Origin of the sequence: Alkalicoccus chagannorensis DSM 18086 (genome assembly GCF_000429725.1) — a bacterium.
GTDB lineage: Bacteria > Bacillota > Bacilli > Bacillales > Salisediminibacteriaceae > Alkalicoccus > Alkalicoccus chagannorensis.
The window spans coordinates 1-91,170 of the sequence record NZ_AUCK01000016.1 but is presented as its reverse complement, the minus strand read 5'-3'; the positions used below and the strand labels follow the sequence as shown (position 1 = coordinate 91,170).

Annotated in this window: 71 protein-coding genes, 1 pseudogene and 3 riboswitches; of the genes and pseudogenes, 51 read left to right on the top strand and 21 right to left on the bottom strand. The window is 53.0% G+C overall.

Annotated features, from left to right (window positions below; genetic code table 11):
• Positions 1-578: 578 nt before the first annotated feature.
• Entirely contained in the window at positions 579-929 is a 351-nt protein-coding gene (locus G477_RS0110245) for a DUF3846 domain-containing protein (RefSeq protein ID WP_026697877.1), read from the top strand.
• 708 nt (positions 930-1,637) lie between these two features.
• The gene (locus tag G477_RS19345) at positions 1,638-3,413 is read left to right on the top strand and encodes an endo-1,4-beta-xylanase (RefSeq protein WP_084406213.1); all 1,776 of its coding nucleotides are present in this window, start codon (positions 1,638-1,640) and stop codon (positions 3,411-3,413) included.
• A 623-nt stretch (positions 3,414-4,036) separates the two neighbouring features.
• Here G477_RS19345 and xylB read toward each other — a convergent pair.
• The 3 genes from xylB to G477_RS0110220 all read right to left on the bottom strand — a co-directional run bounded on the left by xylB (position 4,037) and on the right by G477_RS0110220 (position 8,318).
• On the bottom strand, positions 4,037-5,539 hold the full coding sequence (gene xylB / locus G477_RS0110230; protein WP_156897332.1) for a xylulokinase: 1,503 nt from the start codon (positions 5,537-5,539) through the stop codon (positions 4,037-4,039).
• Between the two features lie 178 nt (positions 5,540-5,717).
• Positions 5,718-7,052: a xylose isomerase gene (xylA, locus tag G477_RS0110225; RefSeq protein WP_026697875.1), complete on the bottom strand. Its 1,335-nt coding sequence runs from the start codon at positions 7,050-7,052 to the stop codon at positions 5,718-5,720.
• Between the two features lie 87 nt (positions 7,053-7,139).
• Positions 7,140-8,318: an ROK family transcriptional regulator gene (locus tag G477_RS0110220; RefSeq protein ID WP_026697874.1), complete on the bottom strand. Its 1,179-nt coding sequence runs from the start codon at positions 8,316-8,318 to the stop codon at positions 7,140-7,142.
• A 333-nt stretch (positions 8,319-8,651) separates the two neighbouring features.
• Here G477_RS0110220 and G477_RS19340 point away from each other — a divergent pair, with 333 nt between their 5' ends.
• From G477_RS19340 to G477_RS0110200, 4 genes are read left to right on the top strand one after another with little or no spacing between them, the layout of a single operon-like run.
• The gene (locus tag G477_RS19340) at positions 8,652-10,082 is read left to right on the top strand and encodes an ABC transporter substrate-binding protein (RefSeq protein ID WP_051287918.1); all 1,431 of its coding nucleotides are present in this window, start codon (positions 8,652-8,654) and stop codon (positions 10,080-10,082) included.
• A gap of 59 nt (positions 10,083-10,141) precedes the next feature.
• Positions 10,142-11,101, top strand: coding sequence for a carbohydrate ABC transporter permease (locus G477_RS19335; RefSeq protein WP_245575475.1), 960 nt, complete (start codon positions 10,142-10,144; stop codon positions 11,099-11,101).
• Entirely contained in the window at positions 11,102-11,926 is an 825-nt protein-coding gene (locus tag G477_RS0110205) for a carbohydrate ABC transporter permease (RefSeq protein ID WP_026697873.1), read from the top strand.
• Positions 11,927-11,959: 33 nt separating this feature from the next.
• The gene (locus G477_RS0110200) at positions 11,960-13,564 is read left to right on the top strand and encodes a glycoside hydrolase family 43 protein (protein WP_026697872.1); all 1,605 of its coding nucleotides are present in this window, start codon (positions 11,960-11,962) and stop codon (positions 13,562-13,564) included.
• A gap of 166 nt (positions 13,565-13,730) precedes the next feature.
• On the opposite strand, the gene G477_RS0110195 is transcribed toward G477_RS0110200, so the two are convergent.
• The 3 genes from G477_RS0110195 to G477_RS0110185 all read right to left on the bottom strand — a co-directional run bounded on the left by G477_RS0110195 (position 13,731) and on the right by G477_RS0110185 (position 16,658).
• Positions 13,731-14,765, bottom strand: coding sequence for an iron-containing alcohol dehydrogenase family protein (locus G477_RS0110195; protein ID WP_026697871.1), 1,035 nt, complete (start codon positions 14,763-14,765; stop codon positions 13,731-13,733).
• A 135-nt stretch (positions 14,766-14,900) separates the two neighbouring features.
• Positions 14,901-15,563, bottom strand: coding sequence for a DUF2071 domain-containing protein (locus G477_RS20545; protein WP_026697870.1), 663 nt, complete (start codon positions 15,561-15,563; stop codon positions 14,901-14,903).
• Positions 15,564-15,782: 219 nt separating this feature from the next.
• Entirely contained in the window at positions 15,783-16,658 is an 876-nt protein-coding gene (locus G477_RS0110185; RefSeq protein WP_026697869.1) for an SMP-30/gluconolactonase/LRE family protein, read from the bottom strand.
• 145 nt (positions 16,659-16,803) lie between these two features.
• Between G477_RS0110185 and G477_RS0110180 the strand changes: the two genes are divergently transcribed.
• Both G477_RS0110180 and G477_RS20540 read left to right on the top strand, forming a co-directional pair.
• Complete coding sequence (locus G477_RS0110180; RefSeq protein WP_035211786.1) at positions 16,804-17,352, top strand: flavin reductase family protein; 549 nt, start codon at positions 16,804-16,806, stop codon at positions 17,350-17,352.
• Positions 17,353-17,373: 21 nt separating this feature from the next.
• Positions 17,374-18,153 (top strand): hypothetical protein, encoded by a 780-nt coding sequence (locus G477_RS20540; RefSeq protein WP_051287916.1) that lies wholly within the window; start codon positions 17,374-17,376, stop codon positions 18,151-18,153.
• Positions 18,154-18,442: 289 nt separating this feature from the next.
• Here the strand turns inward: G477_RS20540 and G477_RS19320 are convergent, their stop codons facing one another.
• Positions 18,443-18,838 carry a hypothetical protein gene (locus G477_RS19320; RefSeq protein ID WP_051287914.1) on the bottom strand — a complete coding sequence of 132 codons (396 nt, stop codon included), beginning with the start codon at positions 18,836-18,838 and terminating at the stop codon, positions 18,443-18,445.
• A gap of 80 nt (positions 18,839-18,918) precedes the next feature.
• Positions 18,919-20,010: a CdaR family transcriptional regulator gene (locus G477_RS0110160; protein WP_026697867.1), complete on the bottom strand. Its 1,092-nt coding sequence runs from the start codon at positions 20,008-20,010 to the stop codon at positions 18,919-18,921.
• Between the two features lie 133 nt (positions 20,011-20,143).
• On the opposite strand from G477_RS0110160, the gene G477_RS0110155 reads away from it, so the two are divergent.
• The 4 genes from G477_RS0110155 (at position 20,144) to G477_RS0110135 (ending at position 26,962) form a co-directional block, all read left to right on the top strand.
• Positions 20,144-21,751, top strand: a complete 1,608-nt coding sequence (locus G477_RS0110155; protein ID WP_026697866.1) for a long-chain fatty acid--CoA ligase — start codon at positions 20,144-20,146, stop codon at positions 21,749-21,751.
• Positions 21,752-21,969: 218 nt separating this feature from the next.
• On the top strand, positions 21,970-22,785 hold the full coding sequence (locus tag G477_RS0110145) for a pyruvate, water dikinase regulatory protein (protein WP_026697865.1): 816 nt from the start codon (positions 21,970-21,972) through the stop codon (positions 22,783-22,785).
• Between the two features lies 1 nt (position 22,786).
• Positions 22,787-25,441 (top strand): pyruvate, phosphate dikinase, encoded by a 2,655-nt coding sequence (ppdK, locus tag G477_RS0110140; RefSeq protein WP_026697864.1) that lies wholly within the window; start codon positions 22,787-22,789, stop codon positions 25,439-25,441.
• A gap of 654 nt (positions 25,442-26,095) precedes the next feature.
• Positions 26,096-26,962, top strand: a complete 867-nt coding sequence (locus tag G477_RS0110135; protein ID WP_026697863.1) for a DegV family protein — start codon at positions 26,096-26,098, stop codon at positions 26,960-26,962.
• Between the two features lie 621 nt (positions 26,963-27,583).
• Here the strand turns inward: G477_RS0110135 and G477_RS0110130 are convergent.
• Positions 27,584-27,790 carry a hypothetical protein gene (locus G477_RS0110130; protein WP_026697862.1) on the bottom strand — a complete coding sequence of 69 codons (207 nt, stop codon included), beginning with the start codon at positions 27,788-27,790 and terminating at the stop codon, positions 27,584-27,586.
• Between the two features lie 176 nt (positions 27,791-27,966).
• On the opposite strand from G477_RS0110130, the gene G477_RS20950 reads away from it, so the two are divergent.
• From G477_RS20950 to G477_RS0110110, 4 genes are all read left to right on the top strand, one after another.
• On the top strand, positions 27,967-28,806 hold the full coding sequence (locus G477_RS20950) for an NlpC/P60 family protein (protein WP_084406210.1): 840 nt from the start codon (positions 27,967-27,969) through the stop codon (positions 28,804-28,806).
• A 279-nt stretch (positions 28,807-29,085) separates the two neighbouring features.
• Positions 29,086-29,943, top strand: coding sequence for an NlpC/P60 family protein (locus tag G477_RS20945; RefSeq protein WP_084406209.1), 858 nt, complete (start codon positions 29,086-29,088; stop codon positions 29,941-29,943).
• A 238-nt stretch (positions 29,944-30,181) separates the two neighbouring features.
• Entirely contained in the window at positions 30,182-30,823 is a 642-nt protein-coding gene (locus tag G477_RS0110115; RefSeq protein ID WP_026697861.1) for an MOSC domain-containing protein, read from the top strand.
• 1 nt (position 30,824) lies between these two features.
• Positions 30,825-31,505 (top strand): RluA family pseudouridine synthase, encoded by a 681-nt coding sequence (locus G477_RS0110110; protein ID WP_026697860.1) that lies wholly within the window; start codon positions 30,825-30,827, stop codon positions 31,503-31,505.
• 236 nt (positions 31,506-31,741) lie between these two features.
• On the opposite strand, the gene G477_RS0110105 is transcribed toward G477_RS0110110, so the two are convergent.
• Positions 31,742-32,041: a HesB/YadR/YfhF family protein gene (locus G477_RS0110105; RefSeq protein WP_026697859.1), complete on the bottom strand. Its 300-nt coding sequence runs from the start codon at positions 32,039-32,041 to the stop codon at positions 31,742-31,744.
• Positions 32,042-32,059: 18 nt separating this feature from the next.
• Positions 32,060-32,299, bottom strand: coding sequence for a DUF362 domain-containing protein (locus G477_RS0110100; protein ID WP_026697858.1), 240 nt, complete (start codon positions 32,297-32,299; stop codon positions 32,060-32,062).
• Between the two features lie 432 nt (positions 32,300-32,731).
• Here G477_RS0110100 and G477_RS0110090 point away from each other — a divergent pair, with 432 nt between their 5' ends.
• Positions 32,732-33,550, top strand: a complete 819-nt coding sequence (locus G477_RS0110090; protein ID WP_026697856.1) for a squalene/phytoene synthase family protein — start codon at positions 32,732-32,734, stop codon at positions 33,548-33,550.
• 380 nt (positions 33,551-33,930) lie between these two features.
• On the opposite strand, the gene G477_RS0110085 is transcribed toward G477_RS0110090, so the two are convergent.
• Positions 33,931-34,812 carry an SDR family oxidoreductase gene (locus tag G477_RS0110085; RefSeq protein WP_051287910.1) on the bottom strand — a complete coding sequence of 294 codons (882 nt, stop codon included), beginning with the start codon at positions 34,810-34,812 and terminating at the stop codon, positions 33,931-33,933.
• Between the two features lie 208 nt (positions 34,813-35,020).
• On the opposite strand from G477_RS0110085, the gene G477_RS0110080 reads away from it, so the two are divergent.
• Together G477_RS0110080 and G477_RS0110075 are read left to right on the top strand one after the other, a co-directional pair.
• On the top strand, positions 35,021-35,218 hold the full coding sequence (locus tag G477_RS0110080; protein WP_026697854.1) for a DUF2188 domain-containing protein: 198 nt from the start codon (positions 35,021-35,023) through the stop codon (positions 35,216-35,218).
• 92 nt (positions 35,219-35,310) lie between these two features.
• Positions 35,311-35,973: a universal stress protein gene (locus G477_RS0110075; RefSeq protein ID WP_026697853.1), complete on the top strand. Its 663-nt coding sequence runs from the start codon at positions 35,311-35,313 to the stop codon at positions 35,971-35,973.
• A gap of 59 nt (positions 35,974-36,032) precedes the next feature.
• Here the strand turns inward: G477_RS0110075 and nei are convergent, their stop codons facing one another.
• From nei to G477_RS19305, 3 genes are all read right to left on the bottom strand, one after another.
• A complete protein-coding gene (gene nei / locus G477_RS0110070; RefSeq protein ID WP_026697852.1) occupies positions 36,033-36,851 on the bottom strand; it encodes an endonuclease VIII in 819 nt (272 codons plus the stop codon).
• 283 nt (positions 36,852-37,134) lie between these two features.
• Entirely contained in the window at positions 37,135-37,881 is a 747-nt protein-coding gene (locus G477_RS0110065; protein WP_035211782.1) for a sulfite exporter TauE/SafE family protein, read from the bottom strand.
• A gap of 305 nt (positions 37,882-38,186) precedes the next feature.
• Positions 38,187-41,378, bottom strand: coding sequence for a hypothetical protein (locus G477_RS19305; RefSeq protein ID WP_051287909.1), 3,192 nt, complete (start codon positions 41,376-41,378; stop codon positions 38,187-38,189).
• A 164-nt stretch (positions 41,379-41,542) separates the two neighbouring features.
• On the opposite strand from G477_RS19305, the gene G477_RS0110055 reads away from it, so the two are divergent.
• Together G477_RS0110055 and G477_RS0110050 are read left to right on the top strand one after the other, a co-directional pair.
• Complete coding sequence (locus G477_RS0110055; RefSeq protein WP_026697850.1) at positions 41,543-42,340, top strand: alpha/beta fold hydrolase; 798 nt, start codon at positions 41,543-41,545, stop codon at positions 42,338-42,340.
• Positions 42,341-42,355: 15 nt separating this feature from the next.
• Positions 42,356-43,315: a sensor domain-containing diguanylate cyclase gene (locus G477_RS0110050; RefSeq protein ID WP_026697849.1), complete on the top strand. Its 960-nt coding sequence runs from the start codon at positions 42,356-42,358 to the stop codon at positions 43,313-43,315.
• Between the two features lie 131 nt (positions 43,316-43,446).
• Here G477_RS0110050 and G477_RS0110045 read toward each other — a convergent pair whose 3' ends face one another.
• Complete coding sequence (locus tag G477_RS0110045; RefSeq protein WP_026697848.1) at positions 43,447-43,983, bottom strand: DapH/DapD/GlmU-related protein; 537 nt, start codon at positions 43,981-43,983, stop codon at positions 43,447-43,449.
• 149 nt (positions 43,984-44,132) lie between these two features.
• Between G477_RS0110045 and G477_RS0110040 the strand changes: the two genes are divergently transcribed.
• Entirely contained in the window at positions 44,133-45,254 is a 1,122-nt protein-coding gene (locus tag G477_RS0110040) for an acyl-CoA dehydrogenase family protein (RefSeq protein ID WP_170203871.1), read from the top strand.
• Between the two features lie 353 nt (positions 45,255-45,607).
• On the top strand, positions 45,608-46,243 hold the full coding sequence (locus G477_RS0110035) for a hypothetical protein (RefSeq protein ID WP_026697846.1): 636 nt from the start codon (positions 45,608-45,610) through the stop codon (positions 46,241-46,243).
• 621 nt (positions 46,244-46,864) lie between these two features.
• Here G477_RS0110035 and G477_RS0110030 read toward each other — a convergent pair.
• Positions 46,865-48,031, bottom strand: coding sequence for a TraB/GumN family protein (locus G477_RS0110030; RefSeq protein WP_026697845.1), 1,167 nt, complete (start codon positions 48,029-48,031; stop codon positions 46,865-46,867).
• A gap of 257 nt (positions 48,032-48,288) precedes the next feature.
• On the opposite strand from G477_RS0110030, the gene G477_RS0110025 reads away from it, so the two are divergent.
• The 4 genes from G477_RS0110025 to cydC all read left to right on the top strand — a co-directional run bounded on the left by G477_RS0110025 (position 48,289) and on the right by cydC (position 53,581).
• Positions 48,289-49,185 carry a F510_1955 family glycosylhydrolase gene (locus G477_RS0110025; protein WP_026697844.1) on the top strand — a complete coding sequence of 299 codons (897 nt, stop codon included), beginning with the start codon at positions 48,289-48,291 and terminating at the stop codon, positions 49,183-49,185.
• A 109-nt stretch (positions 49,186-49,294) separates the two neighbouring features.
• Positions 49,295-49,888: a YpjP family protein gene (locus G477_RS0110020; RefSeq protein ID WP_026697843.1), complete on the top strand. Its 594-nt coding sequence runs from the start codon at positions 49,295-49,297 to the stop codon at positions 49,886-49,888.
• A 310-nt stretch (positions 49,889-50,198) separates the two neighbouring features.
• A complete protein-coding gene (cydD, locus tag G477_RS0110015) occupies positions 50,199-51,866 on the top strand; it encodes a thiol reductant ABC exporter subunit CydD (RefSeq protein WP_245575473.1) in 1,668 nt (555 codons plus the stop codon).
• Complete coding sequence (cydC, locus tag G477_RS0110010; protein WP_026697841.1) at positions 51,863-53,581, top strand: thiol reductant ABC exporter subunit CydC; 1,719 nt, start codon at positions 51,863-51,865, stop codon at positions 53,579-53,581. The genes cydD and cydC overlap by 4 nt, the downstream gene beginning before the upstream one ends.
• A gap of 746 nt (positions 53,582-54,327) precedes the next feature.
• On the opposite strand, the gene G477_RS0110000 is transcribed toward cydC, so the two are convergent.
• Entirely contained in the window at positions 54,328-55,644 is a 1,317-nt protein-coding gene (locus G477_RS0110000) for an MFS transporter (RefSeq protein WP_084406207.1), read from the bottom strand.
• A gap of 277 nt (positions 55,645-55,921) precedes the next feature.
• On the bottom strand, positions 55,922-57,175 hold the full coding sequence (locus G477_RS0109995; RefSeq protein WP_026697838.1) for a YeeE/YedE family protein: 1,254 nt from the start codon (positions 57,173-57,175) through the stop codon (positions 55,922-55,924).
• 281 nt (positions 57,176-57,456) lie between these two features.
• Between G477_RS0109995 and G477_RS0109985 the strand changes: the two genes are divergently transcribed.
• The 7 genes from G477_RS0109985 to G477_RS0109955 all read left to right on the top strand — a co-directional run bounded on the left by G477_RS0109985 (position 57,457) and on the right by G477_RS0109955 (position 66,710).
• A complete protein-coding gene (locus G477_RS0109985; RefSeq protein WP_026697837.1) occupies positions 57,457-57,888 on the top strand; it encodes an AhpC/TSA family protein in 432 nt (143 codons plus the stop codon).
• A 47-nt stretch (positions 57,889-57,935) separates the two neighbouring features.
• A complete protein-coding gene (locus tag G477_RS0109980) occupies positions 57,936-58,226 on the top strand; it encodes a hypothetical protein (protein ID WP_026697836.1) in 291 nt (96 codons plus the stop codon).
• A 543-nt stretch (positions 58,227-58,769) separates the two neighbouring features.
• A complete protein-coding gene (locus tag G477_RS0109975) occupies positions 58,770-59,741 on the top strand; it encodes an AAA family ATPase (RefSeq protein WP_026697835.1) in 972 nt (323 codons plus the stop codon).
• A complete protein-coding gene (locus G477_RS19300) occupies positions 59,738-60,964 on the top strand; it encodes a DUF58 domain-containing protein (protein ID WP_051287903.1) in 1,227 nt (408 codons plus the stop codon). The genes G477_RS0109975 and G477_RS19300 overlap by 4 nt, the downstream gene beginning before the upstream one ends.
• Before the next feature lie 6 nt (positions 60,965-60,970).
• Positions 60,971-63,247, top strand: a complete 2,277-nt coding sequence (locus G477_RS0109965; protein ID WP_026697834.1) for a transglutaminaseTgpA domain-containing protein — start codon at positions 60,971-60,973, stop codon at positions 63,245-63,247.
• Positions 63,248-63,281: 34 nt separating this feature from the next.
• Positions 63,282-63,381, top strand: a riboswitch (purine riboswitch).
• Between the two features lie 81 nt (positions 63,382-63,462).
• Complete coding sequence (gene guaA, locus G477_RS0109960; RefSeq protein ID WP_026697833.1) at positions 63,463-64,998, top strand: glutamine-hydrolyzing GMP synthase; 1,536 nt, start codon at positions 63,463-63,465, stop codon at positions 64,996-64,998.
• Positions 64,999-65,080: 82 nt separating this feature from the next.
• A riboswitch (purine riboswitch) is annotated at positions 65,081-65,182 on the top strand.
• Between the two features lie 214 nt (positions 65,183-65,396).
• Positions 65,397-66,710, top strand: a complete 1,314-nt coding sequence (locus G477_RS0109955) for an NCS2 family permease (RefSeq protein ID WP_026697832.1) — start codon at positions 65,397-65,399, stop codon at positions 66,708-66,710.
• A 391-nt stretch (positions 66,711-67,101) separates the two neighbouring features.
• Here G477_RS0109955 and G477_RS0109950 read toward each other — a convergent pair whose 3' ends face one another.
• On the bottom strand, positions 67,102-67,680 hold the full coding sequence (locus G477_RS0109950) for a TetR/AcrR family transcriptional regulator (protein WP_026697831.1): 579 nt from the start codon (positions 67,678-67,680) through the stop codon (positions 67,102-67,104).
• A 163-nt stretch (positions 67,681-67,843) separates the two neighbouring features.
• Between G477_RS0109950 and G477_RS0109945 the strand changes: the two genes are divergently transcribed.
• The 15 genes from G477_RS0109945 (at position 67,844) to G477_RS0109870 (ending at position 86,960) form a co-directional block, all read left to right on the top strand.
• The gene (locus tag G477_RS0109945; RefSeq protein WP_026697830.1) at positions 67,844-71,188 is read left to right on the top strand and encodes an efflux RND transporter permease subunit; all 3,345 of its coding nucleotides are present in this window, start codon (positions 67,844-67,846) and stop codon (positions 71,186-71,188) included.
• Between the two features lie 316 nt (positions 71,189-71,504).
• Positions 71,505-71,702 (top strand): NETI motif-containing protein, encoded by a 198-nt coding sequence (locus G477_RS0109940; protein WP_026697829.1) that lies wholly within the window; start codon positions 71,505-71,507, stop codon positions 71,700-71,702.
• Positions 71,703-71,801: 99 nt separating this feature from the next.
• Positions 71,802-71,901: riboswitch (purine riboswitch) on the top strand.
• A gap of 216 nt (positions 71,902-72,117) precedes the next feature.
• A complete protein-coding gene (gene purE, locus G477_RS0109935) occupies positions 72,118-72,603 on the top strand; it encodes a 5-(carboxyamino)imidazole ribonucleotide mutase (RefSeq protein WP_026697828.1) in 486 nt (161 codons plus the stop codon).
• Positions 72,600-73,745 (top strand): 5-(carboxyamino)imidazole ribonucleotide synthase, encoded by a 1,146-nt coding sequence (gene purK / locus G477_RS0109930; RefSeq protein WP_026697827.1) that lies wholly within the window; start codon positions 72,600-72,602, stop codon positions 73,743-73,745. Before purE ends, purK begins: the two co-directional genes overlap by 4 nt.
• A 3-nt stretch (positions 73,746-73,748) precedes the next feature.
• A complete protein-coding gene (gene purB, locus G477_RS0109925) occupies positions 73,749-75,044 on the top strand; it encodes an adenylosuccinate lyase (protein ID WP_026697826.1) in 1,296 nt (431 codons plus the stop codon).
• 21 nt (positions 75,045-75,065) lie between these two features.
• A complete protein-coding gene (gene purC, locus G477_RS0109920) occupies positions 75,066-75,791 on the top strand; it encodes a phosphoribosylaminoimidazolesuccinocarboxamide synthase (RefSeq protein WP_035211777.1) in 726 nt (241 codons plus the stop codon).
• A complete protein-coding gene (gene purS, locus G477_RS0109915; RefSeq protein WP_026697824.1) occupies positions 75,775-76,038 on the top strand; it encodes a phosphoribosylformylglycinamidine synthase subunit PurS in 264 nt (87 codons plus the stop codon). The genes purC and purS overlap by 17 nt, the downstream gene beginning before the upstream one ends.
• A complete protein-coding gene (gene purQ, locus G477_RS0109910; RefSeq protein WP_026697823.1) occupies positions 76,035-76,718 on the top strand; it encodes a phosphoribosylformylglycinamidine synthase subunit PurQ in 684 nt (227 codons plus the stop codon). The genes purS and purQ overlap by 4 nt, the downstream gene beginning before the upstream one ends.
• The gene (gene purL / locus G477_RS0109905; RefSeq protein WP_026697822.1) at positions 76,702-78,927 is read left to right on the top strand and encodes a phosphoribosylformylglycinamidine synthase subunit PurL; all 2,226 of its coding nucleotides are present in this window, start codon (positions 76,702-76,704) and stop codon (positions 78,925-78,927) included. Before purQ ends, purL begins: the two co-directional genes overlap by 17 nt.
• On the top strand, positions 78,903-80,327 hold the full coding sequence (gene purF / locus G477_RS0109900; protein WP_026697821.1) for an amidophosphoribosyltransferase: 1,425 nt from the start codon (positions 78,903-78,905) through the stop codon (positions 80,325-80,327). Before purL ends, purF begins: the two co-directional genes overlap by 25 nt.
• Positions 80,328-81,362, top strand: a complete 1,035-nt coding sequence (purM, locus tag G477_RS0109895) for a phosphoribosylformylglycinamidine cyclo-ligase (protein WP_026697820.1) — start codon at positions 80,328-80,330, stop codon at positions 81,360-81,362.
• The gene (purN, locus tag G477_RS0109890; protein ID WP_026697819.1) at positions 81,359-81,943 is read left to right on the top strand and encodes a phosphoribosylglycinamide formyltransferase; all 585 of its coding nucleotides are present in this window, start codon (positions 81,359-81,361) and stop codon (positions 81,941-81,943) included. The genes purM and purN overlap by 4 nt, the downstream gene beginning before the upstream one ends.
• The gene (gene purH / locus G477_RS0109885; protein ID WP_026697818.1) at positions 81,940-83,475 is read left to right on the top strand and encodes a bifunctional phosphoribosylaminoimidazolecarboxamide formyltransferase/IMP cyclohydrolase; all 1,536 of its coding nucleotides are present in this window, start codon (positions 81,940-81,942) and stop codon (positions 83,473-83,475) included. Before purN ends, purH begins: the two co-directional genes overlap by 4 nt.
• A gap of 35 nt (positions 83,476-83,510) precedes the next feature.
• On the top strand, positions 83,511-84,785 hold the full coding sequence (gene purD, locus G477_RS0109880) for a phosphoribosylamine--glycine ligase (RefSeq protein ID WP_026697817.1): 1,275 nt from the start codon (positions 83,511-83,513) through the stop codon (positions 84,783-84,785).
• An 888-nt stretch (positions 84,786-85,673) separates the two neighbouring features.
• Complete coding sequence (locus tag G477_RS0109870; protein WP_026697815.1) at positions 85,674-86,960, top strand: cytochrome P450; 1,287 nt, start codon at positions 85,674-85,676, stop codon at positions 86,958-86,960.
• A gap of 431 nt (positions 86,961-87,391) precedes the next feature.
• Here G477_RS0109870 and fdhA read toward each other — a convergent pair whose 3' ends face one another.
• Complete coding sequence (gene fdhA, locus G477_RS0109865) at positions 87,392-88,609, bottom strand: formaldehyde dehydrogenase, glutathione-independent (RefSeq protein WP_026697814.1); 1,218 nt, start codon at positions 88,607-88,609, stop codon at positions 87,392-87,394.
• 214 nt (positions 88,610-88,823) lie between these two features.
• Between fdhA and G477_RS0109860 the strand changes: the two genes are divergently transcribed.
• Positions 88,824-90,515, top strand: a complete 1,692-nt coding sequence (locus G477_RS0109860; protein WP_035211774.1) for a sigma-54-dependent Fis family transcriptional regulator — start codon at positions 88,824-88,826, stop codon at positions 90,513-90,515.
• A 445-nt stretch (positions 90,516-90,960) separates the two neighbouring features.
• Positions 90,961-91,170 (top strand): annotated as a pseudogene (locus G477_RS0109850) (IS110 family transposase); the annotation flags it as partial.

Here is a 91,170-nt window from a genome sequence, read left to right as displayed (position 1 = left end):
CGACAAAAGAAAAAAGAAGCAGAAGAAAAAGCGATTGAAAGCTACCGGTTCAGCTGGGAAAAGCTCGAAAAACAAACAGCAGCCTGGGAGCGTCGAATTTCTTTGTAAGGCGTGTTTCATCACCGAGGACATCCCGAAGGAGGTAGTAACTCAGTTTGATATCATGGACCCCGGGGATCCGGCGGATCCGCCACGGTTTGGCTGTGAACAATGTGGAGGGGAAATGGTTCCGGTTTATTATGAAAGCATTCATGGTATCACTCATGATCATTCAAGGCTCAAAAAATAGGCTACGCCTTCACCCAAAGGGCGAGGCGCAGCCGAGCTTTTTTTAAAGTATAGGAATGGGTACGTTCTCAAACAAGAAGACGGCGGCTTCATGCGCTGCACGGGAAGAACGAAGCACCTGTCTTCGTACGTGTCTTTTCTCGCTCCCCCTCAAACTGCTGTCTTCCAGTGTACTGCAGCGGTGGAATCATTCGATTTTACGATATACCTGCAAATCGATGTTTACATTCCTTCTCAAATGGTTACAGATGGAATAGGACGATCTTAAATGAAAAAGGATGATGCAGATTATGACTATTCTATACCTCGAAGATAAGGATCAGCAGTTTGAGAAGCGGCAGCTGGATAACTTGAATTTCGATGCCATTACAGGCCTTGTCGGAAAAGAAGCCGAAGCGGTTTACCTCCCACAGAACATCGTACTTTGGAAAAATCCACGAGCCGCCGTCCTCCACGAATCGAAAACGATCGTTGTTCAGCAGGAAGGTGAATTGAACGAAGTGATTCACGGGAAAGTGATTATCACTGGAACCGACGGAAATAAAACGGTCGAGCTGAAAGAGGATCAGATTCAGTGGGTATATGATCGACTCATTCATGTAGAAGAAGAAGGCGAAAAACTCCCGGCACTGCCGTATTAATCAAAGCAGCCGTAGAAAAAAGGCTCCAGATACGAGAGTAAAGCAACGATAAAAAAGCGCGCTTCCGACGATCCTAAACCGATTGTCGGAAGCGTTTCGTTTGTTCCATGATAGGAATGTATAAGTTTTCAAACAGTGTGACGGCTGCTCCATGCGCTGCTCGGGAAGAAACAAAGCACGTTTTCTTCCCGAGCAGCGCATCGCATATTTTTTCCGAGCTCCTTATTGGATGGAAGGGGAAAAGAACATCCAAGTGCCCAGGAAAAGCGGGCATCAGCTCCCTTTGGGAAACAGCAGGGGGCCCTGCGTAAAAAAAGCTCGATGTCTTGATAGAGCGGCGTACCTGCGGGACCACACGTGAAGCCGCAGGCCGCCGGAAAACGCGGCACGTCTGCTGGGGAGAGCAGGCAGAGGGTTGGATGGATGGACAGAAAATGAAGGCGGGACCTCGTTTCAAACAATCACAAAAAGTCTCATATTTTTATAGATGAAAAACAGGAAATTGGCAGTATTTTTAGTTAATTCATTGAACAAACTAAGTGGGTGTGCTAGCATAATAATTGTTGATAACGCTTACATATCTGGTGTGTCCAGGGGGACGGAACACGCTGGAGCGGAAAGGGGGAACAGGATTCCGTCTATGTTGATGGTCCGCAGCCTGCAGCGAAGTCAGTCACGATTACTACAAGAAACGAAGGAGTGACGGATATGAAAAAAGCATGGTTGTCCGCAGCAGTACTGGCTGTATTTGTTCCGGCAGGGTTTGCAGCTGCCGATGAAGAACCGCAGGAACTGGAAGGGGGCGCGCTGGATGCAGCGCCGATGAAGGATCGTTTTGAGGATTCGTTCAATATCGGTGCAGCCATCGAGCCGCATCAAACCGAAGGAACGCACGGAGAGGTATTGGCGCATCATTATAACAGCCTGACAGCAGAGAATGTCATGAAGCCGGAAAATCTTCAGCCGGAAGAAGGCGAGTTCTACTGGGATGATGCGGACAGACTTGTCGATTTCGCCAACGAACATGACATGGATCTGCGATTCCATACGCTTCTCTGGCACAACCAGGTACCAGACTGGTTCTTTGAAGACGAAGATGGAAACTACATGGCGGAGGAAGAAGACGAAGCCAAACGGGAAGAGAATAAAGAACTGCTGCTTGAGCGGCTGGAAACACATATTCATACCGTTGTAGAACGGTACAAAGATGATGTCGATGCGTGGGACGTCGTCAACGAGGTCATCAGTGATGCTGAAGAACCGACGGATGAGGACGGATTCGGACTGCGGGATGACACGCCGTGGTATCAGATTACCGGAGACGAATACATTAAAACTGCGTTCCGTGCCGCTAGGGAAGCAGGCGGTGAGGATGCGCTGCTGTTCATTAATGATTATAATACCGAAATTGAACCGAAGCGGGATCACCTTCACGGCTACATCGAGCACCTGCTCGAAGAAGGGGTGCCGGTAGATGGCATCGGCCATCAAGCGCACATTCAACTGGAGTGGCCGACACTGCAGGAAATGAGAGAATCCTTTGAAATGTTTGATGACCTCGGCCTCGTCACACATATTACCGAGCTGGATGTCAGCTTGTATGAATATCCACCGATCACGGATAACGAAACGTACGATGACATCAGCGACGAGGAATTTGCTTCTCAGGCAGAACGTTATTATGAATTATTCTCGCTCTATGAGAATCTGGACCACATCATCGACAGCCTGACATTCTGGGGCATCGGCGATGATCATACGTGGCTCAATGACCGCGCAGAAGAAGCTAACGACGGTGTTGGTAAAGATGGACCGTTCGTATTCGATACCGACTTGAATGTCAAACCAGCGTATGCACAAATGATGCGGGAAGACATTCTGACATTAGATGAACTGATGGCGCTGGAAGAAGAAGAGGAAGAAGACGCGCCTGATGAGGAAGCACCTGAGGAAGAAGTACCGTCTGTTTCCTTTACGGACATCGACAGCAGTCATCCTTACTACCATGTGGTTGAACGCATGGCCGGTGCCAGCGTGATTGAAGGCTATCCAGACGGCTCTTTCCGGCCGGATGAACCAGTGCAGCGTCTCCATACCGCACTGCTTCTGCAGCGTGACCTCGGGCTCGGAACATCCGATTCCCACGGGTTTCAGGATGTAGCAGCCGATCACCCAGATGCCGGGGCCCTTGGAGCCGTCGAAGACGCAGGTATCTTCAGTGGGGATCACCGCGGGTACTTCCATCCAGTTGATCCAATCACCCGTGGAGAAGCAGCTGCGGTCCTTTCCCGGGCTTACGGTATCAGCGGATCCGATACTCATACGTTCAGCGACATGGAAGGCCACCAGTTTGAGTCTGCAGTAGCTGGACTTGCTCAGGCAGGCGTTGTCTCCGGCCGCACGGAAACGACCTTCGATCCGGATGCTGACGTGACACGTCTTGAATTTGCGATGCTCATGGATCGGATTCATCAGGACGACTAAAGAAAGTGCTGGAGTATGGAGGTGAAAGACCCTCGGCTCCCGCCTGACGAAGAGAAAGCATGCGGCTGTATTTTCCGAACGACCTCTGAAACAGAGATCTGTCGGCAAACGAGGACATCGAAAGCTTCTGCAGTGCATCCGCCCGAGGAAGCTGGAGATGTCCTCTACGGCAGGCCAGGATGCAGCGAAGTGCCGATCGACGAGGCACAGGAACAGCAGAGAAAAAAGAGGTTGGGACTACCTCTTTTTCCAGCACGCAAAAGACGCTTCCGACGATCTCATCTGGATCGTCGGAAGCGTTTTGTTTAAGTATAGGAATGTATAAGTTTTCATACAGTGTGACGGCGGCTCCATGCGCTGCTCGGGAAGAAACAAAGAACGTTTTCTTCCCTCAAAAAGCTTGCAGCGCTTCCGCACGCCGTTCCGACCAAAAGGCGCTCTGCGCTTTTGTTCTGGAGAAATCAAGATCGTACGGTCTCTATCTGGGTTGATTCTGAAAAGACAAGTCCGCGGCAAGCGATTGTCATTGGAAGGATCAACCCCCTTTCATACAGAAGGCCCTCACCAAGTTTTGGTGAGGGCCTGACGTATGTCTATTTTACAGCGGGTCCATCAGCGCCGATTCAGGCGTTGCTGCGGAATTTCTGCAGTGATGTCGTCAATGGGGCCGTCGCTTCGTACACTTGCTTATAAAGCTTATACAGGTCGTCGTACTGCCGACTCTGCTCTGGAGACGGATGTACGGTATGCTTTCTTTTGACGAAGGCATCGGCTGTTTGCTGCAGCGGCTCATTCAACACGCCGGAGGCAGCAATCACCGCTGCGCCGAGTCCTGGTCCCTGCTCCTGCTCCAGCTGAACAATCGGCACCTGGAAAATGTCCGCCTGCAGCTGCAGCCAGAAGCTGCTTTTGGCTCCGCCGCCGATGGAGACGATCTCTTTCACGTCACTGCCGGCTTGATGAATCAGCTCCAGACAGTCCCGCAGCGAAAAGGTGATTCCTTCCACGACCGCACGCGCAAAATCGGCGCGCTCATGGGAAGCATCTGCACCAATGAAAGATCCCCGGAGCGACGCTTCTGCATAAGGGGTCCGTTCGCCGCTGATGTAGGGAGTGAACAGCAGTCCGCCTGCACCTGCAGGGCGGGAGGCAGCCGCATCCATCATGTCTTCAAACGACGTTTCCGGCCAAAACTGGTCTCGGAACCAGCTCAGGCTGCTTCCAGCCGCAAGCGTGACACCCATAGTATAGAAGGCATCCGGATCAGCATGATGGAACACGTGCAGCGAGCCATCGACCTTTTCCGGCACGGCATCGGCGTAGGAGAGCATCACACCGGATGTGCCGATACTGCACATGGTCGTCCCAGGCTGAAGAACACCGGATCCGACCGCGCCGCAGGCATTGTCAGCCCCTCCGGCAAACAGCTGGACATCCTCAGAGAGTCCCCAGGTTTCCGCCAGTTCCGGCAGCATCGTTCCTGCTGCAGCAGTTGGAGGGAGAAGCGGAGGGAGAAGGGAGACTGGAACATCCAGTGCCTTCAGGATATCTTCCCGCCATGCTTTCTGATGGTGGTCAAAGAGCAGCGTTCCGGCCGCATCGGACCATTCCATCTGCATCGTGCCCGTTAATCTTCCACGGACATAATCTTTTGGAAGCACAAAGGAGGCTGCTCTGGCGAATAGTTCCGGCTCTTCTTCCTGGACCCAGAGCAGCTTCGGGAGTGTAAAGCCTTCGAGAGCTTTATTCTGGACAGCGTCCAGCAGCTCTCCTTTGCCAATAACGGATTCAATCCGGCGGCACTGCGGTGTGGTCCGCGTATCATTCCACAGGATCGCCGGGCGCAGCGGCTGATCTTCTTCGTCCAGCAGGACCAGCCCGTGCATTTGTCCCGAAAAACTGATCCCGGCTGTGCTGCTCCAGGCATCCGGGGCCTTCTCTTTAAGCTGGGTGAACGTATCCTGAACAGCTTCAACCCAGGCTTCCGGATCCTGTTCTGACCAGCCGTCAGCCGGTCTGCTGACGCTGAGCGGCGCAGATGCTTCGGCGGTCCATGTACCATCTGTACGGAACAACAGCGTTTTTACGCCGCTTGTTCCTAAATCGACACCAAGTACGTACTGCATCATAATCCTCCTTTTAATGAAACGTTTATGTAAGGCCCGTCAGCTGCATCAACGATGTTGAGCGGACGGCATACGTGCGGCAGTTTGAAAAAATCCTGCCAGAAGAAGGTACCTTCTGACAGGACAAGTGCCTGTTAAAGACATGCATCACGGTCGGCGGTATGCGGAAGACAGGTGCTTATTCAGCCGTCGTAGGCACGCCGACGGAACCACGGATGTACTGGTTGATGCGTCCGCGGATTTTTTCGTTGCGTCCGGAAGAAAGATTGATCGTAGCTTCCATCGCGTGCTTCTCGAGTTCGTGGAAGCTCGTCTGCTTCGAGGCAATCTTCTGACCGATGCCTTCTTCAAAGCCGGCGTAGCGTTTTTCGATAATATCTTCGAGTGCGCGGTCTTCCAGCATTTGATGAGCAATCGTCAGGCCGAGCGCGAACGTGTCCATGCCGACAATGTGGCCGTGGAACAGATCAGATGGCTCGAAGGATGTCCGGCGTACTTTTGCATCGAAGTTCAGACCGCCGCGGCCGAGTCCATCATTTTTCAGAATCTCGTACATCGCGAGAACAGCGCTGTAAAGATCGGTAGGGAATTCATCTGTGTCCCATCCAAGCAGCAGGTCGCCCTGGTTGGCATCGACCGAACCGAGGATGCCGTTGACGCGGGCATAGTGCAGTTCGTGTTCGAAAGAATGACCAGCGAGCGTAGCGTGGTTGGCTTCGATGTTGATTTTAAAGTCATCAGCAAGGCCGTACTTCTGCAGGAACGCATAAGCGCTGGCTGTATCATAATCGTACTGATGCTTTGTCGGCTCTTTCGGTTTTGGCTCGATCAGGAACTGACCATCAAAGCCGATCTCCTTCGCGTAGTCGAGGGCCATGTGATAGAACGAAGCCAGGTTATCCAGCTCGCGCCCCATATCCGTGATGAGAAGCGATTCATAGCCTTCGCGGCCACCCCAAAAAACATAGTTTTCAGAGCCGAGTTCTTTTGCGATCTCCAGCTGCTTTTTCACTTTTGCTGCTGCGTACGCATACACATCGGGATTATTTGATGTCGCCGCACCATGCATGAATCTCGGGTGAATGAACATGTTGGCTGTATTCCAGAGGACCTTCATTCCGGTATCGTCCATGCGGTTTTTCAGCAGCCCGACAATCTCATCCAGATTTTTATTGGATTCCTTCAGGGTATTTCCTTCAGGAGCAATATCCACATCGTGGAAGCAGTAGTAGTCTGAACCGATTTTCTGGAAGAATTCAAAAGCGGCATCTACACGTGCACGGGCAAGATCCATGCCGCTGTACTGGTCCCAAGGACGCTGCATGGTTGGAGCACCGAACGGGTCACTTCCATCCATCGTAAATGTGTGCCAGTAAGCAACCGAAAATCGGAGCCACTCTCTCATTGTCTTGCCGCCGATCGTCTGATCCGGGTTATAGTATTTAAATGCAAACTCGTTGTCGGAAGCACCACCCTCGTAACGAATTTCCGGAATATCTGAAAAATATGCCATCCCATTCATCCTCCTCAAAACTTAGTTTATTCACTGAACATACTAACTGTTTTTGAAAACGCTGTCAACGTACGTTTTCAAATTTTTTTAGTCGAGGGTGATTTTATACCGCGAAAAGAAGTGGGAAAGGGCAAACGAGGAAGCTCCCATCGCACACGCTCTGCCTGCCAGTGGAGAGAAGATCATGTCGAAAGCATCACACTGATATGGAAGGAGCCGTTGTTGGAACACCTGCCGGATCGGTCCTTCCAGCCATGGTTCCAGGGCCGCAAAACGATTGCCGAGAACCACGAGGCGGGGATTGAACGTGTTGACGATGTTCACCACGCCGACGCCGAGATATGTACCGATTGTCTGAAGCAGTGTGAGCACTTCGCCATTGCCCTGTTCGGCTTCCTGGAGGACATCCTGAAAAGAGATGTTCTCATAGGACTGGAAAGAATGAAGCAGCGCTGCCCGTTCCAGCAGGGTACTTTCAGAGGCGTACAATTCCCAGCAGCCAATATTGCCGCAGTTGCATTTAATCCCATTCATTTCAATCGACATGTGCCCCATCTCGCCGGAGAACCCTTTCTCGCCCCGGTAGAGATCCCCATCAATAATCAGTCCGGTACCAATCCCGATGCCGACACTGACATAGACGAGATTCGATGTCTCGGTGCCGGATCCGTATACTTTCTCCCCGTGAGCGCCGGCATTGGCTTCGTTCTCCAGTATGATAGGAAAATCATAGCATTCTTCCAGCTGATGCTTCAGCGGCTGCTGCGCCCAGCCGAGGTTGGGGGCGAACTCGATCATGCCATTGTTGTTCACGGTCCCCGGAACACCGATCCCGGCGCCGATGATACCGTAAGGGCTGTATGGTGCTTCTTTGATTAAGTCATCGATGCACTGCTGGATCGTAGCGAAGACAACCGCTTCCGTTGTATCCTGCAGAGGGTACTCCGTTTCATGCTGCACATGGCCCTTTAAATCCGTGAGCATCCCAATAATCCGATCCACGCCGAGGTCAATACCGATGGAGAAGCCCGCTTCCTTCTGAAAATAGAGCATCACCGGGCGGCGTCCGCCTTTCGATTCGCCGTTGGCCATTTCATAGATGAAATGTTCCTCAATCAATTCACCAACGAGGGAAGAGACGGTGGCCTTCGTCAGACCGGTAGACTGTGAAATCTGGGTACGCGAGATCGGGGATTCCTTCTGCACCATTTCAAGTACGATGGATTTATTCAGTTTTTTGACGAGATTTTGATCCCCTGTTTTCATCTCTATCACCAATTCTTCGTTTTTTTAGTCACTGAACATAATATCACAGTTTGACGGATTTTCGCAGATGAAATCCGGAAAAAGCGTACCGGCATCTATAGTATGTAGAGAAACGGGGTGGACAGAAAAAAAGTTTGTCTGACAAACAGAAAGCGATTACAAAAATTCTTGTCAGACTATTGACGAAGAAAAGGAGATAATATATGCTTTGCATAGATTGTTCATCCAATGAACAAACTAAGTTATCTTACAAACACCTGGGAGGTGAGCCGTGTCGTTGTCCTTTCTTCATGTTTTGTAAGCGGTGACAAAAATACTAAGGGGGAATCATGAATGAAAAAAGCACTGTGGTTGACTAGTATGTCTTTAGCAGGAGCACTGACGCTGGCCGGATGCGGGGGCAACGGCGGCGATGAGAACGGAAACGATACGAACGGCAACAACGTAAACGCAGGAAACGACGGCGGAGAAGAAAATGCCGATGCATCTGGTGATGATGAAGAAATCGAGCTGACATTCTGGCACATTGAAACCGGGTACGGAGAAGAGGAAATGGAAAGTGCCGTTGACCGCTTCGAAGAAAACAACCCGAACGTGACCGTGGAAGTCGTCCAGCATGAAAACGATCCTTATAAAACGAACTTCAACGTAGCGATGGGCGGCGGAAATCCACCAGATGTGTTCCACAGCTGGGGAGGCGGCTGGCTCCAGAATTTCGTTGATGCCGGCCTGGTCCGCAACTTGACTGATGAGATCGATCCAGACCATTACCTGGATGCAGCACTCTCGGTTGCTACGTACGATGATGAAATTTACGGAGCACCTCTCGGAATGGACACGGTGCTTGTCTGGTACAACGAGCGAATTTTCGATGAATACGGATTCGAAGAGCCGGAAACATACGATGAGTTCACTGATATCGTAGACACCCTGCAAGGCGATGACATCATTCCGCTGACACTGGCAAACCAGCCGCAGTGGCCGGGAGCGTTCTACCTCATGTACTTCGCAGAGCGTCTTGGCGGTGTCGATCTATTTGATGAAGCCTTTACCCGCGATGGACGAGGTTTTGATGATGAAGCGTACGTCGAAGCCGGTGAGATGATTCAGGAGCTTGTCGAAATGAATGCATTCCCGGATGGATTCAACGGCATGGACTACGACACAGGTCAATCCCGTCAGTTGATGTATGGTGACCGTGCCGCGATGGAAATCATGGGGAACTGGATGGTTGGTGCGACCCGTGATGATGCACCAGAATTCGAAGATGACCTCGGCTACTTTATCTTCCCTGAAATCGAAGGAGGAGAAGGATCGAATAACAACATCGTCGGCGGTGTCAGCCCGGTATTCTCTGTAACGGAAGAGAGTGAACACGGCGAACTCGCTGCAGAACTCGTACAGGAGCTGACCAGCCTGGAAACGGCAGAAGCGTTTGCAAACGCAGATGCTGAAATCTCGGCGATTCACGGTGTCGAATATGAAGATGAATTTACAGCAGAGCTGGCAGAACTACTGGAAGGTGCAGAAGAAGTGCAGACGTTCTACGATCAGACGCTTCCATCCCAGATGGCTGAAGTTCACCTGAATACGACGCAGGCTCTCTTCGGACTTTCCATGACACCGGAAGAAGCTGCACAGGAAATGGAAGAAGCAGCGGAAGAGTACCTCGACGGTGAAGGCGCCGATATTGAAGATGAACTCGACGACGTCAGCGACGAAGACGTGGAAGAGCTGGAAGAAGAAATGAACAATAACGAGTAAACCGGAATGGGGGCCGGGTGCCCCCTTCTCCGTTTCAGATGAAAAAGAGGTGAAACAGCGTGTCCCAGTATGGTAATGACTCTACAGCAGATACAACGTATCAGGAAAAACCGGAAGTGAAAAGCAGAGAGAAGAAAAGACGAGACAGAAAAACAGGATGGGTCATCTTCGGTTTCTTGGCACCAGCGATGGCTTTCTACTTTTTGTACGTCGTTTTCGCCATCTTCATGACGGTCTATTACAGTGTCTTTGAATGGTCCGGTATTGATGACGATATGAATTTCATTGGCTTCCAGAACTATCTAACTATGTTTGCGGACGGGGCCTTCTGGCAGTCCGTCGGAAATAACTTTCTGCTCGTGTTTTCCTCTCTTTTTACCCAGCTTCCACTTGGCTTGATTATGGCACTGATGCTGTTCAGTCCGATCAAGGGGATCCGCTTTTTCCGCTCGATCTACTTCATGCCATTTTTAATGTCAACGGTTGCTATTGGTATTCTCTTTACTTACATTTATGACCCGACTTACGGGCTGGTTAATGAATTTCTCCGTGCTGTCGGTCTGGGTAACTTCACCCGCGGCTGGCTCGGAAATGAAGCAACAGCGATATGGGCCATCATTGTGGTCGTCATCTGGCAGTTTGCGCCGTTTTACATGATTCTCTTCCGTGCAGCGATCGTTGGTATTCCGGAAGATCTTTATGAGGCAGCAGACATCGATGGGGCGACTCCATGGCAGCGTTTCACCAATGTGACGCTTCCGCTTCTGATGCCGACCATCATCACATCTTCTATTCTATCGGTTATCGGCGCATTAAAGTACTTCGACTTAATCTACGTCATGACCGGAGGTGGGCCGAACAACTCGACCCATTTAATGGCCACCTATATGTACGACCATGCGTTCAGCCACTTTAATATGGGGTATGGTAGTGGAATTTCCTTCTCCATGTTTATCATCGCGCTGATTGCTACGATCTTCATTCTCTGGTTTGACCGCCGCAGAAAGGGGGAGTTCTAAATGGTATCGAAAATAATAAAACAAGTACTCCTGTATGCACTTGCGGTTCTGCTGTTGATTTTCACCGGGGTCCCTTTTCTAGCAATGGTCAACTCCTCGTTTAAAGATCAACTGGAGTTCATGCAGTCACCATGGTCCCTCCCCGATGCGATTACGCTGGAGAACTATGCGTACCTGCTCGAAACAGATTTTATCACGTACTTCGGAAACAGTGTATTCGTCGTGACGATCTCCGTCATCATTACTATCTTCTTGTCTGCGATGGCGGCATATCCACTGGCCCGCTTGAATTTCAAGCTGAATACACCAATCTTCGTTCTGTTCCTTGTCGGGATGATGATTCCCATTCATACCACGCTGGTACCTATTTTCCAGCTGACCGTCGGAATGGGACTCTATGATACCCTTTGGGCCCTGATTGGTCCGTACGTCGCTTTTGCGCTGCCGGTCTCGATTGTCATTTTCCGTCAGTTTCTGCGGGAGCTGCCGAAAGAACTGGAAGAGTCAGCGCAGATCGATGGTTGTGGGCATTTCATGCTTTTCTGGAAGATTCTCTTCCCTCTGCTCACACCGGCGATTGCAACGATCACGATTTACAACTTCATTATTATGTGGAATGAATTCATCTTTGCCCTCGTCCTGACGAACTCGCCGGGCAATGCGACCCTTCCGCTCGGACTTCGGGACTTCCAGGGTGACTTCTCCGTCAACGTCCCAGGAATGATGGCCGCCTTGACGCTGGCCAGCGTGCCGCTCCTGCTGATTTATTTTTTCGCTCAGGAGAAAATTGTCAAAGGGATTGCTGCCGGTTCTGTCAAAGGGTAACCCAGCTGTTTATTTCAAAAGGAGGCCTGCTGTATGCAGATTACGAATCCAATACTGACGGGGTTTAACCCGGATCCGAGCGTGTGCCGCGCCGGAGATGATTATTATATTGCCGTATCCACATTCGAATGGTTCCCGGGTGTCCGGATCTATCATTCGAAAGATTTGAAACACTGGACCTTTGCAGCAGCGCCGCTGAATCGGCTGTCTCAGCTGAATATGAAAGGCAACCCGGATTCCGGTGGTGTCTGGGCGCCGCAGCTTTCCTGGGCAGACGGGAAGTTCTGGCTGATCTACTCGGACGTGAAAGTCACGGACGGGCAGTGGAAGGATAATCATAACTACCTGGTGACGTGCGAGACCATCGATGGGGAATGGTCGGATCCGGTTTACCTGAATGGTTCCGGCTTTGATCCATCGCTGTTCCATGATGAAGACGGACGCAAGTATTTGACCAACATGGTGTGGGACCCGCGCGTCGGGAACCATCCGTTCTACGGCATTGCCCTTCAGGAATATGATCCGGTGCAGGAAAAGCTGACCGGCGATATTGACATCATCTTCAAAGGCACCGAGCATAAGTTGACGGAAGCTCCCCACCTGTACAAAAAGGACGGATGGTATTACCTGCTGACAGCGGAAGGCGGGACGACGTATAACCATCTGGCTACCATTGCCCGGTCCAGGCAGCTCCGGGGGCCGTATGAAGTCAGACCAGACAATCCCCTGCTGACGAGCTGGGACGCACCAGACAATGAACTTCAGAAAGCAGGTCATGCGTCGATGGTCGAAACACCGGATGGAGAATGGTTCCTGTTTCATCTGACGGGAAGACCGCTTCCGAGAAGAAAGCACGAGAGCCGGCTGGATAACCGGGGCTTTTGTCCGCTTGGCCGGGAGACCGCTGTCCAGCGTGTCTTCTGGGAGCAGGAGTGGCCTTATGTCGAGAATGGTCCGAACCCTTCGCTCGTTGTAGAAGGACCGGATCTGCCGGAGCAGCCAGTGGAAGACAGCAGAGATTTTCACTACACGTTTGAACACGGTGTATCCTCTGACTTTCAAACGCTCCGCATTCCGCTTGGAGAAGACATCTGCTCTACCGAAGCTCGACCGGGCTGGCTCCGGCTCTCCGGCAGAGAATCGCTGACGTCCTCGTTCACCCAGGCATTCACCGCCCGGCGCTGGCAGAGCATGAGCTTCACAGCAGAAACGAAGCTTGAAGCAGAGCCGGTAACGTTTCAGCAGTCAGCGGGTCTCGTCAACTACTACAACACGAAGAACTGGACGGCGCTTCAGCTGACGTGGGATGAAGAAAAAGGCCGCATATTGGATCTTTCCACGTGCGACAACTTCACCTTTGATCAGCCGCTGCAGGAAAAAATCGACGTACCCGAAGGCAGCAGTGTCTGGCTGCGGGTGACAGTCGACGTACACGATTACTGGTACAGCTATTCCTTTGACGGGAAGACATGGACGGATATTGACCTGATCTTTCCTTCGTATAAGCTTTCCGATGACTATGTTGAAGGAGGTGGTTTCTTCACAGGAGCCTTTACCGGTATGCAGTGTCAGGATACCTCCGGCCGTGGCATGCCAGCAGACTTTGCGTATTTCCGTTACACAGAGAAACCTTTGTAACACCTTCTTTTCCCCCCTGAAAATAGAAGGAAAAAGGCCGTTTCCCATAGTGGAAACGGCCTTTTTGTCGGTGCCGGAACACGACGCCCGGCTGGCTTTTTGGCACTGCAGGAACAGCTCCCAGTCTAGGTACGTATTCTTTGACGCTTACGTTGAAGTGTCTGTTTTAAGGAGTGAAGAGTTCTGCTAATACAGCATCGGTTTCCAGCAGATGAATGGCTTTCTTCCGCCAAGCTTCCTCATGCAGGTACGTATGTCTTTTCGGTTTGATTGCAGGTGCTGCTTCTACGGCGCGAATCCAGTCTTCTCTGTTCAGAGGATGGGCACGGACCCAGTCGAAAAAGCCGGTCCTGCTGAAGACTTTGTAGAGTCTTTCGGAGCGGTGTTCATGAACAAGGCACATCAAGTAGGCAGCTGTTCCGACCTGAATGCCATGACGTCCGGGAGTCGCTGCTTCCTGATCGAGCGCGTGGGAGAGGAGGTGTTCCGAACCGCTGATCGGCGCTGTTGACCCGCTGATGACAGTGGATACCCCGCTCATGGTCAGCGCGCTCACCAGTTCTTTTAGAAAAGCAGGATGACGGATGTCCTGCATGGGCGTACGGATAAAGCTGTTGACGGCATTTCTGCTGAGCATGGCGGCAAATGCATGAACACGGCCGACACCGGCATCCGCTTCGAACTGCCAGTCGTACAGGGCAGGAATGTTCGACATCACATCGCCGACACCGGAGAGAAGCATTTCCTCCGGTGTGTGCTGAATCACATCGAGATCGGCTATCACAGCGTAAGGGACAGCTGCCGGAACACTAATCCGGCGCCCCTGCTGATATAACGAGCAGGTCGTACTTGCAAAGCCGTCGTTGGAAGCGGATGTCGGTATGCTGATAAACGGAAGCCCGCGGAGGAATGCAGCGTATTTGCCCTGATCGATGACACCGCCGCCTCCACAGGCTGCCATGGCATCCACGGAAGCGAGGTCATAAGCGTCAGCTGCCAGCTGGGACACCTCTTTCCCGTCTTCTATTTTTTCAATCTGCACATAAAGGTGCTTCCACTGCAGGTGCGGGATCACTTCTGTGTAGGTGAAAGCATCGCACCATAACAGAAGGGTGCGGAACCCATGTTCCAGGCACCGTTCTTCGAGTTTCTCGAGCGCGCCGTACTGAATATCAAGTACCGTCGGAATAGCAATCTGCAACGTCAAACCCCCTTTCTTTCAGGATGATGAAAAGCTGTGAATCTATTAGCAAGCGAGGAGGCGGTCCCGCTGCAGGTGAACATCCGGCAGCGTGTCAGCGGCATGACGCGGGTTTTCTGTCAAAGCTCTATCAGCTTACTTCCGAAACGGATAATACGACATCTCCTTGATCGGTGCATACTCACAGATCAACTTTTGTTCGTCGACATCCAGTGCAGCCGGGAGAGAGTGGGACGTGACGGTTCCAGATGCCGGAGCGATTTCCCAAACTTCCCGGCCGATAGGCGCCTTTTCGATGTGATGACGTCCCTGCTTCCACATAGACCAGCGCTTGGTCATCCAGGCAGAGCGGGATCCTTCCGCAGAAGGACGGGCTGGTCCATTTGGAGTCAAAGAGCCGCCGTACTGAAGCTGATCCGTCTCTGCCGTGAAGGTGTGCGCCTCTTTATTGATCGTTCCATGATGGAAAGGAAGTCCGGCGAATGACGATGCACCGGAGGCAATCATCGAATCATTGACGACCGCATGCAGCAGGTAGACACCGGGTTCGCCGTGCCGGGAGACGTACGTTCGCACCTGCATTTCCTGATAGGGAGGACGTGTGAATGTTTTCAGGCGGAGATCGGCTTGGTTGTTTTCGGCGGTAAAAGCAGAAATCGTGATCCAGGAAGTGCCATCCCACGTATCGGCATGCAGTTCTTCGGGCAGGAGTGACTGTAGCTGCTCCGGAGAAACCGGGTAGTGGAAAAAGCAGATTTGTTTCCATGTCTGATAGGCAAGTGGCTTGGATGTAAACATCGTGGTCCCCCTTCCGGTACGTGTAACCTATTCCCTGCGCGGAAAGATAGAAAACTGCAGCAGCAGGAAGGCGCTTAGAAAACGCACTGTGCCACTGACGCCAGCGCAGTCTCATCAACGGCCGACAGGTGATGCATCCGACGTGCGGGCGTCGACATATAAAAGGAGAAGACTGGAATCTTCCGTCTTCTCCTTCGTATTTGCGCTTGCAGCTTATTTTCAGCTGTCCTGGAACCGGTAAGAGCGGGCGCCTCTCACGTCGAGCTTCAATCGGAAAATACCGCCGGCATGAGGCTGTTCTTCGAGTTCTTCGTCAGACAGCCCACCTCGTGCCGTTGTGATATAGAGCTCATCCATGTCTCTGCCGCCGAAACAGCAGGAGGTCACGCGGGAGGCAGGCAGCTCGATTTTGTCGACGACGCGGCCTTCTTCCGGGTCGATGCAGCGGACACATCCGCCCTCGAAAAACGCCACCCAGAGCCGGCCGTCTGCATCGATTGTCATGCCGTCCGGAAAGCCGAAATGTTCTGGGACCTCGAATGCGCAGGTCAGTTCTCCGAGACGCCCGCTTTCCAGGTCGATCTGAAAGCGGCGGATGGTCCGTCGCGGCGTATCGATGTAGTACATGATTTCCTCCGGTTCATTCCAGGCCATCCCGTTGGAGACGGTAACCTTATCCAGCACTTGATGCACCCTTTGATCGACTCCCATGCAGTACAGGCCTGCCTGATTGTCTTCTCCTTCCAGCACCATCGTTCCAGACCAGTAACGTCCGGCGGGATCGGCTTTCCCATCATTAAAACGGTTGCCGTGCATTCCTTTTTCGGGATCGTAAATGTGAGTTTTCTCCCGGGTTTCCCGGTCGTAATGGTAAAAGCCGGTCTCCGTACACATGTAGACACTACCGGAGGTGCCGAACACAGCGGAGCCGATTTTCTCTCCTACAGGATGCGCCTCATCTGCCCCGAGCGGATCAAGGAAATGGAGCGCCTCTCCGTCGATATCAACCCAGAGGAGCAGTTGTTCTTCTTCATTCCAGCAGGGACCTTCAGCAAGCAGCGCGTTAGCATCATAGATCAGTTCTGGTTTCGCCATCATCCTCACCTCTATTTCCAGGTATAACCGATTTTCCCGGTTCGGAAACATCCTACGCATGAAAGAGGTCGGAGGAGGGTAAAGAACGGTAATAACGTATCGTTCTATCGAGGAAGAAGAAAAAAGAAAAAGGGAGTAGATGCAGATGGATTCCAAACAAGGAAAAGACCCGTTTAGTGAAGTATACGACCTCCGATCCCGGGGTGTATTTTTTGTGTCGACTGCCGATGAAGAGAAAGCGCATTTCCATTTTGGCTGCTGGACCACGCAGGCGTCTCATGACCCTCCGCGCATGATTACCTGTTTCCCGAAAGAGTTCGAAGGCACTGATATCGTCCGCCGAGGAGGCGTCTGGGGACTCAGCATGGCTGCGCATGATCAGGAGCAGCTCCATGATCAGTTCTTTTCCGGCTCGCATGCAGTCAACGATCTGGGGGAAGAGCACTTCTTTTATGGAGAGACAGGAGTGCCTCTCTTGAAAGAGGCCGTTGCTTATTTTGAATGCCGGCTTTCTTCCATTATTGATTCAGGTGATTTTGTGATTGCGATTGGCGACATCGTCAAAGGAGAAGCGCTGCACCCGGAGAAGAAAACGCTCAACGTAGAATATCTCTCCGCGGAACGGGAGAAGAATTACATGACCGGGCCGTTGACACTGCCATTTGAAGGATTTCCGTTCAAACGTTCTACGTGACCCGGCAAAGGAGGGGCGGCTGTGAAAAAATACATGATACTCACCTCTGCGCTGGTGCTCACAGCCTGTGGAGGGGAGAACGAAGCAGAGAATCCTGCAGCTCAGTCGAATAACAATCACGAGGAACAGCAGGAAGAGGCGAACGTGGAGACGACAGAGGGGCCGGAGGAAGAGGAGACCGTCGATACAGACAACGAACAGACGGAGGATGGTGATGAGCTGACCTCCATGCAGGAAGAGCATGACGAAGAGACCGCCGCTCTGGAAGCGGAGGTGGAAGAGCTGGAGGAAGAGCTGGCTGAAGCAGAGGAGCAGCTGGAAGCGTCGGAAGAAGAAGAAACAGAGGCAGTATTGGAGCATGAAGAGCCGGACGTGGATTTTCAAGCGGAAGGATTCTATGAACAGCTCTGGATGGTCATGGACCCTCCTGAGGGCATGGACGACTGGGAACCAGGATCTACTGCTTGGATGGACGCGGACATGGAGATCGACGATGCCTTTGCCTCCGGTACGAGTGCGTATACCTCTCCTGAACGGCTCGTGTTTGACTGGATGAGCGAAGCCGGATGGTTTGATGGGACGGACGCGTTCGATGAGACTGCTGTCCGCAGTAGACATGAGGATGCCGGGGCGGAGGTGCTCGTGCTCCAGTGGGGCCTCCGTGACGACGCACTGGCAGGCGAGGACTTCCGCTTTCACATGGAGGAAGTGGATGGTGCCTGGGGCATAGCCGGTGTCGAACAGCGGCTCCACTGCAGGCGTGGTATCACAGAAGAAGAAGGCAGAGAGCTGTGTCAATAAGGCAGCAGGAGACCGGGCCGGTGGTGAATGGAGCCGGCCGTACAGCGGGCATGAGCGCCGCTGTCCTGCTTTTGAGAAGAGATAAAAGGGCTGTCCCCAAACATAGGGACGGCCCTTTTGTACGTTCGTAAGAAAGGTGTCACAGGAAGAAGAATACAGCTTCATGCGCTGGACGAACGAAGAGCACGTTTTCCCCTTGACGAACCTTCGGGATACGCGGCTCCGACCAAGAGCGCTTTCCGCTTTCGACGTGTATTCGGTAAAGCGGCATGCTGCTCCTCCTGGATGGTCAGCGGGTCTTTTTCGGGTCCGGACGCCACCGCAGGGCGGACCAGTCTTCGTCCAGCGCAATTTGGCGGACCCCTCTGAGCGAAAGGTCTTCGAGTGGTTCCCAGCCGGCATCTCTATTGATATCAGATTGGTACTGTTTAGAAGTGCGTTTCGGATAGGCCATCCAAAGCAGGCCGTCTTCCGGAAGGTGGCTCCGGACCAGCAGCGCTGCTTCTGCGAGAGCTGCCCGGTTTTCAACAAAAAAGATCATTCCGTCGGGAACGGTGCTGTCGAGGCTGCGGATGACGGTGTTCGTCCAGTCGGTGAGTTCCTGCTCGAAAAAAGCAGGGACCGACGCTGGAACATAGAGAACCATGTTCTCTTTTATCTGCATCTTCTTGTGTATAGCTGACATGTACAGCACTCCTTTATTTATGAAAGTTCTGTGTTCTTCTCGTGTGATGAACGTACGTATAAGATCATTGCCTCCCGCTCCTACCTGAACGGGTTCTGCTGTTCCTCCATCTTTCGTGCGAGGTAGAACATGGCTGCCCCTTCTGAAGAACGGGGGTGAAATCCGCTTCGTTCTTTGATTTTCTGCATTCTGTAATGAAGGGTGTTGATATGAATATGGAGCGCTTCGGCTGTTGTTTTCAACTGGAAGTCGTGATCAAGCAGGGTATGGAGGGTGTCGATCAGAGCCGCATCACCGCGGAAGCCTCCGGTCACTTTACGGATGAAATCCGCAGCGCTTTCTCTGCTCACCTCGGCAAGGAGCTGCTCCAGCACGAGCGTTTCATAGCGGATCAGGCCGGATTTACCGGTTTGCAGCGCCGATACGGCCTGTTGAAAAGCTGCTGGGAAATCTTGAACCGCATGGACATCTGCGGCGCCGGCTTGAGCCCGGGAGGCGGTCAGCAGCGGTTCTTCCATTCGTTCCAGCACGTCTGCCTGACTGCTGTCAGCGAGTACAAGCAGCTGGTGCATCCCCCAAGGGACCGAACACCGGAGCTGCAGATGACGCTGCAGGGTCGACTCCATCTGCCGCTGCAGGGCAATCGGTTCAGCCTCGGCTTCTGAACTGCACTGCACGAGGATACAGGTGAACGGCGGATGAATCGGCACCTGAAGCAGCGAGGCTCTCCGCTCGATTTCCTCCAGGCTCAGGCTGAGGTAGAGCCATTCGTAAAAAAATGCCGTCAGTCCGCGTCGACTGTATTCCTGCTGTTCAATGAGTGCAGCCTCCTGAATGATCAGTTCTGTCATGCGGCGGACGATATCTGCAAATGGACGGATGTTGTCGGGTTCGCCGGTTAGTCCGACGACCCCGATACAGCGGCCATCAGCCATCAGCGGCATAATGATGCCCGGCTTCACATGAGCCAGCTCCGGCACCATGGCCGGCGTGATGGTGAGCTGCTTCGGCTCCTCCAGCACCAGGGCAGCCCCTCCATGCCAATCACCAATCCGTTCACGCTTGACCGCAGCGATAATCTCGGCTTCGGTATTAACGACGATCATTTCTTCCTGCAGTACCTGCTGCACTTCACCGACGATGCGCTGAGCGAGAGACGGCGTCAATTCCAATACGATCCCCTCCTTGCTGCTTTCCTCAGTATAGGGGAATTGCACCATTCTGCCAACCAAATGAATAGTCATTCATTGAAAGCGCTTTCCATCCGTGCGATAATAGCCTTATTCTGACAAGGAGGGATGCACGATGATGAAAGGAAGCCTGCTTATCCCACAAATGCTGGAGAGAGCGGAACAATTTTTCCCGAAAAAAGAGGTCGTCTCACGAACTGGAGGAGGAGTGCAGCGCATTACATACAAGGAGATCGGTGCTCGGACGAGACAGCTGGCAGACATGCTCACGAAAGCCGGCGTCCAGGAAGGAGATAAGGTAGGAACGCTTGCCTGGAATCACCACCGCCATCTCGAGCTCTATTTTGGTGTGCCGGGTATCGGCGCCGTTGTACACACGATCAATATCCGCCTGTCGGCCGAACACATCATTTTTATCATTAATCATGCAGAGGATAAACTTCTGTTCGTAGATGATGACGTCTTTCCCCTTGTCGAGCAGGTGTTTGATCAACTGACGACGGTTGAGAAAGTGATCGTCATGACGGATGAACAAGCGCTGCCGGAAACGAAAATAGAGAATGTCTTTTCCTATGAAGACTGGATTGCTGAAGGAGATGCATCGACGTCGTTCCGGAAGGATCTCGACGAAACGGCACCAGCAGGTATGTGCTTCACTTCAGCCACAACCGGGAATCCGAAAGGTGTGGAATACACGCACCGGTCGACCGTGCTTCACAGTATGAGTCTTGCCCTCGCTGATTCTGCAGCCGTTTCAGAATCAGATTCCATCATGCCGGTCGTCCCCATGTTCCACGTGAATGCATGGGGCATTCCGTATGCGGCAGTGTGGATGGGCGCAGAACAAGTCATGCCGGGACCGCGTTTCACGCCGGAACTGCTTGCCGGCATGATCGCCTCTGAAAAGGTGACCGTAGCAGCCGGCGTACCGACCATCTGGCTGGCTCTGCTGAAAGAGCTGGAGCAGAACAAACAGGATGTTTCCAGTCTGAGGGCGGTTCTCTGCGGCGGATCGGCAGCCCCGGCAGGCATGATCCGGACGTTTGAAGAAACCTATGGCGTTCCGTTTCTGCACGCCTACGGCATGACAGAAACGAGTCCGCTTGCTACCGTTTCCCGTCTGAAGAGCTACCAGCAGGACCTTAGTACAGAAGAAAAACTGGATATCCGCGCCAGGCAGGGAATTCTCGTGCCGGGGCTTGAAATGCGGGTAGTCGGGGAGCATGGAGAAGCGGCGTGGAATGATGAAGAAATGGGAGAACTGCAGCTGCGCGGTCCTTGGATTGCCGATCAATATTATAAGGATGAACGAAGTGAAGAAGCCTTCTCCGACGGATGGCTCCATACTGGAGATGTCTGTACGGTAGACGAAGAAGGCGTCATTAAAATCGTCGACCGTACGAAGGATTTGATTAAAAGCGGAGGAGAGTGGATATCATCGGTGGATTTAGAAAATGCCCTGATGGCCCATCCTGCCGTATTCGAAGCTTCCGTCGTGGCCGTTCCTGATCCGGAATGGCAGGAACGTCCAGTTGCCTGCGTCGTGCTGCACGACGGGGCAGAGGCAGATAAAGAAGCTGTGCTGGATCACCTGCGGCCTGATTTTGCTAAGTGGTGGCTTCCGGATGATGTACTCTTCTTCGAAGAAATTCCGAAGACGTCGGTAGGGAAATTTTTAAAGCGGGCTCTCCGCGATCAAGTGGAAGCCATTTACAACCGGTAATAGAGAGACGCAGCAGAAGCCTCCGGAATTCTTCCGGGGGCTTCTTGTCGGTTTGACCGGCACGTTTGCTGAGAAGCTTTCGGCCTCAGGCAGCCCGGAAAAAGAAAGCGGGGGAGCAAAGCAGCGGAACTTTCGGAAGGCGGAATAAAAAAGCGCTTGCAAAATATTGTGTTATACTATATTTTATTAGTATGTCACATAAAAGGAGGGGAGAGATGATGACGAAGAAAATATACGTATTATCAGACTCCGTTGGCGAAACGGGGGACCGCATGGTGCAGGCAGCATTGACCCAATTTATTTCCCGGGAAATATCAGTGGAACGTATCCCATTTATCAGCAACACGAACCAGCTGTACAAAACGATGGAGAAAGCAGGGAAAGATGGGGTGATCGCCGCCTATACCTTTGTTCTGCCGGAGCTTCGGCAGGAAATGAAGAAACTCGGGGAGTACTACGATATTCACACTGTAGATCTGCTCTCTCCGCTCCTGAGCGTATTGGGGGAGACCCTCGGGGAAAGTCCAAAAGCCGAGCCGGGCATGATCCGTAAACTCGATGAAGACTATTTCCAGCGGATAGAAGCAGTAGAATTTGCCGTGAAGTACGATGACGCCCAGCACGCTGAAGAAGGGATCCGCCAGGCGGATCTCGTGCTCATCGGTGTGAGCCGCACGTCCAAAACGCCTTTGTCGATGTACCTTGCGCATAAGCAGTGGAAGGTGGCTAACGTGCCGCTCGTCCCGGAAGTAACGGTGCCCGAAGTGCTGTATTCCCTTCCGCCGGGACGATGCGTCGGGCTGACGCTCTCTCCGCAGAAGCTGCATGAGATCCGTCTGACCCGTCTGGAGGCTATGGGAGTAGGAAGCGGCGGCAGGTATGCCAGCTATGAACGTATCATGGAAGAGATGGATTATGCAGAGAAAGTCATGAAGCGGGCGCGCTGCCCGAGAATAGATGTCACGAACCGGGCTGTGGAAGAAACGGCCGGATATATTCTCGATGTTGTACAAAAAGAAAGGGGTATCGGATAACATGAACGCATTCGTCTTTCCGTTCAGTGAAGAAAAAGCAGTATCGAAAGAACTTGCGGGAGGAAAAGGGGCCAACTTGGCAGAGATGACCAGGATAGGGCTGCCGGTGCCGCCGGGATTCACTATTTCTACGGAGGCATGCCTCGCATTTCATGAGAATAACCATGCCCTGCCGGAAGCAATCGAGCAGCAGATGAAGCAGGCGCTCCAGGACTTGGAGGAAACAACCGGAAAAGGGCTCGGGGACCCCGAGAAACCACTGTTCGTATCGGTGCGTTCCGGTGCGGTTGTTTCCATGCCGGGTATGATGGATACGGTACTGAATCTCGGCATGAACGATGATACTGCTGAAGCTTTTGCGGAGCAGACTGGAAGTGCCCGTTTTGCTTACGACTGCTACCGCCGGTTCGTTCAGATGTTTGCGGACGTCGTTCTCGGTGTAGAAATGTTCTACTTTGAGCGGGAGCTGGAGAAGTACCGTGAGAAGTACGGCTTCACGGCGGATCCGGAGCTGCAGGCGGACGACTGGAAGCATCTGATCCGCGTCTACAAGGAGATCGTCGAAGAACACCATGGCCAGCCGTTCCCTCAGGATCCGGCTGAACAGCTGCGCCTTGCTGTCGAAGCCGTCTTTCAATCCTGGTATAACGACCGGGCTGTCTTCTACCGGCGCGTGCATCACATTGATCATTCCCTCGGTACGGCCGTCAACGTGCAGAGCATGGTTTTCGGCAACATGGGGGATACGTCCGGCACGGGGGTGGCATTCACGAGGAACCCATCCACCGGTGAGAACAGCCTGTACGGGGAATACCTCGTCAATGCCCAGGGCGAAGATGTTGTTGCGGGAATCCGGACCCCGAATCCGATTCAGGAGCTGGAGCAGGCGATGCCGGAGGTTTTTCACCAGTTTCGTGAACTGAGCGTCCGGCTTGAACAGCATTACCGGGATATGCAGGATATCGAATTTACCGTCGAAGAAGGAACGCTGTACCTGCTGCAGACCCGCAATGGAAAACGAACTTCGCAGGCCGGGATGAAAATCGCCGTGGATATGGTGGAAGAGAAGATTTTGACGAAAGAAGAAGCGCTGCTGCGGATCGATGCGGATCAGATGCATCAGCTTCTCCACGCCGGTATCGCGGAGGAAGTAGACCAGCCGCTGCTGACGAAAGGACTTCCTGCTTCACCAGGAGCGGCAGCAGGAACCATCGTCTTCACGGCGGACGAGGCAGCGGAAGCTTCCCAGCGGGGAGAATCCGTCATCCTCGTCCGTTCAGAAACAACACCGGATGATATCCACGGCATTATTGCAGCGGAAGCAGTACTCACTTCCCGCGGCGGCATGACCAGCCACGCAGCAGTCGTGGCCCGAGGCATGGGAAAGGCCTGCGTATGCGGATGCAGTGATCTTCATATCAACCTGGAAGAAGAAACCCTTCGAGCGGGAGCGCACACGCTGAAAAAAGGAGATATGATCACGCTGGATGGCGCCGGGGGCCGGGTCTTTATCGGCGAAGCAGAAAGGACCGAGCCCGGCATGTCAGATGAACTGCAGCAGATTCTCACCTGGGCAGATGAACGCCGCCGGCTGAAGGTCAGAACGAACGCTGACCAGCCGGTGGATGCGGCGAAAGCGGTGGAATTCGGTGCAGAAGGAATCGGCCTCTGCCGCACAGAGCACATGTTTATGGAAATGGACCGCATGCCGATTGTCCGTAACATGATTCTCGCTGATACCGAAGCAGAGCGGAGTGAAGCGCTTCGTCAACTGGAGCCGCTGCAGCGACAGGATTTTGAAGGTCTCTTCCAAGAAATGCAGGGCCGGCCGGTGACGATCCGCCTGCTGGATCCGCCGCTGCATGAATTCCTGCCGGATAAAGAAGCGCTACTGCTCTCGATTGCCGAGAAGAAGTGGAACAACTACGCCGGAGGCGATCTGGCAGAAGAGGAGAAGCTGCTGGAACAGCTCCGGCACCTCGAAGAAGAAAATCCGATGCTCGGTCACAGAGGCTGCCGCCTCGGCATGACCAATCCGGAAATCTATGCGATGCAGGCACGAGCAGTGTTTCAGGCAGCGGCGTTGTCCAGTGCCGAGCCGGAAATCATGATCCCGCTCGTCGGTCACAAGGAAGAACTCCGCCGGATGCGGAAACTGGTGGAGGCAGAAGCTGCTGCTGTTGAACAAGCGCAGGGGGTCAAGCTCGTGTATAAAATCGGTACGATGATTGAGGTGCCGAGGGCCGCGCTGACAGCAGATGCTATAGCGGAAGAAGCCGACTTCTTCTCTTTCGGCACGAATGATCTGACGCAGACCACGTTCGGTTTCAGCAGGGATGATGCCGAAGGAAAATTTCTCTCGCAATATGTGGAAGAAGAAGTTCTGCCGCGGAATCCCTTTATGCAGATTGACGAAGAGGGCGTCGGCAGGCTGGTCGAGGAAGGCGTCCGGCTCGGGAGAAAGACCAAACCGGACTTGAAAACTGGCATCTGCGGCGAGCATGGAGGAGATCCTGCGTCTATCGATTTCTGCGAACGAGCGGGACTCGATTATGTCAGTTGTTCTCCATACCGTGTTCCGGCGGCAAGAGTAGCTGCAGCTCAGGCAGCTGTTCGCGCCCGGCTTCGGGAGGAGAAGGCGACGGTACTTCGGTAAAGGCGTCCGCCATTTCCGGAGAACAAAGGAATGGTTCTAACATCTTCATAAAACGAAAAGAAAGAGATGCAGATGCGGGCGCCGGAAAGGATTTTCTTCCGGCGCCTTCGCTGTTATGGAAAACAGCCCTCGTACGTGCACAGGTCGGTTCAGCTAGTTTAGTCGAGAGTCTCCCGATTCGTACGAAAGGAAAGCGGGAGATGAAAAGCCCTTCTATCTTTAGGGGCTGCTGAATAACCTGTTCTACATAGCCGAGGTGCCACTTGCACCGCTTCGCTTTCCGCGTAGAAGCTGCCGAGCCTCCTCAGGCATTCGCCCTGCGGGGTCTCGTCTCGCTTCCTTTTCCGCAGGAGTCTCGCAATTCCGACGGCACCTCTGTCGCAGACCATCATTTCCTTCTAAAAGATGCAAGGTTTTTCATGGCATTGCCACATTCGCTTGCATCTCCTTCGGAAAGAGGTGCTTTTATTCTTGTCACATCCCTGTTTATCGGTTATTCAGTAACCCCTATTTTCCTTCTGTCTGCCAAGACTCTCCATCTTTACAATATAATGAAGGAAGCTGAAATAATATTAGTATCTACTAATATCATGTAGTAATGAAGGGTTGTAACCGTTATACTTAAGAGACAGTTTGAGAGGGGGAAACGTGACGATGACTAAACAATCAATCGCATGGGTTACAGACAGCACTGCATTTATTACTCCGGAACTGGAAGAACATCCTGATGTACATGTGCTGCCGCTTCAAATCACGTTCGGCACAGACAGCTATGAAGATGGCGTGAATATTGACACCGATACACTTTATCAAAAAATACGGGCAAGCAAAGAAATTCCTAAAACATCGCAGCCGCCGGCAGGGAGGTTTGCAGAGTTATATCAAAAGCTCGGGGAATCCTATGATGCGGTCATTTCCGTTCATATATCTGGAGAGTTGAGTGGAACATGCAGCAGCGCCAGGCAGGGAGCTGATATGACAGAAACGCAGGTAGAAGTTGTCGATTCACTGTCGATGTCTTACGCTATCACTTCGCTGATAGAAGAAGGCATGGAGCGGATGAAAGAGGACGAAGCACCATCGCAGATTGCAGAAGCGCTTCGGGAATCCGCTGCACGGTCGGAAAACTATATCCTTCTCGGCAGTCTCGAACAGTTTCATAAAGGTGGACGAATGTCCGGAGCCCAGTACTTGATCGGCAGCCTTCTTCAAGTCAAGCCGATCATCCGGATTACAACGGAAGGCAAATTCGATTTGTATCAAAAGGTGCGCTCAGAGAAAAAAGCCTGGAACCGCATGCTGGAGCTGCTGCAGGAAGCCCTGGATCGGGGGCCCGTGGATCGCGTACAGATCCTGCATGGCAACATTCCTGCAAAAGCAGAAATGATGAAACAGCGGATTGCCTCTTTATCCTCGGATATTGATATATTCATCGGTGAGATCAGCTCTACCATCGGCGTCCACGCCGGCGAAGGAACTCTCGCACTGATGTGGAAAAACGAAAAGCAGCAATCCGAATAACAGATTGTGAAGCCGATGGCTGGAACAAAAAAGGTCGAAATAAGGAAAAATCGCTTCCGATGATCCCTGGGGGTTGTCGGAAGCGTTTCGTATGTAGATAGAAATAACGATATGGGCTCATGGCGGCGCACTTCTTCACGTTCACCATCATGAGTACCATCCCTCATCTCATCACCTATCGTTCTCGAGAAAGTCGGATCCGGATCCATTTAGGAGGAGCTGTTTCGATCAGCGAGGATTGCAAGGTTTTTTCAGCTCGTATTTTTTCGTTTGTTGAAACCATTCATTTTGTTTCGTTTTTCCTTTGATTCTTTACGTTCTGCACACAGCAGGCGATTGTCATTGGAAGGATCAATCATAATAAAAAGAGGCCCCCACGAAAAGTGGAGGGCCTCTTTTTATTATGGTTTTTGTCCCAGGCTCCTTTGAGTATCGACAAAGCCTGTTTTTGTTCAGAGGGAAACAGGCAGTGCCCGCGGCAGGGGAGAGAAAATCCTGTCGTACTGGTGCGCGGGTCTCTGCTCCCTATGCAGGAGAAGGCCATCGTTTTTCTTTCTGTCCGTGTTTCATATGATTATTTCTTTACACCAATACAGAATTAATACAACGATGACATTTACATTACAGATTATTGTTTTTGGCATATAATGTCCCGGCTGCTGCCTTTGGCGGAGGCAGTGGAGATTGTTCAATAAAATAGTCCGACTTCGGATGAATATCAGCTCCCTTCATCCATCTGTAAGCCTGCCTTTCGTTGATATGATAGTGTTTTTCAAGAAACAAAGCGGTCTGCATCATGTACTGGTGGCGCTGTTTTAATGGAAGCATAATCAGCTCCTTCTCTATTCTTCTGATATAAAGCGTTATAGGAATAACATCAGTTTGTTATCTTGTTGTAACCTAAAGCGTAATTCCTCATGATACAGTATTACTCGTGGACGAAACAGATAGAGAAAAAAGAACGGGGTCAAAATAGATAAAGAGAAAGTAGGGAGAGACATATGATGAAGAAGTTTATCATGATTGTGGTGGTTATGATCTTCGCTTCTGTACCATTTTGGGAACATCAGCAGGCTGGTGCTTCCAGTACAGCAGACAGGGTCATTGAAACAGGGAAGTCTCAGCTCGGAACACCGTATCGTTGGGGTGGAACAACAACAAGAGGATTTGACTGCTCCGGATTTACGCAGTACGCTTTCAAATCTGTAGGTATTGATCTTCCGCGGACAGCAGCACAGCAGTATCAGGTAGGACAGCGGGTTTCCCGTTCCAATCTGCAGCCTGGAGATATGGTTTTCTTTGATACTCGAGGCGGCCCTACGCACAACGGCATATACATAGGGAACAATCAATTTATTCATTCAGCTTCTTCCAGAGGCGTATCGATTGCAAGTCTCAGCAACGTTTATTGGAATCCAAGATATATAGGCGCACGGCGTGTAATTCAGAACCAGTCACAAGAAGTCGCGTCTGTATCCAGCAGCACCCCTTCTTATGAAGAAGTAAATGTTCAGGTCAACGGCAGCGGTATTGATACAGATCAGGCGGCGATCCTGAAAAATGGACGTACGTTAGTACCGATGCGGGCGATCTTTGAAGAGCTCGGGGCATCGGTTCAGTGGAATAGCAGCAGTCAGACGGTTTCCGGAACGCTCAACGGACAGAAAGTGTCACTCACTATTGGCAGCTCCACCGCCTATACCTCCGTAACGACGGTATCTCTCGACCAGCCGGCAGAGATTATTAACGGCCGCACTATGGTGCCGCTCCGTTTCGTAGGGGAGTCGCTTGGAGCTTCTGTAGACTGGAACGGCAGTCAGCAGACGGCGGTCATCCAGCATTAAACAAAAGAGATTCTGTAAGGAGCATCCCGAAGTCAGGGGTGCTCCTTTCGTTATTTCTGAGAGTACATACGCGCGGTTACGTTAGAGAAAACTGCCGGCATCGTCTCTGGATGGACTTGGTAAACTTACCCGATGTCATCGAAAATGAAACGTGATGTAACCGAATGTTAATAAAATAACATGGATTTGTTATCGTTTTGTAACTCAATGCGATTTAACAGCTGGTACACTGTGCTTTGTGAGTCAATAAATCATATCAGTTGTTGGGGGATTTCAGAGATGAAAAAAAGCATTTTTGTGGTGGGAGCAGCAGCTCTTTTCGCATTCAGCAGTGTATTTGGCGCAGAAGAAGTAGAAGCAGCAGCAGCCGGAGACGTTATCGAAGCCGGTGAAAGTGTTCTAGGGACACCTTATGAATGGGGAGGAACCACGACCACCGGTTTTGACTGCTCAGGTTTTACGCAGTATGCATTCAGTCACGTGGGCATCGACCTGCCGAGAACGGCTGCAGAGCAGTATAACGTGGGAGAGTCGGTAGAACGTTCCCAACTGCAGCCGGGAGACCTTGTGTTCTTCGATACCCGCGGAGGACCAACGCATAACGGTATATATATCGGAGACAACCAATTCATTCATTCTTCCAGTTCTAATGGCGTCAGTATTGACAGCATGGATAATGTATACTGGGAACCACGTTACATTGGCGCAAGACGTGTTCTAGATGAAACACACGCTGAAACCGCATCCCAGGATGTTATGGGTGAGTCAACAACTACCGGTTCTTCTTCCGTAGAAGTCTACGTTGATGGTACTCCGCTGGATGTTGATCAAGGAGCAGAAATAACAGAAAATGAAAGAACACTCGTACCGATGAGAGCGATTTTTGAAGAACTTGGTGCAGAAGTCGACTGGGATGAGTCTGCTTCACTCGTAAAAGGCGAACTCGGCAATACAACCGTTGAGCTTACAATTGACGAGGAAGAAGCGTTTGTTTCCGGAGAATCTGTCCTGCTTGATCAGCCGGCTGAGCTGATGAATGAACGAACCATGGTACCTCTCCGCTTTGTCGGTGAATCGCTTGGGGCTGATGTAGACTGGGATGACCAGGAAAACGCTGTTATCATTGAAACCAACTAATTCTTGATTCAATGCTATGCTATGTTTATAACACTCTATTCCCCCCTAAAAAATAGAGTAAGCAGCCGGTGCAGCAGCGCCGGCTTTTTTCTTTGGATACAACGGTATTCATCCCTCTGCTTCAAAGCGAAAATGAAACGTGCGCCGGGCGTTCAGGAGCGCTGCAAGAAGTCGTCCCTCCATGGAATATGCGTCGCTCCGCCATTTCTGCTATGCTGGATGGAGAGGAGTGGTGCTGATGGAAATCAAACAGATTCAAGCCGGCAAGCCGCAGGAAATCGACTTTAACGGGAAGGCAGTATCCACTGCAATCAAGAAAAAACGCATTTATGGTGCGGTAATGGTAGAGGAACATGGCCTTGAATCAGATGAACAGGCCGATAAGGAAAATCACGGCGGCGCGGATAAAGCGCTCTGCGCGTATCCTTATGAGCACTATGCATTCTGGGATGAAAAACTGCAGCGCGGACTGCCGGATGCTGCTTTCGGGGAAAACTTGACACTCAGCGGTTTGACCGAGCAGGAGGTTCACATCGGCGATCAATTTGCCGCAGGGGAGGCGCTGCTCGAAGTAACCCAACCGAGGCAGCCGTGCTATAAACTCGCGGCAAAATACAATATGAATGAACTGCCCGCGATCGTAAAAGAAGAAGGTCGTACAGGGTGGTATTTCCGCGTCTTGCAGCCTGGGACGATTGAAGAAGGAATGGAACTGCAGCGCGTGCTGCATCGGAAAGAGGCATCGACTATTGAGCATGTCAACCATCTCCTCTACAATAGACACGCGGACCCTGAAGAAGTAAAGGCACTCAGCGAGGACGACCGGCTTGCTGCTTCGTGCCGCAGGGATCTTCTGAAGCGATGGAAAGAGAGGAACTGATATGCCGAATCCAAACATTCCCGTAATCTATGAAGATAATCATCTGCTTGTCGTAGATAAACCAATCAACATTCCCGTACAGGAGGATGCATCCAGGGACAGAGATATGCTGACGATGCTCAAAGAGGACATTAAAGAGCGCTATGAGAAGCCGGGCAATGTCTACCTGGGACTCGTTCACCGGCTGGACCGTCCTGTCGGCGGCGTTATGGTTTTTGCGAAGACATCAAAAGCCGCTTCCCGATTATCCGATGCGGTGCGTCGTCATGCGTTCGATAAGCAGTATAAAGCTGTCGTTCACGGCACGCCACGGCAGCAGGAAGAAGTATTGACGAATTACTTATACAAAGACAGGCAGAACAACCAAGTCTATGTTGTAGACGAAAACCATCCGGAAGCCAAGGAAGCCCGGCTGAAGTACTGCTGTCTATCCAAGGCGGAAGGATATTCCCTCGTGGATGTCGACTTGTATACCGGCCGGCCGCATCAGATTCGGGTTCAGCTTGCGCACGCTGGTACCCCCATCGCTGGTGATCAGAAGTATGGATCGGAAGTGACGGAGAAGGGGATGCAGATTGCATTATGGGCCTCGTCTCTCTCTTTTGAACACCCCGTCCGCCGGGAACCGCTTCATTTCGAATCCCGGCCTCCGAAGACAGCACCGTGGCATTTGTTTACTTAACCCGGAAAACGGGGCTGTCCGCCCCGTTCCAGGAAACAGAAAGAGGCTGGGACAAAAACAGAATAAAAAAGAAGCCCTTACCACTTTTGGTGAGGGCTTTCTGTGTGAAAGGGGGCTTGCCTTTTCAGGATCAGCCCCCTGATAGAGACCGTACTGTCTTGATTTTTTCAGAACAAAAGGCGTCTATATAGGCTTTGGCACTGTCTGCTGCGGGTCTTCCGGCAGACGGTTCTGCTTTACGACGATTCGTGGTAATCGAATACGATTTCTTCTTTGTTCTGATCGTAATCCACCGTAAGATCATGGCCGTCGAAATACCAGAGGTCGCCATCTTCAACGAAAAACTTAATGCCGTCCTTTTCCGTGGAAACGCCTGTTTTCATCGGTTCCTGGTACGGTTCAAACGCAAGAGAGAATCCGCTTTGAATGGGGCTGGTTCCGCCGTATTTAGCAAAAAATTTAATGTAGTCCCCTTGATTGAGGTCAATTTCATCCTTGAACCATGCTGCTGCCTGGTCTGTAATATTCAGCTCCACGGTGATCCTCCTCTGTCATTATCCGTTCTGGAAAAATTCTTCTGCTTTCTTGAGGTATACCTCATCTTTCGGAGCAAGTTCATGTTCATCCACGATTGCGTCTACAGGACAGACGACCACACAGGCTCCGCAGTCGATGCAGATATCCGGGTCAATATAATATTGATCTTTTCCTTCTTCGATGCAGTCTACAGGGCAGACATCGACGCACTCGCCGGCCTTTTCCCCCTGACAGGGACTTGTAATCACGAAAGCCATCAGCGAACCCTCCTTTTATGAGTAGAATAGTGTTCTATTCCTTTTCCGGGTGAGTCTCAAACCTTGCCTTCCGTCTGAGAGCAGCAGCCCTTGCAGCAAGCGCTGCTGCTTCCTCTTCATGGCTTTGTTCAAGCTTCGTACATGCTTCCAGCGCGGCTGCCGCTTTCATGAGTGGGACAAATCTCCGGATTCGCGAACCGGCTCTCCCGCTGAGAGCCCCAGGCATGTCTTCGTTCAGGACGTTCCGCGGTGGCTGCATAATGTGTGACAATCTGTAAGTCAAAAAAGGGAGGATTTTCGCTGTAGACATAGCATTCTACCTCATTATCCGCTATACTTGTACAGTGTGCAGCAAGGTAAATAATTTAGAACATTCGTGACTTTTACAATAGAGACTTCTACATCACGAAACGGACAAAAGGAGGCGTTTTTGTGCAGACAGAAAAGCAGCGGCAGAAAGAAGCAATGAAGATGCTGAAAGACACGAGCAGAACGTTTTACATCCCGATTACGATGCTGAATCAGGAACTGAAGAAGACGGTGGCATCTGCTTATTTGTGCATGCGGGCCATTGATGAAATTGAAGACAATGAAGAGCTGGACAACGGCATTAAATCGCATCTGCTGCGGGAAACGAAAACCCTGCTTGAAGAAGGATTTGACCAGGAAGCTTTTGACGCTGTGGTGGAACCGTATAAGGATAAACTTCCGGAAGTCTCCCGCCGGATCGGCGCGTGGCTGGCAACTTGTCCAGAAGGCTACGAGCATAAAGTTCGTGAATTTACAGCTGTCATGGCCGGAGGCATGGCGTACTGGTCAGAAAAAGACTGGAACATCCAGTCCCGTGAAGACCTGGACAGCTACACATATTATGTAGCCGGCCTCGTCGGAGAAATGCTCTCGGATATTTGGAGATGGCACAACGGAACGGAAACCGACGATGAACTCGCCGTTGGTTACGGCCGCGGTCTGCAGGCAGTCAATATTCTGAGAAACGTAGAAGAAGACGCTGAGCGCGGTGTCTCCTTCATTCCGGATGGCTGGACGAGAGAAGATCTCTTCGACTATGCAGAAGAAAACTTGGAATATGGACGCCGGTACATGGACGACATCCACACGCGTTCGATCCTGCTCTTCTGCCGCATCCCGCTGGCACTCGCAGAAAAGACGCTGAAAGCGATGAAGGAAGGGCGGGAGAAGATGACCCGGTCCGAAGTAGAAGAAACGGTCGCAGATATTCAAAACAAATAAGGATGTTTTTTCTACCGGGATCACCTTCCGGTAGAAGAGACTGCTCCAAAGAGCAGAAGCCCTCTATCAGATTCTACTGACGGAGGGCTTCTGCTCTTTTAGCAGCTCCAACATATATGTTCGGGCGGGAGAACGATTCGCACAAAAGCACGCATATCCCTCTTGATCCTCCATGCTTGAGATGTCTAGTAACAAGGTAGAAGGAGAGGATCTGCGTGCATGGTCTCCCTTTTATTATGCATGTGCCAGGGGTAGACAACGTTTTCTGCCGCCGACAAGGCAGCGGTCAAAGAGCGGCGGCACACCGGCGTCGAGAACAGAGAAAATCGACTTCCCGGCTCTCTACTTATTTTTTCAAGTGACAGGTCGGACGGGTACCATCATCCGTTTACGATGGTCCCGCCATTTACATGAATGACCTGGCCTGATACATAGGATGCGTCGTCAGAAGCAAGGAATATATAGGCCGGTGCCAGCTCGGCCGGCTGACCCGGGCGCCCCATGGGAGTGGAGGTGCCGAATTCGGCGACATTTACTTCCGGGAACGATGCCGGAATCAGCGGGGTCCAAATGGGGCCGGGTGCGACGCCGTTGACACGGATGCCTCCTGGTGAAACATTTTCAGACAAAGACCTTGTCCAGGCCACAAGGGCACCTTTGGTAGCGGCGTAATCCATGAGCACAGGCATTCCCTGATACGCTACGACGGAGACGGAATTCACGATGGAGCTGCCGGGTTTCATGACCTCCAGCGCTGCTTTTGTCATGTGGACCGCGCCATAAAAATTCGTCCGGAACGTCTGCTCCATCTGTTCAGTGGAAATGTCCCCGGCACTTTCGGCGAAATGCTGTTCGGCAGCATTATTAATGAGGGAATCGAGACTTCCATATGTTTCGACAGCTTGATCTACAATGTGCTGGCAGTGAACTTCATCGCCGATATCTCCCGCAATCACGATGCAGGAAGCCCCTTTGTCTTCCACCAGCTGTTTCGTGACTGCAGCGTCCTCATGCTCATTTTTATAAGAGATGACAACATTGGCCTCCTCTTTCGCCGCGGCCACAGCTACCGCCCGGCCGATCCCGCTGTCGCCGCCGGTGATGATCACCGTACGTCCCGCTAATTTACGACTGCCGAGGTAATCCGGATCATCGAAAATCGGCATTGGGTCCATTTCAGCATCTTCGAGACCCGGCTGCCGGCGCTGCTTCTGCTGCGGCTGTCCGTCTGTCTGCAGTTTTTTTATTTCTTCATATCTCATCGTCTCTATCTCCTTCCATCATCAACGTGCTCAACTACTTCTCTCTATTACCATTATTTCCTTCTTTGAAACACGCCATCAGCGGGAACGGATCCCGAGTTCGGCCATGCTGAAGGGAAAAAGTGGAACGAAGCGTGAATTTCTCGTTTGAGCCGGTAGTGGAAAGGATATAGTCAGAGTAGACCAATGGAAAGGGGCGTTTTGAACAATGAAAGAATATTCCGTACGACCAGACAAAGACTTGACCGAATGGATGGTAAAAATCGAGGATGTCGCACCAGAGACCTCTTTCGATGGAAAAGATGAAGCCATCAGACATGCAGAAGAGATGGCGAAAGAACACAGCCCGGCGAGGGTGCTGATCTACAACAGCAAGATGGAAGTAGAGGAGCAGCGTGATTTTTAAGCTGTGCAATCGTTGAATGGAAGCTGTCACCTGTAATTTACAGGGACAGCTTCTTTTAGAAATGATGATGACGCAGGGAAAGGAAGATCCATATGCTGGAGAAGGAAAACATACTCGTATGTATATCAAGAGCCTCGCATGCAGAACTGCTTCTCGAACGTGGACGCAGGGAAAAGTCACTGTTCCAGGGAGAACTGCTTGCGCTTCACGTGTTTGATCCTGAATCGGAGGGAGAGGACGTGGAGCGTGTGGAAGAACGGGAGAAAATACAGGAGGCCGCCGATCGAGCCGGAGCGGAGATGATCTTTCTTCCAAGGGAAAAAGGGAGACGGAACAGCCGGATGATCGGACTGACAGCAAAGCAGTATGACATCAGTCATATTATTCTTGGTCAGGCCAAGAAAAGCCGGTGGGATTTGCTGGTCCACGGCTCCCTCATCAACGAACTGTTTCAGGAGCTGGATGAAGTGGATATCACGATTCATAAGGTCACACGGGATTCCGCAGCGGAAGAATCGCAGTATGACCGTGGTACAGCTGCCTATTTGACGCCGGTAGAAGGCGGCTATGAACTTCATTTGTCCATTCCTGAGAAACGAATGTACTATCCGGGTACGTTTTATCCACATCGACACACAGATTTTCTTACCGGGTTGTTTAAGGCGGAAATCAACGAAAACGTCCTGGTCGTTCGTGTAGTGGAAGGGGAAGTTATCGATTCGCACTGTGACAGAGTCGATCACATGGTAGACTGACCTCACCTGACATGAAAGAAGGCCCTCCCAGATGTTTTGGGAGGGCCTTTCGCTGTTCGTCATGACTGGCAGGAGGGGCAGAAATAAAGCCTCCTGGAGGCAGCCGTGATTTTATCAATCGGCGTGCCACACAGATGACAATGTCCGCCTGCTCTGGAGAACACCCAGTGCCGATACTGGTTTCGCTTCCAGCCCTGCTTCTTTAATTTTTCCGCAAGAGCGAGGTCATTAGTAATTCCTTGATGACGGTAGGACTGCTCGATCATCTGAAGCACGGCCCGGGCGGCCTGGTGCAGCTGTTCTTCCGATACGTCGGCAGGTCTTGCATGAGGCGGGATGCCGGCGGCGAACATGATTTCACTGCGGAGATAGTTGCCGACTCCGGCGATGAACCCCTGCTCCAGCAGCAGGGAAGCCCATTTTCTCCGGTGAAAACGCCGGTCATCGAACCGATCCAGCAGCATGTCTTCCGTCACCTGCTCCGAGAGCACGTCCGGACCGATTTTCCGGATGAAGGGATGATCTGCTGCTTCCTCGTCCCGCAGCACCTCAATGTCCGATGCGCTGTAAAGCAGCGCGGATTTCTTCTCATTATGCACAGCGAAACGGAGCTGGCGCTTTGTCTGCGGGTAATTATAGGCATTGCGGATGATCCACTTGCCGTACAGCTGGTTGTGGGAATAAACCGTCCACCCGTGATCAAAACGGGTGAGCATCGCTTTTCCTTTAGTGTCCACACGCGTAATCGAGGCGCCTCTCAGCAGGTCTTCATAACCGGTGAGACGTTCCAGGCCGAAATGGATATCGAGTGCAGTCCGGCCGCGAAGCGCTTTTTCCACTTGATCTGCCGCTTTTCGAATTTCCGGACCTTCAGGCATAGGGATCTCCTACCTTTCTATCGTTGGACGTGTGTCGTTTCTCAAGAGGCAGGTACGCCTCTTTGTGTCAGGTGAGCAGCGTGTCTGGATTTTCATCGAAGGAGGCGGAAGCTTCGTGCGCTGCAAGGGAAGAAGGAAGAATCTGTTCTTCCCTCAAAAACCTGCGTCACAAGCCATTCCGGTCTCAAGGCGCTCGGCGCTGTTGTTCGAGCCTGCAAGTGTCTGTGTTCTGCCTGCAGGAGAACCTCGGGTTGACCCCAGCGCGTGAGCGTTCCGCTTCGTTTCATGTTCCGAAAAGGAGCTGCAGGGCGCCGAGGACGGACAAGAGAAGAATGATGATGTTAAACAGACGCTGCGGCAGTTTTTTCAGAAAGACAATACCCGCGAGCGTGCCGATCAGAATAAGCGGAATCATGGCAAGATTCAGCTGCAGGGTGGATGTGGTGATCAGGCCGAGAGACGTGTATAAAGGAATTTTAATCAGGTTGACCGTGAGAAAGAACCAGGCTCCGGTACCGACGAATCCTTTTTTCGTCAATCCTGCAGACAAGAGAAAGACGGCCATAACGGGACCGGCTGCATTGCCGATCATCGTAGTAAAACCGGCAAGGGTGCCTAAGACGGCCGTAAAGAGTTTCGAAGCTCCTCTCACTTCCGGACTTCCTCTGTAAGTGTTCCAGAGCTGCAGCAGCACCATGGCAAGAACTATGGAGCCGATCGCAATTTCCACCGGCCTGCTGACAGTAAAGATAAAGAGAAAGATAAATCCTCCGGCGAGTCCTCCGCTCACCCATGGGATTAACCGGAACAGTGTTTTCCAGTCCGCGTTTCTACGATAATACAGGACCGCCACGACATCCGCCGTCAGCAGCATCGGCAGGACAATACCAATGGACTCTCTGGCCGGGAACACCGTTGCCATCAGAGCTGCGACGAAGATACCGAGAGTCGGCAGGGCTGTTTTGGACATCCCGATCAGCAGCGCCGCCGCAGCGACGAGCAGCCAGGAGCCGGTATCCAGTTCAGGCATGGGAGGCACCTCCAGTCTTCCGCATCGGCCAAAAGCGCAGAACGCCTTTTCCTGCGGGGGATACGATCGTCTCCGCTCGTTCTTAAGCGGGAACAAGGCGCTTGAAAAAGCAGGGTCCCCCTTATTGATGAAATAAAGAGGCAGGGCGCCGGCGCTGTCCGCTGCCTGTTCAGGCGGACCGTGGGATGCGCTTGGCGCACCATACCGCTGTTGTTCGTAAACAGTGGGAGGTACTGCTCCAGTTGAGAAAAGCTCTTAAAGAAAGCGCTCCTGCCATTATCCGGCATGGGCGCTTTCTTCTCAACTTATTCGTCCTGGCTGGTCAAGCTTTTCTGTTTCTTCGACTGTGCTGCAAACGTATCCTGAATGATCTGATATGACTCTTTCAGCCGTTCTTCGTACTGAGGTTCATTCCACGGATCCCAGGCATAATCCGTTTCTGCTTCCAGCAGGACGGGAGCTTCTTCGTCCCGGATGAGTGCAGAGTGGACCCCGATCCCATCCACCGTCACAGCACTTGTGACGTCGTCTTCGTCGATATTGCCGATGAATTCCAGAGAACTTGGATCTCTCGCATTGAGGAGCATCCATGCGAGGCGGACTTCCACGACGCCATCCTCTGCGTTGAAGACAAAGTCATTCAGTGAATCGTATTGCTCGTGGTCCGGATCTGCCACTCCTTCCCGCAGTTTACCAGTGTGGTGGTATTCCATAGGGAAAACTTCGCCTGTATCGGGCCGCATCATCTCTTTGTTTAAAGCCTGGTAAATAGGGTGGAAACGTTCATGCTTCTTGTCTATTGCAGCGTCAGGTGCGTCGAGCATTTCATGCTTCTGCACGTAGTCGTAGAAAAAAGGGTCATAATCACCAGCTACGCGCAGCTCCCCTTCTTCTGCATGGAGCCGGAGAAGGAAGTCGGCTTTTTCTCCGTGGACATCGATGCCGTTCTCGTCCCGGATACGGAGACCTGCTTCGATCGTGTCTCCTTCCTCAAAATCTCCTTCCCATTTCAAGTACAAGTAACGTTCATCGTGATGCATCTCCAGAGATGTCAGCGGCGCGCTGCCCTCGGCAAGGAGGGTGCCGTCCTGCCAGTCGTCGTCTCCATTCACCCTGACGGCATGACGATCAAAACTTAACAGACCAAACTGCTGCTCGGGTGTCTGCGCATTCGACCAGAATGGCCGGCGGTCCGGATTGTCGTAGTCCATCGTATTCCACGTTCGCTTAAACCATTCGTCCTGCCAGGTGAAGACAAGACCGCCCATGTAATCTTCGGCCAGAATTGTCTCATACAACATAGAGACGACGTCGCCTTGCTCTTTCTCGGACATGAATCCTTGATCCCATCCGTAGACATTGCTGTGTGTTTTTCCTCTGGATGCAGGAATGCCGAACTCCGCTGCGAGAATCGGCAGGCGGTGATTATCCCGCAGGTCGTTCAAGTATCCGGCATAGCTGTTTAATCTGCCTTCGTGGTCTTCGTACGTTAAATACTTCTCTTCCAGATTCAAAAAGTCCGGATAATACGGATAAATGTGATACGATGCAAACATTCCGGTTTCTTCTGCTTCGGCTTTCGTATAAATCGTATTAGGGTCAATCTGGGCAAGGTTTTCCTGGTCATGCGGCTCGGAAGGCTGATCCAGGTTATCGGTTGTGACCCAGTTCGTAAAGCTCATCGGACGCATCGTCTCGTAGCGGTCTTTCTCATAGTCATATAGATGGTCCATCCTTGCAGCCATCCAGTGCTCAAAAGGTGCGGCCCCTTTCGTTTCTACATATGTTCCATCATAGTCGCCGAGATCCGGATACTCCTGCAGCATGTGATCGACCATAAAAGGATACCATTCAATACCGAGCATCCACGACGTTACATACGGCGAGATGTCAGCAGTATACAGACCGGAAGCATGTCCCGGACGGGTCGGGAGAATCGCATCGCCGTGGATGACGTCTACCGCGTCGCGCAGTTCGGATTCGAATTCCTCCACGATATCGGGGTCAAAGGCATCCAGTGTGTCTTCAAGCGGATACTCATCAATCCAGACGCCATGCATGACGTAAATCGGCTCGTCGGCTTCTTGATTGAAGGCGAGCAGTTCTTCGTAAAATGCCGGAGGATGAATCGTATAGATCCGGATCGTATTGGCATGCATCGCTGCAATCTGCTCAAACCAGCGCTGGTATTCTTCCCGCTGGATCGATGCTTCACCAGGAAACGTGCCGGGGCGTCCCATACCTAGGTTGATTCCCTGAACAATCATCGGTTCCCAGGAGCCGTCACGGTACACTTCGAGCAGGTCCTCCCCCATTCTCGCACTGTAGTTGAAAGTTTCAGCAGAAGCTTTCTCCGACGCGGTGGCAGGCGGCTCGAACGGTTCGGCTGCCTGAGCGAATATCGAATCCATCATCGGACGCATGGTCTGCCAGAAGAAACTCGATTCGGGAAAGAGAAACTCCGGAGAGACCCATTGCCGGATCCCTGCATAGCCAGCGTAGCTTTCCACTGGAGGGAGGGCGTTCAAGTCCGTGAAATCACCGGCAAAATAGTACAGATTAGACCCGGTGATTTCATGATGGAGAACCGCGGGAAAGGAGGCAGGAATATCATGCTGCGCGAGGAAAGACCTGCCTTCCTCCGTCGTATCCCACGTGTAGTCGGCCAGCACTTGTTCGTCGGAAAACGGCTCGACGATATCAAACCAATAGGAATAAGAAGGGCTCGAGCTGACGCCGAACATCGCTTCACCCCGTTCACGAAAGGACAGATGGATCCCCGGCGTTTCCAGATACGACTCAGGCATGATCACGACCGAATGATCGAAATCCTGTACGAAAGCAAATCCCCCTCCTTCGAAGTTCCAGGATTCCCCCTGCGCTTCATATTGGGAAATCAACCACGGCGGAACCTCCTCTTCCTCCGGCTCCAGCTGATGAAACCAGCGGCCGGTCCAGCCGTCCCAGTTCATCTGCATCTTATCGAGGATGTCGTCCCGTATCGCCGGAGCAGTAGGCGAGGCGAAGGTGTTGAATTCCATCACGAGGTCTGCCGGTGATTGATCTACGGCATCGGAAACGGCGGCCCATTCCTCTGCCTCCCATCCTCCGTAAAGGCGGTCTTCCGGGGGAGGGGCTGCTTCTCCCTGATGCCACGGGACGTCCGCCTGGTACACGCCGTATGTATCGGCGATGTAGATGAGATCGTGGCCGGCCAGCTCGTCAGGAACAGCGGACGTTTCATACGTCTCTGCCGTATTGTCCGGATGCACCCCGTAATAATCGGTTCCGGCTTTGTACCCGCTCCCGTCCGGCTGGGTATATTTTCTGTGATTCAACAGCCAGTGGACGGCTTGGTGTTCCCGGTAATCCTCCTCGGCGACCGTTTTATTGATAACAGCGACAGACAGCGGCGTTTCGTCCTGCATGAGCCAGACGAGCCAGGGCAGAAGCAGAAGACTGGAGAAGATTCCGACCGTTATGATGACACTCTTCAAGACAGAGGCCTCCTTGTTTTTGTTTTTTTTAGTATATAAAAGAAAGCTCTGTAGAGGTTACATAAAATTGTGTATTCAGCCCCGGATAAGGGAATCAAAAAGTACGTATTGACCAGGCTGTGTGGTATAATGTAAAGAGATATAGTAAAGGAGTGGACGTGGTTATGGGCACAAGGTATCAAGAGCGGAATGCAGCACAGGTATTTGGACAGGGGGGCAGTAGAGTGGTGCTTGCCCATGGTTTTGGAACGGACCAGCAGGTATGGTTCGAAATCATGCCGGAGCTGAGCTCTCATGCGGAAGTAATGACATTTGATTATACCGGTGCTGGTGCTTCGGACGTAAGCTCCTACGATCCGGAAAGATACCATTCCATTAAAGGATATGCGGACGATGTACTCGAACTGCTGGATGAGCTGGGCTGGTCAGAGGTGCTGTTTGTCGGGCACTCTGTCAGCGGCATGATCGCTGCCGAAGCGGCGATTCAGCGGCCGGAACTATTCCGCAAAATCATCATGATTGGTCCATCCGCACACTATTTGAATGATGGGAACTACTACGGCGGCTTTGATCAGCATGAAATCGATGAGCTCATGCAGATGATGGAAAGAAATTATAAGCAGTGGGCTCAGACACTCGCACCTATTGCGATGGCCAATCCGGAGAGGCCGGAGCTCTCTGAAGATTTTGCCGAACGCCTCACCCGCAATGACGCACTGATTACCCGTCAGTTTGCCGATGTGACGTTCAAGCTCGACATGCGGGAGCGGGTGAAGCAGCTGCATGTGCCTGTTGTGATTCTTCAGGCGATGGAGGATATCATCGCTCCGGTGGAAGCCGGTGAATATCTGCATCAGGCGATTCCGGATTCAAGCATTTTTTACTTAAAAGGCAAAGGGCATAACCCCCATTTGAGCAGTCCGGCGGAAATCACGAAACATATCCGGCATCACTTGGTATAAAAAGGAGGCGGAGATATGGAAGTGAATGTCGATCGCCTGCCGTGCGGCTTTCTCATCCTCGACCGGGACGGGAGAATCATGCACTTGAATCAAGCCTTGGCGGACATGCTGCAGATGCAGGCAGGAGAATGGCAGGGGATGCATATTCATGATCTGCTGACACGAACTTCCCGTATCTACTATCAGACCTACTTCGCTCCAATGGTATTCGTCCAGAAGGAAGTTCAGGAACTATACCTGACGCTTGAAAAAGACGGCAGGGGAAGGGTGCCGGTGCTTGCCAATGCCCGTATGGAAGGGGACCGCGTACACTGTACGCTGCTGAAAATGACGGTCCGGGAAGAATATGAGAGAGATATTTTACAGGCGAAACATCATGCAGAAGAAATTCTCGAGGACACAGATGAAGCGTACAAACAGCTTCAGCAGGTGATGACGGAGTATGAGCAGAAGCGTCGGGAACTGACAGCGCTGAACGAAAATCTGCACGAACTGTCCATCACGGACGCCCTGACCGGATTGAAGAACCGGCGTTTTCTGGAAGAAAAAATAAAGCAGCTGCTGTACAGCGCCGAGAACGATGAGGTTCCTTTTTCCTTGATTCTGCTTGATATTGATCATTTTAAAAAGGTGAACGATCACTTTGGTCATGCCAAGGGGGACGAGGTGCTGAAAGCGCTCGCGCAAATCTTTCAGCGATCCTCCCGAGGGGAAGATGTTGCGGCTCGGATGGGAGGAGAAGAATTCATGCTGCTGCTTCCGTCGACGACCGGAAAAGAAGCCGCACTCGTGGCAGAGCGGATCTGCCGGGATGTAGAGCAGCATGCGTGGGAGCTGACGCCGATCACGGTCAGTGCCGGTGTGACGGCGTATCATGTTGGGGATACCGCAGCCGGGATCCTTTCCCGAGTAGATGATGCGTTATATGAATCGAAAGAAGCCGGGAGAAACCGCGTCTCCTATTCCGTATTATAATGACGCCGGACGCGTGGGTCATCACCGAAGAATGTCAGCAGCAGTGGCAGAAAGTCCGTCAGAAGAGCTCCTCTTCCGGCGGACTTTCTACGTCTACGAGGAACGCAGCTCCGCATGCCCGACGCGGGAGATCAAGATCTGCTTCCGATAGAAACGTGGGTATCGGCTGGAACATCGCTCGTCAGCACGACGCCCGGGTCGACAATCGAGCGGCTTCCGATGTGGATACCTGGATATAAAAGAGCCCGCCCGCCGATGCGTACATCATCGCCGATGCTGACTGGCGAGGCGGACTCGATGCCGGTATTTTTCTCGCCTGCCTGAGCTAATGGAAGGGACGTATAGAGGTGAACGCCGGGGCCGAGGGTGCACCGGCTTCCAAATGTGACTGGAGCAGCGTCCTGAATGTAACAATCTGCCGCAGCAGCAAACGCACCTTCGATATGAATATTGTAGCCGTAGAGCGCGCGGAATCCATCCCCGACGGTGATCTGATCGGGGCAGGAACCGAGAATTTCTTTCAGTAGAAGCAGCCGGTCGACGGTATGCTCCTCGTGATAGTCATGGAGCTGCCCGAGCATGCGGACCATGGCATACCGGTCTGCCTCCAATGCTTCATCTGCGGGCTGATACGGCCTGCCCTGCAGCATATTCTCTTTTTCTGTCATTGAACTCTCCCCTTTCCTTCTCCTGTGATCATATCATGAAGCGGCCCGAGGCGAAAAAACATGGATAAGCGCTCGTGCTGTACAGGCTGTCGTTCCTACGTAATAATGGGGGGCAGATGCAGATCATGAAAAAGAACGAGGTGAAGGTGATGGAATGGCAAGCGTGGATCAACGAACAGACGCCGGCGTTTCGGAAGCAGGGATTTGAAAGCGATCGGGAGCAGGAGCTTCCAGCGTCGAATCTACAACGGCTGCAGGAAGCGGGATATCCTGCAATCACACTGCCGCAGGACATTGGCGGAGGGGGACTAGGGCTGACAGAGATGCTCCGCCTGCAGCAGCAGCTTGCCGTGGCGGATGGAGCGACAGCGCTTTGCATCGGCTGGCATGTGGGTCTGATGTATCACATACAGGAATATCGATTATGGAAGGGGGAGCTGTTTCCCCGTCTCGCGGAAGAAGTCGTGCAGCACGGTGCCCTGTTCAATGCGGCTGCAACTGAACGGGCAACAGGCAGTCCGACCCGCGGAGGCCTCCCGGAAACGACTGCCGTCCCGACAGAAGCGGGATGGCGGCTGGAAGGGCGGAAGGCGTTTACGTCGATGATTCCGATGCTGGATTATGTGCAGGTCAGTGCCGTGCCGCAGGGAGAGGCGCAGGCGTCGCTGTTTCTCGTGCCGATGGACCTCCCGGGCGTGGCGATGGATGAAACATGGGATCTGACAGCGATGCGGGGGACGGCAAGTCATGACCTCGTGCTGCATGGAGTGGAAATACCCGATCATTTTCGGATTAACTATACCGAGCAGCAGAGTCCGCCCTCGACCGGATGGCTGCTCCACATCCCGGCCTGCTACCTCGGCATTGCCCAGGCTGCGCTGGAAGAAGCTGTGGCATTCAGCCGTCATCATTCGCCGAACAGTCTGGATACCACCATTGCAGCCCTGCCCCATATCCGCTACAAAACAGGAGAAGCATACCGGAAGCTGCACACAGCTGAATCGGTTCTGTATTACACTGCGGAAAAGTGGGAAAAAGCGGATGCAGAAGCACGCAGCAGGATGAAAGGGGAACTCGGATCTGCCAAGATGACGATAGTGAACGAAGCGGTGGATATTGTGGACCTCGCTATGCGGATCTGCGGCGCCGGCAGCTTGTCGGCCTCGAGCCCACTCCAACGCTATCATCGGGACATCCGTGCGGGCCTTCACAATCCGCCGATGGATGATGCTGTCCTTGAACAGCTTGCCGCCGATATGCTGGATATGTAGGGCTTACTGAATAACCGATAAACAGGAATGTGACAAGAATAAAAGCACCTCTTTCCGAAGGAGATGCAAGCGAATGTGGCAATGCCATGAAAAACCTTGCATCTTTTAGAAGAAAATGATGGTCTGCGAAAGAGGTGCCGCCGGAATCGCGAGACTCCTGCGGAAATGGAAGCGAGACGAGACCCCGCAGGGCGAATGCCTGAGGAGGCTCGGCAGCTTATCCACGGAAAGCGAAGCGGTGCAGGTGGCACCTCGGCTATGTAGAATAGGTTATTCAGTAGCCCCTACGTAAGCATCTTGCTTGTTCATCTCTTGAAGCCTTATTATACTAAGGATATACAGGAGAAAGGGGTATGCTGATGCCGATTCATGCTGCTCTAGGATCCGGACCACCGGATCTCGATACTCTTTACACAGTGAGACGCTGTCACGATATCGACTTGAGACGTATGTACAGACAAGGACAGATCGAGCGCGATGCAGGCGGCTACTATATATGGGAAGTAGAAAAAGAAGGACCATCCAACCGTCCTCCAAAAGTTTATATGGAAGAAACGCTGCAGTGGCTCGAAGCAGAGATGATGAACCGCTTCGTCCGTGCGGACCATGTGTATGAACAGCTCCGCACTACCGCGAGACAGAAGGTCCGTGTTGCACTTTTTTCTGAATTGATGCGGCTGGACTATGAACTGCTCTTCTTGTTGAATGTCTATGCGGGAAAAAACGGGCATCCGTTCCTCTCCATCCGGCAGATCCGCCAGCAGCTCGATGACAAGCTGTCGATGGGTCTTGTTGCCGACGTACTGGCACGTAAATCCTCTCCGCTTTCTGTCATGAGTAAAATGGAAAAGCTGCTCGGACGAACGTACACGCAGAAGGAAATGGCGGGCGGCAGAAAAGGATTTGTGCAGGAATACAAGAAAACGGAAGGCTGGTTTTATACGGTCCCGTATGGGTTTAATAAAGAAAAGAACTGGAAGTTTGATTAATCCTGTTTCGAATACAAGAAGCGCATTCCGAATAAGGACCCTTGACGAAGGTCGGGCAGAAAATGGCGGGTAAGGGAAACGCGCTGCCGATGGATGTATCCATTCCATGACAAAAACATGAGGGGCCATTCGCGGTGAATGACCTTGTTGAATCATACCGGAATAAACCTTTGATGCTTTTTATACGAGCAGCTGATGGCTTTCCTATCATTTGAAAATGATGATGACACTCCTTTTGTGCACGTATACGCAATCCACTTTTTCTGGACGAAAAATAGAGGCCATGCTGCATGACCGTATTCGTATGCTGTGCCTCGCTCAAGGGTATACCCTGACCTGCCGGACCATGAATCGATGCCGTGTTCACCCTGATATGCACGAACGAGCACTCGAATGTTGTGCATGCAATAAAGTAAAACAGGTACGGAGATCTGCCACTCATGGGAGTGAACTTGAGTGAGACAAGTTTTTCATCGTTATATACAAACAAAACGCTTTCGAGGATCCTAAATCGGATCCTCGAAAGCGTTTTTACGTGCTGGGGAGCTATTTTGTTCCAGCTTTTCTTTGATGGCTGGTTTTGGTGCGAATCTCCATTTGTCTTCGGGAAAAGAGCGGGTGCTACAAATTCTCGAAGAAAACACGCAGGACATCGGCTCCGCCGATCATGGTACCGATGGTTGAACCAATATTGGTCAGGATGACCACGAGTAGAATGCGGGTCACTTTATTGTTCCAGAACCCTTTCAGACTCTGAACATCATCAGACAGTACTTCCAGGTCCCCTACGCTCGGCCGGCGCATGTAAGCCTGGACAATGCCGGAGAACCAGCCTGCTGCCATGAGTGGGTTCAGGGAACTTAACGGAGCAATCAAAAACGCCGTAACAACAGCCAGTGGGTGGCCGAATGCGATAGCTGCGCCGAGAGCTGAAAAAGATCCGTTCCATAAAAGCCAGCTGATCATCTGATTCACCCCGGCGGCGGGGTTGTTGAAAAACGTATAAGCAATGATCGAGAGGATCAGAACGGGAATCGCCCAGCCGATCATCTTTGGAATCGGGGACTTTGGAGGGGTTTCCTCCAATTTCGCCAGATCGTGATCACGATCAATTTCCTTCAGTATCCCCGGTACGTGTGCCGCTCCAAGGACGGCTACGATTTTCTTACCCGGTGCTTCTTTGATTTTTTGAGCCAGATACTGATCCCGCTCGTCGATGAGCGGTTCTTTTAATTTGGGGAAGGCCTGAGAAAATTCGTGCATCGCCGCGTTTAACGTGTCCTGCTTTTTCATCCGCTCGAGCTCTTCCTCCGAGACCTTCTCCTGTACGAGAATACCGCCGAAGATCGAGGTGATCAGCTTTCCTTTGCCGAAGAAGCCGAGGTTGCCCCAGATCCGGGCGAACGTCTTCTGAATGTTGCGGTCAGCAAGCACCAGTTCCGCACCGTTCTCCTCCGCAGAATCAATGCCTTGGATCATCTCCTGGCCGGGTTTGATGCCGAACTGCTTTGCGATCCGATTCTGAAACGAGGAGATGGCAAGATTCATGAAGAGCAGGGTGGCTTTTTTCTCTTTAATTACTTTGAAGATGTCCATATTCCGCCACCGGTCACTCTGGATGACGGATTGATACCGCTGCTCATCCAGTTCGACACAGACGGTATCCGGCTGTTCTGCGTCGATGACGGCTTTGACTTCCTGTGCACTTTCTTTTGATACGTGGGCTGTACCGATCAGGATGATCTCTCTGCCATTACGCTCCAGCCTCGTTATATGTTCTTCATTGATCATCAACTGCTACCTCATTTCGTGTTACGTACCTGTTCCTATACTGCCCGAAGTGAACGCGAATTTCAATAGTGCCAGCCAACTATTCCCGTTTCTGCTCTGAAGAAAGCTTATGTTGGAGTCAAATGAAACTCCGTAAGTCCGCTCGTCGGCTTCAGACATGACAATGCAGTGACAATATCCCGACAAAAGATAACAGCACTCCCCGGAAGACAGGTCCTGGTGCTATACTAGAAGCGGAAAGGGGAGAGAGTAAAATGAAAAAAGGCATTTGGTATATAGGCTCGCTTCTACTTCTCGGGGCATGCAGTGCCGATGGGATGGAAGTAGAGTCCTTCATGCACGTACACGGACTGGAGTTTGACAGAGAAAACCCAGAGATTTTATATGCAGCGACCCACCATGGTCTGATGGAAATCGAAGAAGGCGAGTGGCAGCACGTTGGAGAGGAAGACGTGCGTCATGATTTGATGGGCTTCACGATGACAGAAGACAATCGGATGCTCTCGAGCGGTCACCCGGCTGAAGCTTCCAGTCTGCCCGACCCGCTTGGCATGATGGAGAGTACCGACCAGGGGGAGTCATGGGAGCAGACATCGCTGGAAGCGGAAGTTGATTTTCACGTTTTTGATCTCAACCGGGGAGAGGAAGAGGTGCAGTATGGCATCAATGCCGCGGACGGAGAGATGATGCGGACGGATGACGGAGGAAACAGCTGGGATACGGCCGAAATGGAAAACATGATGCTCGACTATCCTGATATTTTTACGCTGATTTCCAATCCGGACGAGCCGGACGTCCTTCTGGCAGGCGTTCAGGATGGTATTCACCGGTCTGAAGACGGCGGCGACTCGTGGGAGATGATCAAAGATGACGGGACGATTGTCAGTGCCGCTGCTGCCCATGACCGCCTCTACGCCTACATGTTGGATGAAGAAGGCAGCCGGCTGAGCGTGTCCGAGGACTTCGGTGAGACGTGGGAAGCCCTTCCACTCGAATTGGAAGAAGATGCTGTCACCCAGATTGCCGTTGACCCGGAAAACGAAGACCGGATTGCTGGCGGCAGTGGTGGGGAGAACGTGTACCTTTCTGAAGACGGTGGAGAGACGTGGACGACTCTGGCAGAGGCAGGGGAACCGATCCCACAGGACTAGGCAGCTGGATGACAATCGTGTGACTTTGCACAATATTCAGGATTCGCTCTGTTTTTCTGCTGCACGCATGATAAAATAGAGACAGCAGACAGGGGAGGAGTTGGCAGACATGGCTGTATGGATTAGACGCACCGCGATGGTGTTACTCTCGATCGTCACGCTCGGTGCCTATGTCCCGTTCCCGGAGTGGAGTAAAAACGACGAGAAAGATGAAAAACTGCCGGACAAGGAGCCTCAGACGGACCTTTCCGATCTGGTGGATGACAGCGAAGCTGATCTGGAAGAGATCTGGTCGGTGGAGGAATCCATTGAAATGCTCACCGGCACCGCCCGGGAACAGCTGTACTCCAAACTCGGACCGAAAATCCTGACGAAGGTGGAAGAGGACGTGGAAGAGGATATTCTGCCGCAGGTGGAAGAAGTGATCGCTTCGATCTATGACGCTGAAGACGAGGGAGATCTTCCTTCCCTGGCGATTTCCGAACATCCGGATACCGGCTATGGCGAGAAAATCTTTCATATATACGATGCAAAGGATGGGGAAGATGTCCTCCGCTTTCACGTTCGCCGGGACATGAAGCCGAAACAGGGCTATTATTTTAATTTCCACTATCACCGGGCGGACGATGGGTTTGAGACGCATCACGACATCGGCAGTGTCTACTGGGATAAAAACACACCGCCGAAGTGGATGACGCATTAGGATCGTCCGCATCGAACATGAAATGAGTCTGTGCATGGCTGCCGCCGTGCGCAGTCTTTTTTTGCTGATAAGATGGAGGAGTTTTCGTACAAGGTGACGGCGCACGCCGTTCCGATCATTCGATCCGCAGAGGGAACCGTCGGCCTGAGCTGCTGGTTATTGGAAGGGAGAAACGCTCTTCTTTGAGAAGAGGGGAGAACATCGCTTATACTGGAATATGGAACGTTTGTAGAGGGGAGCGGCGCACATGTCGGCTAAAGAACGGCTGAAAGAGATATCGAAACAAAAAAAGACATCCAGGCGGTTGTTAATGATAATATCCGTCCTGATCGGCCTGACTATTATTGCACAGGCGTGGCTGATTGTGGCAGTGGTGGACAACGTTTTTCTGCAGGGCGCCTCATTTCAGGAGGTCCTTCCGGAGCTGGCGGGGGTCATGCTGGCGCTTGGGGCCCGGAGCATCCTGCAGTATGTGAATAACCTAACAGGTATCCGGCTTGCTGCCGACGTGAAGCAGGAATTCAGGACCGACATTCTCCGTCATTTCCGGAGCAGTCCTGTCCGGGCGGCCGGCGAAGGACAATCCGGCGGCAGGATCAGCCTCGCACTGGACGCGGTTGATGAGCTGGAGCCGTATTTCAGGCACTACTACGTCGTCATGATGCAGTCTTCTCTCGTGCCGCTGATTGTTCTCGGAGCTGTTTTCTACATGAACTGGGTTTCCGGCCTGATTCTGCTCGTGACAGCCCCGTTTGTTCCCATCATGATGGCGGTCATCGGCAGAAACACGGAGCGGAAATCAGAGGAGCAGATGGAAAAACTGAATCGATTTGCCGGCACCTTTCTGGATCTGCTGCGTGGATTGACGACCCTGCGTTTATTCAACCAGGCGGGAAAGCAGGCCGCCGTTATTGAAGCGGACAGCAATGCTTACCGCGATGCTACGATGACGGTGTTGAAAGTTGCTTTTTTATCAGCATTGATGCTTGAATTCATTTCGATGCTGAGTATTTCCCTGGTCGCACTCGAAGTCGGGCTGCGCATGGTGGTCTACGATCAATTGTCCTTCTTCACGGCCTTTTTCGTCTTGATTCTGGCGCCGGAATTTTTCGCCTCGTTAAAGGAAATGGGCAGTGCCTTTCATTCAGGCCGTGGAAGCATGGGAGCGGCGGAACGGATTTACGAGGAGCTCGACAGCGGAAGCGAAACTGCTGCCAGGGGAGATCTGGAGCGGAAAGGACCACCGGCCTTCACGTTCCGCAGCGTCACGTTTGATTACGGCGAGAGCCGGTTCGCCCTTGGACCGCTGGATCTGACGGTGAATGCCGGGGAGCATGCAGCAGTTATTGGACCGAGTGGTTCAGGGAAATCCACGCTGCTTCATCTCTTTTCCGGCCTGTACGAAGCAGGGGAGGGAACGGTTGGCGTCGATGGAAGAGCCATACAGGAGTACGAACAGGAGCAGTGGTACGCTGACATGGCCTACGTGACGCAGCACCCGTACTTGTTCGCCGGCACCTTCCGTGATAACCTTCGTCTCGGTTCTCCAGATGCTTCGGATGAGGAAGTCGAACGAGCAGCAGCATGGGCAGGATTGACACCGCTGATGCAGGAGATGCCGGAGGGGCTGGACACGGTCATCGGAGAAGGCGGACGAGGAATTTCCGGCGGCGAAAAACAGCGTACGGCTCTTGCACGTGCCTATTTAAAACAGCCGTCTCTTCTGCTGTATGATGAGCCGACAACAGGTCTCGATATTGAAACCGAGCGTATTCTTCAGCGCGCCATGAACGAGTTGTCCGAGCGGGCGACCGTGATTACCGTCGCTCATCGGCTGCATACGATCCGGGAAGCGGACCGTATCTTTCTGATGGAGGAAGGCGCACTGGAAGCGCAGGGGCGTCACGAGGAGCTGAGGCAGAGCAGCCGGAACTATCAGAACATGCTGGAGGTACAGCAGGGAGGAGCAGGCCGATGAATGTCGTGAGGACGCTGTTGTTAAAGGAAAAAAAAGATATCGCGCTCAGCATTCTGTTCGGCTTTCTCGCCGGCATCGGGGCTGTCGCTTTATTTGCAAACAGCGGCTATCTGATTTCGCGTGCGGCTGTCGTGCCGCCGTTGTATGTATTGACGGTGACGATCGCACTGCTGAAGCTGTTCAGCTTCACGAGAGCTCTGAGCCGCTATGGCGAGCGGCTGTATTCCCACCGGGCAACCTTTACGATGCTCAGCCGGGTGAGGACACACTTTTTTGAACGTCTCATCCCGCTGGCACCCCGTTTGTCCCAGCAGTTCCGGAGCGGGGATCTGCTTGCAAGAGTTGTAGGGGATGTCGAAGCGATGCAGGATTATTTCCTTCGTGTGTTTTATCCTCCGCTGGTGATGGTTACGGTTTTCTTGGCGACTATTGCTTTTACTTTGTTCTTCTCGCCGGTAACCGCCCTGATTTTAGTCGCTGGTCTCGTCGTAACCGGACTGCTGATTCCGCTTTGGCACGAGAGCCGAGAGAAGCGGCGCCTGCCGCAGATGCGGGCAGAGCGAGGCGAACTGTCCAGCTCCCTTTCGGAATTTTTTGCCGGCTTCCGTGACCTGGCGCTGAACAATCAGCTTTCCCGCCAGGAGGAAGAGATCCTGCAGCGGAGCACAGCGTATGAAAAATTAAAGCAGCAGGCGGCTGAAGAAAGGCTGAGAAGCCAGACTTTCAGTCAGCTCACGTCCTTTGTCGTGACATGGGTAATTCTTGCTGCCGGTGCTGCGATGACAGCAGCCGGAAACCTCGAGGGCGTATTCCTGGCCATGCTCGTCATGATCAGTCTGACCGTCTTCGAAAACACCGTACCGATGGCAGCTTACGCCTCTTATAAAAAAGAAACAACGGAAGCAGCGAATCGTCTGGACGAAGTGCTGTCCGATGACAGCTTGAAGCTGCCGGAAGCCGCAGAGCCGGTCCAGCTGCCATCCGGCGCTATCCCATTGTCGTGGGAAGGTGTATCCCTTCAGTATGAACATGCGGTCCGGCCTGCGTTACACGACGTGTGGCTTGACGTAGAGCCGGGATCGAAGACAGCGGTTGTCGGAGCAAGTGGATCCGGGAAATCCACCCTGCTGCAGCTGGCCCTCCGTTTTTCTCTGCCTGAAAAAGGAGAGGTGAAAGCGTCCGGTATCCCCCTCGCAAATGTACAGGAAGAAGCTCTCTGGGAGCGGACGAATGCCGTTCTCCAGGAACAGCACTTTTTCTACGGGACGGTCGAAGACAATCTGCGTCTGGCATCCGCCACTGCAGGAAAGTCGGACATGATCCGGGCAATGGAGCAGGTTCAGCTGGCGTACATTCCGCTTGAGAGCGATCTGCAGGAAGGGGCGGCGAACCTGTCGGGGGGAGAGCGGCAGCGTCTCGCTCTTGCACGGGCGCTGCTGCGCCGTGCGGATCTGTGGCTGCTGGATGAACCGGTGTCTTCAGTAGATCCGCTTACATCGCGGGAAGTGATGAGAGACGTATATGAAGCGGCCGGAGAAGCAACACTGATCCTGGTCAGTCATGATCTGCAGGGGCTGGAAGAGATGGATTGCATCGTCGTCATGGATCAGGGAGAAATCCAAGAGGTCGGTACGTATGAGACACTGATGCAGCGGCGCGGCCTTTTCCATGACATGAAGCAGGTAGAGGCACAGGTGATGCAGGGGACCGGCTGAACCCTCGGTCCTTGAACCAGGGGGGCGCCGGTTCCGGAAGTTTTGCCGTTCCGCAAAAAGGAAATGGAGCAGTAACGGCACGTGCAGCGCTGCCGCAAGCCGCAGCAGCGGAAGCAGAAAGACGCTGGAGCTTCGGTCGAACAGAACACCGGGGAAGGTCGTTCGTCTTGATTTTCCAGGAGAAGAAAGCGGGGATGTACATGCTTGTCTGGATCATTATCTTATCGATTATGGCACTGCTGACAACCGGTGTTTCCTACCTGCTCTGGCGGGACAGGTTGAATCATTGAGAGGGAGTGCAGGCATAAGGAATATCAGCCTGTACCTGATGAAGAATTATCCAGAACGAAGGCGGCTCCACGGATTAGTGGAGCCGCCTTCGTTCTTTGTACCTTTGTAGGAAAGCATCAGAGATCACAGCAGGAAGACGGACGGCGTAGCCGGCTGCTCGGGGAGCAGGAAGAACCTATGCTTCCTTCAAAAAAGCTGCAGCGACGGCGCACGCCGTTCCGATCAAAAGGCGCTCCGCGCTTTTGTTCAAGTATAGGAATGTATAAGTTCTCATACAAGAAGACGGCGGCTTCATGCGCTGCACGGGAAGAAAGAAAACCTCTTTCTTCCCGCAGGCAGATAAAAGGCTTCCGGTCCACGTTGGATCATCGGAAGCGTTCTTTCCTATTTGGAGGGTTGTTGACCCAGCCATCACGCAGGCATCTGTTGAGCATCGAGTTGAAGACGTTCGATGACTATTCGCCTTCCTGCTTCTTTTCCTCTTCTTTTTCTTTCTCCTGCAAATATTCTTTTCGTTTCCGCTGCCGGTATCCGTATGTTCCTTTCAGTACGGTTTCCTCGTCTTCCAGACCGGCACCGATAGCACCTACGACGGTGGCCATACTTGTAACAATCCAGGCCAGGTATACGAAATAAAGTGGGTTCGGTTCCCTGTTGATGCCTTCTTCTGAAGCAATCATGTCCGGTGGAAGGAAAATGAAGACGGCAAACAGAAAGGCGACCAGTAACGTCGCATAGTAAACGATAACACCTAGCGCAATTGTCATCATCGTAGAGAGATTATGGAGAAGGATCAAGCTCTTCCTCTCAGAGGTGGCCTCTGCATTCTCCCAAAGGTGGTGAGCGACAATGATCCAGGCAGTCATAGCGATGATGGAGATGAACATCATGGCTACTGCACGGAAGAGCTCATATTCGTCAGCGAGCATCCACATGCTCGGAAAAATGAGCGCATAAGCTCCAGTCGCAAATGCAATGGCAATGATACTTTTAAATGTCAGGATAACTCTCCACGGGCGATTGGCTCTTACCATCCCCGTGGTCAGCCGAAAGTACCCACTCCACTTCGGCTTCGCGGTAAACCGGACGGAAGTTTCATTATCGTCCTCCATGACTTCCCGCTTAATCGGCAGCAGGTGCCGCTGGGGTCCGCGCTGGATCAATTCACGTGTATCGGTATTCTTTACTTCTTCCTTGATGACATCACTAGACTGATTAACACGTTCCTGTTCGCGTTCCCGGGCAGCATCCGAAGTGCCGTGGTGCATTTCACTCAGCAGCTGAAGTACAGCTTCCCGAGTTCTGCGGTAAATGGGAATCATCCCGAGTGCCGGGAAGGAAATCTGCGCAAGCTCTCCTTTGTCATCGACTTCGGCAACGATGAAATCTCCGTTTTTATATAGCGGGATATCCGTAATTGCGACCGTATAGTCCCACTTATAGTTCGATGCAATGTTGTACGCTTGTTTCAGCGTTTTGTCAGCATCTTCTTCCGCGCCGATGTAGGAGTCGACTACAACGTCGACCTGCCACGTATATTCATCGCTGACGTAATACTGCAGAAGATCTGACAGAGATTCAGCAAGCTTGTCTGATAAGTCAGAAGCCGCTTCCGGAGCCGGTATGATACCGACACGAAGCTCCGGTTTTGATTCGTCTGACGACTTACTGTCCGGCATTTCTTCTTCTTGTTCTTCTTCCATCTCCTGCTGGTACTCAGACTTTTCCTCATCTATTTTGTCATCCCGGTATTCTCTATCCTGCTCCTGCATGGCATAACCTCCCTTCTATGTATCCTGAACTATCCCTATACCCCGTTTATAAGGATCGTAACCATTTTGAGGGAAAAATCACATCCGTTCGATCATTGCTTTTTTCCTGGAAGAAAAACGAAAGATCTGCACTGGGCTATAAAGAGGAGACCATGAAACATGAAAACCCCCTTCCTCCCGCTATGGGAGAGAAGAGGGTCGTCGATGATTAGAAAGTGTGCTGTTGCTTTCAAGTTCCTCTGCAGACTTGCATCCGATCAGACGAAGAACGGCAGCATCAGCAGAAGGTATCTTTGGACTTTGGTACGCTGAGACCGAAAAGCGGCCGCAGGTACAAGGCGAGAAAGGTACCGAGCAGGGCCATGATTGCCCAGATATAGCCGTGCAGACTAAAGGAGGCAATCCCTCCGAAGTACGCACCGATATTACAACCGAAAGCCAGGCGGGCACCGTATCCCATGAGGAGACCACCAATAACAGCTGCAGCGACGTTGCCCGGCTTGATGCCGTCGAAACGGAACAGCCCGCCTGCAGCAGAAGCCATGAACGCGCCGAGAATCACACCGAAGTTCAGGACCGTCGTGGTGTCTGCGAAGATGGATGCCTGGAGCGCATCCGCGTTATCCCCCTGCCAGAAATCCCAGGCTGCCACGTTGAAGCCGAGCAGTTCCGCTGCCTGAGAGCCCCACAGCGCAAACGCAAACGTCACTCCCCAAGGCTCTCCCCGGGTCATCAGCGTCAACGCATTCAACACGGCCAGAGCAATCGCAGCGGCAAACAGCGGCCAGGAACCACGCAGCACGCGTTTCCAACCTTGAGATGAAGGGAGGGGCGCCATTTTAGGGGCTTTCCGCTTCCGTTCCACGACGAGGGTAATCCAGGCAATCAACCCGAATAAAGCAATGGAGATGAGCCAGGCGCCGCCATAGCCGAGGCCGGTCGTTTCCGCGAGAGAAACCGCCTCGCCATTCGGCATTTGATCGGTCCAGAACGGCAGGTGGGCCGCACCAATGACAGAACCAATAATGAAGAAAATCAACGTGATCATCATCACTGTTCGTCCAGCACCAACAGCGAAAAGGGTACCGGAAGCACAGCCGCCGCCGAGCTGCATGCCGATGCCGAACAGGAAAGAACCGACGATGACCGCTGTTCCGATTGGAAAGACATACCCGCTCACTTCCACATCAAAAAAGGAGATGCCAAAAGCAAGAATAGGTGCAAATAAGGTAACCGCGACGGCGAGCATCACCATATGAGAGCGGATGGCTTTGCCGTTACCGACGGCCATGAACCGGCGGAAAGCAGAGGTGAAACCGAAGCGTGCGTGAAAGAGGGTGTAGCCGAGCAGCAGGCCGAGCAGCAGCAGAATGGGATGCATCGGTTCCTGACTGACAATTAAATAAACAGCAAGCAGTGCTGAAACGATCAGCGCGCCGATGACGAGCTTCATCTGCGGCCGGTTGAGCTGCATGTCCGATGTTTTCTCGATATCTTCCTGTGCGCCTGCTGACTGAACGTATGTGGACATAATGTGTTCCTCCTATGTTTTATTCTTAGTAGACAGATGAGAATTGCAAGCATCATTGTACGACGTCTTTCCTCCTGTGTCAAAGAGAGCGTGTTTGATTCTACCTCTGCGGTGGAATGAGAATGGAGAATCGAAAGGAGTCGGTAAAGATGTATGATCATAAACTGGAAACGCCGCAGCGCGAACGGGTAACGTTCGGTTCCCTGCTCGGCGACAGACCTACCGCTGCTGTATTCGTCCGTCACCCCGGCTGACCCATCTGCCGGAGGCACCTCGCGCAGTTGCGCGAGCAGTATGAGAACATCCGCCGTGCAGGCGGCGATCTATTCGTTGTTTTTCCTTCTGACACCGCTCTGGTGCAGGAATTTATGGAGGCATTCGGTCCGCTGCCGTTCCCGGTATACACGGATCCGGGCAGAGAGCTCTACTACGATATGGGGCATGTCACGATGCCGAAATTGAAGATGCTTGCACTCGTCGGAGCTGGAGCACTGTCCGGCAGGCTAGGTCCTTTTCTGCCGAAAGAAGAAACCCAGCGGCAGGTGGTTATGAAATCCATGAAAACACAGGACGTCTACATCCAGGGTGGCACGTGGATATTTGATACGTCACTGCAGCCGATCTGGAGACACATTGATCCTTCGCCGGACAAGCATGCTTCCCCGGAGAAAATCGCCGAAGTCTTCCGCCAGCATGTGTTTGCCGGGAGATAGAATCGGGAACTATTCAGTAATGTCAAGCACGACAGGAGGTGCTGAATATGGATAAGCAAGTCGTGGCTGTCCTGCAGTCAATGAAGCAGAAGGAAGGCGTCCTCCGGGAACTCGAGGTCAAAGGGGTGGAAGAAGATCAAATTCAAATCATCCACCGTGATGATGAAGACGCCTCCGAATATACGCCCTTCTTTAAACAGGGAGACTATATCGTCGTCATTGAAGTAGAGAAGGAGATCGGACGAATTCCCGTTGAGGAAGAAGATACACTTGATGAGCATCGAACGCCGAAAGGGCATCATCATATGCCGCATCACCAGATCAAACAGGGGCTCTAAGCGGAGATCAGCTTGACTGCTGGACCAAGAGGCCTCTCGTTCACTGGAATGGAAGAAAACGGACCATCAGCTTTGGACAAAGCTGGAACCTTACGTGCTGTATAAAGAAAAGACGCTTCCGATTATCCAAGGTGGATAGCCGGAAGCGTTTTGTCTTTCCTTACGAACAGCCCATACCGGCGGCTTCCTCCACGCTGAACTCTTCTGCAGTTGAAAGCCTCGTCCGGTTTTTGTCAGGTGATATCAAGGGCGACCCTCTCTTCCAGCGAAACGGCACCGCGCCCTGCTCAGGAAAAACCAGGAACTTGTTCTTCTTTTCAAGCACCTGCAGCGATACCGCACGCCGTTCCGACCCAAAGACGCTTTTCGCTTTTGTTCCTGACGATGTATAGGATAATGGAAGAAAAAGGAAATTGACGAAAGCGGAAGACAGTCGGACGCAGAAGAACAGCCCAGTTTCTATCAGCTGAGAACAGATATTTTCGAATGTTCGTGATAGAATGAAAAAAGATATGCGCAGGCAGCATAAGGAGGTAACGAATGATGAAAACCAGACAGCCTACGTCTGTAGAACATCCTCAAATACAGGAATTAATTGATAATGTGGAAACGGTGGTCGTCGGGAAGCGGAGAGAGATTGAACTCAGTCTCATTGCCATTCTGAGCGGAGGGCATGTGCTGCTCGAAGACGTCCCCGGCGTCGGAAAAACGATGATGGTCCGCGCCATTGCCAAGTCGCTCGGTGCAGACTTCAAACGAATCCAGTTTACGCCGGACCTGCTTCCCTCGGATGTCACGGGGGTGTCCGTTTATAATCAGAAAACGATGGAGTTCCAATTCCGTCCCGGACCGGTGATGGCCAACATTGTCCTTGCTGATGAAATCAACCGCACCTCGCCGAAAACGCAGGCCGCGCTGCTTGAAGCACTCGAAGAAGGTAGTGTCACTACCGATGGGGAAACGAGGGAGCTGGAGAAGCCGTTTTTTGTGATGGCGACTCAAAACCCGATCGAATACGGCGGGACTTACCCGCTTCCGGAAGCTCAGCTGGATCGTTTCCTGTTCAAGTTCCAGATTGGTTATCCAACGAAAGCAGAAGAGCTGGACGTATTGAAGCGGGTCGAAAAGCAGCATCCAATCGAGTCAATCACCCCGGTCATGGAACTCAGCACGCTTCTGCGTATGCAGGAGGAAATCAAAGAGGTGTACGTACAGGATGCGGTGAAGGAATATATCATTAATATTGTCAGTGCGACCCGCCAGCATCACGCTGTCTACCTCGGAGGCAGTCCACGTGCGTCCATTGCCCTGATGAAAGCAGGACAGGCGTACGCCTACATTCAGGATCGGGATTACGTGATTCCCGATGACATCAAATACCTCGCTCCCTTTGCTCTGGAGCACCGTCTGATGCTGAATTCCGATGCGAAGCTGTCCGATACGACGAACGGGAAAGTGATCCGGGATGTCATCGACCAGGTGCGCATTCCGGCCGGGAACGAAAAGGCCCAATGAGACGAGTCTGGAAATGGCTGACACTCTCACTGAAAGTGCTGCTCGCAGCGGCCGTCCTTCTCTCTCTCTTCAGCTATGCGATGTTTCAGGGGAACTTTGTCAGCTGGTTTCTTTTCTACAGTGTCGTCATTCTTCTGCTGTTGATGGGCCTTTATGCGTTGATCCCGCTCGGCAGGTTTCACGTTGAGCGGCAGAGCGGAACGGGGGCGATGCCCGCGGGAGAAGAGCTTACGACAGAGGTGGTCATCGAACGGAAGTGGCGGTTTCCTTTTCTTTACCTGACAGTGGAGGACCGTGCCGAAGAGGCGCTGACGAGGCAGCTGCCTTTTCAGGCTGCCCGCATGATTTTCTATCCGACGATGGAGCGGACGCTCCGTTACACCTATGTGATTCCTGAGTTGAAACGGGGGCGCTATCAGCGCTACGGCGTAGAGATGTCGACGAGTGATATGTTTGGCTTCTTTGAGAGACGTACGTTTGTGCCGAAATCGTCTGAACTGCTCGTGTATCCCCGGTATCACAACATTGAGCGGTGGGAAGCGTATGAACGGCATGATACGGAGACGAAGATGTCGCTGCAGGATTTTATTGAGGATCAGAGCTCCATTGCCGGTGCGCGGGAATATGTCCCGGGAGATAAGCTTACCAGCCTCGACTGGAAAGCAAGTGCCCGGTCGGATAAACTGATGACCAAAGAATTCGAAGAGTACGTCGGACGGAACTTTCTTCTCGTGTTTCACAATTTTGTTCCGGACGAGACGTTTGCTTCCTCCGATGCTTATGAGAAAGGAATTGAATTAATTACATCCTTGATCATGTACGCCTACAAAGAGCATCTGGAGGTCGGCCTCTGGTCTATCGGGGCAGAGGATAAGTATTTCCCGACGGGGCCGGCGGTAGACCGTCAAAAGAGCATGATTACGTATCTGGCTGAGATGAGGCCCGGCGAAGCAGACGTATTTGCTGCGAGATTCAAAGCGGGCGAGGATGACATCCCGGCTGGTGTAACCATGGTGCTCGTGTCGGTGACGCTGGACGACAGCATGCTCGAACGGATGAAACAGCTTCTCGGCCGCCGGGTAAAGCTGATTTTTGCCTTAATGGATAAAGGGACCGGAGTGGACGCCTGGGAGTACAAGCGGCTTAAAGAGCTCCGAAGCGCCGGTGCTGAAGCTTATTTATTCCGGGACGGCCACTGGACCGGACAGCAGGAAAAAGGGTGATATCGATTGGAAAAGGGACAGACACCGAAGAAAACCGTCACTCACTTCTTTATTTATGCACTGACGATGCTGCTGTTGTGGGAATGGCTGCGGCCTGTTCCGGTCATTACAGCGACCGGATCGATTGAAGTATTTGTCATCTTCATGTTCGCTGCTGCGGTTCTTGTTTATTTCAGACCCCCGGCCTGGGCTGCGGTTCCGATTGCGGGAGCCGGGATGCTGTATGGGCTTCATCGTATTTTTGGAGAAGGGCGTTTTATTGCTGACCGTGGCGGCGGCAGTACCTTCCGTGCTTTTTTAACGGATTTTCAGCAGAATGCTGCCATGATCCTGTCCGGTAATTTCGCGGATCTGACTGATTTTTTCCGGACGTTTTTGCTCTTTTTGCTGCTCGCGCTGCTGGCCTACCTGATGTACTTCTGGGTGCTTCATACAAGGAAAGTGTTTTTCTTTCTTGCAGCCACGCTCATCTACATCACCGTGCTGGATACCTTCACGCTCGTAGACGCGTCGCAGGCGGTTGTGCGGATTGTTGTCATCGGCTTCTTTATTCTTGCGCTGCTTCATATGCTCCGGGTGCAGGAAGAAGAGCGGCGGATCGGCAGGCGGCGGGGGACGTTTATCTCGCCCGCCTGGATGTATACCTTGATCGGTGTCGTCACGACCGCTGTCGCCGCAGGCTTGTTCCTGCCTAAACCGGATGATCCGCAGTGGAATGATCCCGTGCCTGCTATGAGAACGATTGTCGGCAGTGAAGCACTTCCCGGCAGCGGCGGTGGTGGCACGGTCCGTCGTGTCGGCTACGGAGAAAACGATGATCAGCTTGGCGGCGGCTTTGTCCAGAATGAAGCGCCCGTTTTCGAAGCGGTTACCGACCGGGAAACGTATTGGCGCGGAGAATCAAAAGATGTATATACGGGGAGCGGATGGCAGTCGGACCCAGAATATATCGAATCCGACATGGTCTATGGAAGCGGCATCGACTATCGGCTCTTCAGCGAAACGCAGGAGGTCGAGAGCAGCTCTGCTGAGATCACGATGGATGAAGAAGCGGATTTCGATCTGGCATTCTATCCCGGCCAGCCGCTTGACATCACAGACATTCAGGCGGAAGCAGACGATGCAGCGCTGGATGAAGGAGAAGTCCAGTTTTATACCGATGTCATCGGCGGCCGACTTCAGGCGGAAACAATGGCAGGAGAGGATCTCCGCCTCGACAGCTATGTGACATCCTATGAAGATCCGGTCTTCGATGTCAATGCATTGAGAGAGACGGGGGACAATGATCCGGAAGAAGTGACGGACCGTTACCTGCAGCTGCCCGATGACCTTCCGGAACGAGTCGGCGATCTGGCAGAAGAAATTACTGCCGAGCATGATAACCGCTACGATATAGCGGAAGCGGTGGAGCAGTATTTTAATCAAAATGATTTTGAATACAGTACCACAGACGTACCGATTCCCGGAGACGACGAAGACTACGTGGACCAGTTTCTTTTTGAGACGCAGGTCGGGTACTGCGACAACTATTCTACGGCCATGGCGGTGATGCTGCGGTCCCTCGACATACCTACGAGATGGGTGAAAGGCTTCACGTCGGGAGAAGAAGTAGAAGAGCTCGAAGATGGCCGGTCGGTCTATGAAGTACGAAACGGCAACGCGCATTCATGGGTTGAAGTGTATTTCCCGGATGTCGGCTGGGTACCGTTTGAGCCGACGCAGGGATTTACCAACTATGCGGAATTCGAAGAAGAATCGCCGGATATCGACGTAGACGTTGACGGGGAAGAGCCGGATATGGAAGAACCGGACATGCCGGATACACCGGACAGCTCCGACGATCTGCTGGAAGAAGGCACGGACGAGGAAGGTACCGGTGGCGCTGCAGATGAAGAGGAGGAAGGAAGCGCCGGGCTGTTCTCGATGCGGGGGATGCTTACCGCCCTGCCGATCCTCTTTCTGACCGCTATCGCGTACTCCAGACAGAGTTTCCTGCAGAATCAATTTTTCCTGATCCGCTACAAAATGTTCGGCCGGGATATCTCTTTCCCTGCGGCCTATGAACGCCTGCTGTGGATCCTGCGTAATGAAGGGCTGCCGAGAGCAGAGGGAGAAACGCTGCGGGAGTATGCCCGCCGGGTGGACCTTGCCCTCAGTTCGCAGGCGATGATGAAACTAACCAAAGCCTATGAGCAGGTGTATTACGGCGGACGTCCGCCGCAGGGAGAATGGGAAGCAAGAAGCCACGACTGGGAGGAAATTGTCAAGGCGTTGAACGCTTGACCTCCTGTAAGGGCACTGCTACAATGATGCAGTGCAAATTTCGATAGAACGGCTTCATATATCCCCGGGAATCGGCCCGGGAGTCTCTACCGGACCACCGGAATGGTCTGACTATGAAGGTAGTATTTTCGTCAACGCAGCGAAATTCTGCCTTCGTATTTTTTATACGAAGGCAGCTTTTTTTATTTTTGAACAGGAGAAAGGGGCAGACAGGCATGGAAATCAATGAAAAAATCATCGTACTTGATTTCGGCGGTCAGTACAATCAGCTGATTGCACGCCGGATCCGGGATCTGGGCGTCTTCAGTGAGCTGATCAGCAGCAGAATTACCGCAGAGGAAATCAAAGAAATGAATCCACAGGGGATCATCTTTTCCGGAGGACCGGGAAGTGTCTACGCCGAAGGAGCACCGCAGTGCGATCCGGCTATTTTTGATCTGGACATACCGGTTCTCGGTATCTGCTACGGGATGCAGCTGTTGACACACCATTTCAGCGGCACCGTCGAAGCCGCTAATCACCGGGAGTACGGAAAGGCGCAGATCCGTCTGCAGGGGGACTCTGATTTCTTTGCCGGCACGCCGGCGGAACAATCTGTCTGGATGAGTCATGGCGATTTGGTGAAAGCACCGCCGGAAGGCTTTACTGTGAATGCAGTCAATGAATCCTGCCCTGTCGCAGCGATGTCCCATGCAGAACGCGGTATCTATGGGGTCCAATTCCATCCGGAAGTCCGTAATACCGATCACGGGGAGGATATGCTCCATAACTTCGTCTATCGAGTATGCGGCTGTGAAGGAAACTGGTCGATGGAAAATTACATCGACATGGAAGTCGAGAAAATCAAAGAGAACGTCGGCAGCAGGAAAGTGCTCTGTGCACTCAGCGGGGGCGTGGACTCTTCTGTTGTTGCCGCGCTCGTCCATAAAGCAATCGGCGATCAGCTGATCTGTATGTTCATCGATCATGGTCTGCTCCGCAAAGGGGAAGCGGACAGCGTCGTAAAAACATTCGGGGATGAATTCGATATGAACCTGATCAAAATTGATGCACAGGAACGTTTCCTCGGCCGGCTTGAAGGGGTCAGTGATCCAGAAGAGAAGCGTAAAATTATCGGGAACGAATTCATCTATGTGTTTGAAGAAGAAGCAGGCAGTATGGAAAACGTCGACTTTCTTGCTCAAGGTACGCTCTACACGGACATCATCGAGAGTGGAACCGATACGGCACAGACGATCAAATCCCACCATAACGTCGGTGGTCTGCCGGAAGACATGAAATTTGATCTGATTGAGCCGCTGAATACGCTGTTCAAGGACGAAGTTCGTAAAGTCGGTACGGAGCTCGGGCTTCCAGATGAAATCGTCTGGCGTCAGCCATTCCCGGGGCCGGGTCTTGGCATCCGCGTTCTGGGCGAAATCACGCCGGAAAAGCTGGAGATCGTTCGGGAATCGGATCAGATTCTTCGCGATGAGATCAAAAAAGCTGGACTTGACAGGCACATCTGGCAGTACTTCACGGCGCTGCCGGACATGCGTAGTGTAGGTGTGATGGGCGATGAGCGCACGTATGACTATACCGTGGGTGTCCGGGCAGTCACCTCTGTAGACGGGATGACGTCCGACTGGGCACGGATTCCTTATGATGTGCTTGAAATCATTTCGACCCGCATTGTTAACGAGGTCAAACACGTCAACCGCGTCGTGTATGACGTTACGTCGAAGCCGCCGAGTACCATCGAGTGGGAATAACGAACGTTTTGTTGTAATTAAATAAATAACGTACGCTTTTGATTATTGACTGACGTGAATTCGGCTGTTAGTATAAGGAATGACAGTTGAATAGTCGAATGTTCGTATAATGTCGGGAATAGGGCCCGACGGTTTCTACCGGACCGCCGTAAACGGTCTGACTACGGATTAATACACACGCAACGTGTGCTTTTCTATCAAGAGCAGCAGGCTGTATTATTCCGTCATGGAATCATACAGCCTTTTTTTCGTGTCTGAGGAGACGGCGTTCCGGGCTGTTCGGAAAGAAAGAAGAATCCTTTCTTTTCTCAACAAGTTATCGGTAAACGATGTTCGGTGCGGTTGGCTGACACTTCAGCTAGGATGCATACATACAGTTTTTCGGGAGGTAGTAGAAGATGCAGCGTTATTTTCAATTTGAAGAACATAACACGACGTACACGAAAGAGATTCTCGGAGGACTGACCACGTTTTTGGCGATGGCCTACATTTTGTTTGTGAACCCTTCGGTACTGGAGCCGACGGGGATGGACCTGGATGCGGTGTATGTCGCCACGGCACTCGCGGCAGCGGCAGGAACCATCATCATGGGTGTCGTTGCCCGCTACCCGATCGGCCTTGCACCGGGGATGGGCCTGAACGCCTTCTTTACTTACTCGGTTGTCATCGGCATGGGGATTCCTTGGGAAACAGCCCTGCTTGGTGTCTTTATTTCTGGTATTATCTTTATGATTATTACGCTTGTGGGAGTAAGGGAATTTATCATTAATGCCATCCCTGCCGAATTAAAGTATGCCGTGGGAGCTGGGATTGGACTTTTCATCGCATTCATCGGACTTCAGAATGCTGAGATCGTTGTAGAATCCGAAGCAACATTGGTCGAAATCGGAAATCTCGGAACTCCTGATACCCTGTTGGCTATTTTCGGTATATTGATTACCGTCATTCTGATGACACTGGGATTTAAAGGCGGTATCTTCTATGGTATGCTTCTGACTGCCGCTGTCGGGGTGATCACCGGTGTCGTACCTACGCCAACGGCGATTGTCGGCGCTGTTCCCAGCCTGGAGCCGACGTTTGGTGCTGCTTTTGCGCCGTTCGGAGAGATGTCTCTCGGTGAGATTTTCACCTTACAGCTCATGATTGTCGTGCTCACCTTCCTGTTTGTTGACTTTTTCGACACGGCCGGTACGTTGTTTGCCGTAGCGAACCAGGCCGGCTTTACGAAAGATAATAAGCTGCCGCGTGCCAAACGGGCGCTTTTCGCCGACTCCAGCGCTTCTTCGCTTGGAGCTGTGCTCGGGACACCGACGACGACTGCTTACATCGAATCAGCATCCGGTATTGCGGCCGGAGCGAGGACAGGATTTGCCTCGCTGGTCACAGGTGCACTCTTTCTCGTAGCGCTGCTGTTCTCTCCGCTGCTGGCGGTTGTAACAGAATCCGTGACGGCGCCTGCCCTGATTATCGTCGGTGTCTTGATGGCCGCAGCGCTGTCGAACATTGACTGGAAACAGTTTGAAATTGCCGTGCCGGCGTTTTTCACGATTATTGCTATGCCTTTAACCTACAGCATCGCCACCGGGATTGCGCTCGGCTTTATCATGTATCCGATCACGATGGTGTGTAAAGGCCGGGCGAAAGAAGTTCACCCCGTCATGTATGTTCTCCTCGTCGTGTTTGTGCTGTACTTCATCTATCTTGGAGAATGAATGCGGAACGCTGTCTGCGGACGCACAGCAAAGCGCACCGACTTAACGGCACTGCCACCTTTGAATTTTGGAGACAGCTAGTCGTATCAGCCTGCTGCTGAAAGGCAGAGTCAGCTTCGATATTTCTATGTACAGACAAAACGCTTCCGATCATCCATTTTGGATGATCGGAAGCGTTGTTTATGTGATAAGAACCTATCCGTTTTCATCGAAGCAGACCGCCTCGTGCGCTGCGCGGGAAGAAACATGACCTCTTCCCCCTTCAAAAGCCAGCGATGCAGGTCGTTCCGACTAAATGATGATTCCCGTACAGCCGCTCGCTGTGCTTGTTGTCTTTACGACTCCTTACGATTCAGGACTGATCAGCAGATAAAACGGGAACAGGAGTATATTACTCATTCGTCAATTGATGCAGCACTTCCGTTCCACCCTGCATGGATAGGTCATAAAACAACCGGTGCAGGGAGGCGATCGGGAGATCTTTTTCCCTGTTGAACCACAGCGTTAATACTCCGAGCCTCGCAGAAAGCTCTGCTTCCAGAGCATATTCCATTAAAATCCGCTTGTCTTCGTCCTCAACGCCCGAGGCGCGGATCAGCAGCTCCCGCATTCGATCCTTCATGCGGTGTCCGAAGGTGGGATCACCATTCGGGCCGAGCAGTACCCGGAGTTTGTCTCCATGTTCTTCATAAAAAGCCATAAAATCCTGAAAGCTTTTTTCGAAATTGAGGCCGTCCCGCTGCACTTCGGTGTAAGCTTCGTAAATAAGTTCCTCCGGGAGAATGGCTAATTCGATCGTTTCCAGTGCCTCATATACATCCCGGAAATAAACATAAAAGGTGCCCCGGTTGTAGCCCGCTCGTTCTGTGATGTCTCTCACCGTGATTTTCTCGATCGGCTTCCGGCAGTAGACGTACCAGAAAGCATCAAGCAGGTGTTCTTTCGTCTGAGTGCTGTTCCCTTTTCCCACGTTGGTCCCGCCTCCTAAAAGCCTGTCTATATTGTCATGAATTGTTCAAGGTATGATGATTGAACCCATCAACTATTTTGTGATACTGTTATTATCGTACAACACGTTGTTGGGTAATGAAACCAAAAAATACTGAAACGAGATGAAGATGGAGGCATACAGCATGAAGCTATGGGATTTTTCAATCCGAAGACCGAAATTCACCATTGTAGTGATGATCATCCTGCTGCTCGTCGGGAGTGTGTCCTTGACGCGGCTGCCGACGCAGCTCGTACCGGACGTAGACGCACCGGTCGCTGCCGTGGCAACAACGTATCAGGGAGCAGGGCCGAACGAGGTGGCAGAAGATGTCACGGAACCGCTGGAGAATAATTTATCCTCCGTGTCCGGTTTAAATGACATGAGCTCCCAATCACAGGAAGGTTCCTCTATCATCATTCTGGAATTTTCTGCGGATACATCTGTGAGCGAAGTGGAGAACGAAATCAATACGACGATCAACCAGGTCGACCTGCCGGATGATGCCGGACGACCGAACTTTCTGCAGTTTGATCCTTCCATGTTCCCGGCGGTTCAGCTGGCGGTTGCCTCCTCCGGTGAGGACGTGACGGATTTTCAGGATACCGTAGCGGATCTGCAGCAGGAGTTGACCAGAGTAAATGATATTGCTCAGGTGGATGAAGCCGGAACGCTCGAAGAACGAGTGGAAGTAATCCTTGATCTTGATGTGATGGAGGAAAACGGCATCACCCAGAACGATGTCGCGGAAGCCATTCAGGCGAGTGAGACATCTGTTCCCGGTGGAACGATCATCGATGAGGACGATGAAGAAACGATTACGACGAGAATCCTCAGTGAAATTGGATCCATCGAAGATATGGAAGAACTTGTCGTCACGCAGAATCCGGAGACCGGTGAGGAGATCACGGTCGGTGACACGGCGGATGTAGAAGAAAACACAGAGAATCAGACCGTGATTACCCGGTTGAATCAGGATCCATCGATTCAGCTTGACGTCATGTTCGAATCAGACGCGAATACATCCGGTGCGGCGACAGCCTTCCGGGAAGAACTGGATTCGCTGTTGGAAGACGATAATTATGACGATTTGGAAGCCGTCATTCTTTACGATGAAGGGGAGTTTATTGACGAGGCGATCAACAGTGTCCTTCTCGCTCTTATCAGTGGTGCGGTTCTCGCGATGGTTGTCCTGTTCGCTTTCCTTCGAAACTTGAAGACACCATTAATCATCGGACTGGCGATTCCATTATCCGTGATTACGACCTTCGCGCTTTTCTTCTTTACCGACATCAGCCTGAATCTGATGACCATCGGTGGTCTGGCGCTCGGTATCGGGATGCTGGTGGACAACGCCATCGTCGTTATTGAGAACGTCTACCGGCATTTGTCGATGCGCAAAGAGCCGAAACAGGCAGCGTCCGACGGGACGAAAGAAGTGGCAGGTGCGATTACAGCGTCTACGCTGACAACAGCTTCTGTCTTCCTGCCGATCGTCTTTGTCAGCGGATTTGTCGGAGATTTGTTTGCGCCGCTGGCGATCACGGTTGCATTCAGTTTGTTTGCCTCGCTGTTTGTCGCTCTAACCATCGTGCCGATGCTGGCGAGCAGAATATTGACGACGCCGGAGTACGATATGGAAGCGGAACGGAAGCAGAAGCCATACATGCAGAAGCTGGAGAAAGCTTCCCGTTGGACGATGCGCCGTCGTGCTGTTGTGCTCGGCATTACCATTTTAACCTTGGTTGTCGGCGTGTTCGGCCTCACGACGCAGGGAGTGGATTTCCTGCCGGAGTCTGATGAAGGTGCCTTCATTATTGAGGTAGAACATGAGCAGGGAACCTTGTTGAACCGAACCCTGGAAACCGTGGAGCTGATCGAAGAAGAATTAGATGATGTCGTTGAGATCGAGTCGTATCTCAGCACCGTCGGGTCGAGCTCGTCGCAGGGCGGTTTTACAGAAGAAAGCCACACGGCAGAGATCATCGTCACGATGGTGGACGCCTCGGACCGTGACGTCAGCTCGTTTGAACTGATCGACCGGATTGAAGGGGATATTGAGGATACCGATGACACGCCGGACATTACGGTGAACGCCTTTTCCCAGGCCGGTCTCGGTGGAGATCCGAACACCTTCTCGTTCACGCTGCAGGACAGCGATGATGAACGCCTGCTTGAAGCCGAAGCCGATGTTGTCTCGATTCTGGAAGATGAAGCCGATATTCGTCAGGTGGATTCTTCTGAGGATGACACAGCCCCTGAGCTTCAGGTGACGGTCGACCGGGACGAAGCCGGAGAAGTCGGCCTCACACCGGCTCAAGTCGGCATGGCCGTCAACGATGCTACGTCCGGCCTGCCTGCAATCACACTGGAAACAGAAGATAACGGGACAACCAATGTCCTGGTGCTGTATCCAGATGATGTTCTGAGCAGCGTCAACGATTTCGGCAGTATCCTGATCCCGGGAGCAGAGGGAGATTTCGTTGAATTGTCCTCCATCTCCGACGTGGAAGAAGGGGAAGGACCGGCCACCATCAACCGATCGGATATGGAACGTGCCGTGGACATTGATGTCCGTTACGCTTCCGATCTCAGTCTGGCAGAAGCGGGAGTTATCGTGGAGGATGCCATCGATGAAGCGGACCTTGCTGATGAAACGGACTTTATCGTCGGCGGGGATCAGCAGCTGCTGGATGATGCTGTTGACGATATTATTCTCGCTTTCGTACTGGGACTGATCTTTATCTACCTCGTGATGGTAGCGCAGTTTGAGTCCTTCAAGCATCCGTTTGTTGTCATGTTTACGGTGCCGCTCTTTATTATCGGGGTGCTGCTCTCCTTGACCATTACGCAGAACCCGCTGAGCGTCATGGTATTCATCGGGATCATCGTCCTTGCTGGTATTGTCGTCAACAATGCGATTGTTCTTGTTGACTATATTAATCAGAAAAAGGAACAGGGCATGCACCCGCTTGATGCGATTGTCATGGCAGTACAGGACCGTGCCCGGCCGATTCTTATTACAGCGCTCACGACCATTCTCGGTGTACTTCCGCTGGCCATTGGAATCGGAGAAGGGGCCGAACTGATTCAACCGATGGGGATTGTCATCATCGGCGGTCTGGTCAGCAGTACGTTCCTGACTTTGTTTGTCATCCCAGTGATCTACAGTTTCTTTGATAAAACAACGAGATCCATGAACAAGAAGTATATGACGCCGGACGGAGAAATCGTCTACCGCAGGGACCTTTTTGAAAAAGAAGAAGACCAACCGAAGGTAGAAGCCGGTACTGCGGCGCAGGAACCGGAAGACCGTATTCTGCCGGAGCCGGAAGAGCGCAGCAGCCTCTCCCGTGAGGAGAAGCGGCAGCCGCTTCCGGAGGAAAAACCAGAACCGCGCGATCAGCGCAGCGAAGAAGATATCGTCGATGAAATGGAAGAACTTCTCGAGCGGATGAAGCAAAACCGCAGAGGCCCAGACGATAAATAAGAAAACAGGAATAGAGGTTATCATGTAAGGCTGCTTCCTCTGTTCGTGAGCGTCCGCACCGGGATTTTCCGGTGCGGGCTTTTTTTCGTGAATGGAGGAGAAGTGCTCGTGCGGAACACGACAGTTTCGTCCGCTGCGGTAACAAACGGTGTGCTCATGCTTTCCGCTGATTGGACAGCAGCGCCCCGCGCTTTTCTATTCTCTCTTGTCCGCCGTTTCCGGTGCTGCAGCCGGAAATGGTATTTTCGGCAGGGAGGGGCGTGCGGTATAATACAGGCAGATGACAGAGCGCGATTTTACGTAAAGGGGCGTTAAGATGACAGAGAAGAAGAAAAAAAAGAAGAAGTTCGTCGTGGAAAAAGGTGAATCTATTACGGAGTGTCTGGCCAGAATGGAGAAGGAAGGCTACCATCCGGTGCGCCGCATGGAGGAGCCCGTTCTGCAGGAGACGAAAGAAGGAGTGGAGACGGCCTATCAGCAAATTGTGTTTGAAGGAAGGTTGTCAGACGAGTGATCGCGGTTTTTCATCACTTAAATACGAACAATGATTCGCCGGAGAGGTGTAAATGTTCGAAAAAAGTTGACCGGCTGATTCAGCTCCTGCTATGATAGAAGCAGATTGCATACAGCACCTCATATAATATCGGGAATCGGGCCCGAGAGTCTCTACCTGCGGCCATAACCAGCAGACTATGAGGAGCGGAGATACAAAGCGACAGCAGCGATGGGACGTATATGCGTCTCCTCTCTCCTCATGCCCGCAGACGGGCGTCAGGTTTTCTGTCACAGGCATGTGTCTTATCGTTCCCTCAAGCTCAGGCGCAGGCGGATGATAGGACACTTTTTTTGTTGAATCAAGCAGAATCAGCTGCGCAGCATCACCGAAGCGCGCGTCTGGTCTGCTGTAAATGGAAGTCTGGAGGGTAAATATGAAAGCAAAAGTAGGCGTGATCATGGGTTCGACATCGGATTGGGAAACAATGAAGCATACCGTGGATACACTTCAGGAGCTAGGCGTTCCGCACGAGACGGAAGTCGTGTCGGCGCACCGGACACCGGACAGAATGTTCACGTATGCAGAAGAGGCGAAAGACCGCGGGCTCGAGGTCATCATTGCTGGAGCTGGAGGAGCCGCACACCTGCCCGGAATGACAGCGGCGAAGACCAGCCTTCCTGTCATCGGCGTACCGGTGGAGTCCAAAGCACTGCAGGGCATGGATTCCCTGCTGTCGATCGTGCAGATGCCGGCGGGCGTACCAGTCGCCACAACGGCTATTGGCAGAGCCGGCGCCGTCAATGCAGCACTTCTTGCGGCCAGACAGCTCAGTGTCCATGATGAACAGATTCACGATGCACTGGAACGACGCAGAAAAGAGAAAGAAAAAGAAGTGCTCGAAACGGGGGAGCTGTCATGACTGGACGATGGATCGCACCGGGCTCCGTGATCGGTATCCTCGGCGGAGGTCAGCTCGGCCGGATGATGGCGCTATCCGCCAGAGAGATGGGGTACCGGATCGCCGTACTGGAGCCGAATGCGGACTCACCTGCCGGCATGGTCGCTGACAAAGAAGTCACAGCAGGCTATGACGACCGCAGCGGAGCCGAGATACTGGCGGATGAATGCGATGTGCTCACCTATGAATTTGAGAATATCACCGCAGAGACCGCTGATTTTTTAGAAGAGACCCTATACCTGCCGCAGGGCAGCCGCCTGCTTCGGATCAGCCAGGACCGGCTCGCGGAAAAAGAAACGATCACGTCGTTCGATATACCGGTCGTTCCTTACCGAGGCATTCACACATACGCGGAGCTGCTGGAGGCCGTTGAAGAGATTGGGTATCCGGCTGTTCTGAAAACCACGCGTGGCGGTTATGACGGGAAAGGCCAGCGCATCATAGAAGATGAAAAAGCGCTGCTTCCAGCGTGGGAAGCCCTCTGCACGGCGGCGCCACTTGTGATCGAGGAGAAGCTTGATTTCGACTGTGAAATTTCCGTCATCGTCACGCGCAGTGTCCACGGTGAAATCACCACGTTCCCAACAGCCGAAAACAAGCACCGCGGCGGCATTCTTCATCAAACCATCGTCCCTGCGCGTCTCTCGGAGGATCTGCAGGAACAGGCCCAGGAACTGGCGCTCCGCTTCGCCTCATCGATCGATCTGGTTGGCACACTCGCGGTGGAGATGTTCGTTGCTGGCGGGAGCATCTATGTGAACGAAATAGCGCCCCGCCCGCATAATTCCGGCCATTTTACGATCAATGCCTGCGAGACGTCGCAGTTCGAACAGCATATCCGTGCTGTCTGCGGCTGGCCGCTCGGGTCGACGGAGCTGTTGAAGCCGGTCGTCATGGTGAATCTGCTCGGACAGCACGTCGAATCTTATCTGGAGCAGCACCGCCGGCTCCCGACAGGCCATCTGCATTTGTATGGAAAGAAAGAAGCGAAACATAACCGGAAAATGGGGCACGTCACCTTTATGGCGGATCATACCGGCGACATCCTCGCAGAACTCGACGCTTCACCGGTATGGAACATGGACATAAATCAGGAGGCATAAATCATGATTGAACGATATACAAGACCCGAGATGGGACAGATTTGGACGGATGACAACCGGTATCAGGCGTGGCTGGAAGTAGAAATTCTCGCCTGTGAAGCCTGGGCGGAGCTGGGAGAAATTCCAAAAGCGGACGTGCAGAAAATCCGGCAGAGCGCTTCGTTTGATACGGCGCGTATTCTGGAGATTGAAGAAGAAACGCGCCACGATGTGGTTGCCTTCACGAGAGCCGTGTCGGAAACACTCGGAGAAGAGAAAAAATGGGTGCACTACGGCCTGACGTCCACCGATGTCGTCGACACCGCCCTCTCCTACACACTGAAACAGGCAAACGACATCATCGAGAAGGACCTGGAGCGTTTCCTTGCCGTGTTGAAAGCGAAAGCCGAAGAGCACCGGTACACCGTCATGATGGGGAGAACGCACGGCGTTCACGCCGAGCCGACCACCTTCGGCTTGAAACTGGCCCTCTGGTATGAAGAAATGAAGCGGAACATGGAACGTTTCCGCCAGGCGGCAGAAGGGATCCGCGTCGGCAAGCTTTCCGGAGCCGTCGGAACGTATGCCAACATTGATCCATTCATCGAAGAATATGTGTGCAGCGGACTCGGGCTGGAACGAGCACCTATTTCCACACAGACGCTGCAGCGGGACCGCCATGCCCACTATATTGCGACACTGTCTCTCATCGCTTCTTCTATTGAAAAGATGGCTGTCGAGATCCGGGGCCTGCAGAAGAGCGAAACGCGGGAAGTGGAAGAGTTTTTCGCGAAAGGGCAGAAAGGCTCCTCCGCGATGCCGCACAAACGGAATCCGATCGGCTCGGAAAACATGACCGGTCTTGCCCGCATTCTCCGCGGCCATGTTGTTACGGCTTATGAGAACGTCGCCCTCTGGCATGAGCGGGATATTTCCCATTCTTCCGCCGAGCGGATCATGCTCCCGGATGCGACAACAGCCATCAACTACATGCTCAACCGCTTTGCAGGGATCGTCGAGAAGCTGACCGTCTTCCCAGAGAACATGGAGCGCAACATGGGCGCAACGTATGGGCTGATTTTCTCTCAGCGGGTGCTTTTGACATTGATCGATAAAGGCATGTCCCGGGAAGAAGCGTATGATCTCGTTCAGCCGAAAGCGATGCAGGCATGGGAAGAAGGCCGGCCGTTCCGCGGACTGGTCGAGGCAGATGAAGCCGTCACCTCACGATTAACGAGCGAAGAATTGGACGAGTGCTTCGATTACAAGCATCACTTGAAACAAGTCGACATGATTTTTGACCGTCTCGGACTCTCTTAAGACGAAAGGGGCATACCAACAATGGGGCAGCGTTGTTTATATGAAGGAAAAGCCAAGCAGGTGTTTGAGACAGAGGAGCCGGATGTGCTGCGGATTGTCTACAAAGACGAAGCGACCGCATTCAACGGTGAGAAGAAGGAAGTACTGGAGGGGAAAGGCCGGCTGAACAATGAAATCAGCTCCCGCCTGTTCCAGCTTCTGCAGGAAAAAGGGATCCAGAGCCATTTTGTCCGACGTCTCTCGGATACGGAGCAGCTCGTCCGCCGTGTGGATATCGTCCCGCTCGAAGTGGTCGTACGTAATACCGCTGCCGGCAGTATCGTCCGGCGAACCGGGCTGGCACGCGGCACTGTGCTGCAGCCGCCGGTGATCGAGTTTTACTACAAGCAGGATGACCTCGGCGATCCACTGCTGAACGAGGCCCATATTGCGCAGCTGCAGCTGGCATGGCCCTGGGAACTGCGCAGCATGGAGGACATGGCTCGGGCCGTGAACAGCGCCCTGCTTGATGTCTTTGCCGATGCCGGCCTGGATCTGGTTGATTTCAAATTGGAATTCGGCCGCACACCGGACGGCGAACTCATGCTGGCCGATGAAGTGTCCCCCGATACGTGCCGTCTCTGGGACCAGGAAACAGGCGAATCACTCGATAAAGATGTCTTCCGCTTTGGTGATGGCGGCCTGCAGGACGTCTATGAACAGATTTTACAACGACTAGGAGGAACCCCTGATGGCGAAAACGTATGATGCAACGGTGTATGTGACGTGGAAGAGCGGTGTTCTGGATCCGCAGGGCAGCGCCGTACAGGATTCTCTGCAGCAGCTCGGCTATGACAATGTATCCGGCACCACCATTTCGAAAATGATTCAGCTTCGGATCGAAGCCGAACCAGGACAGGCGGAGCAGCAGATGGAAGAGATGTGTGAAAAGCTGCTCGCCAACCCGGTCATTGAAGATTATACGTTTGAGCTGGAGGAGGTTGTCGCGCAATGAAGTTTGCAGTGATTCTCTTCCCGGGCTCCAACTGTGATGTCGATATGTACCACGCGGTCATCGACGGGATCGGTGAAGAAGCAGTGTACGTCCGCCATGACGAAACAAGCCTGGAAGGCATGGATGCGGTTCTGCTCCCGGGCGGATTTTCCTACGGCGACTACCTCCGAGGAGGTGCGATTGCCCACCTTGCCCCCATCATGAGCGAAGTCCAGCGTTTCGCGGAAGAAGGGAAGCCGGTGCTCGGTGTATGCAACGGATTCCAGATTCTTCTCGAAAGCCGCCTGCTGCCGGGAGCGATGCGACGGAACGAGGGGCTGCACTTCATCTGCAGAACGGTAACCCTGAAGGTGGAAGAGGCAGATACGATGTTTACGACCGGCTATGACAAAGGCGAACATATCCGGATTCCAGTGGCCCACGGCGAAGGAAGCTATTACTGCAGCGAGGACCAGCTCGAGGAGCTTCAAGAGGAGAACCGGATTCTCTTCACGTACGACGACAACATCAATGGTTCCGTCGGCAGCATTGCCGGTATTACGAACGAACAGGGAAATGTCCTCGGCATGATGCCTCATCCGGAGCGGGCTGTAGAAAAACTGCTCGGCTCGGATGACGGACTGCGCTTGTTTACATCGATAGTGAAACAATGGAGGGAAAACCATGCAGCTACTACATGAGCCATCGGCAGAAAAAATTCAGGAAGACAAGCTGTATCACGACATGGGCGTCAAAGATGATGAGTTCGTATCGATTACAGACATTCTCGGCCGTCTGCCGAACTATACGGAGCTCGGCTTGTTCTCCGTCATGTGGTCGGAACACTGCAGCTACAAAAATTCCAAAGTACTGCTCCGGAAATTCCCGGTCGAAGGACCCCGCGTGCTGCAGGGGCCCGGGGAAGGCGCCGGCGTGATCGACATCGATGATGAACAGGCCGTTGTGTTTAAGATCGAGAGCCACAACCATCCATCCGCCGTGGAACCATATGAGGGTGCAGCGACAGGGGTCGGCGGGATCATCCGCGACGTCTTCTCGATGGGAGCCCGACCGGTCGCGCTGCTGAATTCCCTCCGATTCGGAGAACTCGGCTCCGGCCGTGTGAACTATTTGTTCGAAGGCGTAACAGCAGGTATATCCGGCTATGGCAACTGCGTCGGAATTCCGACAGTCGGCGGTGAAGTCCAGTTTGATCCATGCTATGAGGGCAATCCGCTCGTCAACGCGATGTGCGTCGGGCTGATCGACCATGCGGACATTCAGAAAGGCCAGGCCAAAGGAATCGGGAACCCTGTCCTCTACGTCGGCGCGAGCACCGGCCGAGACGGCATCCACGGAGCGACGTTCGCGTCGGAGGAGTTGAGCGAAGACTCGGAATCGAAGCGGCCGGCAGTGCAGGTCGGCGATCCCTTTATGGAAAAACTGCTGATCGAAGCGTGTCTGGAAGCCGTCCGTCATCCGAAGCTCGTCGGCATCCAGGACATGGGGGCAGCCGGACTCACCTCTTCGTCGGCGGAAATGGCGAGTAAGGCTGGATCCGGCATCACGATGAACCTTGACCTCGTGCCCCAGCGGGAACAGCACATGACGCCGTATGAAATGATGCTCTCGGAATCCCAGGAACGCATGCTGCTAGTCGTAGAAAAAGGAAGCGAGCAGGAATTCTATGATATTTTTGCTCGGTGGGGCCTGCATGCCGTCAACGTTGGAGAAGTTACCGATGATAAGCGGCTGACACTGCTCCACGAAGGGAAGACGGCTGCGGACGTACCAGTGGATGCCCTCGCAGAGGAAGCACCTGTGTACCACCAGCCTTCACAGGAACCGGAACGGTTCGCGCGTTTTCAGCAGATGAACTACCGTCCGGAAGTAACGGATTATGCAGCCGTACTCGAATCCCTGCTGCAGCAGCCGACGATTGCCAGCAAGGAGTGGGTCTACGATCAGTATGATTACATGGTACGCACGAATACGGTCGTACAGCCAGGATCAGACAGTGCGGTTCTGCGGCTCCGCGGGACAGACAAAGCACTCGCGATGACGACCGACTGCAACTCCCGGTTTTTATATCTCGATCCGTACGAAGGCGGAAAGCGCGCAGTAGTTGAAGCAGCGCGGAACATCGCCGCTTCCGGGGGCGAACCGCTCGGCGTGACCGACTGCCTCAACTACGGAAGTCCGGAGAACCCAGAGATCTTCTGGGAACTCGAACGGTCCACGGACGGCCTGAGCGAGGCATGCCGGGAGCTGGAAGCGCCGGTCGTCGGCGGAAATGTGTCGTTGTATAACGAAACAGCCAAAGGAGCGGTGTATCCAACGCCGGTAATCGGCATGGTCGGGCTGATTCATCATCTCGATCATATTACGACCCAACACGTGAAACAGGCGGGGGATGATGTCTATTTCCTCGGCCGCATCACGCCGGATTTTGCCGGCAGTGAACTGCAGAAGCTGCAGGAAGGCTCGATTTTCGGGCCTGTCCGGGAAGTGGATCTGCAGCAGGAAAAAGCATGGATTGCCGGGGTGCTGGAGGCTGTGCGGACAGGCATCTCCTCAGCGCATGACATCAGCGAAGGCGGTACCGCCTGTGCACTCGCAGAGAAGCTGTTCGGAACAACGCTCGGCATGGAGATTGACCTGCCGCATGACGATACACTGGCTGCCCTGTTTGCTGAAGGGACGAACGGCTATCTGCTGACGGCCCCTGCTTCTCAGCGGGAGGCGCTTGCAGCAGCCGTACCGGGACTGGAACGGATTGGCCAAGTGACAGACGAGAACCGATTGATCATCAGAAGCAGCAGCGGAGAGAACGTCATCAACACAGAAGCAGCACAGCTGGAAGACAGCTGGAGAGGGGCGATTGCATGCGCACTGAAATCAAAGGTCTGAACGAAGAATGCGGCGTATTCGGCGTCTGGGGACATGTAGAAGCTTCCCATTTAACATACTACGGGCTGCACAGTCTGCAGCACCGCGGTCAGGAAGGCGCCGGTATTGTTGTCACGGACGGCGAGCAGCTGAAAGTCCAGAAAGGCATGGGACTGGTCAACGACGTGTTTACAGAGGAGAAGCTGGACAGGATGAAAGGTCACGGCGCCATCGGCCATGTCCGCTATACGACAGCAGGAGACAGTGATTTTATCAACTGCCAGCCACTGCAGTTCAATTCGCAGACCGGCAGTCTTGCCCTGGCCCATAACGGCAATATCGTAAACGCCTCGGCGCTGAAACATCAGCTGGAGCATCAGGGAAGCATTTTTCAAACAACGTCCGACACGGAAGTCATCGCACATTTGATCAAACGGAGCGGCTATCCGGATCTGCGTGATTCGATCAAGAACGCGCTGTCGATGGTCAAGGGGGCCTATGCCCTCGCCTGCCTGATTGAAGATGCCATGATCGTGGCGCTGGATCCTGACGGACTGCGTCCACTGTCGATCGGCCGGATCGGCGATGCGTACGTCGTCTCCTCGGAAACGTGTGCATTCGATATCATCGGTGCTGAATTCATTCATGAAGTGCAGCCCGGTGAGCTGATCACCATCGACGACGACGGAATGCAGATCGATCGTTTCTCCATTCCGAAAGAACGCTCGCTCTGTTCCATGGAGTATGTTTATTTTGCCCGTCCGGACAGCAATGTCGACGGCGTGAACATTCACATGGCACGAAAGAATCTCGGCCGGCAGCTTGCAAAAGAAGACCCTGTAGAAGCCGACGTCATCACCGGTGTACCGGATTCCAGTATTTCTGCCGCCATCGGCTATGCAGAAGAAACCGGCGTGCCGTATGAGCTCGGGTTAATCAAAAACCGGTACGTCGGCAGGACGTTTATCCAGCCTTCCCAGGCCCTCCGCGAACAAGGCGTCAAGATGAAGCTGTCTGCCGTCCGCGGCGTCGTCGAAGGAAAACGGGTAGTCATGGTCGACGATTCCATCGTACGCGGAACAACGGCGCGACGGATTGTCAAACTGCTTCGCGAAGCGGGCGCAGCGGAAGTCCACGTCCGTATCAGCTCCCCGCCGATCATCAATCCGTGCTACTACGGCATTGATACATCGACGAAGGGCGAGCTGATCGCCTCGACGAAATCTGTACAGGAGATCCAGGAAGAACTTGGTGCTGATTCGCTCTCGTATCTCAGTATCGACGGATTGAAAGAAGGGATCGGCCGGGATGATCCATCCCCGAACTGCGGACAGTGCCTTGCCTGCTTCACTGGGAATTATCCGACAGACATCTTTCCAGAAGCTGATCATCCGTACGACAAAGTAGTGGGAGGCAGATAAATGGTAGATGCCTATAAACGCTCCGGCGTTGACGTAGAAGCAGGGTATGAAGGAGTCCGGCGGATCGGCAGTCACGTGCGTTCCACACATCGTCCGGAAGTGCTCGGCAGTCTCGGCGGTTTCGGTGGTATGTTTGATATCAGCCGGCTCGGCTATGACGAACCGGTGCTCATTTCTGGAACAGACGGGGTCGGGACAAAGCTGCTCATTGCCCAGCAGCTCGACAAGCACGACACGATCGGGATCGATGCCGTGGCCATGTGTGTCAATGACATCCTCGCGCAGGGCGCGGAGCCGCTGTTTTTCCTGGACTATTTGGCGCTCGGCAAAAATGATCCGGCCCGCGTGGAAGCTGTTGTCTCCGGCATCGCAGCCGGCTGCAGGGAAGCGGGCTGTGCCCTGATCGGCGGCGAAACTGCCGAGATGCCGGATTTGTATGAAGAACAGGAGTATGATGTAGCCGGTTTTGTCACGGGAGCAGCCGATAAAAAAGCGCTTTGGCAGACAGCCGGACGCGGGGACGTACTCATCGGGCTCGCCTCGAGCGGGATTCACAGCAACGGGTTTTCCCTCGTACGCCGGATTACTGCTGAACAGGGGCTCCAGTGGGATGATCCGGCCCCTTTCGCTAAAGATATGTCGCTGGGGGAAGCGCTGCTGACGCCGACGAGAATTTATAAACAGGCGTTGGAAGGACTGCTGGGGAATGCTTCTATCCATGCCGCGGCCCACATTACCGGCGGCGGCCTGGTGGAGAATATTCCGAGGATGCTCGGCGATTATGGCGCGGATATCGATCTCAGTGATGTGTCCCGTCCCCGCGTGTTCGACTGGCTGCAGGAAGCTGGAGGACTGAGCCAGGAAGATATGCAGGGCACGTTCAATCTCGGCATCGGGTTCGTGCTCGCAGTGGACCGTGATCACCAGAAGTCTGTGCTGAAGAAGCTGGAGGAAAACGGCGAGAAGCCGGTCGTTATCGGCCGTGTCCGGAACAAAAGCGGACTCCGCATCACCGACGGGGAGGATTTTTCATGAGAACAGCACTTTTTGCTTCTGGATCCGGCAGCAACGTTGAAGCCATCGTCGCTGCTGCACGTGAAGGTAAGGTGAACCTGGAGCCGGTACTGATCGTCTGTGACCGGCCCGGCGCAGGAGTGGAAAAGCGAGCGGAGCGGCTGGGCCTTCCGCTTTTTTCTGTGCGGCCATCGGATTATAAGGACAAAGCAGCCTATGAACGAGCGCTTACAGCTGAATTAAAGCGGATCGGTGTTGAGCTGATTCTGCTCGCCGGCTACATGCGGCTTGCCGGACCGGAGCTGCTGCGCGCGTTTGGCGGTCGGATGCTGAACATCCATCCTTCGCTGCTGCCGTCATTTCCGGGCCTTCATGCCGTGCGTCAGGCGCTGGAGGCAGGAGTGAAAGTCACGGGAGCAACGGTTCATCTTGTAGATGAAGGAATGGATACGGGGCCAATTATTGCCCAGAAACCTGTTACAATAGAAGAGTCGGAGACGGAAGAGAGTCTCCAGAAGAAAATACAGCAGGTGGAGCATGTACTGTATCCGCAGGCTGTACAACAGTTTCAACAGAGCCTGAAGGAGCGTGGACAACAGTGACGAAACGAGCATTAGTTAGTGTATCGGATAAGACGAATATTACCGCTTTTGTGCAGGGACTTGCCGATGCCGGCGTGGAGATCATCTCTACCGGCGGCACGAAGAACATGCTGCAGGAAGCCGGCATTCCAGTCATCGGCATCGAGGCAGTGACCGGATTTCCGGAAATGATGGACGGACGGGTGAAGACCCTGCATCCGGCGATCCATGGCGGCCTTCTCGGTGTCCGCAGCAACGAATCGCATATGGCGGCGCTGGAACAGGAAGAGATCGGTCTGATTGATTACGTGATCGTGAATCTCTATCCGTTCCAGCAGACCATTGAGGATCCTGCGTCTACTTTCCAGGATGCCGTAGAAAACATTGATATCGGCGGGCCGTCCATGATCCGTTCAGCGGCCAAAAACCACGAAGACGTCACCATCATCGTCGATGCCGACGATTACGAACCGGTCCTCCATGAAATTCGGGAAACAGGAGAAACGATGCACCGGACACGCCAGAAGCTGGCCGCGAAAGCATTCCGCCACACGGCTGCCTACGATGCGCTGATTTCCGAGTATATGACGAAATACGTAGGGGAAGAAGCGCCGGAGAAGGTAACGCGCACCTACAATCTCAAGCAGACCCTCCGGTACGGGGAGAACCCGCATCAAAATGCGGCTTTCTATGAACGTCCGCTTTCCAGCAAAGCTTCCATTGCCCGATCGGTACAGCTGCACGGGAAGGAGCTCTCCTATAACAACATCAACGATGCCGATGCAGCCATTGCGGTCATCCGTGATTTTCAGGAGCCGGCAGTCGCTGCGATTAAACACATGAATCCTTGTGGGGTCGGCGTCGGCGGAGACATCCAGCAGGCATATGAAAAAGCCTATGCCGCAGATTCGACTTCGATTTTCGGAGGAATTGTCGCCTGCAATCGGGAAGTCGATGCAGAAACTGCAGCTCAGATGAAAGAGATTTTCCTCGAAATCATTCTCGCTCCCTCGTTCTCCGAGGAGGCAAAAAAGATTCTGATGGAGAAGAAGAACCTTCGTCTGCTTGAAATCGACCTGGAGAGCCACTATGCTGGAGAAAGTCGAGTGACGACAGTATCCGGCGGTGCGCTGATGCAGGAGACGGACACGCTCACGTACGAAGACGTGGAAGTCACGATCCCAACGGACCGGAAACCATCGGACCGGGAGCTGGAACAGATGAAGATGGCGTGGAAAGTCGTCAAGCACGTGAAATCCAATGCGATCGTGCTGGCGAAAGAAGACCGCACCATCGGTATCGGAGCCGGTCAGATGAACCGGATCGGGGCCGCGGAAATTGCACTGAAACAAGCAGGGGAAGAAGCGGAAGGCAGTGTCATGGCCTCGGATGCGTTCTTCCCGATGGGCGACACCGTGGAGGCTGCTGCCAAAGCCGGCGTTGCGGCTGTCATCCAGCCCGGCGGATCGAAGCGGGATCAAGAGTCGATTGATATGGCGAATGAGTACGGGATTGCCATGGTCTTTACCGGCGTCCGTCACTTTAAACATTAAAAATTCAATCCGAAATGAACAGCAGGAGGTTCCCTATGAATGTATTGATAGTCGGCGGCGGCGGCCGCGAGCATGCGCTGGCATGGAAAATGGCGGATTCCGATGTGATCGATGAAGTACTGATCGCACCCGGAAGCGATGCGATGGGCCAAATCATGGACTGCCGCGTCCTGGACGTGGCAGAAGAGGATCAGGAGGCTCTCGTCCAGACAGCGCAGGATGAAGAGGTGGAACTGGTGATCATCGGTCCGGAAGCGCCGCTTGCAGCGGGGCTGACCGACCGGATGCAGCAGGCAGGCCTGCGCGTCTTTGGTCCCACCGCGGAAGCGGCCCGGCTGGAGAGCAGCAAACAGTTCGCAAAAGAAATCATGCACAAATACAATATCCCGACCGGAGCCTACGCTGCTTTCACGGACGCCGAAGAGGCGAAAGCCTACATTCGGGAGCAGGGAGCCCCTATCGTCGTCAAGGCGGATGGTCTGGCAGCCGGGAAAGGGGTGACGGTTGCCGCTACCATGGATGAAGCCATCGAAGCGGTCGATGCCGCCATGACGGAGAAAGCCTTCGGTGAGGCGGGATCCTCGGTCGTGGTAGAAGAGTACCTTGAAGGAGAAGAGCTTTCCTTCATGGCTCTCGTCCACGGCACCAGTGTCGTCCCGCTGGTGACCGCCCAGGACCATAAGCGGGCTTTTGACGGAGGAACCGGTCCGAACACCGGCGGCATGGGCGCCTATTCGCCCGTTCCTCACCTGGACGGGGCGTGGCTCGAGCAGGCAGAAAAGACGATTCTCCGTCCGATGGCCGAAGCACTGGAGCAGGAAGGGATTGCCTTTACCGGGGTTCTTTATGCAGGATTGATGATTACGGAAGAAGGTCCTAAGGTCATTGAATTTAATGTCCGATTCGGTGATCCGGAGACCCAGGTGATTCTGCCGCGGCTCGAGAGCGACCTCGTCCAGGTGCTGCTGGATGTCATGGACGGAAAAGAGCCGGAGCTGCAGTGGAGCAGCAACGCCTGTGCCGGCGTCGTTCTGGCTTCAGAAGGATATCCGGGTACTTACGAAAAAGGCATTCCGTTTACGATGCCAATGACACGCTCGGATGAAATACAGCAGTTCTTCCATGCCGGCACCACCGTCAACAGCGAGGAAGTCGGCTGGAAAACGAAAGGCGGGCGTGTGCTTCTGCTGGCTTCTCAGGCTCCGACGCTGCAGGAGGCGCTCCAGATGACATACGACGTCCTCCGGCAGAAAGACTGGCCGGGCATGTTCTACCGCCAGGATATTGGCCAGCGCGCACTGAAAAAATAAGAAACCGTCACAGAAGCCGTGCCTTTTGGTCGAGGTACCTTTTTTCGGCACGGCAGCCGTATGCCGCTCTCCATAAAAGAGCATGGCATACGGCTTTTTGGCGTGCCCGGACAGAAGGCGGCGGCACAGGAACAGCGGGGGTGGGGCTTCTTGGGACGAGTAAACGCAGAAGCACAGTCGGAACATCTCTTCTTCCCCAAGGCATGGACGTATGTAGGGAAGTCCTGCAGAAAGCATCTGCCTGGTATGGGTGAGCGGTTATGGCATGTGACTCAACCGTGGGAGCTAAGCGTCCCAAACTAAACAAGAAGCGGCCCAAATCTGCTGCGGGCCGGCTCAAAAAAACGCATGTGGCTCAAAAAAATCAGGAAGCGACGCGGCCATAGTTCCAGGCCGCCCGCTTGCCGAGGTCAAGCGTCTCCCATTTGCAGCAGGCCGACCCGCTTTGTAAGCATCAAAGAAGCCGTGTCTTTCAGCCGAAGTACCTTTTTTCGACACGGCAGCCGTATGCCGCTCTTCATAAAAGAGACATACGGCTTTTTGGTGTGCCCGGACAGAAGGCGGCGCTTCGTGCACTGCGCGGAACCCATTCTTCCCTCAAAAAGCCCGCAGCTCTTCCACATGCCGTTCCGACCAAAAGGCGCTTTGCGCTTTTGTTCCATGATAGGAATATATAAGTTTTCATATAGTGTGACGGCGGCTCCATGCGCTGCTCGGGAAGAAACAAAGAACGTTTTCTTCCCTCGAAAAGCTTGCAGCGCTTCCGCACGCCGTTCCGACCAAAAGGCGCTTTGCGATTTTGTTCCGTTGAGTAACAACAGGAGGAGACGATGGCTTCATCTCTTCGCAAACGGGGAATAAGGAACAGGAGGAAGGGGAGAAAGCCAGATGAGCAGCGTCACTGAATTAACCACGTCCCGCATTGAAAATCTTCTGCAGTTCCGCCGCGATCCACTAGCATTCTTTCTGCGTATGCAGGAAGAAGGAGGGCTGGTGCGGCTGCGAACCGGGAAAGCACCGTCGTATGTCCTCTCTGATCCGGACTTGATCCAGGAGGTACTCGTCACGCAGGGAAGCTCCTTTAGAAAAGGAAGGACGTCTGAAGTGCTGGAAAGAACGATCGGTCACGGCGTGCTCTCCAGTGAGGGCAGGCAGCACCAGGAGCAGCGCCGGCAGTTTCAGCCGGTGTTTTACAAAGAGCGGATCCGCAGCTACAGCCGGATCGTGCTGGAAGAAGCAAAGAAAATGACAGAAGAAATCCGCGGGCAAAAAACGGTCCAGCTCGATGCAAACATGATGCAGCTGACACTTACCATCATCTGCCGGTGCATGTTCCATGCCGACGTTGAAGACCGCAAACAGGAAATTGCTGAAGCCGTGGATACGACGATTCGAGAGACAGCAGGCAATCTCATGTCGCCGGTACTGCTTCCCTCGTTTGTGCCGACAGCTTCCAATCTGCGCCATCAGGCAGCGGTACGCACGCTGAACCGTACCGTAGAGCCGCTTATTGAAAAAAATAGAGGGAAGGGAACGATGATGGACCTACTGGAAGAAGCAGCGGGGACCGAACTCCCGCGGCAGGAGCTCCGGGACCAGATGGTAACGATGCTGCTTGCCGGACACGAAACGTCCGCCAATCTGCTTACCTGGACATGGTATCTTCTTTCCCAAAACCCGGAGGCGAGGGCCCGGTTTCAAGAAGAGGTGTCGAGCGTGGAACTGACAGAACCGTATGAGCAGCTGCAGGAACTGCCCTTTACAGAGCAGGTCGTCAAAGAAGCACTGCGTCTGTATCCGCCGGCATGGCTCATATACCGGGAAGCTGCCGAGGATGTCCAGATTGGAGGAGAGACGTTTGCAGCCGGGAGTACATGGATGATCTGCCCGTACTCCATACACCGGAATCCGCGCGTATTTGAAGCGCCGCATCAGTTCCGGCCGGAACGATTTGCGCCTGGCGCAGCGAAGCCGCCGGCCTTCGGGTATTTTCCTTTCGGCGGCGGGGCAAGAAGCTGTATCGGTTCCAGGTTTGCTCTGATGGAAACCGTCATCATCCTCGCCGAACTGGGCCGGCACGTCTGGTTCCGCCCGACGCACGGCATCCGACCGGATCCGCTTGTGTCTCTTCGCATGCAGGAAGGGATGAAGGCACTGGTGCAGGAACGCGCATGACCGCCTTCACGAAAACCGCTGTACGGCCTCCTTTCCGCATGGTTGTCGTTTCGTCCTCCATCCATTTTGGAGACGGGATGAACGAGATCGTTCTGCGATCGACGCAGTTCTTCGACGGCGGACAGAGGAGCCATTTTCGCCGTGAACAACCCCCCCCAGCATCTATATAAGAACAAGCTTTTGACGTATTTTTCAGCGTCACGGATAGAGTGCCGCCAACGTGAAAAAGCGATAGAAAGAGGCCGTTCAACGCTGCCATGTTTGGAATTCTGAATGCAGCTGTGCGGAACACCGGTATATCGATGGGTGGCAGTGTTATGTTGGCTGTAGATAAACGAAACGCTTCCGATGATCCATGTTGGACCATCGGAAGCGTTTTTCACTTATTTAGAGCTGTTTTTGCGAGATGTTGATCAACGACCATCGTACCCTTACTTGCGCAGGTTGTTGTGCGGATCGATGACAAATTTCTTGGAAGCACCGCCGTCAAACTCCTGGTAGCCGCGTGGGGCATCGTCGAGCGAGATCACCGTAGCATTGACTGCTTTAGCGATCTGGGCTCTGCCGCTCATAATGGACTTCATGAGGTAGCGGTGGTACTGCATCACCGGTGTCTGGCCCGTCACGAACGTATGCGCCTTTGCCCAGCCGAGGCCGAGTCGGATTTTCAGCGTACCTTCTTTTGCATCGTCATCCGAAGCACCCGGGTCGCCGGTGACATACAGACCTGGGATCCCGAGCTTACCACCGGCGCGGGTAATCTGCATGATGGAGTTGAGGACGGTTGCCGGTGCTTCGACGTTTCCTGCCCCGTGTGCGGAGGCTTCAAACCCAACCGCATCGACAGCACAGTCCACTTCCGGTGTGCCGAGAATCTGTTCAATCTGCTCCCCGACATCGTCGTGATCACGCAGGTTGATGACCTCACAGCCGAAGCTCTTCGCCTGATCGAGTCGTTCCTGAATCAAGTCGCCGACGATAACGGTGGAAGCACCCAGCAGCTGAGCGGAGTGAGCTGCAGCAAGGCCGACCGGACCTGCACCAGCGATGTAGACCGTTTTACCCGGGGAGACACCGGCACTATAGGAACCGTGGAAACCAGTCGGGAAGATATCAGAGAGCATGGTGAGATCGAGAATCTTATCCATCGCCGCATCTTTATCTGGGAAGCGAAGCAGCTGGAAATCTGCATATGGCACCATGACATACTCCGACTGACCGCCGACCCAGCCACCCATATCAACATAGCCGTACGCAGAACCCGGTCGTTCCGGATTGACGTTCAGACAGATATGCGTGTCCTGTTCTTTACAGGCGCGGCATCGTCCACAGGCGATATTAAACGGAACAGAAACGAGGTCGCCGACTTTCATGAATTCAACATCTCGTCCGCATTCAACAATCTCCCCGGTAATTTCATGTCCGAGAATCAGCCCGGCCGGTGCGGTCGTACGTCCACGCACCATGTGCTGGTCGCTGCCGCAGATGTTTGTTGTAACAACTTTTAAAATGACCCCGTGATCACATTTTCTGCCGACGTTCAGCGGATTGACCCCCGGGCCGTCTCTCAGTACGAGATCCGGATAGTCAATGTTCTGAATTTCTACTTTTCCTGGTTCAATATACGCAACTCCGCGGTTACCTGCCATGCATAATCACCCTCCTGGATAGTTTGTCCACCTCCACTGGGCAGAGATCGACTGTCTATAATTTATGCAAGATACATGCCAACCCGAAATGCCGCATTCGTAAGCGCTTTCTTTTGTGCAGGTATGGTTATATGTTTAAAATAAAGACAGTGGTGTATAATAATCATACAGAACTATCTGAATTTTCTTGCGTCACCTAAAGGAGGATATCTGGTTGGACCGAGCGCTGATCGAAGCATCCCGCAGACGTTGTGAGCAGTCAGGATTATCTCCGTTGGATTCCGTTGATAAAGAAAAGCTGGCAGGGGAGCGGCTGGCTGCCGTACTGGAAAGGCACGAGCCGCTTCTGCTCCACGCAAGGCCTATTTTCGAACATCTCGAGCAGGCGATGGCCGGCCGGGCGTATACCGCAGTTCTGGTGAACTACCGAGGCTGGATTTTATTAAGAGCCGGCAGAATTGGCGATGCTGCCGCGGATGAGGCACTGGATGTCGGCACCAACTGGTCGGAAGAATCGAAAGGAACGAATGCGATGGGGCTAGTCCTGCAGGAAAAACAGCCGGTCGTCATCCATGGAGAGCACCATTTTTATCAGGATCATCATTTTTTGACATGTGCAGCGAGTCCAGTGTATGCACCGGACGGTACGTTCTGCGGCGCCGTGAATATCAGCACCCAGAAAGAAAATTATCATCCGCTGCTGCTCAGTCTGACGAGCACCATCTCAGATGCCCTGCAGGCACACATGCGGGCGGACAGCCGTTCCGAAGAAGAGCAGTTTCTACTCCGGGAACTGGAGGAAACATCCAAGCTCGCCGGGCTTCCCCTTGTGACCCTGAAAGACAACCGGTATGTCATCCGAGCCAATGACCGCGCTAAAGCAATGCTCGGCAGCCACATTATCGGTAAAGAACTGCCGGCGGGATATAAAGGTATGTCCGGCAGCACGATCTCCCGGCGCTCGCTTATGATTCTGCATCCAGAAACGCGCAGCGATCTTTACACTTTCCATGATATCGCCGGAAGCTGTCCCTCCATTCTTCGGGTGAAACAGCTGGCGGAGCGGGCAGCCGGTTCGGATTATCCTGTGATCATCTACGGAGAGAGCGGAACCGGGAAAGAATTGCTGGCACAGGCAGTACATACTGCCGGAATACGGGCCATGCGCCCGTTTGTCGCGCTCAACTGCAGTGCGATCCCCGAGCAGCTGGTGGAGAGCGAGCTCTTCGGCTATGAGAAAGGGGCCTTTACCGGTGCAGCCCAGCGCAGCACAGGGAAATTTGAGGCCGCTCATCAAGGAACAATCTTTCTCGATGAAATCGCCGATCTGCCCCTTCATTCCCAGGGGGCACTGCTGCGGGTGATCCAGGAGAAAACCATCACCCGCATCGGAGGGATCAAGCCGATTCCGATCGATGTCCGGATTATTTCCGCAACGAACAAAAACCTCCGCAGGGAAGTCGAGGAAGGGCGCTTCCGGGAAGATTTATACTACCGTCTGAAAGGGATTCATTTAACGCTGCCGCCACTGAGGGAGCGCACGGACCTGCAGACGCTGTGCGGGGTGCTGCTGGAACAGCTCGGCGAGGGCAGCAGAACGCTCTGTCCCGAAGCGCTCGAAAAGCTGGAAGCCCACCGCTGGCCAGGGAATGTACGGGAACTTCAAAGTGTCCTGATGCAGGCGCTGTTCTATACAGATGAGCCGTTCATCGGACCGGAGGCCATTCAGCTGGAAGCACCGTATGAACGAAGCGCCGGCACTTCGCTGGATCTGCATGAAGTGGAGAAGAGTACCATCGTCCAAGCGCTCCAGGAGAGCGGGACGATTTCGAAGGCGGCAGAGATTCTCGGCATCACGAGAAGCACGTTGTACAAAAAGATCGAGAAATACGAAATTGAACTGTGAGAAGCGGTACAGCCGGATGACGAAGAAGGATCTCTCGTCAGATTACAAAAACATTGCTGTAGAGGATATTTCGCCGTATAATGAAGAGAAATAACAAAGGAATAAGGCATAAAACCCGGATTTGTATAGGAAGAAAATTGTGCGCAAGCACTATTTTCTTCCTTTTTTACAGAATGTAATGTATAAGTTTTCATACAAGGGGACGGCGGCATCTTACGCTGCGCGGGAAGAACGTAGAACCTGTTCTTCCCTTGAAAAGCCTGCAGCGACGATGCACGCCGTTCCGACCAAAAGACGCTGCGCGTTTTTGTTCTAGTATAAGAAAGCATTCCTGTATTGAAGTAATTTGGGGTTTGTCAAAAAAAGAGCCCTCCTGGTAGGATACAAGGTGTCCAAAGCTGATCAGCGAAAAGGACCCCTAACTACTTCCAAGGAGGACTCACGAATGAATTATAACCGAAACGAAAACATCAAGCAAATCCATTCAGAGACATTGATTATCGGTGTTGATATTGCGAAAAAAACCAACTACGCCCGGGCTCAGGATGACCGCGGTATTGATCTTGCCGAAGCCTTTCGGTTCGATAACAGGTATTCTGGATTCCGTGCTTTGTTGGAATGGGTGACTCAACTGAAAACATCGTTTCATAAAACC

Bases quoted from the DNA above. Each gene is read 5' to 3' on its own strand.
- G477_RS0110075 (WP_026697853.1), top strand. From the start codon at position 35,311: ATGCTGGAGAAGGAAAACATACTCGTATGTATATCAAGAGCCTCGCAT.
- G477_RS0110130 (WP_026697862.1), bottom strand. From the start codon at position 27,790: ATGCTTCCATTAAAACAGCGCCACCAGTACATGATGCAGACCGCTTTG.
- G477_RS0110045 (WP_026697848.1), bottom strand. From the start codon at position 43,983: ATGACAGAAAAAGAGAATATGCTGCAGGGCAGGCCGTATCAGCCCGCA.
- cydC (WP_026697841.1), top strand. From the start codon at position 51,863: ATGAATGTCGTGAGGACGCTGTTGTTAAAGGAAAAAAAAGATATCGCG.
- G477_RS0110135 (WP_026697863.1), top strand. From the start codon at position 26,096: ATGACTAAACAATCAATCGCATGGGTTACAGACAGCACTGCATTTATT.
- purE (WP_026697828.1), top strand. From the start codon at position 72,118: ATGAAAGCAAAAGTAGGCGTGATCATGGGTTCGACATCGGATTGGGAA.
- purB (WP_026697826.1), top strand. From the start codon at position 73,749: ATGATTGAACGATATACAAGACCCGAGATGGGACAGATTTGGACGGAT.
- G477_RS0110185 (WP_026697869.1), bottom strand. From the start codon at position 16,658: ATGGCGAAACCAGAACTGATCTATGATGCTAACGCGCTGCTTGCTGAA.
- G477_RS20950 (WP_084406210.1), top strand. From the start codon at position 27,967: ATGAAGAAGTTTATCATGATTGTGGTGGTTATGATCTTCGCTTCTGTA.
- purL (WP_026697822.1), top strand. From the start codon at position 76,702: ATGCAGCTACTACATGAGCCATCGGCAGAAAAAATTCAGGAAGACAAG.
- G477_RS0110115 (WP_026697861.1), top strand. From the start codon at position 30,182: ATGGAAATCAAACAGATTCAAGCCGGCAAGCCGCAGGAAATCGACTTT.
- purK (WP_026697827.1), top strand. From the start codon at position 72,600: ATGACTGGACGATGGATCGCACCGGGCTCCGTGATCGGTATCCTCGGC.
- G477_RS0110110 (WP_026697860.1), top strand. From the start codon at position 30,825: ATGCCGAATCCAAACATTCCCGTAATCTATGAAGATAATCATCTGCTT.
- G477_RS0110065 (WP_035211782.1), bottom strand. From the start codon at position 37,881: ATGCCTGAACTGGATACCGGCTCCTGGCTGCTCGTCGCTGCGGCGGCG.
- G477_RS0110050 (WP_026697849.1), top strand. From the start codon at position 42,356: ATGGAAGTGAATGTCGATCGCCTGCCGTGCGGCTTTCTCATCCTCGAC.
- G477_RS0109975 (WP_026697835.1), top strand. From the start codon at position 58,770: ATGAAAACCAGACAGCCTACGTCTGTAGAACATCCTCAAATACAGGAA.
- xylA (WP_026697875.1), bottom strand. From the start codon at position 7,052: ATGGCATATTTTTCAGATATTCCGGAAATTCGTTACGAGGGTGGTGCT.
- G477_RS19300 (WP_051287903.1), top strand. From the start codon at position 59,738: ATGAGACGAGTCTGGAAATGGCTGACACTCTCACTGAAAGTGCTGCTC.
- fdhA (WP_026697814.1), bottom strand. From the start codon at position 88,609: ATGGCAGGTAACCGCGGAGTTGCGTATATTGAACCAGGAAAAGTAGAA.
- G477_RS20945 (WP_084406209.1), top strand. From the start codon at position 29,086: ATGAAAAAAAGCATTTTTGTGGTGGGAGCAGCAGCTCTTTTCGCATTC.
- G477_RS0109995 (WP_026697838.1), bottom strand. From the start codon at position 57,175: ATGTCCACATACGTTCAGTCAGCAGGCGCACAGGAAGATATCGAGAAA.
- G477_RS0110035 (WP_026697846.1), top strand. From the start codon at position 45,608: ATGCTGATGCCGATTCATGCTGCTCTAGGATCCGGACCACCGGATCTC.
- G477_RS0110145 (WP_026697865.1), top strand. From the start codon at position 21,970: ATGACGAAGAAAATATACGTATTATCAGACTCCGTTGGCGAAACGGGG.
- G477_RS0109940 (WP_026697829.1), top strand. From the start codon at position 71,505: ATGACAGAGAAGAAGAAAAAAAAGAAGAAGTTCGTCGTGGAAAAAGGT.
- G477_RS0110025 (WP_026697844.1), top strand. From the start codon at position 48,289: ATGAAAAAAGGCATTTGGTATATAGGCTCGCTTCTACTTCTCGGGGCA.
- purF (WP_026697821.1), top strand. From the start codon at position 78,903: ATGCGCACTGAAATCAAAGGTCTGAACGAAGAATGCGGCGTATTCGGC.
- guaA (WP_026697833.1), top strand. From the start codon at position 63,463: ATGGAAATCAATGAAAAAATCATCGTACTTGATTTCGGCGGTCAGTAC.
- G477_RS19340 (WP_051287918.1), top strand. From the start codon at position 8,652: ATGAAAAAAGCACTGTGGTTGACTAGTATGTCTTTAGCAGGAGCACTG.
- G477_RS0110100 (WP_026697858.1), bottom strand. From the start codon at position 32,299: ATGGCTTTCGTGATTACAAGTCCCTGTCAGGGGGAAAAGGCCGGCGAG.
- G477_RS0109980 (WP_026697836.1), top strand. From the start codon at position 57,936: ATGGATAAGCAAGTCGTGGCTGTCCTGCAGTCAATGAAGCAGAAGGAA.
- G477_RS0109945 (WP_026697830.1), top strand. From the start codon at position 67,844: ATGAAGCTATGGGATTTTTCAATCCGAAGACCGAAATTCACCATTGTA.
- G477_RS0109955 (WP_026697832.1), top strand. From the start codon at position 65,397: ATGCAGCGTTATTTTCAATTTGAAGAACATAACACGACGTACACGAAA.
- purS (WP_026697824.1), top strand. From the start codon at position 75,775: ATGGCGAAAACGTATGATGCAACGGTGTATGTGACGTGGAAGAGCGGT.
- purC (WP_035211777.1), top strand. From the start codon at position 75,066: ATGGGGCAGCGTTGTTTATATGAAGGAAAAGCCAAGCAGGTGTTTGAG.
- G477_RS0110040 (WP_170203871.1), top strand. From the start codon at position 44,133: ATGGAATGGCAAGCGTGGATCAACGAACAGACGCCGGCGTTTCGGAAG.
- G477_RS19320 (WP_051287914.1), bottom strand. From the start codon at position 18,838: ATGTCAGCTATACACAAGAAGATGCAGATAAAAGAGAACATGGTTCTC.
- purN (WP_026697819.1), top strand. From the start codon at position 81,359: ATGAGAACAGCACTTTTTGCTTCTGGATCCGGCAGCAACGTTGAAGCC.
- G477_RS0110200 (WP_026697872.1), top strand. From the start codon at position 11,960: ATGCAGATTACGAATCCAATACTGACGGGGTTTAACCCGGATCCGAGC.
- G477_RS0110220 (WP_026697874.1), bottom strand. From the start codon at position 8,318: ATGAAAACAGGGGATCAAAATCTCGTCAAAAAACTGAATAAATCCATC.
- G477_RS0110080 (WP_026697854.1), top strand. From the start codon at position 35,021: ATGAAAGAATATTCCGTACGACCAGACAAAGACTTGACCGAATGGATG.
- nei (WP_026697852.1), bottom strand. From the start codon at position 36,851: ATGCCTGAAGGTCCGGAAATTCGAAAAGCGGCAGATCAAGTGGAAAAA.
- purQ (WP_026697823.1), top strand. From the start codon at position 76,035: ATGAAGTTTGCAGTGATTCTCTTCCCGGGCTCCAACTGTGATGTCGAT.
- G477_RS19345 (WP_084406213.1), top strand. From the start codon at position 1,638: ATGAAAAAAGCATGGTTGTCCGCAGCAGTACTGGCTGTATTTGTTCCG.
- xylB (WP_156897332.1), bottom strand. From the start codon at position 5,539: ATGCAGTACGTACTTGGTGTCGATTTAGGAACAAGCGGCGTAAAAACG.
- G477_RS0110205 (WP_026697873.1), top strand. From the start codon at position 11,102: ATGGTATCGAAAATAATAAAACAAGTACTCCTGTATGCACTTGCGGTT.
- G477_RS0110180 (WP_035211786.1), top strand. From the start codon at position 16,804: ATGGATTCCAAACAAGGAAAAGACCCGTTTAGTGAAGTATACGACCTC.
- purM (WP_026697820.1), top strand. From the start codon at position 80,328: ATGGTAGATGCCTATAAACGCTCCGGCGTTGACGTAGAAGCAGGGTAT.
- G477_RS0109870 (WP_026697815.1), top strand. From the start codon at position 85,674: ATGAGCAGCGTCACTGAATTAACCACGTCCCGCATTGAAAATCTTCTG.
- G477_RS0110155 (WP_026697866.1), top strand. From the start codon at position 20,144: ATGATGAAAGGAAGCCTGCTTATCCCACAAATGCTGGAGAGAGCGGAA.
- cydD (WP_245575473.1), top strand. From the start codon at position 50,199: ATGATAATATCCGTCCTGATCGGCCTGACTATTATTGCACAGGCGTGG.
- G477_RS20545 (WP_026697870.1), bottom strand. From the start codon at position 15,563: ATGTTTACATCCAAGCCACTTGCCTATCAGACATGGAAACAAATCTGC.
- ppdK (WP_026697864.1), top strand. From the start codon at position 22,787: ATGAACGCATTCGTCTTTCCGTTCAGTGAAGAAAAAGCAGTATCGAAA.
- purD (WP_026697817.1), top strand. From the start codon at position 83,511: ATGAATGTATTGATAGTCGGCGGCGGCGGCCGCGAGCATGCGCTGGCA.
- G477_RS0110000 (WP_084406207.1), bottom strand. From the start codon at position 55,644: ATGCAGGAGCAGGATAGAGAATACCGGGATGACAAAATAGATGAGGAA.
- G477_RS0110055 (WP_026697850.1), top strand. From the start codon at position 41,543: ATGGGCACAAGGTATCAAGAGCGGAATGCAGCACAGGTATTTGGACAG.
- G477_RS0110085 (WP_051287910.1), bottom strand. From the start codon at position 34,812: ATGAGATATGAAGAAATAAAAAAACTGCAGACAGACGGACAGCCGCAG.
- G477_RS0110245 (WP_026697877.1), top strand. From the start codon at position 579: ATGACTATTCTATACCTCGAAGATAAGGATCAGCAGTTTGAGAAGCGG.
- G477_RS0110020 (WP_026697843.1), top strand. From the start codon at position 49,295: ATGGCTGTATGGATTAGACGCACCGCGATGGTGTTACTCTCGATCGTC.